A 114,516-nucleotide genomic window follows, 5' to 3' on the forward strand; every position below is an offset into this window, starting at 1 on the left:
ACGAGATTGAAACGGCGATTGCCGAAGTGAGCCATCACCAAGCGCTTTATTGGGCTCGAGTGCCTGACCTGCATTACGACCGTTTTGTATTTCGCGGGCTCAGGTGCACCTTCAATCAACAGGGCATGCGTGATCTAAGCGCGGTGCCCTTAAGCGATGCCATCTATTCGCCTGACGATTACGGCGCCAGCCGTGGTCTTGGGCTTAAGGCCAGAGAGGAGGGCGTGCCGGGCCTGCGTTACTGTTCAGTGCGCAGAATAGGCCATTTGTGTTGGGCATTGATGACGCCGGGTTGTGTCACCGAGGTGATTCAGACCGCCCACTTTGAAATGGTTTGGAATAAGCGAATTACGCAGATAAGCAAGCTCAGTGCGTTCAAATGAAGCTGCTTAATTACTTCAGGCATGGGTGCGACAGCTCGCACAGGGATTCGCTATAGTCGGCTCTCGCGCACCGGTTTATGGGTGTATCGAGGCCGTCAGGTAAGGTGTGGCTTAATCCGCCGCCTCGCAGTCAAATCAGCACAAGTCATTGCAGACAAGGATATAAGAACGATGAGTGAGCCATCCCAATTTGCCTTGTTGGGTAAAAAACGCTTTCTGCCATTTTTTCTGACTCAGTTTATCGGGGCTTTCAACGACAACATTTTCAAGCAGTCGTTGATTCTGGCTATTCTCTTCAAGATCACCACCACCGCAGACAAGGACTTGCTGGTAAACCTGTGTGCCTTGCTGTTTATCCTGCCGTTCTTCCTGTTTTCGGCGCTTGGTGGGCAGTTCGGTGAGAAGTTCGCCAAGGATGCGCTGATCCGCAATATCAAATTGCTGGAAATCGTCATCATGGCGGTCGGTGCTGCGGGCGTGGTGATGTCCAATCTGCCGCTGATGCTGGGTGCGTTGTTTGCCATGGGTACCCAGTCGGCGCTGTTCGGTCCGGTTAAGTACTCAATTCTGCCGCAGCACCTTGAAGAACAGGAGCTGGTGGGTGGTAACGCGCTGGTGGAAATGGGCACCTTTCTGGCGATTCTCACCGGCACGATTGGTGCTGGCATCATCATGGCGGGCAGTCACTACGCCGAGGTTGTGGCGACAATTGTGGTGGTGGTCGCGGTGCTGGGGTATCTGACCAGTCGCGGTATTCCCAGTGCGCCGGCGGCGCTGCCGGAGTTGAAACTGGACTGGAATATCTTCCGCCAGACTTGGAGCACCATGAAGCTCGGGTTTCGCCAGACGCCTGCCGTATCGCGCTCGCTGGTGGGTAACTCCTGGTTCTGGTTTCTCGGTGCGGTGTACCTGACGCAGATACCGGCTTTTGCCAAAGAGTGGCTGCATGGTGATGAAAGCGTTGTAACCCTGATTCTTACCGTGTTCTCGGTGGGTATCGCCTTGGGTTCGGTGCTGTGTGAGCGCCTGAGTGGGCGCAAGGTGGAAATCGGCCTGGTGCCGTTCGGCTCATTCGGCTTGACCCTGTTCGGCATATTGCTCTGGTGGAACGCTTCGGGCTTTCCGCAGGGCGCAGTGGATCATGACTGGCTGACCGTATTGAGTGAGCCGCAAGCCTGGTGGATTTTGGGTTCGATTGCCGGTATCGGCTTGTTCGGCGGTTTCTATATCGTGCCGCTGTACGCGCTGATTCAGTCGCGTACAGCCGAGCATGAACGGGCGCGGGTGATTGCGGCAAACAACATCCTTAATGCGCTGTTTATGGTGATTTCAGCGGTTGTCTCGATCCTGTTCCTGAGTGTGGCCGAGCTGTCGATCCCGCAGCTGTTCCTGGCCGTTTCGCTGATGAACATCGCGGTCAATAGTTACATCTTCAAGATCGTCCCCGAATTCACCATGCGTTTCCTGATCTGGATGCTCAGCCATACGATGTACCGGGTTGAGCATAAGAATCTGGAAGCGATTCCTGATGAAGGTGCAGCGGTGTTGGTGTGCAACCACGTGTCCTTTGTCGATGCCCTGCTGATTGGTGGTGCGATCCGGCGGCCAGTGCGTTTTGTCATGTACTACAAAATCTACAACTTGCCGGTGCTCAACTTTATCTTCCGTACTGCCGGGACCGTGCCGATTGCCGGGCGTTCGGAAGATTTGCTGATCTACGATGCGGCCTTCCGCAAAATCGCTGAGTACCTACGTAACGGGGAGGTGGTGTGCATTTTCCCGGAGGGCAAGTTGACCGCTGATGGTGAGATCGACGAGTTCAAGGCGGGCGTTGAGCGCATTATTGAAGAAAACCCAGTACCGGTAGTGCCGATGGCGCTGCAAGGGTTGTGGGGCAGTTTCTTTAGCCGTGATCCCAAGAAGGGCTTTTTCAAGCGCTTCTGGTCGCGAATTACTCTGGTTGCGGGGCGGGCGATTCCGGCTGAGCTGGCGAACCGTGAGTTTCTACAGAAGAAAGTCAGCGAGCTGCGAGGCGAGCACCGCTAAGCTTTGATGCCCGAAAACGCCGCCCTTGGTTATGCCATAGGGCGGCGTTTTTGTTTTCAGGCTTTAAGTGCTTGCAGCACAGCCTTGAGTGTTGGTCGCGGCTGAGTTTCGCTCATGCAGGCATGGCTTAGCTGCATTAAGGCTGTTGGTGCAGTGGGACAGCGTTGCAGTAACTCTTCCAGCAGAATGCCTAATGCCCGGGTTTCGATGGCTTGCAGTATTTGCCCTGTGGCACTGTCGGGCTCAAAGAATGACGCTGCACCAAAGTCGCCGAGCAGGGTGTGGCCGTTCTGCTCAACCAACAGGTTATGCCCGTAAAGATCGCCATGCAGGATGCCACGTTGATGCAGGTGAGCTGCGGCTGAAGCGGCGCTGTGGGCGATGTTCAGTACTCGTTCAAGGCTGAACTGGGCGTGTTCTTCGTAGCAATCACGGCTGCAGCTGGCCAGTGAAGGTGGCTCAGCGAGGTTGGTGTAGCTGTCGGGGATTCGCTCAAGCACCAGGCCGGGAGCTTCATCTGGCTGCGTTTGCAGCGCGCCGATAACGCGGATCAGGTTCGGGTGTTCACCGGCTTTAAGGCAGGCGGCCATTTCGCAGTGGGGCAGACCGTCGCTGGTCATCTGACCTTTGAATTGTTTGACCGCAACGGCTTGGGCAGGCTTGCCTGCGGGTTGCCACTGAGCGGCATGGATGATTCCGGAAGCGCCCTGACCGAGCAACTCGGCAAACTCAAGTTCCCAGCGCTTAATGTGTCTAGCCGCTGGCGTTGTCTCCAAAGCGGCTGTAAATGGATTACCGGCAAATGCTAACCAGGCTAGTTTTGGCAGCTCGCCGAGCCATTCCGGCAGGTTGTGTAACTGATTGGCGGAGATGCGCAGTAGCTCAAGGTTTTTGCAGTTGCTCAGGCTGGAAGGCAGTTCACTGAGTTGGTTGCCCGCCAGCATCAGTTTTTGCAGGCGTTCGCATCGGCCCAGTTCATCGGGGAGCTGGCGAATGCGGTTGTCGGTGAGGATCAGCCAGCGCAGTCGCGGCGGCAGCGCTTTAGCCGATACCTGCGTAATCTGGCAGGACTTGAAACCGACCATTTCCAGTTGTGGGCATTGGCCGAGCACTGGCGGCAGTTCAGTGAACGGGTTGCCTGAACAGAACAGCACGCGCAGCTTGCGTAATCTGGGCAGGTCATCCGGCAAGCCGCTGAGCTGGTTGTTGGAGAGATTGAGGATTTCCAGACTGTCCGCCAGCTCGAACACTTCTGGCGGCAGTTCCCGCAGGTTGGCCGACAGATCAAGGCGGGTGATGCCTTTCAGTTCGCCGCTGCGCAGTTGTTCGAGGGTGTGCATGCCAATCCTGTTGAAATGAAAGAGGCCCGCACTGGGCGGGCCTCGGGTTGAAACGGAATAATCAGTTGTCGTAGCCCAAGTTCGGTGCCAGCCAGCGCTCGGTTACAGCCAGATCCTGCTGTTTGCGCGCGGTGTAGCTGTCGATCTGATCCTTATCGACCTTGCCCACGGCGAAGTACTGCGCCTGCGGATGGGCGAAGTACCAGCCGCTGACCGCTGCGGCCGGGAACATGGCGTAGTGCTCGGTGAGGAACACGCCGCTTTGGCCTGCCTTGTTGAAGTCTGCCGCAGGGTCGAGCAGGGCGAATAGAGTCTTCTTCTCGGTGTGGTCCGGGCAGGCCGGGTAGCCGGGCGCCGGGCGGATGCCTTTGTAGGCTTCTTTGATCAGCTCTTCGTTGCTCAGCTGTTCGTCCGGTGCGTAGCCCCAATGGGTTTTCCGCACTTGCTCGTGCAGCCACTCAGCGCAGGCTTCGGCCAGACGATCCGCCAGGGCTTTAACCATGATCGAGTTGTAGTCGTCGCCGGCTTCCTGATAGGCCTTGGCCACTTCTTCTGCGCCAATACCGGCGGTGGTGATAAAGCCACCTACGTAGTCGGTGATGCCGCTGTCTTTCGGCGCGACAAAGTCGGCTAGCGAGAAGTTTGGCTTGCCGTCCGGCTTGATGGTCTGTTGGCGCAGGTGGTGCAGGGTGGCCAGCGTGCTGCCGTCTTCGCCGTAGACTTCGAGATCGTCATCGGCTACTTGGTTAGCAGGCCAGAAACCGAACACAGCACGGGCGCGGATCAGCTTCTCGTCGATCAGCTTGCGCAGCATGGCTTGTGCGTCGTTGAACAGGTTGGTGGCGGCTTCACCGACGACTTCATCGGTGAGGATGCGCGGGAATTTGCCTGCCAAGTCCCAGGAGATAAAGAACGGCGTCCAGTCGATGTAGTCGGCCAGCACATTGAGGTCGATATTTTCCAGTACGCGCACGCCGGTAAAAGTCGGCTTGCTCGGCTGGTAGCTGGCCCAGTCGAACTTCGGCTTGTTGGCCACCGAGTCGGCATAGCTCAGGCGCTCGGTGCGGGCGCTGCGGTTGGCGGTGCGCTCACGCAGTTCAACGTATTCCTGACGGGTGCGAGCAACGAAGTCTGTCTTCATTTCCTTCGACAGCAGCTGTGTGGCTACGCCCACGGCGCGGGAGGCGTCGGTCACGTAGACCACGGCATCGTTCTGGTATTTCGGCTCGATCTTCACCGCGGTGTGGGCTTTGGAGGTGGTGGCACCTCCGATCATCAGAGGCAGGTTAAAGCCCTGACGCTGCATTTCACGGGCAACGTGAACCATCTCATCCAGCGACGGTGTGATCAGGCCGGACAGGCCGATGATGTCGCACTTCTCGGCGATGGCTGTTTGCAGGATTTTTTCCGCAGGCACCATCACGCCGAGGTCAACGATGTCGTAGCCGTTACAGCCCAGCACTACCCCGACGATGTTCTTGCCGATGTCGTGCACGTCGCCTTTAACCGTGGCCATCAGGATCTTGCCTTTGGCTTCCGGCTTGTCGCCTTTTTCTGCTTCGATGAACGGAATCAGGTGGGCTACCGCCTGTTTCATTACGCGGGCGGATTTCACCACCTGCGGCAGGAACATCTTGCCTGCGCCGAACAGGTCGCCGACCACGTTCATGCCGCTCATCAGCGGGCCTTCGATCACTTCGATCGGGCGGGCGCACTTCTGGCGGCACTCTTCAGTGTCTTCAACGATAAAGGTGGTGATGCCTTTAACCAGCGCGTGTTCCAGACGCTTTTCAACGCTGTAGCTGCGCCACTCTTCGTTTTCGACTTCTTTAACGCTGCCGTCGCCTTTGTAGTTGTCGGCAATCGCCAGCAGGGCTTCGGTGGCTCCGCTGTTGCGGTTGAGCACCACGTCCTCTACGGCGTCGCGCAGCTCTTTTGGAATCTCGTCATAGATTTCCAGCTGACCGGCGTTGACGATACCCATGGTCAGGCCGTTTTTGATCGCGTAGTAGAGGAAGACCGAGTGAATGGCCTCACGCACCGGGTTGTTACCCCGGAAGGAGAACGACACGTTGCTCACGCCGCCGCTGGACAGGGCGTAGGGCAGGTGGTCGCGGATAAAGGCGCAGGCCTCGATGAAGTCCACCGCGTAGTTGTTGTGTTCTTCAATACCGGTGGCGACGGCAAAGATGTTCGGGTCGAAGATGATGTCTTCCGGCGGGAAGCCGACTTCGTTAACCAGAATGTCGTAGCTGCGCTGGCAGATTTCTTTCTTACGCGCAGCGGTATCAGCCTGGCCGACCTCGTCGAAGGCCATTACGACCACCGCAGCACCGTAGCGCTTGCACAGGGTGGCGTGGTGTTTGAACTGCTCAACGCCTTCTTTCATGGAGATGGAGTTGACGATGCCTTTGCCCTGAATGCACTTAAGGCCCGCTTCGATGACTTCCCATTTTGAGGAGTCGATCATGATCGGTACGCGGGAGATATCCGGCTCACCGGCAATCAGGTTGAGGAAGCGGACCATGGCTGCTTTGGAATCGAGCATGCCTTCGTCCATGTTGATGTCGATCACCTGCGCACCGGCTTCCACCTGCTGCAGGGCGACTTCAAGGGCTTCGGTGTAGTTCTCTTCGCGGATCAGGCGGGCGAACTTGGCCGAGCCGGTGATGTTGGTGCGCTCACCGACGTTCACGAACAGCGAGTTGCGGTCGATGGTGAACGGCTCAAGGCCAGACAGGCGGCAGGCTTTCGGAATATCCGGAATCGCGCGTGGCTTGTACTTGCTGACCGCTTCGGCAATCGCCTGAATGTGCGCTGGGGTGGTGCCGCAGCAGCCGCCGACAATATTAAGGAAGCCGCTGGCTGCGAACTCTTCAACCACAACGGCCATTTCTGCCGGGGTTTCGTCGTACTCACCAAAGGCGTTCGGCAGGCCAGCGTTCGGGTGGGCAGATACGTGGGTGTCAGCCTTACCGGACAACTCTTCCAGATACGGGCGCAGGTCTTTGGCACCGAGTGCGCAGTTCAGGCCGATGGAGATAGGCTTGGCGTGGCGCACCGAGTTCCAGAAGGCTTCGGTAGTCTGGCCGGAGAGGGTGCGGCCGGAAGCGTCGGTGATGGTGCCGGAGATCATAATCGGCAGCTCGACGCCCAACTCTTCGAATACGCCCTGTACGGCGAAGATCGCCGCTTTGGCGTTAAGGGTGTCGAAGATGGTTTCGATCAGGATCAGGTCTGCGCCGCCTTCGATCAGGCCTTTGGTGGCCTCGGTGTAGTTTTCTACCAGTTCATCAAAGGTGACGTTACGGAAACCAGGGTCGTTGACGTCCGGAGAAATCGAGCAGGTACGGCTGGTTGGGCCGAGTACACCCGCGACAAAACGAGGACGATCAGGGGTTTCCAGAGTTTTGGCGTCGGCCACGCTACGGGCCAGACGAGCGCCTTCAACGTTCAGTTCATACACCAGCGACTCCATGCCGTAGTCGGCCTGTGACACGCGGGTGGCGTTGAAGGTGTTGGTTTCAAGGATGTCGGCACCGGCATCCAGATATGCCTTTTCGATGGCACCGATTACATCCGGGCGGCTGAGCACCAGCAGGTCGTTGTTGCCTTTAACGTCCTGTGGCCAGTCGGCAAAGCGCTCGCCACGGTAGTCCGATTCTTCCAGCTTGTAGCTCTGGATCATGGTGCCCATGCCGCCATCGAGAATCAGAATGCGCTCGGTAAGAGCCTTTTGCAGGGCTTGAAGACGGACTGTACGGTCGGACATGAGTAACTACCTGAAGGAAAAGCAAAGACGCAGAATGATACCAAAGCTGCATGGATTTTCCGTGTGTTGGTGGTGTGCATGAATTTCACTCATGTTGGAGTTGGTGCATCTTATGCAAGCCCGGCTAGAATCAACTTTGGTCTTATACAAGGAAGGTTCTATGCCTCACCGCTTGGTGTTATTTATCTGCTGTTTTTTCATTGGCCCGTTGCAAGCCGCTCAACCGCTTTCATACAGCCGCGATATCCAGCCAATTTTTACTCGCAACTGTGTAGCCTGCCATGCTTGCTATGACTCACCGTGCCAATTGAATCTGGGCAGTGGAGAGGGGGCGGCGCGTGGGGCTAATCAAATCCCTGTTTATGATGGTGGTCGTACAAAGGTGCAGGCCACTACACGTCTCTATGTTGATGCTCACTCACCAGAGGCTTGGCAGCGTAAAGGCTTCTATTCAGTGCTTGAGCAGCAAAGTAGCCAGGCATCATTAATGGCGCGCATGCTGACATTGGGCCACAGTCAGCCTGTAGTCCCAAATAAGAAGCTGCCGGATAGCCTGGAGCTTGGAATCAATCGCACAAATCAGTGCCCGTTGCCGGGTGATTTCAGTGCTTATGCCGCGAAAAATCCGGCGGCTGGTATGCCATTCGCTGTAACAGGATTGCAGCCCGAGGATTACCAGACCTTACAAACCTGGTTACAGCAGGGGGCGGTGGTTGATCAGGAGCCAGTACAGGCTACAGAGCAGGAAATCGGGCAAATTTCCATCTGGGAAAAGTTTCTGAATCAGCCCGGTGCCCGTCAGTCGCTGGTGTCGCGATGGTTGTATGAGCACCTGTTCCTGGCGCATCTGTATTTCTCCGGGAGTGAGAGCAAACACTTTTTTCAGGTTGTACGCTCGCGTACGCCCAGCGGTGAGCCGGTTGATCTGATCGCCACACGCCGACCGAATGATGATCCGGGTACTGACTTCCATTACCGGATCATTCCAGTGCAAGGCGTGATCGTGCATAAAACCCATATCACCTATGCCCTGAGTCCGGCCAAGCTGGAGCGGATCAAGTCATTGTTTCATGGCACAGACTGGCAGGCCGACGCCGTACCTGGTTACGGTATCCAGCGCCGCGCCAATCCGTTTGAGACCTTCTCTGCAATCCCTGCACAGGCGCGTTATCAGTTCATGCTGGACGATGCCGAATATTTCACGCGCACCTTTATCCGTGGTCCGGTATGTCGCGGACAGATCGCAACCGATGTCATTCGTGACAACTTCTGGGTGATCTATCAGGACCCGGCGCATGATCTGTTTATTACGGATGCAAACTACCGAGCTCAAGCCGAGCCGCTATTGGCCATGCCAGGTCAGATGGATGGCATTACTGATCTGCCAGCTTTGTGGCGCAGCTACCGTAACAAACGCAATGAATATGGTGAGTTGCGTACGGAGCGGTACGCCGACGATGTTCATCCAAGCTGGTCCCACCTGTGGGCCGGCAATGACAATGCGCTGCTGACAATATTCCGCCAGCATGACAGTGCCTCCGTGCGCAAAGGCCTTGTGGGGGAGATTCCGCAGACCATCTGGTTGATGGATTACCCTCTGTTTGAGCGCACTTACTACCAGCTAGTGGTCAACTTCGATGTGTTCGGCAATGTGTCGCATCAGGCGCAGACGCGTTTGTACTTCGATCTGATCCGCAATGGTGCAGAGGTCAACTTTTTGCGTTTGATGCCGCCAGGGGCGCGTGAGACCTATATTGATGACTGGTATCAGGACAGTGGCAAATTAAAGTGGTGGCTGGACTATTCAGTTGATATCGACACAGATACCGAAACCGGTTTGAAGCTGCCGGAGCATGACCCGAAGACGGCTTTTGCCGAGAAACTACTGGAGCGTTATGGCAGCCTCAATGCCCGTCCAGACCCAATCAACCGTTGTCGCGGTGCCTATTGCTACCGGAACGGTTTACAGCCTGTTCAGCAGGATGCAGAGCAAGCCTTAAGTCGCCTGGCCAGTAAACCGGCTGCTAGCCTGAAGGTCATTGACCACCTCCCTGAGGCAACCATGATTCGCGTTGAGCTGCCAGACGGTAAACGCGAGGTTTACAGCATGCTACGCAACCGCGCTCACTCCAACGTAGCCTTCATGCTGGGTGAGGAGCGCCGTTATCAGCCTGCGTTGGACACGCTGACAATTTATCCGGGGGTGTTCAGCAGCTATCCGAACTTCATGTTCAATGTGCCTGCTGCACAGGTCCCTGAGTTTGTAGCAGTGATGGAGAGGGCGCGAGACCAAGCAGCATTCGAACGTGTGGTTGAGCGCTGGGGAATTCGCCGTACTCATCCGCAGTTCTGGTTTTACTTCCATGATCTGACGGATTACATCCAGCAGAACGAGCCGGTTGAGGCGGGTGTGTTGGATATGAACCGTTACGAGAATCTGTAAGCCGGGAAGGGCGCACTGCCTTGCGCAGTGCGTGTCAGGGCTGTTACCGGTTGAAGGGTAACAGCCCTGCAGGCTTAACGGTTAAAGCGCGCAACCAGTGCGTACTGGCCGTTGGCAGTCGCAGTCAGGGCTTCGCTGAGCATTGCGGTGTCGTGAGCTTCCGAAGCGGTCTGATCCGCCAGCACTGCAATGGTTGTAATGCTGCGGTTAACCTCTTCAGCTACAGCGCTTTGCTCTTCGGCAGCGGCAGCAATTTGGTTGGTCATATCGGTGATGTTGGCGACTGCCTCGCTGATGCCTGCCAGTGCTTCATCTGCTTCCTGGACGCGTTCAACACCTTCCAGCGCCTGTTGACGGCCAACTTCCATTGTCGCCACGGCTTCTTCTGCGGTGCGCTGCAGTTTGGCAATCAGTTGGTGGATCTGTCCGGTGGACTCAGCGGTACGCTGAGCCAGTGAGCGAACTTCGTCTGCTACTACAGCAAAGCCGCGACCCATTTCACCGGCGCGAGCTGCTTCGATGGCTGCGTTGAGGGCGAGCAGGTTGGTTTGGTCGGCGATGCCTTTAATCACATCGACGACGCCACCAATCTCGTTGCTGTCCTGAGCCAGCCGAGTGACAGTTTCGCCGGTATCGCCGACTGATTCGGACAGGCGCTGGATAGCCTCGCGGGTTTCGCTGGCAATTACGCGGCCTGCGGTGGTCAGGCGGTTGGCTTCCTGAGTGGCGGTGGCGGTGCGGGCGACGTTGCTGGCAACTTCCTGTGTGGTAGCGGCCATTTCGTTGATGGCAGTTGCCACCTGATCGGTTTCAATACGCTGGCGTTCAAGGCTTGTGGAGCTGTTGTGCGCCAGCGTATCAGCTTGCTGGGCCTGCAATGTGAGCTGCTCGGCAGTATCCTGCAGGCGAGTCAGGCAGGTTTTCAGGCGGGCGTCCTGACTGATCAGCGACATCTCCAGACGACCTTGTTTGCCGCGACTGTCGGTGTACATCTGAGCGATCAGCGGGTCAGATGTTGTCTGGTCAACAACCCGCAGCAGGCTATCAACGCCGCGTTGCTGCCATTTCAATCCAGCCAGGCCCAGCGGCACGGCGAGGATCGCAGCCAACGCAAAGCCCCAGGTGGAGTCGAGCCAGGCACCAACCATAAAACTGATCTGGCTGATCAGGATGAAGGGCAGCCAGTTTTTGAGCACCGGCAGCCAGCTGTCTCGCTTGGGAATCGGCGATTTTCCGCTGTTGATACGCTCATAAAGTGCTTGGGCGCGGGTGATTTGTTCCGGCGTGGGTTTGACCCGGACCGATTCATAACCAACCACCTGATTGTTTTCCAGTACCGGCGTGACGTAGGCATTGACCCAATAGTGGTCGCCGTTCTTGCAGCGGTTTTTAACAATACCCATCCAAGGCTGACCCTTTTTCAGGGTCTCCCACATGTGCTGGAAGACAGCCGGAGGCACATCCGGGTGACGCACCAAGTTGTGCGGGGCGCGAATTAGTTCGTCACGCGTAAAACCACTGATATCAACGAAGGCATCGTTGCAGTAGGTGATCTGGCCTTTGAGGTCAGTAGTGGAGATCAGGCGCTGCTGCGCGGGAAATGTCCGCTCACGCTGAGTAACAGGTTGGTTATTACGCATAGCGAAAAAAATTCCTTGAACGTTACCAATACTTCGGCTGCAACGTGCGGAAGTTTAGGTTTTTAAACGAATAAATCGTTAAGTGAGTAATCGCAGGCAGATAAGAAAAAGCGCTGCGTGTGCGTTTCAGGCTTGTGCGCGTCAAATTAGCCCGATGCTGCTCTGGTGGAGCGGCAGCTCATTATTGAAAGATTGTACAACAGTACTTTGTTATGGGACTAATCAGTCACCAGATAGGTCTTTTAAGTCAGGTATTATTCACGGCCTGAGGAGAGCACCTGAATGAATACCTTGTTGTTGCATTGCCGAGCCGGATTTGAAAACGAGTTATGCGCTGAAATCACCGATCAGGCTGCGCGTCTGGGGGTTTCCGGTTATGCCAAAGCCAAACCTAGCTCGGCATTCGCTGAATTTATTTGTACGGAAGAAGGCGGGGCCGAGCGTTTGACCCACGAGCTTCGGTTCAGCGAGTTGATCTTCGCTCGTCAGTGGGCGTGGGGTGGCTTTATTCAACTGCCGGAACAGGATCGCATCAGCGTGCTGCTGGAGCAGCTTGAGGTCGCTCCGGGGTTCGGCAGCCTCTGGTTGGAGGTGTTGGACACCAACGAAGGCAAGGAACTCTCCACCTTTTGTAAGAAGTTTGAAGTGCCGCTGCGTAATGCGCTGCGTAAGGCCGGCAAATTGCAGGATGATGTGCGCAAGCCGCGTCTGCTGCTGACATTTAAGAGTGGCCGTGAAGTGTTCTTGGGCCAGGCCGAACAGAACAATTCAGCGCTTTGGCCGATGGGGATTCCACGCCTTAAGTTCCCCCGCGAAGCGCCCAGCCGGTCGACGCTCAAACTGGAGGAGGCATGGCACACCTTTATTCCTCGTGAACAGTGGGATGAGCGGCTCTCTGATGAAATGACGGCGGTCGATCTCGGCGCAGCACCCGGGGGCTGGACGTACCAGCTGGTTAAGCGTGGCATGCTGGTAACTGCGATCGATAACGGCCCCATGGCAGAAAGCCTGATGGACACAGGGCTGGTAAATCATCTGATGGTCGACGGTTTTGTCTGGAAACCCAAGCAGCCGGTGGATTGGATGGTTTGCGATATCGTGGAAAAGCCCGCGCGAACGGCGGCCATGCTGGCAGAGTGGATTGGCGGTGGTCATTGTCGCGAAGCGGTGGTCAATCTGAAATTGCCCATGAAGCAGCGCTACGCCGAAGTGGTACGTCTGCTGGATCGCCTGCGTGAAGATTTTGCTTTACGCAAAATCAAAGTCAGCATCGCCTGCAAGCAGCTTTATCACGATCGTGAAGAAGTCACCTGTCACTTGCGACGTCTGAGCAAATAACCCGTTGATTCCCGGCGATGTCATTCGCCGGGGCTTTCCGCCAGAATAGCGGCTTGTTACCGGAGCTATCTGATGCCACTGCAAAGTACTGCTACCCCAGACGACACCCTTGATGCCAGCGGGCTGAACTGCCCTGAACCGGTCATGATGCTGCACAACAAAGTGCGTGATTTGGCTGCTGGCGGTTTGCTCAAGGTGATCGCCACTGACCCGTCTACCCGCCGCGATATTCCCAAATTCTGCATGTTCCTGGGCCACGAACTGGTCGAGCAGGTGGATGAGGGCGACATCTATCTGTACCTGATCCGCAAAAAGAACGACTGATGCGTTGGTACTTCGCCTATGGCTCGAACATGAATCCCGCTCGCATGCAGGCGCGCGGGTTGACAGTGGTCGAGGTCGTGGCAGGGGTGTTGCCGGGCTATCGCTTGTGTTTTAACAAACGCGCCACTAACCGCGCTGCCGGACGTGCCTACGCCAATATCTGCCATGACCCGTGTGGCACGGTTGAAGGTGTGCTGTACCTGCTGGCGGATGAGCGGGAAATCACCAAACTCGATCACTACGAAGGTACGCCAGTTTTCTATAGCCGCGAATGTATGCCGATCGTTATCGATGGTGGCGTGCAGCCTGCGTGGGTGTATATCGCCAACCCGGCATTCCGCGAGCAAGGGTTGCTACCCAGCGCGGATTACATGGCCCACCTGTTGGCAGGCCGTGATTGGCTGTCAGAGGCGTATTGGGCTGAACTGGCAGCCCAGCCCGTTCACCCGGACTGACTTAGGGGTTCAACTCAGGACGCTAACGTGGATTGTTTGGCGTAGATATGTCTGCGGGCGCTGCGCTTGAGGCGTACCAACAGCATCAGCGCTGCACAGGTCAGACCTGCTACCAACCCTTCCCATAGGCCTTTGGGACCGCTGGGTTCAATCAGCCAGTCAGTCAGGCCAAGGCTGTAGCCAACCGGCAAACCGATACCCCAGTAGGCAAACAGGGTGATGAACATGGTTACGCGGGTGTCCTGATAGCCGCGCAGCGCACCAGCTGCGGTGACCTGTATGGCATCGGAAAACTGGAAGATGGCCGAGTACACCAGCAATGACGCAGCCACTGCGATTACGGCTGGATCAGGCGTGTACATCTGTGCGATGGGTTCGCGAAACAGCAGCATAACTGTGGCGGACAGACACGCGTAGGTGAGGGCTGTAACAATGCTTACCCCGGACGCGAAACGGGCTTCGCGAGGATCATTACGCCCCAGCGCCTGGCCGACGCGCACGGTAGTGGCCATAGCCAGTGCGTACGGGATCATAAAGACAATCGAGCTGAAGTTGAGGGCGATTTGGTGTCCGGCAACCACTGTCGCGCCGAGCCCGCCAATCAGCAGAGCGATTACAGCGAAAATACTGGACTCGGCAAACACGGAAATGCCAATCGGCAGGCCGACTGTCAGTAAGCGTTTGATCATTGCCCACTGCGGCCAGTCAAAGCGGGTGAACAGTCCACTGGAGCCGTATTTAGGCATCCATTTGACCCATGCCAGCATGGCCAGGCACATAAATACCATCACCAGACCGGTCGCCCAGCCGCAACCGACGCCCCCCATGGCCGGGACACCCAGCTTGCCGTAGATGAAGATGTAGTTCAGCGGGATATTTAAGGCCAGTCCGCCTAGGCCGATGATCATGCTCGGGCGCGTCAAGCCTAGGCCGTCACTGAAACAGCGCAGTACGTAATACAGCGCCAACGCCGGGAAGCCGCAGGCTACGCCACGCAGATAGCCCATCGCCGAAGGAATCAACTCAGGGTCAACATTCATCAGTCGCAGAACGAACTCTGCATGCCAAAGCAGAGCCGCCGCGGCAATGCCCAGCACAAGCCCCAGCCACAGCGCTTGCCGTACCACCGGGCCAATCTCGGCATATTCGCCGGCGCCATAGCGCCGGGCCACTTTGGCTGTGGTCGCCAGCAGGGTGCCAGTCATTAGCAGAAAGACCGGGATCCAGATTGAGTTGCCAAGCGCCACTGAGGCCAAGTCTTGCGGGCTCACCCTGCCGGCCATCACCGCATCGACAAAGCCCATGGCGGTGTTGGCCAGTTGGGCAATCATGATGGGGAAAGCGAGCGTCAGCAGTTTGCTGAGCTCCGTGCGTACGCGTTCCTGGCGTGAGTGGGCAGTCATCTGGCAGTGTCCGTTTGCGGGCAGAAAGCCGAGCAGTTTACTTCTTGCCGAAGTAGTCAGGAAATGATTTGTCGGATTGCAGCAGGTCACGCTTTATAACATGCATTCAGCGCATGGAGAGGTTTGGGGCAGCAAGCCAGGCCAAGCCCTGGCTGCTAGAATGCCGTACGCATTTTCGGAGCCGTACCATGCAAATCGTTGCTGACGAAAACATTCCGCTTCTTGATGAGTTCTTTGCGGGCTTTGGTGAAATCCGTCGTTTGCCCGGCCGTTCAATTGACGCTGCCAGTGTGGCTGATGCCGATGTGTTGCTGGTGCGTTCAGTGACCCAAGTTAGCCGGGCGCTTTTACAGAGTTCTCCCGTCAAGTTTGTTGGCACCTGCACCATCGGCACAGACCACTTGGACATTCCGTATCTCGCGGAGGCTGGAGTCACCTGGTCCAGCGCACCGGGCTGTAATGCCCGTGGGGTTGTTGATTATGTGCTGGGTAGTTTGGTTGTTCTGGCTGAACGTCAGGCGGCCAACCTGGCTGCGCGCACCTACGGTGTGATTGGTGCAGGACAAGTGGGTGGGCGCTTGGTCAAGGTGCTCAAAGGCTTGGGCTGGCGCGTGCTGGTGTGCGACCCGCTGCGTGAGGCGGCCGAGGGCGGTGATTTTGTCAGCTTGCAGCAGGTGTTGGAGAGCTGTGATGTGATCAGTCTGCATACGCCGCTGGAAAAGGCCGGAGCGCACCCGACCCACCACCTGCTCAATGCCGAGCGTTTGGCAGCCCTCAAGCCAGGTTGTTGGTTGATCAACAGCAGCCGTGGTCCTGTCGTGGACAATCAGGCTCTGCTGGCGCTGCTGAATAAACGCACTGATTTGCGTGTGGTACTGGATGTCTGGGAGGGCGAGCCGCAGGCCAATGTGGAGTTGGCGGCCCTCTGTCAGATTGCCACACCGCACATCGCCGGCTACAGCTTGGATGGCAAGTTGCGTGGCACCGAGCAAATTTACCAGGCCTACTGTCGCGCTGCTGGCTTGGAGGTCAGTATCGACCTGCAATCCCTGATGCCCGCACCCTGGCTGCATGAGCTGGTGCTGGATGTGGCTACACCACAAGACTGGGCATTGTCAGGAATTTGTCGGGCGGTGTATGACCCGCGCCAAGATGATGCCAATTTTCGTCGTAGCCTGACGGGCGACTCAGCCACCCGGCGTGCCGCGTTTGATGCGCTTCGCAAACAGTATCCGGTACGCCGGGAGATTGAAGGTTTGCAGGTGCGGTTAAAAGGAGAGGCCGAGCACCAGGCTCTGGCAGAAATGATCAGCGCGCTGGGCGCAGTGCTGGTACGTGGCTAGGCAGGGCGGCTGAGCCGCCCATGCGTGTGTTTACTTGCGTTTGTTATCGATGGCTTGCTGCTGGTCCAGCTCGCGGCAGGCCTTCTGGATCATGTCTTCAGTAATCGGAATTTCGCGGCCTTGCGCATCGATCACGTAGCCGACCTGAGACGGAGCTGGGGTGCTGGCTTTTTGTGGGTGACTTTGCATGCTGCTCTCCTTAATCAGTTAATCAGGCGGTACGGACTGCATCTTAGTAGTGGTGTATGAACATGCCATGACGCTACATACCTGGATATGGCTCTTTGGTTGTAGCAGGTGGCATGCCAAAGCATGGAATTTTCAGGGTAGAGGGTGAAATGGCGCTTTTCCACATCGGTCTGATCATCAATCCGCTGGCAGGTCTTGGCGGGCCAGCTGGGTTCAAAGGATCTGATGGTATGGCTGAAAAGGCTCTGGAGCAGGGTTTTGAGGCTAAGTCGGCACAGCGCACGAAGGTCGCGCTGGAGGCCCTACTGCCGTTACGCGAGCGAGTGCATTTCGTCGTTTTCCCCGGAGCGATGGGGGAAACCTTGATGCAGGAGATGGGCTTCAGTCACGAAGTCGTCGGAACCTTGGCGTCTACGCAGACCACAGCGTCGGATACCCGACAGGCCGTACTGCACCTTCAGGAGGCCGGCGTGGCGTTGATCCTGTTTGCCGGTGGTGACGGCACGGCGCGGGATGTGTGTGAGGCGGTACGGGCTGATCAGCCGGTGTTGGGGATCCCGGCAGGCGTGAAGATTCAGTCTGGAGTTTATGCCGTTAGCCCACGTGCAGCCGGCGAGCTGACGGCACGTCTGATTCAGGGCGGGCTGGTGCGCCTGGCCACTGGTGAAGTGCGGGATATTGATGAAAATGCGCTGCGTGAAGGGCGAGTGACTGCCCGTTGGTACGGTGAACTGACTGTGCCCGAGGAGGGTGGCTTTGTTCAGCACGTCAAACAAGGTGGGATGGAGTCTGAAGAGCTAGTGCTCAATGACCTGGCCGACTGGCTGCAAGACAGTTGGGAAGAGGGTGTGCGCTATGTCTTCGGCCCCGGATCCACCTTGCATGGTCTGGCGGCAAACCTTGGCTTGGAGACCACGTTGTTGGGCGTTGATGTAATCGAAAACGGCCAGATCATTGCAGCGGATGTGAATGAACATCAGTTATTCGAGTTGGTGGAGGATAAGCCAGCACGCCTGTTGGTTACGGCTATTGGTGGGCAGGGACACATCATTGGTCGTGGCAATCAGCAGATCAGCCCGCGAGTGCTGCGTGCCATCGGCCTGGAGAACATCCGGGTGATTGCTACCAAGCGCAAACTCGGCACCCTCGAAGGTCGCCCTTTGCTGGTCGACAGCGGGGATGTGCAGCTCGATGACAGTTTTCCTGATGTGATCAGGGTTTGGGCCGGTTACAAAGAAGAGTTGTTGTATCCGGTTAGCAAATAGGCGGTTTTGCTGTCAGATAAGACGCATCAGTGTTTTCTTCACCGGTTAATCTGTGCCCTGCGTCTGCGGTCCATCCCTTTTAATAGTGAGCCCCCATGCCTAGAGTTCTCTCTTCACGTAACCGCAGTGCCTTGAGTGTCGCCTGGCGTTTTATTTCACCGTATCGCGGCCGGGTGATTGGGGCTTTACTGGCGCTGATGTTTACCGCTGCCATCACCTTGTCCATGGGGCAGGGTATTAAGTTGTTGGTCGATCAGGGTTTGGCGACTCAGTCGGCCGACGCGCTCAGGCACTCCATCGCGCTGTTCTTTGTGTTGGTGTTTGCTCTGGCGATCGGTACGTACACGCGCTTTTATCTGGTGTCTTGGTTGGGCGAAAGGGTGGTGGCGGATATCCGCAAGCGTGTGTTTAACCATTTGGTTGAGATGCACCCTGGCTTTTATGAGAGCAACCGAAGCTCTGAAATTCAGTCGCGGCTGACGGCGGATACCACGTTGCTGCAATCGGTAATTGGCTCGTCACTGTCGATGGCTCTGCGCAACCTGATCATGTTGGTCGGCGGCAGCATTCTGCTGGTTGTCACCAATGCCAAGCTCAGTGGCATCGTGCTGTTGGCCTTGCCTTTGGTGGTTGCACCGATCTTGGTTTTTGGCCGTCGCGTGCGCAGCTTGTCGCGGCAGAGTCAGGACCGCGTGGCAGATGTTGGCAGTTATGTCGGCGAGGCGTTGGGCCAGATCAAAACGGTGCAGGCCTATAACCACCAATCCGAGGATATGCGCCGCTTCGGCCTGTCAGCAGAGGCTGCATTCGATACGGCGCGTAAGCGCATCGCTCAGCGAGCCTGGCTGATCACGGTGGTGATTGTGTTGGTGCTGGGCGCTGTGGGCGTCATGTTGTGGGTTGGCGGTATGGATGTAATTGCCGGGCGCATCAGTGGTGGTGAGTTGGCGGCGTTTGTGTTCTATAGCTTGATTGTGGGGTCTTCGTTCGGCACCTTGAGTGAGGTAATTGGCGAGCTACAGCGTGCTGCTGGAGCGGCCGAGCGAATTGCCGAACTGCTCCAGGCGCGCAACGAGATCACTGCGCCGACTGGTGATTTGCTGCGGCTCAGGCATCCGGTTGAAGGGCGCATTGAGCTAGAGAATGTGCAGTTTTCCTACCCGACACGGCCAGAGAGTTTGGCAATCAATGGCATCAGTCTGCAGATTGAACCAGGGGAGACGCTGGCGCTGGTCGGGCCATCGGGGGCGGGTAAGTCGACCCTGTTCGATCTGTTGCTGCGTTTTTTTGATCCGCAGCAGGGGCGCATTCTTATTGATGGTCAGTCCATCAGTCAGTTAGATCCGCACGACCTACGTAAGGCCTTCGCCTGGGTTTCACAAAGTCCGGCGCTGTTTTTCGGTAGTGTCGAAGACAACATTCGCTATGGGCGCAGTGAGGCCAGCTTTGCTGAAGTCGAATCGGCTGCCAAGGCGGCCCATGCACATGAGTTCATCCTCAAATTACCGCAGGGTTACCAAACTCATTTAGGCGAGGCGGGATTGGGGCTCTCCGGCGGTCAGCGCCAGCGTCTGGCGATTGCCCGTGCGTTGTTGTCGGATGCGCCCATTCTGTTGCTGGACGAAGCTACCAGCGCGCTGGACGCTGAGAGCGAACACCTGATACAGCAGGCCTTGCCGGGACTTATGAAGGACCGCACTACACTGGTGATCGCTCACCGTCTGGCGACGGTGAAAAGTGCTGACCGCATTGCAGTGATTGAGCAGGGGCGTCTGGTTGCCATTGGCAGCCATTCCGAGCTGGTTAGCAGCAGCCCTCTATATGCACGGTTGGCTGAGCTGCAGTTCGGCTTGGATGAGGCTGCTACGGCAGTCGATTAGTCCTGGGCGGTCCGTCTGAGAGATTACTTCTGCGGTCTGATCGTGGCCGCAGCACCTGCCGAAGCGAGGATGATGGCGCTGATGGCAATCCATTGGCTGAACGTCAGGCGCTCGCTCAAAAACAGCAGGCCTGATAGCGCGGCAATGGCCGGTTCCATACTCATCAACACGCTGAACGTCCGCGCTGGCAGGCGGGTCAGGGCAATCATTTCGAGGCTGTAGGGCAGTGCTGAGGAGAGCACGGCAACACCTATCGCGATGGGCAGGATGTCGATAGTAAACAGGCTGCTACCTGCTTGCGACAGGCCAATCGGGAACACCAATAGGGCAGCAACCAAGGTGCCAAGCGCAACGGTGTGGCGGCCGTGCTCGGCACCGGCTTTCTGTCCAAAAACGATATACAGCGCCCAGCAAATCCCGGCGGCCAGGGCTAGGGCCATGCCCATCGGGTCCAGCGCGGTCTCAGTTTTACCGGTCGGCAATAGCAGCCACAGACCGAACACTGCCAGTGCAATCCAGACAAAATCCAGTAACCGCCGTGATGACAGCAAGGCCAGGGCAAGCGGGCCAGTGAACTCCAGGGCTACAGCAATGCCGAGGGGAATGGTCTTCAGGGAAAGGTAGAACAGCAGGTTCATGCCGCCCAATGACAGGCCGTAGGCGACCAGTGAACGGCACGATTGCAGGGTCAGTTTGGCTCGCCAGGGGCGCATGATCATGCATAGGATCAAGGCTGCAATGCTCAGGCGCAGGGCGGTTGTACCGCTGGCTCCCACTTCCGGGAACAGACTCTTGGCCAGAGACGCGCCGCTCTGGATGGAGGTCATGGCTACCAGTAACACCAGAATGGGCACTATCACCAAGGAGAAGCGGGACGAGCGGGGCATGGCGGTTGGATCCTGTCTGATCAATAAAAAAGCCGGCCTTGTGGGCCGGCTTTAGCACCACGGGTGACTTAGCGATATTCGCAAAGGTATGCGGTATCGACGGCCACTTTAAGCTGAAACTTGCTGTTGGCTGGAACAGTGAATTTGCTGCCAGCGGCAAAAGTTTCCCAGTTCTCAGAGCCTGGCAGTTTTACTGTCAGTGCACCGGCAACAACGTGCATGATTTCCAGCTGGTTGGTGCCGAACTCGTATTCACCTGCAGCCATCACGCCAATAGTTGCGGGACCTTCTTCCATGCCGAAAGCAATGGATTTGACGGTGCCGTCGAAATATTCGTTGACCTTGAACATCTGCAGATCCTCGATGGGAAAAATGGTGCGCCAGTATGCCGAAGGCCGCCTGCGCCGTCATCTGCTTTAGAACGGCTGCGCCAGTGAAATCAAACGCGCCGTATTGCGGGCATCTGTCAGGGCGCGGTGCTGTTGTCCACTAAAGTGCAGGCCGGCCAGATTCAGGGCGGTGCGCAGGCCAACTGGCCTGGTCAGGTGGCGGGCTCGGGCGAACAGCCGCTTCAGGTTGTGATGGGGCAGCAGCGCCAGCGTAGTGGTAATGCCGTGTTGCTGCCATTCAATCAGCAACTGCTTGCGATCATAGTCGCCCCAGCTAATCCAGCCTGAAAGTGTAATGTGTTGCCCGTCAAGCCAGCGTTCAAAATCGTTCCAAACCTGAGTCAGGGTGGCTGCGCTGTCGATATCCGATTGACTGATGTGCGTCAGGTGCTGGCAGAACTGAGTGATCTGAGGGCGTCGTGTAGGACGGACGAAACGCTGAAAGTTTCCAAGCTCAGCGCCGTCTGCATTAACGATGCATGCACCCATTTCGATGATTTCCATCTCAGATACTGGCCAGCCGCCTTCATCTGTGGTGGCTTCCAGATCAATCACTAGCCAGTTCGACATTGCCCCCTCCTTAGCTGAAAGCGAGTATGGAAGCAGTCTGGTTTGCGGTAAAGGCGCCACGCGGCTGTGGCGTTGGTTTAAACGATGACTGTACTGGTAATCATGGTGTTGGAACGGCATGCTGCATGCTTACGGCCACGCCTGCATGGTTGTGCCGAGTTGAAGCGTAGACGCGGTTAATCCCGATTGGGTGTGTAGAACGTAGAGGTAAACATGGCAAAAGTGGCATTTGTTGGGTTGGGCGTGATGGGCTACCCAATGGCGGGGCATTTGGCTAAGTCTGGGCATGAAGTGTGTGTGTACAACCGCACGGTTGCTAAGGCTGAGCAGTGGGTCGCTGAATATGGCGGAAAATATGCCCGGACACCGCGTGAAGCCTCTGCAGATGCTGAGTTTGTCATGGTCTGTGTGGGTAATGATGATGATCTGCGCAGTGTTGTTTTGGGGAGTGATGGGGCTTATGCCGGTATGCGCCAGGGCGCAGTGCTGGTTGATCACACCACGGCATCTGCTCAGGTTGCCCGCGAATTGGCAGTCGAGGCCGCAACACGCAACCTGGGTTTTATTGATGCGCCAGTTTCAGGTGGTCAGGCAGGTGCGCAGAACGGTGCGTTGACCATCATGGTGGGGGGCGATGCTGCGTTATATGCCAAAGCAGAGCCTGTTATTGCCGCCTACGCGCGAATGAGTCGACTGATGGGCGAGGCCGGGAGCGGCCAGCTGACCAAAATGGTCAACCAGATTTGTATTGCCGGTTTGGTCCAAGGCCTCTCTGAGGCGCTGCATTTCGCTCAGTGTGCGGGGTTGGACGCCGAAGGTGCGATGGCAGTCATCAGCAAAGGTGCTGCACAGTCGTGGCAGCTCGAGAATCGTCATAAAACCATGCTAGCCGGTGAGTATGAACACGGTTTTGCAGTGGATTGGATGCGCAAGGACCTGTCGATTCTGCTTGAGGAAGCCCGTCGCAATGGTGCGCAGCTGCCTGTGACAGCGTTGGTCGATCAGTTTTACGCGGATGTGCAGAAAATGGGCGGCGGGCGTTGGGATACCTCCAGCCTGCTAGCACGTTTGCAGCGTGATTGAGTCATCGGCAATGCGGTGATTCCGTTTACCTGAGAGGGGCTGCACAGGTGAAAACGCGCAGAGTAAAATTTGCGCGTTTTTCGTTTTGCTTCCTTCGGGGGTAGTCCTGATGAATTGCCGTGCTGGTTGCGGTGCCTGCTGTATCGCGCCATCTATTACATCTCCTATTCCGGGAATGCCTTCCGGAAAGCCAGCAGGTGTGCGCTGTGTGCAGCTGACGGCAGACAATTACTGCGCAATCTTCGGTCAGCCTGAGCGACCTGCTGTTTGTTCGGCCTTTCAGGCTGATCGGGATGTGTGTGGCACGAGCACGGAGGAGGCCATTAATCTGCTGGGATGGTTGGAGCAGAGTACTGCGGTTGCTGTCTGAAGTTCTGCTGTCTTCATTATTAAAACAAGGAGAAGTTGAATGAAGCGTTCAGTACGTTGGTTTGGGTTGGCCGTGGCGATAAGCGCAGGAGCTGTGCAGGCGGCGGAGAACCCATGGCGTCTGGTTAAGGACGAAGAGGGCATCCAGGTTTACTTGCAGACGGTCGAGGGGTCTAAGTATCAGGCTTATCGGGGTGTAGCAGTGATCAACGCACCGCTGGAAAAGCTAGTTGCGATGCAGGAGGACGTTGCTTCCGCATGCAAGTGGATACATAGCTGCCTGCAGCAAAGGTTGCTGAAAACTGAAGGAGATCAAAGCTGGCTGTATAGCCAGTTTGAGACGCCCTGGCCGGTGCAGGCGCGAGATGCGATATTTCACGTCACTACCCGTCATGATCCGGGCGGCGTTGTGGTACGCGAACTGGTCGGTGAGCCTGGATATCAGCCTGAGGCAAAGGGCTTTGTGCGGGTAAACTCAGCTACTGGTTTTTGGCGGATGACGCCGGCTGCTGATGGAGTTGAAGTGGTCTATCAGATGCATACAGAACCTGGCGGCAGCGTTCCCGGTTGGCTGGCTAACAGTTTTGTTGTGGATGCGCCGTTCAACACGTTGAAAGCCTGGCGACAATTGGCTGAGCAGGCTCAATAGCTGATTTCATCTTCTGCCTACTAAAAAGCCAGTCGTTGTGACTGGCTTTTTAGTGTGTGAGATCAGTTTTTTGCGATCAGATTTCCAGCGTGTAAGCCGCATTCTTTTTGAGTGGCTTCTTCCCACCACCAGCGTCCTTCACGTTCATGCTGATTGGGCAGTACCGGGCGGGTGCAGGGCTCGCAGCCGATACTGATAAAGCCACGTTCATGCAGGCTGTTGTAAGGCAGCTCTAGCATTCGGATATAGGCCCATACTTCTTCACTGCTCATCTGAGCCAGGGGGTTGAACTTGAAGAGTGTCATGCCAGCACCTGCAAAGGTCTTGTCTTCTTCAACCACTGCTACATGGCTTCGGGTTCCGGGGCTCTGGTCGCGACGCTGGCCGGTTGCCCAGGCGCTCACAGTGGCGAGCTTACGACGCAGAGGGGCGGTTTTGCGGATGCCGCAGCATTCACTGTGTCCGTCTTTATAAAAGCTGTAGAGGCCTTTCTCTTTAACGAATGGTTCAAGAGCGGTGGCATCCGGGGAAAGAATGTCGATAGCAATGCCGTAGTGCTCGCGTACCTGGTCGATAAAGCGATAGGTCTCGGGGTGAAGGCGGCCGGTGTCCAGACTGAAGACCTTTACGCTTTTATTGAGCTTCCATGCCATGTCGACCAGCACGACATCTTCGGCACCGCTAAAAGAAATCCAGAGGTCATCACCAAAGTGCTCGAAAGCCAATTTGAGGATGTCCTGTGGTGATTTGGTTGCATAGCTAGCTGCTAGCTCAGCGGCATCAAAGGGGAGGCTCATCGGGCAGTATTCCTAGTTATATAGCGCTGTGACGCGAGTGACACGATGTTAACAAAAGCAGGATATGCTGCTAAATAACCAAACATGTCAGTTGACCTTTTGTTTGGGTATAAGTGTTGCGTTGCAAGGGTTGTGGCGAGTCGCTAGAGTGCCGCCTTCATACCAAATGCTATGTAGGAGTGTGCTGTGGAAATCGCGTGTCTTGACCTTGAAGGTGTTCTTGTACCGGAGATCTGGATTGCCTTCGCGGAAAAAACCGGCATTGAATCGCTCAAGGCGACTACCCGGGACATTCCTGACTATGACGTTCTGATGAAGCAGCGTCTGCGTATTCTCGATGAGCATGGGCTCAAGTTGTCGGATATCCAGGAGGTGATTGCAACGCTGAAGCCCCTTGATGGCGCAGTTGAGTTTGTTGACTGGTTGCGTGAGCGCTTTCAGGTGGTGATTCTGTCTGACACCTTCTATGAATTTTCGCAGCCGCTGATGCGCCAGTTGGGCTTTCCGACGCTGTTGTGCCACAAGCTGATCACCGATGAAAATGATCGAGTGGTGGATTACCAGTTGCGCCAGAAAGATCCTAAGCGCCAGTCTGTGATTGCCTTTAAGAGCCTCTATTATCGCGTAATCGCTGCAGGTGACTCGTACAACGACACCACCATGCTGAGCGAGGCTCACGCCGGGATTCTCTTCCATGCACCTGATAACGTCATTCGTGAGTTCCCGCAGTTCCCAGCGGTGCATACGTATGAAGACCTTAAGCGCGAGTTTATTAAAGCCTCGGTGCGTGATCTGAGCCTGTAATCAGACTCTAGAAACTAAAAAAGGCTGCCAGTGGCAGCCTTTTTTATAGCGACGAATAACTTACTTGTTAAGGTCGCGTTTCGGGTAGCCGGTGTACAGCTGGCGTGGACGACCAATCTTGTACGGGCCCGAGAGCATTTCTTTCCAGTGAGAGATCCAGCCTACAGTACGTGCCAGGGCGAAAATCACAGTGAACATGCTAGTTGGGATGCCGATAGCCTTGAGGATGATGCCCGAGTAGAAGTCTACGTTCGGGTACAGGTTACGCTCTTTGAAGTACGGATCGGTCAGGGCGATCTCTTCCAGGCGCATAGCCAGCTGCAGTTGCGGGTCGTTATGGATGCCCAACTCGCTCAGCACTTCGTCACAGGTCTGCTTCATCACAGTGGCGCGTGGGTCACGGTTTTTGTAAACACGGTGACCGAAGCCCATCAACTTGAACGGGTCGTTCTTGTCTTTGGCTTTGGCGATGAACTTGTCGATGTTCTCGACCGAGCCAATCTCATCCAGCATGTTCAGTACGGCTTCGTTAGCACCGCCGTGGGCTGGACCCCACAGTGCAGCGATGCCAGCAGCAATACAGGCGAACGGGTTTGCACCCGAGGAACCTGCAAGGCGAACGGTGGAGGTGGACGCATTCTGCTCGTGATCGGCGTGCAGGATAAAGATCTTATCCATAGCTTTGGCCAGCACCGGGCTGATCGGTTTGATCTCGCACGGGGTGTTGAACATCATATGCAGGAAGTTTTCTGCATAGTCCAGATCGTTGCGTGGATACATCATCGGCTGACCCATAGAGTATTTATAGGTCATCGCGGCGATGGTTGGCATTTTGGAGATCAAGCGCATCGCAGAGACTTCGCGGTGATGCGGGTTATTGATGTCCAGAGAGTCGTGATAGAAGGCGGAGAGGGCGCCTACAACGCCACACATGATCGCCATAGGGTGAGCGTCGCGTCGGAAACCATTAAAGAAGGTCTTCAGTTGCTCGTGAACCATCGTGTGGTTCTTGATGGTGCTGACGAACTTAGCTTTTTCTTCTGCATTTGGCAGTTCGCCATTCAGCAGCAGATAGCAGGTTTCGAGGTAGTCAGATTGTTCGGCGAGCTGCTCAATCGGATAGCCACGATGGAGCAAAATACCTTGGTCACCGTCAATGTATGTGATTTTGGATTCACAAGAAGCGGTGGACATGAAGCCAGGGTCGAAAGTGAAGCGTCCCGTGGAGGTTAAGCTTCGCACATCGATAACATCGGGACCGACGGTGCCGGTAAGAATGGGCAGCTCGACGGGGGCTGCGCCCTCGATGATCAACTGCGCTTTTTTGTCAGCCATGCTTGGCCTCCTAGTTATGCTTGAAATCATCAGACAGCCCCCCACGCAGGGCCCGCACCACTATAGTGGGATAAATTTGAATGTCAATTTGCGAGAACCTAGATGGTAGAAGGGTTTGCGCGATTAATAATTGGCAATCTCGTGCCTATTACGACATTTATAAGAGCGGCGCAATCAGCGATTAGGTAGGGGGCATTGCGTTGTCATTAGTTTCCTAACTGTCTATACTCTGCGGCCAGCTGCCGGAGGCTATACGCCTATATACTGGCAGTTGTCACTCCTTGGGTGATGGGTACCTGACCAGTGCACTTCCCGACAACTTTGCCCTGATAGTTATGGGCTCTCAGTGTGATAAAAAAAGCCGTGAATAGCCAAAGACCTGTAAACCTAGACCTTAGGACTATCAAACTCCCAATCACTGCTTATAGCTCCATCCTTCACCGTATCTCCGGTGTCATCCTCTTTGTCGGTATCGCAATTCTGCTGTACGCGCTCGACAAGTCGCTGGCTTCCGAAGAGGGCTTTGCCCAGGTGCAGGAATGCTTGGCCAGTCCGCTGGCTAAATTTGTGGTTTGGGGTCTGCTGTCCGCTCTGCTGTATCACCTCGTGGCAGGCGTGCGCCACCTGATCATGGACATTGGCATTGGCGAGACGCTGGAAGGCGGCAAGCTGGGTGCAAAAATTGTTCTTGTCGTTTCGGCGATTCTGATCGTGCTGCTGGGGGTGTGGATATGGTAACCAACGTCACGAACTTCTCTCGTTCGGGTCTTTATGATTGGATGGCGCAGCGTGTGTCTGCTGTCGTTCTCGCGGCTTATGTGGTGTTTTTGCTCGGTTTCATTGTGTGCAACCCAGGTTTGGGTTATGCCGAGTGGAAAGCCCTGTTCTCCAACAATCTAATGCGCATTTTCAGTCTGCTGACTCTGCTGGCTCTGAGCGTACATGCGTGGGTTGGTATGTGGACTATCTCCACTGACTACCTGACCCAGATGGCGCTTGGTAAGTGGTCTACTGTTGTGCGTTTCCTGTTCCAGGCAGTCTGCGGCGTTGTGATGTTCGCGTTCTTTGTCTGGGGCGTGCAGATTTTTTGGGGTAACTGATCCATGACAAGCATTCGCACTCTTTCTTATGACGCCATCATTGTTGGTGGCGGTGGCGCGGGTATGCGCGCTGCCCTGCAGTTGGCCCAAGGCGGTCATAAAACTGCAGTGGTAACCAAGGTTTTCCCAACTCGTTCGCATACAGTGTCTGCTCAGGGTGGTATCACCTGTGCGATCGCATCAGCGGACCCGAACGATGATTGGCGCTGGCATATGTACGATACCGTCAAGGGTTCTGACTATATCGGTGACCAAGACGCTATCGAGTACATGTGTTCTGTAGGCCCAGAGGCTGTTTTCGAGCTTGAGCACATGGGGCTGCCGTTCTCCCGTACTGAGCAGGGTCGTATTTATCAGCGTCCTTTCGGCGGGCAGTCGAAAGGGCCGAATAACCCGACTCAGGCGGCACGTACTTGCGCTGCAGCTGACCGTACTGGTCACGCGCTGCTGCACACCCTGTATCAGGGTAACCTGAAAGCTGGTACCTCATTCTTGAACGAATGGTATGCCGTTGACCTGGTTAAGAACCAAGACGGCGCTATCGTCGGTATCATTGCTATCTGCATTGAAACCGGTGAGACCGTTTATATCCGCTCCAAGGCAGTTGTTCTTGCAACTGGTGGTGCAGGCCGGATCTATGCTTCCACCACTAATGCACTGATCAATACCGGTGACGGTGTTGGTATGGCGCTGCGTGCTGGTGTGCCGGTGCAAGATATTGAAATGTGGCAGTTCCACCCAACTGGTATTGCCGGCGCCGGTGTACTGGTTACTGAGGGTTGTCGCGGTGAGGGTGGCTACCTGATCAACGCCCACGGTGAGCGTTTCATGGAGCGTTATGCTCCCAACGCCAAAGACTTGGCTGGTCGTGACGTAGTAGCCCGTTCGATGGTTAAAGAGGTTATTGCCGGTAACGGTGTTGGCCCGAATAAAGACCACGTACTGCTTAAGCTTGATCACTTGGGTGAAGAAGTGCTGCACAGCCGTCTGCCAGGCATCTGTGAGCTGTCCAAGACCTTTGCTCACGTTGACCCGGTTGTTGCTCCGATCCCTGTTATCCCGACCTGCCACTATATGATGGGCGGCGTTGCCACCAATATTCATGGTCAGGCGATTACTCAGGATGCCAACGGCAACGACAAGATCATCGATGGTCTGTTTGCTGTAGGTGAAGTAGCTTGTGTATCCGTGCACGGTGCAAACCGTCTGGGTGGTAACTCGCTGCTGGACCTGGTTGTGTTCGGTCGTGCTGCTGGTCTGCACCTGGAAAAAGCGCTGAAGGAAGGTGTTGAAGTCCGCAGTGCAAGCGATACCGATATCGATCAGTCGCTGGCTCGCCTGGCTGGTGTTAATGAGCGTACCGCTGGCGAAGAAGTGGCTCCGCTCAAGCGCGAGTTGCAACAGTGCATGCAGAACTACTTCGGTGTATTCCGTACTGGCGAATACATGCAGAAGGGTATTCAGCAATTGGCTGATCTGCGTGAGCGTATTGCTAAAGTTAAGATCTCCGACAAGAGCCAAGCCTTCAACACTGCACGTATTGAAGCTCTGGAACTGCAAAACCTGCTCGAAGTTGCTGAAGCGACTGCGATCGCTGCTGAGGCTCGTAAAGAGTCCCGCGGTGCTCACGCTCGTGAAGACTTTGAAGAGCGCGATGACGAAAACTGGCTGTGCCACTCCCTGTACTTCCCGGGCGAGAAGCGCGTATCCAAGCGTGCCGTCAACTTTGCGCCGAAGACAGTTCCAGCGTTCGAACCTAAGGTTCGGACTTACTAAGGGTGGCCGATATGTTGAAAGTCAGTGTTTATCGTTACAACCCGGAGAAAGACGCTGCTCCGTTCATGCAGGACTTCGAGGTTGATACAGCCGGTAAGGACATCATGGTCCTCGACGTGCTGGCTCTGATCAAGGAACAGGACGAAGGTTTCTCCTATCGTCGTTCCTGCCGTGAAGGTGTTTGCGGCTCCGATGGTATGAATATCAACGGCAAAAACGGTCTGGCCTGTGTTACTCCGCTGTCTGCTGCTGGCCTGAAAGGTGGCAAGCTGGTTATTCGTCCTCTGCCGGGTTTGCCAGTTATCCGTGACTTGGTCGTGGATATGAGCATCTTCTACAAGCAGTATGAAAAAGTTCAGCCGTTCCTGCAGAACGATAAGCCGTCTCCGGCGATCGAGCGTCTGCAAAGCCCGGCAGAGCGTGAGAAGCTGGACGGACTGTATGAGTGCATTCTGTGTGCTTGCTGCTCCACAAGCTGCCCATCGTTCTGGTGGAACCCTGACAAGTTCCTCGGTCCGGCTGCCCTGCTGCAGGCGTATCGCTTCCTGGCGGATAGCCGTGATACCAAGACAGAAGAGCGTCTTGCGTCGCTGGATGACCCGTTCAGTGTGTTCCGTTGCCGCGGTATCATGAACTGTGTGAATGTTTGCCCGAAAGGCTTGAATCCAACCAAGGCAATCGGTCACATCCGTAACATGTTGCTGCAGAGCGGTACCTGATTTTTTGCTAGACCGTTGCACCTGCAACGTCGGTTTAGCCGACGTTGCAGTTAAGCTTGAATCACAGCCCACAAAGCGGTGGTTCTTAATTTGGAAAATATGATGACCAGCAGGGGCATCCGGGCTGGTACCCGGACTATCTGCGGGATCCGTGGTGGCTTACCAGTCGCTGCTTCAAGACTGGACAGTCATGCGGTTTCTTCGCCGGTGGAGTCCCCTTACCGAGGGTGACCAAGCATGCAAGAAAGCGTGATGCAGCGCATGTGGGACAGTGCCTACCTATCCGGTGGCAATGCTGCCTACGTGGAAGAGCTCTATGAGCTTTACCTGCACGATCCCAACGCTGTGCCAGAAGAGTGGCGCACTTACTTCCAGAAGCTGCCTACTGATGGCAGTGCCGCCACTGACGTATCGCATTCTACGATTCGCGATCATTTCGTATTGCTTGCTAAAAATCAGCGTCGTGCTCAGCCGGTGTCTGCCGGAAGTGTGAGCAGCGAGCATGAGAAGAAGCAGGTTGAAGTGCTGCGCCTGATTCAGGCATATCGTATGCGTGGTCATCAGGCAGCCAAGCTCGATCCGCTTGGTCTTTGGCAGCGTCCTGTGCCAGCTGATCTGTCTATCAATCATTACGGTCTGACTGACGCCGATCTCGACACCACCTTCCGCACAGGTGGTTTGTTTATTGGCAAAGAAGAGGCTAGTCTGCGTGAGATTCGCGACGCTTTACAGCAGACATATTGCCGCACCATCGGTGCAGAGTTCACCCATATTGTCGATTCCGAACAGCGCAGCTGGTTCCAGCAGCGCCTTGAAAGTGTTCGTGGACGTCCAGAGTTTTCCAAGGAAATTCAGAGTCATGTGCTTGAACGCCTGACCGCCGCGGAAGGTCTCGAAAAGTATCTGGGGACTAAATACCCAGGCACCAAGCGTTTCGGCCTTGAAGGCGGCGAAAGCTTGATCCCTCTTCTGGATGAAGTCATCCAGCGTTCCGGTTCTTACGGTACCAAAGAAGTCGTTATTGGTATGGCCCACCGTGGTCGCCTCAACGTGCTGGTCAACACCTTTGGTAAGAACCCGCGTGACCTGTTCGATGAGTTCGAAGGTAAGAAGACAGAAGGTCTGTCTTCCGGTGACGTTAAGTACCACCAGGGTTTCTCTTCCAACGTCATGACGCCGGGCGGCGAAGTTCACCTGGCAATGGCGTTCAACCCCTCTCACCTGGAGATCGTTTCTCCGGTAGTTGAGGGGTCTGTGCGCGCGCGCCAGGATCGCCGCAATGATGCTGCGGGTGACAAAGTTCTGCCGGTTTCTCTGCACGGTGATGCTGCGTTCGCAGGTCAGGGTGTTGTCATGGAAACCTTCCAGATGTCGCAGACTCGCGGCTTCAAGACTGGCGGCACGATTCACATCGTGATCAACAACCAGGTTGGTTTCACCATCAGCAACCCGCTGGATTCGCGTTCAACTGAATATGCGACCGATGTTGCTAAGATGATTCAGGCGCCGATCCTGCACGTTAACGGTGATGATCCGGAAGCAGTGCTGTTCGTGACTCAGTTGGCCGTTGACTACCGCATGCAGTTCAAGCGTGACGTGGTAATCGATCTGGTCTGCTACCGTCGTCGCGGTCACAACGAAGCTGACGAGCCGAGTGGCACTCAGCCGTTGATGTATCAGCAAATCACCAAGCAGCGCACTACCCGTGAACTGTATGCCGATGCCCTGACCAGTGCTGCACGACTGTCGGCAGAGGAGGTTCAGGCCAAGGTTGATGATTACCGTACTGCTCTGGACAACGGTCAGCACGTAGTTAAGAGCTTGGTTAAAGAGCCAAACAAAGAGCTGTTTGTGGACTGGCGTCCGTATTTGGGCCACGCCTGGACAGCCCGTCATGACACCCGTTTCGACCTGAAGACCCTGCAGGAACTGTCCAGCAAACTGCTGGAAATCCCTGAAGGCTTCGTGGTACAGCGCCAGGTTGCCAAGATTCTTGAAGACCGTCAGAAAATGGGTGCCGGCGCGCTGCCAATCAACTGGGGTTACGCTGAGACAATGGCGTATGCAACGCTGTTGTTTGAAGGCCACCCGATCCGTATGACCGGTCAGGACATTGGTCGCGGCACTTTCTCGCACCGTCATGCGGTTCTGCATAACCAGAAAGATGCCAGCACCTATGTAGCGCTGAAAAATCTTTATGAAGGTCAGCCAAAGTTCGAGCTGTATGACTCTTTCCTTTCTGAAGAGGCTGTACTGGCGTTCGAATATGGCTATGCGACTACCCAGCCTAATGCGCTGGTTATCTGGGAAGCTCAGTTTGGTGACTTCGCCAACGGTGCCCAGGTCGTGTTTGACCAGTTCATTTCCAGTGGTGAGCACAAGTGGGGCCGTCTGTGCGGTCTGACTATGCTGCTGCCGCACGGTTATGAAGGGCAGGGGCCTGAGCACAGCTCGGCGCGTCTGGAACGCTATCTGCAACTCTGCGCTGAGCAGAACATGCAGGTTGCGGTGCCTACTACTCCTGCGCAGATATATCACCTGCTGCGTCGCCAGGTAATCCGCCCGCTGCGTAAGCCGCTGGTGGTTCTGTCGCCTAAGTCGCTGCTGCGTCATAAACTGGCAATTTCGACTCTGGAAGAACTCGCCGAAGGCTCGTTCCAGACTGTTATTCCGGAAATCGACGCGCTTGATCCGAAGAAGGTTGAGCGCCTGATTCTGTGCAGCGGTAAGGTTTACTACGATTTGCTGGAAAAACGCCGCAACGAAGGTCGTGAAGACATCGCCATTGTTCGTATCGAGCAGCTCTATCCGTTCCCGGAAGACGATCTGGCCGAGGCACTTGCTCCGTACAAAAACCTCAAGCACATCGTTTGGTGTCAGGAAGAACCGATGAACCAGGGCGCGTGGTATTGCAGTCAGCATCACATGCGTCGTGTGGCAACTGCGCACAAGAAGTCGCTGTTCCTTGAGTACGCTGGTCGTGACGCTTCTGCTGCACCTGCTTGTGGTTACGCTTCAATGCATGCGGAACAGCAGGAAAAACTCCTGCAAGACGCCTTTACTGTTTAACGCCATCGCACAACAGGCGGTCATTGGACCGCCTGTTGGCTGAAACCGAATTTAAGGACTTATACACATGGCTATCGAGATCAAAGCCCCTACTTTCCCGGAATCGGTTGCCGATGGCACCGTAGCCACTTGGCACAAACAGCCGGGTGACGCAGTCAAACGTGACGAACTGATCGTCGACATCGAGACTGACAAGGTTGTAATTGAAGTTCTGGCTGAAGCTGACGGTGTACTGGGTCAGATCATCAAGAACGAAGGTGACACCGTTCTGAGCAACGAAGTGCTCGGCACTCTGACAGAGGGTGGCGCAGCTGCTCCAGCTCCGGCCGCTGCTGCTCCAGCTGCTGCCCCGGCTGCCGCTGCTCCTGCTGCAAGTGCTGACGATCAGATTCTGTCTCCGGCTGCTCGCAAACTGGCTGAAGAAAACGGCATTGACCCGAACAGCATCGCCGGTACCGGTAAGGGTGGTCGTGTCACTAAGGAAGACGTGGTTGCTGCCGTCGAAGCCAAGAAGAACACTCCGGCTGCTGCCCCTGCGGCTAAACCGGCAGCTCCTGCTGCTGATGCACCGGTATTCGCTGCTGGCCAGCGTGTTGAGAAGCGTGTCCCAATGACTCGCCTGCGTGCCAAGATCGCAGAGCGTCTGGTTGAAGCTCAGTCTTCCATGGCAATGCTGACTACTTTCAACGAAGTTGACATGACTGAAGTTATGGCACTGCGTTCGAAGTACAAGGATCTGTTCGAGAAGACTCACAACGGCGTGCGCCTGGGCTTCATGTCGTTTTTCGTCAAGGCTGCAGTTGAAGCACTGAAGCGCTTCCCGGCTGTAAACGCCTCCATCGACGGTAACGACATTGTTTATCACGGCTATCAGGACATCGGTGTAGCAGTCTCCAGCGATCGTGGCCTGGTCGTGCCGGTACTGCGCAACGCTGAGCTGATGAGCTTGGCTGAAGTTGAGAACGGCATCGCAACCTTCGGTAAGAAGGCGCGCGAAGGCAAACTGTCGATCGAAGAGATGACAGGTGGCACCTTCACCATCACCAACGGCGGTACTTTCGGATCGATGATGTCGACTCCGATCGTTAACCCACCACAGGCGGCTATTCTGGGTATGCACAACATTATCCAGCGTCCGATGGCAATCAATGGTCAGGTCGTCATTCGTCCGATGATGTATCTGGCTCTGTCGTATGACCACCGTCTGATCGATGGTAAAGAAGCAGTGAGCTTCTTGGTTACCATCAAGAATCTGCTGGAAGATCCGGCTCGTCTGCTGCTGGACATCTAAGCAAGTCTCTCACGACGGTCCTCACAAGGGGCCGTCCGGTTTATCCGAGAAGGAATGAGTTATGACCCAGAAATTCGACGTGGTAGTCATTGGTGCAGGCCCAGGCGGTTATGTAGCGGCAATTAAGGCTGCTCAGCTTGGTCTGAAGACCGCCTGTATCGAGAAATATCAGGATAAAGAAGGCAAGGTAGCGCTGGGTGGTACTTGCTTGAATGTGGGTTGCATCCCATCCAAGGCATTGCTGGACAGTTCCTGGAAATATCATGAAGCCAAAGAAGGCTTTGCGGTTCACGGGATCGAAGCCAAAGGCGTGAGCATTGATGTTCCGGCAATGGTTGCTCGTAAGAACAACATCATTAAGAACCTGACTGGTGGTGTTGCTGGTCTGTTCAAGGCCAATGGTGTAACCCTGCTGGAAGGTCATGGCAAATTGCTGGCTAACAAGCAGGTTGAAGTGACTGACCGTGATGGCAAGACTCAGGTCATCGAGGCCACCAACGTCATTCTCGCGTCGGGTTCTAAGCCGATCGATATTCCACCGGCTCCTGTTGATCAGGACGTAATCGTCGATTCGACTGGTGCACTAGAGTTCCAGGCTGTGCCGAAGAAGTTGGGCGTAATCGGTGCCGGTGTGATCGGTCTCGAATTGGGTTCCGTGTGGGCGCGTCTGGGGGCAGAAGTTACTGTTCTGGAGGCTTTGGACAAGTTCCTGCCAGCTGCTGATGAGCAAATCTCTAAAGAAGCTATGAAAGCGCTGACCAAACAGGGCTTGCAGATTCGTCTGGGTGCTCGTGTTACTGGTTCGGAAGTGAAGAAGAAGCAGGTGACTGTGAACTTCACTGACGCTGAAGGCGAGCAGAAACTGGTATTCGACAAGCTGATCGTGGCCGTCGGTCGTCGTCCGGTTACCACCGATCTGCTGGCTGCAGACAGCGGTGTAACTCTGGATGAGCGCGGCTTTATTTACGTTAACGATCAGTGCGAAACCAGCGTTCCTGGTGTGTATGCCATCGGTGACGTGGTCCGTGGTGCTATGCTGGCTCACAAAGCCTCGGAAGAGGGTGTGATGGTTGCTGAGCGTATCGCCGGCCACAAAGCCCAGATGAATTACGATTTGATTCCTTCGGTCATTTACACCCATCCGGAAATCGCATGGGTAGGTAAAACCGAGCAGCAGCTGAAGGCTGAAGGTGTCGCTATTAATGTCGGCACTTTCCCGTTCGCTGCTAGTGGCCGTGCTATGGCTGCCAACGATACTGGCGGTCTGGTTAAGGTCATTGCCGACGCTAAGACTGACCGTGTGCTGGGTGTGCACGTGATTGGCCCAAGCGCTGCAGAACTCGTGCAGCAGGGTGCGATTGGTATGGAATTCGGCACCAGCTCTGAAGACCTGGGAATGATGGTGTTCTCCCATCCGACTCTGTCCGAAGCGCTGCATGAAGCCGCTCTGGCTGTGAATGGCCACGCTATTCACATTGCCAACCGCAAGAAGCGTTAAGCAATGAGGCTTGAACCGCTTGTGCCGTTGCTGTGATGCGGTAATGGCAGAGCGGTTCTGGCTATAAGGAACCACGGCTGATGGCCCGCGTCCGGTCTTCTAGCCGCGCGGAAAACAGTCGGACTGTCACAGGCAGTCAAAGGTGGTGCGGCACCATAAGTGCAGCATCGTATGCGCAATACCTAAAACGAAGACGGTAGACAAGCATGAATCTCCATGAGTATCAGGGTAAGCAGCTGTTCGCTGAATACGGCCTGCCCGTATCCAAAGGCTTCGCGGTAGACACTCCGGAAGAAGCCGCAGCAGCTTGCGAAAAAATCGGTGGCACTGAGTGGGTCGTCAAGGCTCAGGTCCACGCTGGTGGCCGCGGTAAAGCGGGCGGCGTGAAACTGGTCAAGAGCAAAGAAGACGCCAAAGCCTTCGCTGCCAACTGGCTGGGCAAGCGTCTGGTGACTTACCAGACAGACGCAAATGGTCAACCAGTTAGCAAGATCCTGGTCGAGTCCTGCACCGATATCGCTAAAGAGCTGTATCTGGGCGCGGTTGTTGACCGTTCCAGCCGTCGCATCGTTTTCATGGCCTCCACTGAAGGTGGTGTGGACATCGAGAAAGTAGCGCACGAGACCCCTGAGAAAATCCTCAAGGCCACTATTGATCCTCTGGTTGGCGCTCAGCCGTTCCAAGGTCGCGAGCTGGCTTTCCAGCTGGGCCTGGAAGGTAAGCAAGTGAACCAATTCGCCAAGATCTTCGTAGGTCTGGCCAAGCTGTTCCAGGATCACGATCTGGCTCTGCTGGAAGTGAACCCGCTGGTTATCAAGACTGATGGCGATCTGCACTGCCTGGATGCCAAGGTCAACATTGATGCCAACGCAATGTACCGTCAGCCTAAGCTGAAGACTTTCCACGATCCGTCCCAGGACGATCCGCGCGAAGCGCACGCTGCTCAGTTCGAACTGAACTACGTAGCGCTGGAAGGCAACATCGGCTGCATGGTTAACGGCGCTGGTCTGGCCATGGGCACCATGGACATCGTCAACCTGCACGGCGGTAAGCCAGCCAACTTCCTCGACGTGGGTGGTGGTGCTACCAAAGAGCGCGTAACCGAAGCCTTCAAGATCATCCTGTCCGACTCTAACGTCGCTGCAGTACTGGTCAACATCTTCGGCGGTATCGTTCGTTGCGACATGATTGCTGAAGGCATCATCGGCGCTGTGAAAGAAGTTGGTGTGAAAATTCCGGTTGTTGTTCGCCTTGAAGGCAACAACGCTGAGCTGGGCGCTAAAGTACTGGCAGAAAGCGGTTTGAACATCATCGCTGCTACCAGCCTGACCGACGCTGCTCAACAAGTTGTTAAAGCTGCGGAGGGCAAATAATGAGCGTCCTGATCAATAAAGATACCAAGGTTATCTGCCAGGGTTTCACCGGCTCCCAAGGTACTTTCCACAGCGAACAAGCGATTGCCTACGGCACCAAGATGGTTGGTGGTGTAACTCCGGGCAAAGGCGGTACCACTCACCTGGGCCTGCCAGTGTTCAACACTGTTAAAGAAGCAGTAGAAGCAACCGGCGCTGAAGCTTCGGTTATCTACGTACCGGCTCCTTTCTGCAAAGACTCGATCTTGGAAGCTGCTTTCGGCGGCATCAAGCTGATCGTGTGCATCACCGAAGGCATTCCTACCCTGGACATGCTGGATGCCAAAGTTAAGTGTGACGAGTTGGGCGTTCGCCTGATCGGCCCTAACTGCCCAGGCGTTATCACTCCGGGCGAGTGCAAGATCGGCATCATGCCAGGTCACATTCATCTGCCAGGTAAAGTCGGTATCGTTTCCCGTTCCGGCACCCTGACTTATGAAGCTGTTAAGCAGACTACTGATGCCGGTTTCGGCCAGTCCACTTGCGTGGGCATCGGTGGTGACCCGATTCCGGGTTCCAACTTCATCGACATCCTGAAGCTGTTCCAGGAAGACCCGCAGACCGAAGCGATCGTTATGATTGGTGAGATCGGCGGTAGCGCTGAAGAAGAAGCAGCAGCCTTCATCAAGGCTAACGTGACCAAGCCTGTTGTGTCTTACATCGCTGGCGTTACTGCTCCGGCTGGTAAGCGCATGGGCCACGCAGGTGCAATCATCTCCGGCGGTAAAGGCACTGCTGACGAGAAGTTTGCTGCTCTGCAAGACGCAGGTGTTAAAACCGTGCGTTCCCTGGCTGACATCGGTAAGGCTCTGGCCGAACTGACTGGCTGGGAAGTCAAAAACGCGTAAGCGCTTTTGAATAAAAAAGGGCCACCTTCGGGTGGCCTTTTTTGTTGTGGGGTGAATTCCCTAACTGTTGCTGATGCGACAGTGTGATTCAACAACCCGACAGTCTGTCCGGGATATAGCCAGTAATGGCGACATTTTCGTTACCCTTACAGGCTTTGCACCTGCTGCCAAAAGCGTAGTGTGCTTAACAAAGGCTCTGCTTATCCTGCTGAGTAACGTTTCCCCCGATCCTTCGGGAAACCTCGGAGTTCTCAATTATCTGCCAGTGGTATTTCCCTTTATGAACCGTTTAAAAGGCCTGGATCTCCTGGCCCTTGGCTTTATGACGTTTGCGCTTTTTCTGGGCGCAGGCAATATTATCTTTCCACCGAGTGCTGGTTTAGCTGCCGGTGAGAATCTACTTCCTGCCGCGCTGGGCTTTTTGCTGACTGGCGTGGGGCTACCGCTGTTGACTGTTGTTGCGCTGGCTCGTGTAGGCGGTGGAATGGATACGCTAACATTGCCGCTGGGTAAGGTTGCCGGTGCAATCCTTGCTGTTGCTGTCTATCTGGCTATTGGCCCTTTGTTTGCCACACCCCGTACTGCTGTTGCCTCGTTTGAGATTGGTATTGCTCCATTTACCGGCAATAACCCTCTGGCGTTGGCGCTGTACACCGTGTGCTATTTTGGGATTGTCTTGTTTCTGTCGCTCAACCCGGGGCGTCTTGTGGACCGTGTAGGTAAGCTGATTACGCCGGTACTACTGACTGGGTTACTGGTTCTAGGGTTCGCGGGTGTGTTGTCCCCAGCAGGAGATATAGCTCCTGTAAGCGAGGAATACCGCTCCGCGCCGATGGTGCAGGGGTTCCTGCAGGGCTATCTGACCATGGACGCCCTCGGTGCGCTGGTATTCGGGATTGTGATTGCTACTGCGATCCGTGACCGTGGTGTTACTGACAGTTCTTTGGTGACGCGTTATTCGATCATTGCGGGCATCATTGCTGCTGTTGGTTTGTCTTTGGTCTATCTGTCCCTTTTCTACCTCGGTGCAACCAGTGTTGAGATTGCCAGTGGCGCAGCAAATGGCGGTCAGATCTTGGCTAAATATGTCGGCCATACCTTCGGTGAAGCGGGGAGCTTGTTACTGGCAATCGTTATCGTGCTGGCCTGTATCACTACTGCGGTAGGGTTGCTCAGCGCCTGTGGAGAGTTCTTCAGCAAGTTGTTCCCAGTCTCTTACCGAGCTGTGGTGATTGGGTTTGGTCTGTTCAGTATGGCAGTTGCCAACCAGGGCCTGACTCAACTCATCAGCGTATCTGTTCCGGTGCTTGTGGGGCTGTATCCGCTGGCTATTGTGCTGGTCGCGCTGAGCTTGTTTAACCGCCTATGGCTGAGCCAATCGCGCATCTTTGTGCCGGTTATGGCGGTGACATTGGTTTTCGGTGTGGCGGATGGGATTGGTGCAACACCTTGGAAGCAAGTAGTGCCGGAAGTATTTGGCAAACTGCCGTTTGCGGATATGAGCCTTGGTTGGTTGACGCCGGTGCTGGTGACATTGATCCTGGCAGTTATAGTCGATAGTATGTTGGGTACTCCTGATAAGCAGGGGCAGCTGGAAGCAGCAAAATAGACACGAAGGCCGCTTATAAAGCGGCCTTTTTTATTGCGCAGAACCGGGCTTTGGCTGTCTATAATCGGCACTAAGTTTTAAGGAGCTGCCATGTCGACCAGTAATCAATACCTGCCTCATGTTCTGGCTGCATTCTGGTTCATATTGTGTTGGGCCGGCTATACCCGTTATGCGCGTTCAAAAGGTGCTAGTACGCCTTGCTTGGCTAGTGTGCTGCATCTTTATCGTGAAGACTGGATGCGCCGAATGCTACTGCGTGACAACCGCATTGCTGACGCTAACGTAATTGGCAATCTTGAGCGTAATGCATCGTTCTTTGCATCAAGTACTCTGATTATTCTGGCGGGTATTTTGACTGTACTGGGGGCTTCTGAAAGGGCAGTTTCATTGTTGGCTGACCTGCCATTTGTCCAACCGGTAAGTCGTGGCATGAGTGAAGTTAAATTACTGTGCCTGGGCTTAGTCTTTGTGTACGCCTTTTTTACCTTCAGTTGGTGTATGCGCCAATACAACTTTGCAGCGGTGTTGGTGGGCTCGGCGCCAATGGTTGGGGAGAGGCATGTAACGGAGCAAGAGCGTAAGTCATTCGCTGAGCGTACGGCTCGTGTTATTTCAATGGCGGCCAACCAGTTTAACCAAGGGCTGCGTGCTTATTATTTTGGTATGGCGTGCTTGGCTTGGTTCATCAATCCCTGGTTCTTTATGTTGGTCACATCAGGCGTGGTGTTTGTTCTATACCGCCGTGAGTTCCACTCTTCGGTACTTGAGGTGATGGTCTATACCCAAACTCCGCTGTTCGATCAAACAAAGGATAGGGTCGAATAAATTGTTGCAGTATTAAAAAAGGCCCGCGAAGCGGGCCTTTCCATTTGCGTCGATGATTAGTTACCGTCTACGGCATCTTTCACTTCATCGCCTGCATCCTTGACTGCATCTGAAACAGAGTCAGCTGCATCTTCAAGTTTTTCACCAACAGTAGGCTCTTTGCCGAGCACTTCATTGGTCTTTTGTTCGATTGCTTCACCCGTCTTCTTGGCGGCATCACCAAGCGACTCTACTGCTTCAGAAGCAGACTCTTTGGCTGACTGCATCTTGTCTTCCGGCGTTTTTTCACACGCGGCGAGGAACAGGGCGGAAGCCAGCAGCAGTGCATAAGTGAAAGGCTTTTGCATAAGTCAGTTGTCCTTTTTATAGATGGATGCCTGGTTAAACCAAGCACATTAATTAAACAGCGCCATTTCGACGAAGTTCCCTGTAATTACTGAGCGTTACTGCCTTTTGCTCAGACCTATGTGGCTGCCGCACTCGAGGGGTATCATGCTCATTCCTTAAGTAGTCTGTTTTTGAGATCCCTTCATGAGCACTAACCCGATATTTGAGCGGGCACAGCTTTTCCTCTCAGCATTACGTCATTGCCAGGTTCTGGGTATGAGCGTACACAGCGCCGAACCGCAGGGCCTGACGCTTAAATTGCCCTACAGTCCTAACATTGTAGGCAATCCTGAAACAGGTGTTATTCACGGTGGTGCAATTACTACGTTAATGGATACCACCTGCGGTATTTCAACAGTGTGTGTACTGCCTGATTTCGAAATATGTCCAACACTAGACCTCCGAATTGATTATATGAGGCCCGCCGAACCCCATAAGGACGTGTTTGGTTTTGCTGAGTGTTATCGGGTTACGCCCAATGTCATCTTCACCCGTGGCTATGCTTATCAGGACGATCCTACACAGCCAATTGCGCATGTGGTCGGAACCTTTATGCGCATGGGTAAGCCAGCTAGCATGGGGAAAAGTGCACTGGCTGATGTGAAGGGAGGGGCGTGATGACAACCCTCAATCTCAACCAACTGGTCCGTGACGCCCACGACAGCGACAATTACGACTCTCTGATTGATCTGATGCCTTACGCGAAACTGCTGGGCATGGAGTGTCTGCGGCTAGGTGACGATATGGTCTTCCGCCTGCCCGCCAACCGCGACAGTATAGGTAACCCGACTTTGCCCGCCCTGCATGGTGGTGTAATCGCGGGCTTTATGGAGCATTCGGCGATGCTTCACTTGCTGGTGTTCATGGGCATCCCGCATCTGCCCAAAATTATCGATTTTTCTATCGACTATCTGCGTGCCGGACACTTCCGCGACACCTACGCCCAGTGCCAGGTGTGGCGTCAGGGCAAGCGTGTGGCCAACGTGGCGATTACAGCCTGGCAGACTAATCAGACTGAGCCGATTGCCACTGCGCGCGCTCATTTCAAGGTTGATGAGCCCTAATTGGGTGTTGGATTAGCCTGGCCTGACCTAGCGATGGGCTGATTTGAGATAGGGCAAGTATTCGTTTTTAAAGAACCCCTTGAAAAACGAATACTTGCCCCCACTTTTTTACCATCCGCCGTACCTCGGCATCGTAAATAAAGTGGAGTAAGAGACCATGAGTGTGGAGACTCAAAAAGAAACGCTGGGCTTCCAGACCGAGGTGAAGCAGCTGCTTCATCTGATGATCCATTCGCTGTATTCAAATAAAGAAATCTTCCTTCGCGAACTGATTTCCAACGCATCCGATGCCTCTGACAAGCTGCGTTTCGAAGCACTGGCTAAGCCTGAACTGCTTGAAGGCGGCGCTGATCTGAAGATTCGTGTCAGCTTTGATAAAGACGCCAAAACCATCACCCTTGAGGACAATGGTATTGGCATGAATCGCGATGATGCGATTACCCATCTGGGGACTATCGCTAAGTCAGGCACCGCTGATTTTATGAAACAACTGACGGGTGATCAGAAGAAAGACTCGCACCTAATCGGTCAGTTTGGTGTTGGCTTCTATTCAGCCTTTATCGTGGCTGACAAAGTTGATGTGTATAGCCGTCGCGCCGGCACACCGGCCAGCGAGGGTGTGCACTGGTCGAGTAAAGGCGAGGGTGACTTCGAGATCGCCACGGTTGAGAAGGCAGAGCGTGGCACCCGCATCGTGCTTCACCTGAAGGCGGGTGAAGAAGAGTTTGCTGATGGCTGGCGTCTGCGCAACATCATCAAGAAGTATTCTGACCATATCGCGCTGCCGATCGAGTTGCCGAAAGAGTTCCACGGCGAAGAGAAAGACAAACCGACCGAAATCGAATGGGAAACCGTCAACCGTGCCAGCGCACTGTGGACCCGTCCGCGTACCGAAATCACGGACGAGGAATACCAGGAGTTCTACAAGCACATCGGTCATGATTTCGAGAATCCGCTGAGTTGGAGCCACAACAAGGTTGAGGGCAAGCTGGAGTACACCTCACTGCTGTATACCCCGGCTCGTGCACCGTTTGATCTGTATCAGCGTGAGGCACCGCGCGGCCTGAAGCTGTATGTGCAGCGTGTGTTCGTGATGGACCAGGCTGAGTCGTTCCTGCCGCTGTACCTGCGTTTCATCAAGGGTGTGGTGGACTCCAATGACCTGTCACTGAACGTGTCCCGCGAGATTCTGCAGAAAGACCCGATCATCGACTCGATGAAGTCTGCACTCACCAAGCGTGTCCTCGACATGCTGGAAAAACTGGCAAAGAACGAGCCGGAAAAATATCAGGGCTTTTGGAAAAACTTCGGCCAGGTGCTGAAGGAAGGCCCAGCAGAAGATTTCGCCAACAAAGAGAAGATTGCCGGTCTGCTGCGCTTTGCCTCTACCCGTACAGAGAACGGCGAGCAAAGCGTTGCCTTGGCTGACTACGTGGGGCGCATGGCCGAAGGCCAAGACAAGATTTACTACCTCACCGGTGAATCTTATGCCCATGTGAAGAACAGCCCACATCTGGAAGTCTTCCGTAAGAAAGGCATCGAGGTGCTGCTGCTGACCGACCGCATCGACGAGTGGCTGATGAGCTACCTGACCGATTTCGACGGCAAACAGTTCGTGGATGTGGCCCGCGGTGATTTGGACCTCGGCAAGCTGGACAGCGAAGAGGACAAAAAGGCGCAGGAAGAGGTAGCCAAGGCTAAAGAAGGTCTGGTCGAGCGTCTTAAAACTGCTCTGGGCGAGCAGGTCGCCGAGGTGCGTGTGTCGCACCGTCTGACCGATTCGCCGGCGATTCTGGCCATTGGTGAGCAGGATCTGGGCTTGCAGATGCGTCAGATTCTTGAAGCCAGCGGTCAAAAAGTGCCTGAGTCCAAGCCGATCTTCGAGTTCAACCCTAACCATCCGCTGATTGAGAAGCTGGATGCAGAGGCTGACGAAGACCGCTTTGCTGACTTGAGTCTGATTTTGTTTGATCAGGCGGCACTGGCGGCTGGTGATACGCCGAAGGATCCAGCTGCTTATGTACAGCGTCTGAACAAGCTGTTGGTCGAGCTGTCTGCTTGACGGCAGGTCAAGAAAAAGCCCGCGAAAGCGGGCTTTTTTGTATCCGTGCGTTATTACCCACTAGAGTTGTTAGATGAATGTCTTAAAGGAAAACACCATGGCTACGCCTTCTATTCCCTCGACGTTGGTTGTGCAAATTGATGGTGTTGAAAAGCAGTTTGTGTGTGAGGCGGTGAGCTATGAGCTCGAAGACGAATCGTTTGAAGGTCTGCTGGTTCGCGCTGCAGGTGTGACCGCTTCACGCCCAGGTTTGCTGATGGTGCCTAATTGGCTCGGGGTAAATCTGGAGGCTGCTAAAAACGCAGCGCGTGTGGCTGATGAGCGATATGTGGTTCTGCTTGTAGATATGTACGGTAAAGGCATGCGCCCGGCCAATGCGGATGAGGCTCAGGTGCTTTCATCCAAATTACGCACTGGGGATCGTAGCCTCATGCGTAAGCGCACTCAGGTTGCGATCAGCGTTTTGCAGGAGCGGGCGGATGAGTGGGGTGTGGATGCCGATAGGTTGGGCGCGGTAGGGTTTTGCTTTGGAGGCAGTGCCGTACTGGAGTTGGCGCGCTCGGGAGCAGACTTGAGCGGCTTTGTGTCGTTCCATGGCAGTCTGGATACTCCGCATCCTACCGATGCGCAGAACATCAAAGCGCCGGTTTTAGTCTTGCATGGAGCAGATGATCCTATCGTGCCTCAGGAGCAGGTGCAGGCGTTTATCGCGGAGATGAAAGCGGCTAGGGTGGACTGGCAGCTGGTGGTGTATGGCGGCGCAGTTCATTCTTTTACCAGTCCGATGGCTAATGTTCCGGGTGTAGGTGAATATCATCCGGCTGCGGCGCAGCGGGCCTACAAGGCGATGGATGATCTGTTTGAAGAGGTTTTCAAGCTGTGAAGAGGTGACTGGGAAACTGCTGGCTTCCCAGTCTTATCCCTCAGCTGTACTCAATGCGGGTGGTTTCGCCAGGTACTGTCGGCCAATCTCCAGCGCTCCAGCGCTGGCGGGCCTGTTCAATTAGCTCGGGGCGGCTGGCGACAAAGTTCCAGTACATCCGACGTGGGCCTATTGGTTCGCCGCCAATCAGTAGCAGGTGGCTTTCGCTGCAGGCTGAGATGGTGCAGACCTCGCCTTGTGGTAGCTGCATAAGGCCGAGTTCGGGCAGTGCAGTGTCATCAACCAGAACTTCGCCTTTAACCAGGTACAGGGCCCGCTCGCTGTACTCGTCCGGTATCTGTAAGACAGTCCCGGCGGCCATCTTCAGTTCGGCATAGAGCGCAGGAGAGCGCATAGGTACGGGGGATTCCATGCAGAAACCGCTGCCAGCGATCACGCAGATTTCCACGCCCATGCTTGAACTGCGTGGCAGGGTCGATTTGGGGTGGTGGCTGTAGCTGGGTTCACATTCTTCTTCTTCGGCGGGCAGCGCCACCCACAGCTGTGTACCGTGCACCTTTGAACCTGACTGAAACAGCGCCTGCGGTGTTCGCTCAACATGGGCGATCGCATGGCCTGCGGTCATCCAGCTGACATCACCTGCTTGCACAATTTGGTCGGAGCCCAGGCTGTCCTTATGCTGCAGCTGACCTTCAAACAGGTAGGACAGGGTGGACAGGCCGATATGCGGGTGCTGGCCGATATCAACTCCTGAGCCTGGCGCAAAGTGGTGCTCGCTGATGTGATCGAAGAACACGAAAGGGCCAACGCTGCGACACTTGGCTGCTGGCATGGCACGGACGATAGGCTGCCCTAGTAGCAGTTCCGGGCGCGCCTGTATGACGAGGTAATCAGCCATACGAGCGCTCACTGAGCAAGGTGGTGATTTCAACCTCGGTGCTGGTCATTAGTTTGTGTATTGGGCACTTGTCTGCAATGCGCAGGAGTTGCTCGCGCTGAGCGTCATCCAGTGGGCCAATGAGGTCCAACTCAACATTTAGGCGATACATGCCTTTACGTTCATCGCTGTTATCGCGGTTAAGCTGGACATCAACGCTCTCCAGCGGGATGCCGCGCTGCTTTGCAAACAGGCTCAGGGTGAGGGCCTTGCAAGCTCCGAGTGCTGCGTCGAAGTAGTCATGGGGATCAGGTGCTGCATCGGTGCCGCCCAATGCTTCAGAAACGTCCGTATGCAGTGTGTGTGCGCCGATTTCAATGCGATGCAGCAGGCCTTTCTCGGTTTTGACGTTGATCATAAGAACTCCGCTTCCTTGAGGTAAGCACGCAGCCTAGCCCACGCCGCCTTCTCAAGCCAGCTTTGGCGGTGTGTGGGCCGCGGCAGCAGTTAGTCATCTACTCTTTATCAAGTGCAATCAAGCCCTAACTTAATAAGGAATGGATGATGTTACGTATTGGCTGCATGGCAATGATGGCGGTGTTAAGCCCGCTGCTTGAGGCTCGTGACTACCGCTTCAGTGATGCGCATCTGCACTATGTGGATTTCTTTCAGGAGTCGGATGGCATGGAGGCGCTGCAGGAAAAAATGCAGGCTGCCGGGATTGAGCATGTGATGCTGTCGGGTGTCCCGGTTGCCAAGAAGTGGGATGAAGACGAGCCCAAGCGTCCACGTTATTACGCCGGGGATGACGCCAATGCCTATTGGTATAGCGCTACGGACGTATGGGTGGCAGACGCATACAAGAAGCTACCCGCTAACCAGCGACAATATTTTCATCCGTTTCTGTCGGGCTTTAATCCGAACGATAAAAATGCGGACGCTCATATTCGCCGCATGCTGGAGCTAGATCCGGGGCTTTGGCAGGGCATTGGCGAGATTTTCACCCGTCATGATGATCTCACTGCGTTAATTCATGGCGAAGCGCCACGGGCGAACAATGAGGCGCTGGCAAGGGTATTTCACTTGGCGGCCGAATATGACTTGCCCGTTTTGCTGCATTCCAACATCACCTCTAAACGTGAGCGCAATCCGCTGTACTTGCCCGAGATAGAAGAGCCGCTGCGCAACCACCCGCATGTGCGTTTTATCTGGGCGCATGCCGGAACCAGCATGGAATTGCATCGGCATCAGGTGAAACTGAAGTTTCTCTACACCAACCTTGAACGCATGCTTGAGCAATACCCCAATCTGTATATCGATCTCTCCTGGACGATGCTGCAGCCGTACCTGCTCGATGAGCAGGGCAAGCCGGATGCTAAGTGGGTGAAGCTGATTAGTACTTATCCTGAGCGTTTTATGCTTGGCTCTGATGCGGTCGGCCAGTTCGACAGCCTCGAAGAAACCATGAAGAGTTTTGTGCCGTTCCTGGACGCGCTGCCGGAAGAGGTGGCGCGACGGCTATCCAGGGATAATTTTCTTCAGATTCTGCCTCGCAATTCAAAGCTGCAATAACTGTGTAATGACTTTTTCATGCGTCTGACATACGTGCGTCATAGGCTCTCGGCAACTTAAATAAGGAGCGCACTATGTACAACACTTGCAGGGCTGCCATTGCGGCAGCATTGCTGGGCACATCTGCTTTTGGGCAGGCAGATGTGCGATTGGAGGGGCCGGTCGAGTACGGAGTTTTTGTCAGCCAGTACGAGAACTTTCAGCCTGGTGAGCGAGTGCTGACACGCAGCAATCAGGAAATTCAGCGTACAGAAGTTGTCCCGGCAACGCTGGGTACAAAGTTTGGTATGCGCTACACGCTGGCGGGTAAAACTGAAGCAGAGCAGCCGCTGACGCTGCTGTATTTCACGCCGGGTGTGATAACGCCGGATGGTAAGCGTCACGATAAATTTGAGGTCTATCAGAAGCTTGTGCCAGCTGCAGCTCAGGATGTGATGGCCTTTGAATTCACCGAGCACCACGAAGTGGTCAAAGGTATATGGCACTTTATGGTGTTTCAGGGCGACCGAAAGCTGGCTGAGCAGCGTTTTGAGGTACGCTGAAGTAATCATTCAGACACAAAAAACGGCACCCGAAGGTGCCGTTTTTATTGGTCGCAAGGGCCGGTTTATTCAGTCCAGCGCTTGAGTACCAGTGTGGCGTTGGTGCCGCCGAAGCCGAAGCTGTTGCTCATCACTGTATCGATTTTGGCGTTTTCGATAGTGGTGCGCTGGATCGGCAGATCAGCTACTTCTGGGTCCAGCTCGTCGATGTTGGCAGAGCCTGCAATGAAGTTGCCTTCCATCATCAGCATGCAATAGATCGCTTCGTGAACGCCCGCAGCGCCCAGAGAGTGACCGGACAAGCTCTTGGTCGAGCTGATTGCCGGGGCCTTGTCGCCGAACACTTCACGAATACCGCGAGCTTCAGCCACGTCGCCTACCGGAGTGGAGGTGCCGTGGGTGTTCAGGTAGTCGATCGGGGTGTTTACGGTGGACAGTGCCTGCTGCATGCAGCGGATAGCACCTTCGCCGCTTGGCGCAACCATGTCGTAGCCGTCGGAGGTGGCGCCGTAGCCAATGATTTCAGCGTAAATCTTGGCACCGCGCTTGAGTGCGTGTTCCAGCTCTTCTACTACCACCATGCCGCCACCGCCGGCGATGACGAAGCCGTCTCGCTTGGCGTCATAGGCGCGGGAGGCTTTCTCCGGCGTGTCGTTGTACTGAGTGGAGAGTGCGCCCATGGCGTCGAACAGGCAGCTCTGGCTCCAGTGCTCTTCTTCACCGCCACCGGCGAAGACGATGTCCTGTTTACCCATCTGGATCTGCTCCATGGCGTGACCGATGCAGTGAGCACTGGTAGCGCAAGCAGAAGAGATAGAGTAGTTCAGGCCTTTGATCTGGAACGGAGTGGCCAGGCAAGCGGAAACGGTGCTGCCCATGGTGCGGGTAACACGGTATGGGCCTATGCGCTTGACGCCTTTCTCGCGAAGGGTGTCGATGGCTTCCATCTGGTTCAGCGTAGAAGCACCACCGGAACCTGCGACCAGACCAGTGCGCGGGTTGGAAACCTGCTCAGGGGTCAGGCCGGAGTCGGCGATGGCCTGATTCATGGCCAGATAGGCGTAGGCAGCTGCATCGCCCATAAAGCGGAACAGCTTGCGATCAATCAGCTCTTCGAGGTTCAGATCAACAGAGCCGGAAACGTGGCTGCGCAGCCCCATTTCAGCGTAGGACGGGTTGTGCCGGATGCCTGGGCGACCAGCGCGCAGGTTGGCAGAGACGGTCTCTTTGTCATTGCCCAGGCAGGAAACGATACCCAAGCCAGTAATCACGACGCGACGCATGAAGAGAGTCCTTTAGAAACTGTCGGTAGAGGTGAACAGGCCGACGCGCAGGCCTTCGGCACTGTAGATTTCGCGGCCGTCGACGCTAACGGTACCGTCGGCAATTGCCAGGACCAGAGAGCGGGCGATGGTGCGTTTGATGTGAATGTTATAGGTCACTTTCTTAGCGGTCGGCAGAACCTGACCGAAGAATTTAACCTCACCTGACCCCAGGGCACGGCCCCGACCAGGGTTGCCCTGCCAGCCGAGGTGGAAACCCACCAACTGCCACATGGCGTCAAGGCCCAGGCAACCAGGCATTACCGGGTCACCTTCAAAGTGGCAGGCGAAGAACCACAGGTCCGGATTGATGTCGAGCTCGGCAACAATTTCGCCTTTGCCATACTTGCCACCAACGTCGCTGATATGGGTAATGCGGTCGATCATCAGCATGTTCGGCGCGGGCAGTTGCGCATTACCTGGGCCGAAGAGTTCGCCGCGGCTGCAGCGCAACAGGTCTTCCCGGGTGAAGGCGTTTTGTTTGGTCATGCGAGCTCCTCAATATGTCCCATGCGCCAGGCTGGGCGAATTGTTATGGCGGGCGGCACAGTACGCTGCGCCAGCCAACAGCCTAGTGATAGACTATTGCGACGAAATGAAAGTCACAGATTTGTGAGTACAGTTGTACTCTGCATTTTAAGCCGGCCATAGTATACGGCGGCTAGCCTGCCGTAGTTGAAAACAATTGACCACCCGACAATGGTTCTGACTGCAGCCAATACTCAAGAAGTTGCTGTAGATCAGTAAGTTTGAAGGGGCGAGGCAGGAAGCCGTGAATACCTGCATGAATGTAGAGCTGTTGATCTTGCTGTAACAGAGTATTGCTGGCCATGGCGATGACCGGTATCGCACTGCCACTGATTTGCTGGCGAATTTGCAGCAGCGTTTCCTGATAGTCGGTGTTGGCACTGCACTCCAGCAGGATGATGGCGAAGGCTTGTTGAGCGAGCAAATGCACAGCCTCCGCGTTGCTGCGAGCCACATAAACGGGGTAACCCAGGCTGCGGATGAGTGACTCGGTAATGGCCTGAGTGCTGGTGTTTTCTTCAATCAGCAGGACCGGCTGATGGTCATGAACAGAGGCCGGTACATGCGGCACCGTCGTTGGTTCCGGGCCAGTTGCTGCCAGTAACAGCGGCAGTTCAAGGGTAAACACAGAACCTTGGCCTTCGGTGCTCCTGGCATTCAACGTGCCGCCCATGCGCTCTGCCAGTGATCGGGCGATGGGCAGGCCCAGGCCGGTACCACCGTAGCGCCTTGATATAGACGTATCCGCCTGTCTGAAGGGATCAAACATCTTTTCCAGACTCTCCGGCGGAATACCTATGCCGCTGTCATGCACCTCGCACGTCAACCACAACACCTGATGGTCCAGCGTTTGGACACTGCAGTGCACGCCAATGCTGCCGCTTTCGGTGAACTTCAAGGCATTCCCGATTAGGTTGATCAGGATTTGCCTCAGCCGTGTAGGGTCCCCCTGAACCAGGATGTCGTCCAGTCCCTCTGATAGTTCAAGCCTGAGCAGCAGGCCGCGCTGACTGGCGCTGTGGCGAAACAGATGCAGCGCGTTGTTCAGCAGCTCCGCGATATTAAAGGTGATGCGTTCGAGCTCAAGACCACCACGTTCAATGCGTGAGAAGTCGAGCATGTCATTAATGACCTTGAGCAGGTGCTCGGTTGACTCCTTGGCCAGCGCTGCGTACTCGTGTTGTTCGCTGGTCATTTCCGTGGTTTCCATAAGCTGCAACATGCCCAGTACACCGTTCATGGGCGTTCGCAGCTCGTGGCTCATCATGGCCAGAAAGTCTGACTTGGTTTGGTTGGCCAGCACGGCTTGCTCACGGGCTTGGATCAGCAGGCCCATGGCTCGTTGCTGCTCCTGACTGGCAAAGGAGAGGGCCAGCGCCAGATCATTGATGTGGCGGGAGAGGGAAGCCAGCTCGCCATTGCCCACTTCCGGCAGTGGTGTATGAAAGTTGCCGGCCTGAATGGCGGTAACCGCCTGGCCCATTTCGCTGAGCGGTTTCGACAGGCGCCGGGCCAGACGGCGAGCCAGGAAGAATGTCGGTAGCAAGGCCAGCAGTGCCAGCAGTGCTGCTTTGAGGAGGATTTCGCGCTGACGTGATGTGAAGTTGTCATTGGCGATGCCAACAATGATCTGTCCAAGGGGCAGTGGTAGCGTGCCATGAATTTGCGGGGTGTATGCCTTGGCGCGGAAGACTTCTACTTCTTTATTGTTATGACTCGTTGAGACTGTCGGCTGTTCGCTGTAAACCAGCAGCTTGCCCTGGTTACTGCGCAGTTCCAGGAAGCGGATATGCGGCGAACTTTGCAGAGCGCCCTGGAACAGAACCTCGAGCATGTCCTGGTCATTGGCCGCCAATGCAAAGGTACTGGCATGGGCCAAATGGCTGGCCACTTGTTGACCATTTTGGTTGCGCTCCTGACGCAGGTCATGGAGGCTGGTGATGGCAAAGAAGGCGCAAAGCAGCAAGGTCACGACCAGCGCAGGGCCGAGGCTGATCAGTTGTGTGTGGGTGTGAATGCTCCAACTGCGCTTGAGTTTCATGCGCTGGCCCAGCGAGTTGAGAGTGGTCGGCCAGCAATGCTGTGTGGCACTGACATGCTCTTAATGTGTTGGTTTTTAGCGTTAATAATCACGCCACACCTTTTCTGTAGTTATTGTTATGTCAGCCTGCTGAATCTTATACGAGGCTAGGCGATTTGCCAGCGCAGGCATTTTTTTACGTATGGCCCTGCAAGTTGGGGGACGTATAATGCCCGGCAGTGCCCAATGTACAGCCTTATCACGGAAGCGTTATGACAGATCAGCACCCTATTGCAGTTCTCGGAGGCGGTAGTTTCGGCACTGCAATTGCCAATTTGCTGGCAGAAAACGGCCAGCGCGTACTGCATTGGATGCGGGACCCGGAACAGGCAGAGGCAATCCGCAAAAATCGGGAGAACCCCCGTTACCTCAAGGGCATTCGGATTCATGAGGGCGTTGAGCCTATCACCGATCTGGAGTGCACGCTTGAGCGCTGCCAGATGATATTCGTTGCGCTGCCCTCGAGTGCACTACGTCAGGCTTTACAGCCCGTAGCGGGGCATTTGAGCGGCAAGTTGCTTATCAGTACTACCAAAGGAATCGAAGCTAATAGCTTTCTGCTGATGAGCCAGATTCTTGAAGACATCGCACCGGCTGCACGTATCGGTGTGCTGTCCGGCCCGAATCTGGCGCGGGAAGTAGCGGACAGCGCATTGACTGCATCGGTAGTAGCCAGTGAGGACGAAGACCTGTGTCGTCAGGTGCAGGCGGCTCTGCACGGCCGCACCTTCCGTGTCTATGCAAGTGCCGACCGTTTTGGCGTTGAGCTGGGCGGCGCGCTGAAGAATGTCTACGCGATCATTGCCGGTATGGCGGCAGCCATGGGCATGGGCGAAAACACTAAAAGCATGCTGATTACTCGTGCGCTGGCTGAAATGACCCGCTTTGCAGTGAAGCTGGGCGCGAACCCTATGACATTCCTGGGGCTGGCCGGTGTTGGCGATCTGATCGTGACCTGCTCCTCGCCGAAAAGCCGCAACTATCAGGTTGGCTTTGCCTTGGGGGAGGGGCTGAGCCTAGAGGAAGCTGTCGACCGTCTCGGTGAGGTGGCTGAAGGGGTTAATACGATCAAAGTGCTTAAGGCCAAGGCCGAGGAGCTGCAGGTCTATATGCCACTGGTGGCAGGTTTGCATGCCATCCTCTTTGAAGGTCGTACCCTTGATCAGGTGATCGGTGCCTTGATGAGTGGCGAGCCGAAGACCGACGTGGATTTCATTTCAACCAGTGGTTTTTGATGTAAAGCCTGAGGAAAACACAATGAGCGATGAACAAAAGACGTTACAGCGGGAATCCATTGTGCTGCGAGTGTTGTGGATGGTGATTTATGCCATCGTTTGGCAGTTGGGTGAGCTTATTTTGCTGGCTGTGGTGGTTGTGCAGCTGGGCTATCGACTGTTCTACGGCGCGCCAAGTGCCAGCCTGCTTGGCTTCGGTGACAGCCTGAGCCAGTACTTAGCTCAGATCGGCCGCTTCGGCACGTTTAATACCGACGAGAAACCCTGGCCGTTTGCCGACTGGCCAGCGCCACAGGCTCCTCAGGGCGAGCAGCCACATAGCGTTGAGCCTGCTGCGCATCCGGTCCGTGATGAAGAGCCAAAACTCTGAGGAGTATGCGGTGAAGACACTGTGGCTGTTGCGCCATGGCGAGGCTGAGCCTGCCCGTCACAGCGATGCTGAGCGGCAACTGACGTCCTATGGCCGTCAGCAGGCCAGTCGTGCTGCCGAGGCATTGTCCGGCTGTACTTTGCAGCGTGTATTGGTGAGCCCGTATGTGCGGGCTCAGCAAACCGCCGACCTGTTCTGTCAGGCACTGGGTTATACCGGGTTGCGGGAAACGGTAGATTGGCTCACGCCTGAATCTTCATCACGGTGGGTGATTGAGCAACTGGATCGCTATCGCGATGAAGCGATACTGCTGGTTAGTCATCAGCCGTTGGTGGGCGATCTTGGTGGTCTGCTGATCAATGGCCACCGGCAGGAGCCGCTGCCAATGGGCACTGCGAGTCTGGCAAAACTCGAGGGTCTAGAGGTCGCGCCAGGTCTGATGAGTCTGCGCGATTTACGCCATTCCATGCGTGATTAGTTCCGTAGCACTACACATCGATACATTTCCCCTCTTGCGGTAACCCCTTTTTACGTGGAATAGTCAACCAAGCAATCGCTTGGTAGGCTCCACAACAATAAAAAAGGAGGTATTCCGCGTGGCTGAAGCAATCCGTTTGCCGCTCGAGCTGTTCTATGAGCGTGAGGCGCGTCACCCGAACAAGATCTACATGGTGCAACCGCTGACGGGCGGACAGCTGCAGGAACTGACTTGGGCCGATGTCGCGGACCAGGCCCGTCGTGCTGCCAACTGGCTGCGCAGTCGCGAGTTGCCTCAGGGCAGTCGCATCGCAATCATTTCCAAGAACTGTGCCCACTGGATGATTGCCGATCTGGCAATCTGGATGGCGGGGCATGTCTCGGTGCCGCTGTATCCCAACCTCACCGCTGAGTCTATGCGCCAAGTGCTAGATCATTCTGGTGCCGAGCTAGCCTTTATCGGCAAGCTGGATGAGTGGGCTTCAATGTCGAAAGGGCTGCCTGAAGGCCTGCCAACGATCAGCCTGCCATTGCACCCGCAAGGTACTTTTGACTACAGCTGGGACGATCTTCAAGCCCGCACACCGATTCAAGATTCTCCTGTGCCTGCTGCGGATCAACTGGCGACCATCATTTATACATCCGGTACCACTGGTACGCCGAAAGGGGTGATGCACAATTTCGGCAATTTCGGTTTCGCGGCTGGCCAGGCCATCAAGCTGTTCGGTGTTACGGAAAAGGACCGGGTACTGTCTTACCTGCCGCTGTGTCATGTGGCGGAACGGATGTTCGTTGAGTTGGCTTCGATCTACGCCGGTATTACAGTTTATTTTGCTGAAAGCTTGGATACCTTTGTTAATGACCTGCGCCGTGCGCGGCCGACCGTATTCTTCTCGGTGCCACGTTTGTGGACTAAGTTCCAGGTCGGTGTCTTCAGCAAGATGCCTGAGCAGAAGCTGGAGCGCCTGCTCAAACTGCCAATCATTGGCCGCATTATCGGCAAGAAGGTGCTGGCTGGTCTGGGCCTTGATGCTGTTCGGTATGCGCTGTCAGGTGCTGCACCGGTACCGGAAGCACTACTCAAGTGGTATCGCCGTCTCGGCCTGGAAATTCAGGAAGTGTATGGCATGACCGAAAATTGCGGTTATTCCCACGTCTGCCGTCCAGGTAAGTTCAAGCTCGGTTGGATCGGGCAGAACAACCCTGGCGTTGAAGTGCGGATTTCCGAAGAAGGCGAGGTGCAGGTGCGCAGCGGCGCGACCATGCAGGGCTACTACAAAGATCTGGAAAAAACCGCTGAGACGATGACCCCGGATGGCTTCCTGCGTACCGGCGACAAGGGGGAACAAGATGCGGATGGCAACTTGCGCCTGACCGGTCGGATCAAGGAGATTTTCAAAACCACCAAGGGCAAATACGTCGCACCAGCGCCCATCGAGAACCGCATCGGCGAGCATTCCCGTATTGAGCAGGTGTGCGTAGTGGGCGATGGTATGCCGCAGCCGATTGCGCTGTGTGTGTTGTCGGATGAGGGGCGCCATGAAGCCTCCAACGGCGAGCGGGCAAGGCTGCAAGAGAGCCTGAAAAAACTGCTAGAGGACGTCAATCAGGTGTTGGATCAGCATGAGCGCTTGGGCGGGCTGGTGCTTATGAGCGATGTCTGGACGGTAGAGAATGGTTTTCTCACGCCTACACTGAAGATCAAGCGCAACGTGGTCGAAAGTGCTTATAAAGATCACTTTGAGCACTGGCACTCCTGTTCAGAGGCTGTGATCTGGCAAGAGTGAATGCGAACAGGCCGCCTTTGTGCGGCCTGGTTGTTTGGGCTAGCGAACGCAAGGGCGAGAAAATGGCTATCTGGTTTCAAACGCCTGATCTGGGCGCACTTAACCGTTTGCAGAAAAACACCATTGGTGAGCAACTGGACATTCGTTTTGAGGCGATGGACGATGACTCTCTGAGTGCCAGCATGGTAGTAGATCAGCGCACCCATCAGCCATACGGTGTGTTGCACGGTGGTGCTTCGGTGGTGCTGGCTGAGACAGTTGGTTCAATGGCCAGTTACCTGTGTATTGACCCGACCAAATTCTATTGCGTGGGCCTTGAGGTGAACGCCAATCACCTGCGTGGTGTCCGCAGCGGCCGTGTGCTGGCGGTGGCGCGACCGGTCCATCTGGGGCGTACCACCCATGTCTGGGACATTCGCATCAGTGACGAGCAGGGCAAGAATAGCTGTATCTCACGTCTGACCACGGCCATCGTGCCTTTGCCTGAAAAAGCGCCGCAAGGTGTGTGAGGGGCGGCTGTCCGCTAAGCTCAGCGGACTTGCTAACCCGTTAACCGGCCAGTTTTGACGACTATGTCCCGTCCGATTTTTTTCGCCCATGCCAACGGATTTCCGTCAGCCACATACGGCAAGTTGTTTGCGGCGCTGGAGCCTGACTATCAGGTGCAGCATCTGGAACAGCACGGCCACGACCCGCGTTTCCCGGTGAATGACAACTGGAGCAATCTGGTTGATGAGTTGATTCACCATGTGCAAGGCCTTGATCAGCCTGTTTGGGGAGTGGGGCACTCTCTGGGGGGCGTCCTGCATTTTCATGCTGCCCTGCAACGACCTGAGTTGTATCGCGGGGTGGTCATGCTCGATTCACCTGTGTTGACGCTGGCTGATCGTTTGGTGATCCGCACGGCAAAGCGCTTAGGCTTTATCGACCGCATTACTCCGGCGGGGCGCACGCTGGGACGGCGTGAGCGCTTTGCTGATCAGGCTGAGGCGCGTGCCTATTTTGCCGGAAAGACACTGTTTCGCGGGTTTGATCCCGATTGCCTGGATGCCTATGTGCAGCACGGCCTGACCCCGGATGCAGCGGGCCTGCGCCTGCGCTTTGATCCGCAGACTGAAATCAACATCTTCCGCAGCGTTCCACACCAGAGTCCGGGGCGACTCAAACAGCTTAAAGTGCCGTTGGCGATGGTGCGCGGCAGCAAAAGCCGGGTTGTGCTGCCCCATCACGCAAGCCTGGTAAAGCGCGCACCCGGTTGCGAGTACATCAGCCTGCCGGGCGGGCATATGTTCCCGCTGGAGCGCCCACAGGATACGGCGCATCTGCTTAAATCGCTGTTTCAGCGCTGGAGTACCAGCGAACTTATAGAGCCCAAGGCATGAACCTGAATTTCGAAGAAGTACGCCTGAGCCTGCCGCATATCGAACTGGCGGCTCATATTTACGGGCCGGCTGATGGCATCCCGGTGATCGCTCTGCATGGCTGGCTGGATAACGCTGCGAGTTTTGCCCGTCTGGCACCGCTGCTGCCGGACCTACGCATCGCGGCGGTGGACTTGCCAGGGCACGGACATTCCGACCACCGTCCCAAGGGCAGCAGCTATGCCATTTGGGATTACGCCCACGATGTTCTGCAGGTGGCGGAGCAACTGGGATGGCAGCGTTTTGCCCTGCTTGGGCATTCAATGGGCGCGATCGTTTCTGTGTTTGTGGCTGCAGCGGCCCCGGATCGTGTCTCGCGGCTAGCCCTGATTGATGGCCTGATCCCCAATACCGCTGAAGCTGAGGAGGCTCCGCAGAAACTGCATGAAGCACTCCAGGCACGACTGGCACTGGCCGGTAAGAAAAAACCTGTTTATGCCCAGATCGACCGGGCCATTGAGGCCCGCATGCGAGGGGTGGGCGCGGTCAGCCGTGAAGCCGCCGAGCTGTTGGCCCAGCGCGGGTTGATGCCGGTACCCGGCGGGTATACCTGGCGGGCGGATAGCCAACTGACGTTACCCTCGCCAATGCGCTTTACCCGCGCCCATGCCATGGCGTTTGTGCGCAGCCTGAAATGCCCGGCCAAACTGGTGCTTGCCGAGCAAGGCATGATGCATGCCCAACCCGGTATTCACGCAGTGCTGGCAGACTTGCCGGTGACGGTCGAGCAGCTACCGGGCGGTCATCATTTACATTTGGACGACGAACAGGGCGCTGCCTTGGTAGCAGGCTGTTTCAAAGCTTTTTTGAACGCGCCTTGACTTGATCCCGATAAGTGGGGAAAGGTGGCGGCTTAACCCACGGAGGCTGTCATGATCGACCTCTATACAGCGGCTACGCCCAATGGCTACAAAGCCTCAATTGCACTGGAAGAGTTGCAGCTGCCTTACACGCTGCATGTGCTGAGTTTCGACAAGCGAGAGCAGAAGTCCCCTGAGTTCCTCAAGATCAACCCCAACGGGCGCATTCCGGCGATTGTCGACCGTAGCGAAGGTGACTTCGCGGTATTCGAATCCGGCGCGATTCTCCTCTATCTGGCAGAAAAGACCGGGCAACTGATGCCGACGGATGTTAAAGGACGTTCACGGGTTATTCAGTGGCTGATGTTCCAGATGGGCGGTGTCGGCCCGATGCAGGGGCAGGCCAACGTGTTTTACCGGTATTTCCCGGAAAAGCTCCAGGCTGCGATCGACCGTTATCAGCACGAAACCCGCAGACTGTATGAGGTCCTGGACGGACGTCTGGGTGAGTCCGAGTTCCTTGCCGGTGATTACAGCATCGCTGATATCGCGACCTTTCCTTGGGTGCGCACCCATGAGTGGGCCGGCGTTTCGGTAGAGGGCCTTGAGCATTTGCAGCGCTGGCTCGCCGAAATTGCGGCGCGTCCTGCGGTGCAGCGCGGCCTGCAAGCGCCACCGAGGCCGACCGATAGTGACAAGCTAGTCAAGTCGGCCCAGTCGATCATCGTTAAATGAGAAGTTCTATGCGTTTATGCCTTGTACTGGCAGCCAGTCTTATTTCCACTGCGGTGTGGGCGGATGTGGCGGATAGCCGGGATCTGGAAGTGTTGCCGCGATTCCCTGGTAGCCAGATCGTCACCTATAAGCAGCTCAGCGATCAGGAGCGGGTTTACCCGCAAGGGGCTATCCGTCGCATCAGCGGCAAACTCCGTTTTGAGCGGGAGGTCATGGCACAGGGCAGTTTCACCGCTGTGACCTATGAATTGCCGCGTACGCATTCAGCCAGCGAAGCTTTTAACAGCGCCCGAGAAGCCCTGCACGAGCAGAATGCCGAGCTGTTGTATTGGTGCGTAGGCCGCGAGTGTGGCTCAAGCAATTTGTGGGCTAATTCGGTGTTCAATAACGCTACGCTGTATGGTTCTGATGCCCAGCAAAGTTATGCGCTGTTGCGCCTGGCTGAGCCTCGGCAGGACAGCCTGTTGGCGCTGTACAGCATTACCAGGGGCAATGGTCGGGCCTACTTGCAGGTGGAACAGCTCGACGCGGCCTCCACACTGCCGCAAATTCTGCCAACGCCCGCCACGCTGCAGCGGGCGCTAAAGACGAGCGGTGAACTACGCCTGCCCAAATTGTCTGAGCCCACTGATGAATGGGTGGCTTTGCTGGCGCGCAGCCTCAATCTCGACAGCACCCTGCGTGTAGCCCTGAGTGGCGAAGCCGCAGCGGCCTGGCGTGATGCGCTAATTGGCCAACAGGTGCGAGCGGCAAGGCTTGAGCTTGATACACAAGCTGTTACCGGTTTGCAGGTAAACGTGCTGCGCTAAGCTTAGATAGTCGTCTGTGGGAATCTTTTACCGGCTCTGCCTGTCTTGTGCAGAGCCTTTTGTTTCTGTGGGAGTTTAAATGGCCAATAACGATCGCTTGCTGGTGCAGATATTGATGCTCAGCTTGCTGGGGGCCAGCCTCTGGGTACTGGCGCCATTCTGGTCCGCCCTGTTCTGGGCTGCGGTACTGTCATTTGCCAGTTGGCCGATGATGCGCATCCTGACCAACCTGTTGGGTGGCCGGCAGGCGTTGGCTGCGGGACTGTTGACGCTGGCCTGGACGGTTTTACTGGCGGTGCCGCTGGTGATGCTGGGTTTCAACCTGGCCGATCACATCAAAGACTTCACCAGTATGGTCAAGGACTATCAGGTTGATGGCCTGCCACCACCGCCAGTGTGGCTGGGGACCTTGCCGATGGTCGGGGATTACTTGGTCGAGCTTTGGCAAACTCTGGATAAGCAGGGCGCGGAGTTGTTTGCCACGGTACAGCCTTATCTTGGCCAGGTCGGCAACTGGCTGCTGACCCGCAGTGCGAAAATTGCTGGCGGCATGGTTGAGCTGGCTTTGAGTCTGGTGCTGGTGTTCTTCTTTTACCGGGATGGCCCACGTCTGGCGGCGCTGGTCGAGCGTCTGTTAGAGCGCCTGATTGGTAACCGTGCTGAGCATTACATTGAGTTGGTCGCAGGTACTGTGCAGCGGGTGGTCAACGGTGTGATTGGTACCGCAGTGGCTCAGGCGATTCTGGCTTGGATCGGCTTCACCATCGCCGGTGTTCCGGGGGCGCTGGTACTGGGCTTCCTGACCTTCGGCTTCAGCTTGATCATGGTCCCGCCGTTGGTGTGGGGGCCGGCAGTGGCCTGGTTGTTCTGGCACGGCGAAATCGGCATGGCGATCTTCCTCGCCATCTGGGGTTTCTTCATCATCAGTGGCGTGGACAACATCCTCAAACCCTACCTGATCAGCCGCGGCGGCAACTTGCCGCTGATCGTGGTGCTGCTGGGGGTGTTCGGCGGCATTTTGGCGTTCGGCTTCATGGGCCTGTTCATGGGCCCGACGCTGCTGGCCGTGGCCTACAGCCTGGTGGGCGACTGGGTGCGTACGCCTGTGTACGACCCCTGCGCAGAAAACCCCAACGAGCCGCAAGACACACCTAAAAGCTAGCCACATAAGCCCGGATGTCGGTATAGCATCCGGGCGTCATCTGCTTGCTGAGCATTGATCGACTCGATCTAACGGATAGCCTGCTGCGCCAGCTCGTTGCCGTGCAGGCTTTTTCCAACAATAAATAATGGATTGTTCATGAAGAAAATTATTCTGGGTGCAGTGGTCACTGTGGGGGTGTTGGGCTGCGCCGGGGCTTGGTACACCGGTAAGGTTCTGCCGGATGCGCTGCAAGCATCGATCAAGCAGGCTAACGAGGAGATGGATAAGTCGCTGCCGAGTCTGGGCGTGTTCGGTAAGGTCGAATTGGCTTCCCTGCAAAGCGGCGTTTTCAGCAGCACTGCCCGTTACCGGTTGCAGCTGTCTGTGCCGGATGAAAACGGCAAGCTGGAAAGCACTGAGCTGTTTTTCACCGACAAACTGGATCACGGTCCATTCCCACTGTCGCGCCTGACCAGGCTGAAGCTGGCTCCGGTTATGGCGGAAAGCAACTTTGAGCTTGAGTCCAGCGAGGAGCTGGCCCAGCTGTTTGCAGCCACCAATGGTGTGTCACCGCTGAGCGGGAACTTCGCAGTCAGCTATTCCCGTGCCATCGATGGTGATGTGCGCATGGAGAAAGTGCTGGCAACACTGCCGGACAAGAGCCAGATCGATTTCAGCGGCATGGACCTGCATATCGAAAGCAGCGCCGGGGCGGAGGACGTTCAGTCGAGCGGGCAGATGGAGCAACTGAAACTGGCGGTGCCGCTTGAGGGCGGGGCGTTCCTCAATGTGGCGATGCAGGGGCTTAAATTCAGCAGCGACGTGAAGCGCGGCAGCGGAGACATTTATGTCGGTAACAATGCCGCCACGCTGGAGTCCCTTTCATTGACGCAGACTGACCAAGCGCCTTTGCTGATCCAATCCATTGAGGTTGACTCACAGAGCAGCGAAAACGCGCAGATGATGACCATGCGCGATGTCTATAAGACCGGCATGATCAGCTTTCAAGGGCAGAATATTGGAACCGCTGAAGCGGTTTTAAGTGCGAGCAACATCGACATGCCGGCCGTTCAGTCGCTGATGGCGTTCTACACCGAGCTGACTAAGCAAGCTCCGTCGCAAGAGCCGGAACTTACCCCAGAGCAGGAACAACGCATGCTGGAGATTGCCAGCAAGCTGTTGGCGGCTAAGCCGGTGTTTGGCCTGGAAAAGCTGGCGCTAAAAACCACCAATGGTGAAACCAGCGCAAGCCTGAATGTGAATCTGGATAAGCCGGTGTCATTCGAGCTGGATGGACCTGAGCTGGCCAGCCAACTACTGAGCAAGCTGGACCTTAACCTCAGCCTATCGAGAAAGACCATCGAGGATGTTGTGGCGCTACAAGCTGCGCTGGCAGGCTTGGATGATCCGCAAGCCGTGGCCCAACAGGCCAAGATGAGCAGTGAAATGGCTGGCGTTATGGCCATGAGCAGTGGTCTGGCAACAGTGGATGGCGACACCATCCGCAGCTCGCTGAGCTATGCCGACAAGCAGGTGAATTTCAACGGTAAGCAGATGCCGCTTGAGCAGTTCATCATGCTGATCATGGGCGCAAGCTCAGGCCTGATGGGCAATCAGCCCTGATCAGGTTATCTCCTTAGCGTCACAGCAACGGCCAACCTTGTGTTGGCCGTTTGCGTTTTCAGGCGCTGTCCGGTGAATCTTTACGGATTCTTTATGCGCAGCCACTGCTGCGCCAATCGAACCTTTACGCTGTTCACCGCGAGACTCTGTTTCAGGCGACTAATGCCTTGAAATGGAGCAAGTCATGAGCGTTCTTGATGGTGTGTCCCTGGCTTTGGCTGTGGGACTGTTCATTTATCTGCTGCTTGCGCTTCTGCGCGCTGAACAGGCGTAGGAGGGCATATGCACAGTTACGATTGGGCGCTGCTGGCGCTGTTTTTCGTGTTGCTGCTGGTGCCAGCGCCTTTTATAGGCCGCTACCTGTACCGGGCGATGGAGGGCGAAAGAACCTGCCTGACGTCGCTGTTGGGGCCGGTTGAACGGTTTTTCTATCGCATGGCGGGCGTTGATCAGGGCGCTGAACAGGACTGGCGACGCTACAGCCTGGCACTGCTGGCGTTTACCCTGATAAGCCTGCTGGCACTGTTTGCGATCCTCATGTTGCAGGGCTTGCTCCCCCTGAATCCGCAGCATTTACCGGGCCTTGAATGGAGCCTGGCGCTCAACACAGCTGTGAGTTTTGTCACCAACACCAACTGGCAGGCCTACAGCGGCGAATCAACCCTGAGCTATTTCAGCCAGATGGTTGGTCTGGGTGTGCAGAACTTTGTCAGCCCGGCGGTTGGGCTGGCCGTGCTGGTGGTGCTTTGCCGTGGCTTTAGCCGCCGCTCCAGCCGCAGCGTGGGCAACTTTTGGGTCGATCTGACCCGCGCCACACTGTATGGCTTGCTGCCGTTTGCGCTGGTGCTGGCGGTGTTGCTGGTGTGGCAGGGCGTGCCGCAGAGCGTTCATGAGTATGTGCATGTGCAGACGTTAGGCGGCCACGAGCAGGTCGTACCGTTAGGCCCGGCTGCCAGCCAGATCGCTATCAAGCAGTTAGGCACCAACGGTGGCGGCTTCTTTGGCGTGAACTCGGCCCATCCCTTTGAGAATCCGACAGCCTGGAGCAACCTGTTCGAGCTGGTATCCATCCTGCTGATTCCGGCTGCGCTTATTTTTACCTTCGGCCATTACGTGAAGGACTTGCGCCAGAGCCGAGCCCTGTTGGCTTGCGTGCTGTTGCTGTTCTGCGTTGGGCTGGGTGTGACCCTGTATGCGGAACTGCAGCCGAACCCGCTGCTGGCCAGCCTGCCGGTCGAGCAAGTTGGCTCGCTGGAAGGCAAGGAAAGCCGCTTTGGCAGCGTTGCTTCAGCACTGTGGGCAGTAGCAACCACAGCGGCGTCCAGCGGTTCGGTCAACGCCATGCACGACAGCTTCAGCGCGCTCGGCGGTTTGGTGCCGATGTTCAACATGATGCTAGGCGAAGTGATCTTCGGCGGTATCGGCGCGGGGCTGTATGGCTTGCTGCTGTTTGTGCTGATCACCGTGTTTCTGGCCGGGCTGATGATCGGCCGTACTCCGGAATACCTCGGCAAGAAACTGGAGGCGCGAGAAGTCCGCTTGCTGGTGGCCACGCTGCTGGTGATGCCGTTGGGCGTGCTGGTGTTGGCCGCGCTGGCGGCGAGCCTGCCGGGCGCGGCGGCTTCAGTGAGCAATCCGGGGGGCCATGGTTTCAGCCAGCTGCTCTACAACTACACCTCGGTGACGGCCAATAACGGTTCAGCGTTCGGCGGTTTCTCCGCGAATACCCCGTATCACAACCTGATGATGGCGCTGGCCATGTTGTTGGGCCGCTTCGGTTACATCCTGCCGGTGCTGGCGATTGCCGGTGGTCTGGCGGCGAAGAAGAGCGCGCCGCAAGGCAGCAACAGCTTTCCCACCCACGGGCCGCTGTTCGTGGTGTTGCTGAGCGTGATCATTCTGGTGGTGGGTGGTTTGACCTTCCTGCCTGCGCTGGCCTTAGGTCCGATTGCAGAGCATCTGGCCATGTTGCCGGGCCTGTAGGGGAGCATTGTTATGAATAGCACTATCGATACTCAGGTTAAGACCCTCCAACAACCCGCTCTGTGGCCTGCGGCACTGCGTCAGGCCTTCGTCAAACTCGACCCGCGCCAACTGCTGCGTTCACCGGTGATGCTGGTGGTGGAGTTGACTGCGATTGTCACCACACTGCTGTGCTTTGTGCCCAATCCGGCGGTGCCCCTTGGCTTGTCTGTGCAGATTGCCCTGTGGCTATGGTTCACCCTGCTGTTTGCCAATTTTGCCGAGGCGCTGGCAGAAGGGCGCGGCAAGGCCCGGGCGGACAGCCTCAAGGCTGGCAGTCAGGGGCTGAGTGCGCGGCGGCAGAAGGGCGAACAGTTCGAGACGGTTGCCGCCAGCAGCTTGCGCAGCGGCGATATCGTCCGTGTAGAAGCCGGAGAGATGATTCCCAGCGACGGTGAAGTGATCGAAGGGATTGCCGCCGTCAACGAAGCTGCGATTACCGGGGAATCGGCTCCGGTGATTCGCGAATCCGGTGGCGATCGTTCGGCGGTCACTGGCAATACGCAGGTGGTGTCCGACTGGTTGTTGGTGCGGATCACCGCCAACCCCGGCGAATCGACTCTGGACCGCATGATCGCGCTGGTTGAAGGCGCCAAACGCAAGAAAACCCCTAACGAGCAGGCGCTGGATATCCTGCTGATCGGCCTGACCCTGATCTTCCTGCTGGTGGTTGCGACCTTGCAGCCCTTTGCCCGTTATGCCGGTGGCGAGTTGCCGCTGATCTACCTGGCTGCGCTGCTGGTGACGCTGATCCCTACAACAATCGGCGGCCTGCTGTCGGCCATCGGTATTGCCGGGATGGACCGTTTGGTGCGCCTGAACGTGATCGCCAAATCCGGCCGTGCGGTTGAAGCTGCAGGGGACGTGCATGTGCTGCTGCTGGACAAGACCGGCACCATCACCTTTGGTAACCGCCGCTGCAGTGCGCTGCATAAGGCTCCCGGCATATCCGATCAGGAACTGAACGAAGCCACACTGCTGTCCTCGCTGGCGGACGACACGGCCGAAGGTAAGTCGATTGTCGAGTTCCTGCGCAATGCAGGCACCAATACAGCAGCAGAGCGCAGCGCAGTGGAGGCGATTGCCTTCAGTGCTGAAACCCGCCTGTCAGGCGCTAACTGGGATGGTCATCGCTACCGCAAAGGGGCGGTGGATGCGCTGCTGACTTATCTGGGCAGCACACGGGAGCAGATGCCGGCATCGCTTAAACGCGAAGTGGAAAAAATCGCTCAGAGCGGTGGCACGCCGCTGCTGGTTGCAGTCGATGACAAACTGCTCGGTGCCATTCACCTTAAAGATGTGGTCAAACCGGGCATTCGTGAGCGCTTTGCCGAGCTGCGCCAGATGGGCATCCGTACCGTGATGGTGACCGGCGACAACCCACTGACCGCAGCGGCGATTGCGGCTGAGGCGGGCGTCGATGACCTGATCGCCGAGGCCACACCGGAGAAGAAACTCCAGCGCATTCGCAGTGAGCAGGCCGAAGGCAAGCTGGTGGCTATGTGCGGTGACGGTGCCAATGATGCACCGGCGCTGGCGCAGGCCGATGTGGGCCTGGCCATGAATGACGGCACACAGGCTGCCCGTGAAGCCACCAATCTGGTGGACTTGGATTCCGACCCGACCAAGCTGCTGGATGTGGTGCAAGTGGGCAAGGAGTTGCTGGTCACCCGCGGCGCGCTAACCACCTTTTCGGTGGCCAATGATGTGGCCAAGTACTTCGCCATCCTTCCGGCGCTGTTTGCTGGTATCTACCCGCAATTGGGCGTGCTTAACCTGATGCGCTTGCACAGCCCGCAGAGCGCGATTCTGTCGGCCATTGTGTTTAACGCGCTGATCATCATCGCGCTGGTACCGCTGGCGCTGCGCGGAGTGCGGGTCAAAGCGTTGGATGCGGCCCAACTGCTTAGGCGCAATCTGCTGATCTATGGCGTAGGCGGGCTGCTGGCACCGTTTGCAGGGATCAAGCTGATCGACATGTTGCTGGTGGCCTTGGGGCTGGTCTGAGGCGTTAACAGGGTAAGGAGAACTCAAATGTTGACTTATATTCGTCCCGCTCTCGCTGTGTTGGCCTGTATGACTGTACTGACTGGCGTGGTCTATCCGCTGTCAGTCACGGCTGTCGCGCAGCTTGCCTTCCCAGAGCAGGCCAATGGCAGCCTTGTTCAAGATAGCAGCGGTGTAGTACGCGGCAGCCAGTTGCTGGCACAGCGCTTTGATGCGCCGCGGTGGTTCCATGCACGGCCTTCAGCCGGTGATTACGCCACTGTGGCCAGCAGTGCGAGCAATCTGGCGGCAAGCAATCCAGCGTTGGTACAGCGCATTGCAAAGGAAGCGGCACTGCTCAAGGGCGACAATGCAGCGCCGGTGCCGATGCAACTGGTGACTACGTCCGGCAGTGGGCTTGATCCGCATATCTCAGCGGAAGCCGCGCAGTTTCAAATCCAGCGCATTGCCGCTGCCCGAGATATGCCAATAGGGGCGCTGGAGAAGCTGATTACAGAGCATGTACAACGCCCTCTGATCGGCCCGCCGGTGGTCAATGTGCTGGCACTTAACTTAGTGCTCGCGGACAATCCCTCCATCTCGAGGAGTGAGTAGAGCGCATGAGGGATTCAGATCGGGCGGATGCCCTGCTGGAAGAGCTGCCAAGGGAAGGGCGCGGGCGGCTCAAGGTCTTTCTCGGCGCTGCTCCGGGCGTGGGCAAGACCTACGCCATGTTGCAAGCGGCCCAGCGCCAGTTGCAGCAGGGCGTGGATTTGCGTGTCGGCGTGGTGGAAACCCATGGCCGGGCAGAAACCGAAGCCATGCTCAACGGCCTGCCGCAACAGCCTTTGCTGCGCACCGAATACCGGGGCATGCAGCTGAGCGAAATGGATTTGGACGGCATTCTGGCCAATCCGCCGCGCCTGCTGCTGGTGGATGAACTGGCCCACAGCAATGCGCCCGGCAGCCGTCACAGTAAACGCTGGCAGGATGTGCAGGAACTGCTTGACGCTGGCATCGACGTCTACACCACGGTCAACGTGCAGCACCTCGAAGCGCTGAATGATCAGGTGCGCGACATCACCGGCATACAGGTGCGGGAAACCCTGCCGGACTGGGTGTTGCAGGAAGCTGACGAAATCCTCCTGATCGACCTGCCGCCTAGGGAGCTGCTGGAGCGCCTGCGTGAAGGCAAGGTATATGTGCCGGATCAGGCCCGCGCCGCGATTGATGCCTTCTTCAGCCAGACCAACCTCACCGCGCTACGCGAGCTGGCCATGCAGACGGCTGCAGCGCGGGTAGATGCTGATCTGCATCGACGCTATCGCCAACAAGGCGTGACGGCTCCGGCCGTGCGCGGTTGTCTGGTGTTGGGCATTGATGGCGACAGCCATGCCGAGCGGCTGGTGCGGCACGCCTGCCGGGTTGCGGAGCGGCGTCATCTGCCTTGGTCGGTGGTACATGTAGACACAGGCCGGGAGCGTTCTGAGGAGCGCTTGGGCTACCTGCAAGCGGCGCAGCAACTGGCTGAGCGGTTGGGGGGCGAGGTAGTGCGGCTGCGCGGGACTAGCTTGGCCCGAACCCTGATCGAATATGCCCGCGAGCGCCATGCCAGCCTGATTCTGATTGGCCGCAATCCACGTCGTTTTGGTGGCGACTGGTTGCCCAGGCGCGGCTTGGCTGAGCACCTGCTACAGCAACGATTGGGCATGGAAATCAGCGTGCTCGATGTGCCGCAAGACGCCGAAATCAAGCCCCGGCGCAGTTCAAAAATCTTTGCCTGGCGCAATTACTGGTTGGCTGCTCTGGCCACTGCCGCAGCCTCCGGTGCAGCGCTGGGGCTGGCCAGCGTATTGGAGCTGCCGAATATCTCGCTGATTTTCCTCGCTGCCGTCTTGCTGGTTGCTGTGCGCAGCAGTTTGGGGCCTGCACTGGTTTGTGCCGGACTGTCGTTTCTGGCCTACAACTTCCTGTTTATCTCGCCGACGATGACCCTGACTATCGCCCGGCAGGAGGACGTGCTGACGCTGCTGTTCTTCCTGATGATGGCGGTGCTGACCGGCAATCTGGCCTCCCGCCAGCGTCGACAGTTGCATGCGCTGCGTGAGACCCAATCAGAAACCACGGTGCTGCTACAGCTTTCGCGCAAACTGACTGCTGCGACAGACAAGCAGGCAGTGCTGGCCGCGGCCATGCAGCAATTGGAGTTGTGGCGGGATGTTGAGGTGCGTGTTCAGTCCCGCACGGCTGAAAACAGCTGGGTAGTCGATGCTGGAAATACGCGGGAGTTGACTGAGCAGGAAAGGGCAGCGGCCGATTGGTCCTGGCAGCACGAGCAACCCGCCGGGCTAAGTACCGATACCTTGCCCGGCGGTAGCTGGTGGTGGTTGCCGCTGCTGGGGGAGTCAGGGCCGATGGCGCTGTTAGGTGTGAGCCCAAAAGAAGGCATTGAGCTGTCTGTCGAGCGTCGTCGCTTGCTCAGCGCTCTGGGCCAGCCGCTGGCGCAGGCACTGGAGCGGGCACAGTTGGCGTCTGATCTGGAAGCGGCGCGCCTGCACGGGCAAACCGAAGAGCTGCGCAGTGCCTTGCTGGCTTCTGTGTCCCATGACCTGCGCACACCGTTGACCGCCATGCGCGGCTCCATCGACAGCCTGCTGGCACTGGGCGAGCAGATACCGCCGGATGATCGCCGTGAGTTGCTGGAAGGCACACGGGATGAAGCCGAACGGCTGGATCGCTACATCCAGAATCTGCTCGACATGACCCGCCTTGGTCACGGCGGCCTGAAGCTGGCGCGGGATTGGGTGGCGCCAGCGGATATTGTCGGCAGTGCCTTGCAGCGTTTGCGTCCGGTGTTGGCACCTTTGCAGGTGGAAACCCAGATGCCGCAGGAGCTGCCGCTGCTGTATGTGCACGCAGCCCTGATCGAACAGGCGCTGGTCAATGTGCTGGAGAACGCTGCACGCTTTTCGCCTGCACAAGGCCGGCTGCGGGTGGCTGTTGAGATCGATGCAGAAGAACTGCGTTTTATTGTCAGTGATCAGGGGCCGGGTATTCCTGAGCATGAGCGGGACAAAATCTTCGACATGTTCTACACCGCCAGTCGTGGTGACCGCGGCGGGCAGGGCACCGGTCTCGGTCTGGCGATTTGTCAGGGTATGATCGGCGCTCACGGAGGACGCGTGAGTGTGGGCGACGGGTTGGATGGCCGCGGTGCCAGCCTGATCCTGCATCTGCCCATGCAGCGCCAGCCATTACCGGAAGAGGAGCCCGACGACTAATCATGAGTGCTAATCCCGCAACCGTTCTGGTCATCGACGACGAGGCGCAGATTCGCAAGTTTCTGCGCATCAGCCTGTCTGCACAAGGCTACAACGTGCTGGAAGGTGCCAATGGCCGCGAAGGGCTGGAGCAGGCAGCATTGGGCTCGCCTGATCTGGTTGTGCTGGACCTCGGTTTACCGGATATGGACGGGCAGGACGTGCTGCGCGAGCTGCGCAGTTGGTCTGCAGTGCCGGTCCTAGTGCTGTCTGTCCGCGCCAGTGAAGGGGAGAAAGTGCTGGCGCTGGATGGCGGCGCCAATGATTACGTCACCAAGCCGTTTGGCATTCAGGAGTTTCTGGCGCGGGTGCGGGTATTGCTGCGCCTGTCCGTCAGCCCTCAACAGACCCTTTCGCAGATCAGCAGCGGCCCGCTACAGGTGGATTTCGCCTATCGCCGGGTCACGCTTGATGGCAGCGAAATCAGCCTGACCCGCAAGGAATACGCCGTGCTGGCTCTGCTGGCCCAACACATTGGCCGCGTTGTTACCCAGCAGCAATTGCTCAAAGATATCTGGGGCCCCAGCCATGTCGAAGACAGCCACTACCTGCGGGTTGTCGTCGGCCATCTGCGGCAGAAACTGGGGGATGACCCCACAGCGCCCCGGTTTATCCTCACCGAGGCTGGCGTGGGGTATCGCTTGCGGGAGTCATAAACGAAAGCGCTTAACGCTCCCCGCGCTCATACTTATCCAACGTATCGCTGGCGATCTGCCGTCCCAGCTGAATAAGCTCTGGCGCGCGGTAGAACTCGAAGAAGCGACAGATGCGTTTGGGCACGTTGATCAGAATGTCCGGCGGGTAGCCTGCGATCTTGTATTGCGCCAGTGAGGTTTGCATCACCTCAAAGCTCTGGTTGACCAGTTCCAGCAGGGAGGCCGGGCCGTGTAGTTCAGCGAGGCGGGTGCCGCTGGCGTTGGTGCGGTTGGACTTACTGTTGGTATCTTCTTCAACCCGGCGTTGCCAGGGGTTGATGGCCTCTGCAGGCACGCTGTCCTGATTGGCCTCGATTAGTAGTTGTTCGTCGGACTCTTCGAGGTCTTCGGCATCATTGGATTTGCGCCGCAGAGTGGGCAGGCGCGAGCCGATTGAACTCATCAGGTTGTCGAAGCGACCTTTGATCACAGGCGTTCGGGTGATGACTGGCAGCTCGTATTGCGTCTGGTTGGTGGCGTTAAGGTTGACCGCCACAATCAAATCGCAATGGCTGGCTACAACCGGCACGATGGGCAGTGGGTTAAGCAGGCCGCCATCGACCAGAATGCGGTTGCCCTGGACGACAGGGGTGAACAGGCTGGGAATTGCGGCCGATGCGCGCATGGCCTGATGCAGATCGCCTTCCTGAAACCAAATTTCCTGCTGGTTGGTCAGGTCGGTGGCAACGGCGGTGAAAGGGATTGGCAGGTCTTCGATATTAATTTCACCGAGTATTTCGTGGATTTTGCCAAAGACCTTTTCCCCGCGAATGGCGCCAAGGCGGAAGCTCACATCAAGCAGGCGCAGTACGTCGAGGTAATCAAGACTTTCGGTCCATTCCCGGTATTCATCCAGCTTGCCTGTTGCGTAGATGCCGCCAACCACGGCTCCCATTGAACAACCTGCGATACAGCCTATTTCATAGCCGCGGGCCAGCAGTTCATCGATCACGCCGATATGGGCATAGCCCCGTGCTCCTCCTGAACCAAGAACCAGTGCAACGCGTTTACTCATCTTTAATTCCCCTGACCGAAGGGCTGAACATACCTAGGGCCATATCTAAAAACTACCTGCGTTGGAGTTGCAGGGCGAAAAACCGTTGGAGCACGAGTTTGAATTAAATACTCATTTGTATTGTTAAGACTGTGATGCCTGGGTTGTTAGAGGTGACCATGGGCCGTCCTGCCTGGGCTCTATTTGTTAAACTAACGGGCTTACTGAGGTAGAGACCCTTTTCCATGAGCGAGCCCATCAGACTGACCCAATACAGCCACGGCGCTGGTTGCGGGTGCAAAATTTCCCCCAAAGTGCTGGAAGTGATTCTGGCTGGCAGTGGCGCGCAGAATCTCGATCCGAAACTCTGGGTCGGCAATGCCTCCCGTGACGATGCAGCGGTTTACGCCATCGACGAAGAGCGCGGCGTTGTATCTACCACTGACTTCTTTATGCCGATTGTTGATGATCCATACGACTTCGGGCGCATCGCGGCAACCAATGCCATCAGTGATATTTACGCGATGGGCGGTGACCCGCTGATGGCCATCGCCATTCTGGGCTGGCCGGTTAATTTGCTGCCGCCAGAAGTGGCTCGCGAGGTCATTCGCGGCGGTCGTGCGGTGTGTGATGCGGCGGGTATTCCGCTGGCGGGTGGCCATTCGATTGACGCGCCAGAGCCGATTTTTGGCCTGGCTGTAACCGGGTTGGTCGATAAGCAACATATGAAGCGTAACGACAGTGCCACAGCCGGTTGCCGCCTGTACCTGAGCAAGCCGCTGGGTATTGGCATCCTCACCACTGCTGAGAAAAAATCCAAGTTGCGTGCAGAAGATGTAGGCCTGGCCCGCGACTGGATGTGCACACTTAACAAGCCCGGCAGCCGTTTTGGCAAGTTGGCCGGCGTTAAGGCCATGACGGATGTCACCGGCTTCGGCTTGCTCGGCCATCTGCTGGAAATGGCCGATGGCAGTGGCCTGACCGCGCAGCTTGAGTTTGCCAAAGTGCCGCGTCTGCCGGGTGTTGGGTATTACCTGGAGCAGGGCTGTGTGCCGGGTGGCACCTTGCGCAACTTTGACAGCTACGGCGACAAGGTTGCACCGCTGAGCGAGCAGCAGAAGTCTCTCTTGTGTGACCCACAAACCAGCGGCGGCCTTTTGGTTGCTGTAAGTCCTGAAGGCGAGGCTGAGTTCCTGGCTGTTGCCGCTGAATTGGGGCTGAATCTTGAGCCGATTGGCCAGATGCTGGAACGACAGCGTTATGCGGTTGAGGTGGTGTAATGCGCGATAACGCCACGGATTACCGCAGCCTGTTTATCAATGATGTACCGATGATGGACGCCCGCGCCCCAGTTGAATTCAGCAAAGGCGCATTCCCCGGAGTGATCAACCTGCCGCTGATGAGTGATATCGAGCGGCAAAAGGTCGGCACTTGTTACAAGCAGCAAGGCCAGCAAGCTGCGATTGAGCTGGGCCATCAACTGGTCAGCGGCGCGGTTAAGGCTGAGCGTATAGAGGCTTGGGCGGCGTTCGCCAAAGCGAATCCAGATGGTTATCTGTATTGCTTCCGGGGTGGTTTGCGCTCGCAGATTGTTCAGCAGTGGCTGAAAACTGAGGCGGGCATTGAGTACCCCCGTGTGATTGGTGGCTATAAGGCTATGCGGACCTTCCTGCTTGAAACCATCGAGCAGGCTGTTGAGCAGTGTGATCTGGTGTTAGTCGGTGGCATGACCGGGACCGGCAAAACTGAGGTTATTGCCCAGTTGAGCAACAGTCTGGATCTGGAAGGGCATGCCAATCACCGCGGCTCCAGCTTCGGCAAGCGCGCCACAGCGCAGCCACCGCAGATCGGTTTCGAAAACGCGTTGGCCGTCGATATCCTGAAAAAGCGAGAGGCGGGCATTAATCAGTTTGTGTTGGAGGACGAGGGACGCATTGTCGGCTCCTGTTCGCTGCCGCATGTGCTTTACCAGCGGATGCAGAGCCTGCCGCTGATCTGGCTCGAAGACAGCTTAAACAGCCGCATTGAACGCATTCTTAAAGATTACGTGGTGGATTTAAGCGCCGAGTTCATTGAGCTGTATGGCGTGGAAGAGGGCTTTCGCGCATTTGCCGAGCGTCTGCAGCAAAGCCTGACTAATATCGTTAAACGTCTGGGTGGTGAGCGTTATCAGCGTCTTGCGGACATCATGCAGCAGGCGTTGAGGGAACAGGAGCAAGGTCGCGGTGTCGATACTCATCGCGGCTGGATTGAAGGACTGCTAACTGAGTATTACGACCCGATGTATGTATTCCAACGCGAATCCAAGGCCCCGCGCATCGAGTTTGCCGGGGATCAGGCTGAAGTATTGGCTTACTTGCGGGCGCGTAAGCAGGGTTGAGCAGGCACTTTTACAGGGATTGCAGATCAAACTACCAGCCAATAACTCTAATTATTCTGGGAGATCAAAGATGAAAGTGTTGATCGCGTTATCTGTCGCGCTGCTGGTTCTGACCGGCTGTGCGGGTAAAACAGCTTATCGCAACAGCTGTGCTACTCAACTGGATGCGGCGTGGAAAGAACTTGATCTGGCCAAGGCTGACGGCTTTGCTGGCACGGTCAGTTACTCCAAGGCACTGTCGCTGCTGACGGCTGCCAAAACCCAGCAGCAATTTGAAAGTTATGAGGGTTGCACGGCCAAGTCCGAGCGTGCCCGGTTCTATATTCGTGAGTCGCGTGCGGGGCGTTGATGCAAATAGATTTCAGCAAGCTGGAGCCACTGGAGCGTTATCGCTGGCTGGCCTCAACCATCACACCACGGCCAATTGCGTGGGTTTCCAGTCTGTCGAAAGAGGGTGCCAGTAACCTGGCACCGTTCAGTTTCTTTCAGGTGATCAATGATGATCCGGCTACGTTGCTGGTAAACATCAACCACCGCGAAGATGGCAGCTACAAAGACACGCTGATCAATGTGCTGGAAAGCGGCGAGCTGGTGATCCATCTGGTCGATTTCGAACATGCCGAACAGATGAATGCTTCATCAGCTCAGTTGGCTCATGGTGTCAGTGAGTTTGAGCAGTGCGGGATCGCTAGCGTATCCTCTACGCAGGTCAAACCGCCTCGGGTTGCAGGCGCTGCCGTGGCCTTTGAGTGCCGTCTGGCGCAGTCCATGCCTTATCCGCCGCAGGCCCCCAATTGCCATCTGCTCTTTGCCGAAGTGTTGGTGGCTCATATTGATGAGCGTGTGCTGGATGAAAAAGGTCGGGCGGACCCGCAGCGTCTGGATTTGGTCGGCCGTCTGGGCGGTATGTCTTATACGCGCACCCGTGATGTATTCACCATGGTGCGTCCTACCTGAGCTTCAGGTTTGAGTATTTGTCGGGCCAATCGCCGGGAAATACCTCAAAAACGACACTCACTTAGCTGATTCCACCCGTGACAGGCTTTCTGGCTTGTCGCGGGCACGGCTATTTCCATATGGTTCCAAACAGTTGTCAGACAGTGCAACGCTGTCTGCTGTGGCTTCTGAAAGGAAATGCGCTATGTGGAGTGTTTTGCAGCGGCGTTTCGCCAGCCTGAGTACAGCCTATAAGCTTTCGTTGGGTTTCGGGGTTGTGCTGATACTCACGATCTTGGTGGCAGTCACAGCCTTTTGGGCCTTGCAGGCACTGAGTCAGCGTTCTGAGTTGCTGGTGCGCATGAGTGGTATCAATACTCAGGTCATGCAGCTTCGCCTTACCCAGCAATCCTATTCCCTGACTGGAGACAAAGCGCTGTTTGAAGGCTTGAATGAGCAGGCGCAAGCGATGCTGGAGGATACCGGCGCTTTGCGTGTTGATATGTCCGAGAGCGAAGGACGTCAGCTGGTGGCAGCTGATGAGGCGCTTGAGTCATTCAGGGCTGGTTTCGTGCGCTATGTGGAATTACGCGACAACATGCATCTGGCCCTGGATGCAGCCAACTGGTTGGTATTAAGTGCTGCGAACAGCCTTGATTTGTTGAGTGAAGGACTTGCTGAAGACGGTCTGGATCAGATGCGTGAGAGTCAGGGGCTGGAAGGCGACGCAATGGTCGTACAGGCCGGGCAAATCAGTAAAATTCACCAGTTAATTCTCAGGGCGATGGATCAGGCTCGGGCTTATCTGGAAAAAAGCCGCAGCGCCGGTGATTCCGTACCGAGTAAGATTTCTGAGGCTGTAGAAGCGCAAACACTGGCCGAAGAGTTAAGTAAATCCATGGACGACCCGGGATATGTCGCTGTCTTGGGTGAAGTAATTGGCAATCTCAACTCTTTTACAGATCGCCTCAACGAATATGCCTCTCTGGTTCAGCAACAGCAAAGTGAGTACCTCAATTTGGTCCAGCAGGCTGAGCGCATGCTGGAGCAGGTCGGGCAAGCCTATGAACAACAGCGAGCACAATTGGCTGCACAGTTACAACGCAGTACCTGGTTGATCGTACTGGCAGCAGGGTTGGCGTTGTTATTGGGGCTGCTTTCGACACTCACGATCACGCTCTTGATTGTGCGGCCGCTGCGCGAGGTGACTGTGCAGGCACAGCGGATTGCTTCAGGCGATTTGAGTGCGCGTATTGAAGTCGCGCGCAGTGATGAAATCGGCCAGTTGCAGGCAGCGATGGGCAACATGGCGCAGAACCTGCGGGAGATGGTCGGGCAGTTGCAGGATGGTGTTGAACAGATTTCGACTTCTGCGCAGTCGCTTTCACAGGTGACTGAGCAGACGCGTGTCGGTGTTAACGGGCAAAAGCTGGAGACGGATCAGGTCGCAACCGCCATGACTGAAATGAGTGCAACCGTGCACGAAGTCGCCCGCAGTGCAGAAACTGCTGCTGCATCAACAGCACAAGCTGATCAGCGCGTGGGCAATGGTGTCAGTGTGGTGAAGCAGACATTGGGGCGAATTGACCAGTTATCAGAGGCTCTGAACATCAGTGCCACCAGCATCGAGCATTTGAGTGCTGAAACACAGCGGATTGAGTCGGTCCTGGATGTCATCAAGGCGGTTGCCGAGCAAACAAACCTGCTTGCCCTCAACGCAGCGATTGAGGCCGCGCGGGCAGGCGAGCAAGGCCGGGGCTTTGCGGTTGTGGCGGATGAGGTCAGAGCGTTGGCGCAACGTACGCAGAAGTCCACTGCGGAGATTGAGAGCCTGATTGGGGCTTTGCGCGAGGGTAGCCAGCGTTCGGTCAGTAACATGAGCCGCAGTAGTGGTCTGATCGCTCAGGTGGTGGCGGATGCACAGCAAACCGAAGTGCAGCTGACGCAAATTGCCGAAGCGGTCAGCCAGATATATGAGATGAATCAGCAAATTGCTGCCGCAGCTGAGCAGCAAACGGCTGTGGCTGATGAGATTAGCCAGAGTGTGACCAGTATTCGGGGCATTGCCGAAGAGTCGGCATTGGCTATGGATGACTCGGCCAATGCCAGTGTCCGCCTGGCCCAGCTCGGGAGTTCGCTGCGGGAGATGGCAGGACGTTTCCGTCTTTAGCGTTATGTATTGGTGAGCAAACATTACATGGCCCTTTGCCCCGAGCGCGCCTGCAAGTAGCATCGTCCCACCTTCACTAAGGAGTGGACGATGCGAACAAAGCTCGAAGCCTGTCTGGACGCGGTTAACCAACTGGTGCTGGGCAAGGAGGGACAGGTCAGATTGGCTATGGCCTGCCTGTTGGCCCGTGGTCATCTGCTCATCGAAGACTTGCCCGGTATGGGCAAAACCACCCTCAGCCACGCCCTGGCCCGTGTTCTGGGGCTGAGCTTTCAGCGGATTCAGTTCACCTCTGACTTACTGCCCGGCGACATTCTTGGCACTTCGGTGTTTGACCGGGAAAGCGGGCAGTTTGTATTTCATCCCGGGCCAATCTTCGCCGAACTGGTCCTGGCAGATGAAATCAACCGTGCCACCCCGAAAAGCCAGAGTGCCTTGCTTGAGGCCATGGAAGAGGGGCAAGTGACGATTGAGGGTGCGACTCGGCCTCTGCCGGATCCATTCTTTGTCATCGCGACCCAGAATCCGGCCAATCAGGGTGGCACCTTTGCTTTGCCCGAGTCTCAGCTAGACCGCTTTCTGATGCGCATCTGTTTAGGTTACCCGGCTCATGCTGCTGAGAAGGCGCTCTTGCAAGGCGAAGGGCGACGTACATTGTTGCCTGCTTTGCAGCCCTTGTTGGATCACCGCGAACTGGCTGAGATACAGACGCTGATACCGACTGTCAGGGCCAGTGACGCCTTGCTGGATTACATTTTGCGGCTGGTCGATGCCACCCGTACTCAGGCGCAATTCACTTCAGGCCTGTCGCCACGGGCGAGTCTGGCGCTGCTGGCGGCGGCAAGAGCATGGGCCTTTATGGCCGGACGTGATTATGTAATTCCCGAAGATGTGCAGGCGGTGCTGCCAGCGGTGGCTGGCCATCGCTTGCGTGAGCCGGCGGAGGCTTCGGGGCAGGGCGGCCCGCTGGTGCAAGGTTTGCTGCGAGAGGTGCCGGTGCTGTGATAGCCCGTGCCCGTACAGTGTGGGGGCGGTGGTTGGCCAAGCGGATTCCGGCGGCCAGCAGCGTACAGCTCAATCAGCGGCGGATTTTCATCATCCCGACTCGGGTGGGTGTGGCGTACATGGCGGCGCTGCTGTTGATGCTGCTGATGGGCATTAACTATCAGAACAGCCTGGCCTATGCCCTGACATTTCTGCTGGCTGCTGTCTTTGTCGTGGCGATTCTGCACACCTATCGCAACCTGGCCGGGCTGCGGCTTAAGGCCGGACGCTCGCCTGCGGTTTTTGCGGGCGAGGAGGCAGCATTCGGCATCGTTCTTGAGAGCCAGGACAAGGTACATCAGGCCATTAGCATTGGCTGGCCGCCGCAACCGCTGTTGACCGTGGATGTAGCGCCCGCAGCGAGCTGTGAGTGTCAGTTAAGCCATGCGACGCAGCAGCGGGGATGGCTTAAACCGTCACGTTTGCGCGTGGAAAGCCGCTTCCCGCTGGGCATTCTGGTGGCTTGGAGTTGGGTGGATCTTGATCAGCGGGTGTTGGTCTATCCGCGCCCTGTGGAGGGCGAGCTGACACAAAACGGCGGGCTTGATGAGGATGCCGACGAGGAGGGACGCACAGTTTCCGGTGCAGGCGTGGACGATTATCAGGGGCTACGCACCTACCAAGCGGGTGATTCGAAGCGTCGTCTGCACTGGAAAGCCTATTCCCGTGGCCAGGGGTTGCTGGTTAAGGACTTTGCTGCCATCAGTGGGCGCGACTGGCTGTTGGATTTTGACGCCTTAGGTGGCGATACCGAGGCCCGGCTTTCGCTGCTCTGCTACTGGGTGTTGAAACTGGATGCGGCGCAGCTCGGTTATGGCCTGAGTTTGCCTGGGCAGCAGGTGCCCGTTGCCAGCGGCGAGCAGCAGCGCGAGACCTGTCTGCGGGCGCTGGCTTTGTTTGGGCAGCCTGCATGAGCCAGAGCGCAGCGATTCCACGTATCAGCCTGATCTGGCTGATGGTCGCTCAGGTGCTGGTGATCGTGCCGCACCTGGCTTATTTGCCGGTTTGGATCATGCTGCTGTGGCTCGGCTGTGCGCTGTGGCGAGTGCAGATTTACCGCATGCGCGCACGCTATCCCGGTCCGTTGATCAAAGCCGGATTGATAGTGGCGACCGGGGCGGGCGTGATGCTGTCGCGGGGAACGCTGGTGGGGCTGGATGCCGGTGTGGCGGTATTGATAGCCGCATTTATCCTGAAAATGCTGGAAATGAAGAGCCAGCGTGATGCGCTGGTGGTGATTCTGCTCGGCTTTTTTAGCGTGGCTGCAGCCTATCTGTTTAACGACAGCCTGCTGGCGGCTGTATACAGCGTATTGCCGGTAGCGGCCTTGCTAGCGGCGCTGATTGGCCTACAGCAAAGTTCATTGGCCAGTCAGCCCTGGCCGACTGCTCGTCTGGCTGGAAGTCTGTTGCTGCAGGCCTTACCAATCATGTTGCTGCTGTTCGTGTTCTTCCCTCGGATTGGACCGCTGTGGTCCTTGCCGGTGGCGGATAACAAGGCCCAAAGCGGCCTGTCGGACAGCATGTCGCCCGCGGATATTGCTGATCTGAGCCGCTCCGATGCGCTGGCGTTCCGGGCCAGCTTTGAGGGGCAGACCCCGCACCGCAGCGAGTTGTATTGGCGGGCGCTGACACTGGATCAGTTTGATGGTCGCCGCTGGTCTCAGTCGGGCTATAACAAGTTCGCCCCAGCGTCGCCCTGGCAGAAGCAAGGTGACAGCCTGAGTTACAGCATCATCATGCAGCCTAGCGCTAAGCCTTGGTTGTTTGCGCTGGATGTAGCGCAGACCAGTCAGGAAGCCACGCGGCAGATGAGCGACTTCCGCTTGCAGCACAGAAAGCCCATCGAGCGGCCTTTGCAGTATCAGGCGCAATCTTGGCCAGAAGCGCTGCGTGACCTTGAGCTGAGCGCGGTGAACCGCAGGCATGCGCTGCAGTTGCCTGAGGCTGGCGATCCGCGCAGTCGGGCCTGGGCAGCTGAGCTGCAGCAGCAGTTCCCGCAGCCTGATCAGCTGGTGCAACAGCTACTACAGCATTTCAACCGCGAACCCTTCGTCTACACCTTACGCCCGCCGTTACTGGGGCAGGACTCGATTGATGAGTTTCTGTTCGACAGCCGCCGTGGCTTCTGCGCCCATTACGCCGGGGCGATGACCTTTATCCTACGTGCGGCGGGTATTCCTGCGCGGGTTGTGGCGGGTTATCAGGGCGGCGAGTACAACCCGGCGGGCAATTATGTGCAGGTACGTCAATTCGATGCCCATGCCTGGGTTGAGTATTGGCAGCAGGGGCGGGGCTGGGTGTCGGTTGATCCGACCTTTCAGGTGGCCCCGCAACGCATTGAGCAGGGGCTCGAAGAGGCCATTGCGGAAGAGCAGAGCTTTCTTGAAGGTTCCCCCTTTTCACCGCTGCGCTACCGCGACCTGGGCTGGTTGAATGACCTGCGCATGAACTGGGACAACCTCAACTACGGCTGGCAGCGTTGGGTGTTGAATTACCAGACAGAGCAACAGTTAGCGTTTATCCAGCGCTGGTTGGGGCGTATTGATGCTCCGCGGGTGGCAGTCGCACTGGTCGGCAGCGCTGCCCTGATACTGAGCTTACTGGCGCTGTGGTTGTTTAAGCCCTGGCGGCGTGAGCGGGATGTCAGTAAACGCCTTTACCTGAAGTATTTAGCGCTATTGGCACGTCACGGCGTCGATTCGTATCCCGGTGAGGGCGCTCGGGCATTGGCTGAACGTGCGGCTGCTCAGTTGCCGGAGCAGGCCGAGGCCATCCGGGCATTTGCCGGTGCCTTTGAGGCCATGCGTTATGGAGCCGGTGAGCATTCGGAGCAGCAACTGCGGCAGCGCCTTAAGTCGCTACGTCGCGCATTACCTTGGGTGTTTCCACGATTAGACAGGCGTGTCAGTCGAGGAGGCTTGTAGGAATATTCTTGAGGCGTAGTCTGTGCAGTTCGGACTGCACAAGGAGCGTTCAATGTCTGCAATCGAAGTGGATGTGCTGAAGCACGTGTTGAGTTTGCAAATCAGGTTGTATGCCTGCCGCGAGCGGCTGGTCGCTGCCACCGACGGAGAGGCCCTGCATGATTTACGTATTGCGCTGCGTCAGCTACGAAGCCTGTTAAGGCCACTGCGCGGGTTGGCCCGCTGTGATGAGCTGTCTGAGGCAGCCGCACAATTCGGCCGCCTCAGCGGGCCAGTGCGTGATCTGGAGGTGCTGCAAGCCTACTTGCGCAAGCAAGGCCTGAGCGCCGCTGCGGATGTACGCTTAGCGCGGTTGCGGACCGCTTACACAGGGCTGATCAAAAGTCGCCAATTGAGTCAGCTGTTCAGCTTGTTGGATCAGTGGCCGCAGGCCTGGCGTGAGTCAGGCCTGGAGGATCACCCTGAGCAGGTGCGCCAGTGTGTCGATAAGCGCATCCGCAAAGACAGCAAACGACTCTACGCCGCCTTGAATGATCCCGCCCACGATCGACATCAGCTGCGTTTGCTGGTCAAGCGCTTGCGCTATGCCCTTGAGGCGTATGCACCTGAACAGGCCGGCCATGTCGGTCTCAAACGTGCACAGTCGGCCCTTGGCGATTGGCACGATCACCTGCAATGGCTGAGCCGGGCTGAAGTCGAAACCGATCTGCAACCCTGTGCCGACACCTGGCAGCAGGCTATGTATGCGGCGCAGACGCTCGCGGATGAAGCACTAGCGCAATTGGCTACTGATCGGCTGTTCAGTCGCTGGCACCGTTAAAGGCTAGGTTTACGCACGCGTCTTTGGCCGAAATGACCTGTTAGGTATTTTCATCTTTGACCTATGATCGTGCCCTCATGTGGCTTGAGGTGCGTGCAGATGGAGTTTTCACACTTATTACAGGCAGTCAGGGATAACCCGGATTCGGTCACGATCCCGCCACAGTGGGGGCAGGGGCGTGCCAGTTTCGGCGGTTTGGTGGCAGCCATGATCTACCAGGCGATGCGCGCCAAGGTCGGCGCTGAGCGGCCGGTACGCTCGCTGGCCATTACTTTTGTTGGCCCTGCTGCAGCCAATGTGCCGCTGAGCTTTGAAGTTGAGGTCTTGCGCGAGGGCCGGGCTGTCAGCCAACTAATGGGAAGGGTGGTTCAGGACGGGCAGGTGGTCACTCTGGTGCAGGGCAGTTTTGGGGCCGGGCGCGAATCAGTGCTGGATCTGCCCGCAACACCTGCGCCACAAGCGCCGGCAGCCGATGAATGCCAGGAAATGCCCTATATTGCCGGGGTGACGCCGGAGTTCACCCGCTATCTGGCCATGCGCTGGTGTTACGGAGGAATACCTTTCAGTGGCACGCCTTCGCGAACAATGGGTGGTTGGGTGCGGATGCGCGAGCAGGCACAAGTTGAAGCCGTTGATGAGGCTCATTTGCTGGCGTTGGTTGATGCCTGGCCTCCAGCGTTGTTGTCCTACCTCAACGCTCCGGCGGCGGGTAGCTCGCTGACCTGGACCATTGAGTTCGTACAGCCTGTAGCCACGCTGACGACGCAGGACTGGTGCCTGTATCAGGCCAACATTGAGCATGCGCGGGATGGTTACGGCCACGTCGCTGCCGCATTGTGGTCAGCACAAGGGACGTTATTGGCGATTAGCAGGCAGACCGTTGCAGTGTTTGCCTGAACGGCGGGCTGCCAGTGAGCAGCCCGCGTTCTGAGGGTCAGACTTTGAGCTGACGAATTGCCGTATTGAGTTCGCCCGCCAGGCCCGCCAGCTCAACACTGGTGTTAGCCGACTGGCTGGTCTGGTCAACGGTTTTTTCAGTGACATCGCGGATGCGGATCACCGTGCGGTTCATTTCTTCCGCGACCTGGCTCTGCTGCTCAGCTGCCACGGCGATCTGCGTGTTGCTCTCGCGCATCAGCGCCACCGAACCGGTAATCGCCTCGAGGGCCTGACCTGCTTCTTCAGCCTGCTTCACGCACTCATCAGCCTTGATCGAGCTTTCCTGCATAAAGTCCACAGCATCGCGGGTGCCTGCCTGCAGGGTGGTGATGATCTCGGTGATTTCGTTGGTGGAATCCTGCACCCGCTTGGCCAGGTTGCGTACTTCATCTGCCACCACGGCAAAGCCCCGGCCCATTTCACCGGCGCGGGCGGCTTCGATGGCCGCGTTCAGGGCGAGCAGATTGGTCTGTTCGGCAATCCCGTGAATCTCGCTGACCACGCCGCCAATGCGGTGGCTGTCGGCGGCCAGCTGTTCGATCATTTGCGCGGTTTGCTGCACACCGCTGGACAGCCCGGAGATCGACAGGCCAACGCGGTTAACCACTTGCTGACCGCTGCGTGCCAGTTGCTCTGCATTTTGCGATTGATCGCGGGTATCGGCTGCGTGCTCGGCAATGTGGTGCACCGTGGCAGACATCTCATTGATCGCCGTGGCGGCCTGCTCGGTTTCGCTTTGTTGCTCCAGCATGCCCTGACGAACTTCCCGCATGCTGCTGGCCAGGCGCTCTGCACCGTCGTCAAGGTGGGCGGCGGACTGCGCGACAATGCTCACAACGCGCTGGTAGCCGGACTGCATGGCATTGAAGGCACCGGCCATCTGGCCCACTTCATCGCGGCTGGAAAGCGGCACGCGCAGGTTCAGATCACCGGTCTTTTCCACCTGCAGCATCACGTCTTTCAAGGTGTTCAGGTGGCTTAAGAGGAACTGGATAAGCAGCTGTGAGGCGGCGAGCAGCAGCATCATCAGCAACGCGACAACCAGCGCGTAACTCAGCGCGCGGTCAAAGAAGGTATCGATAAGCGCCGGGGCCTTTGCCAGCACTGCCAGGCGTTTACCGTCGGCGCGGGCAATCACTTCAGCACCGATAATTCCCTGAGCACCATTGAGCTCGACCCAGCCCGTCGCCCGGCTCAGAGCTGCACCCTGGTTATCCGGCAAGCGCGGTGTTTCTCCGGCTGCAAAGCTCAGCAGGTTATCGGCAGATGGCACTGCTTCGGCCGTAGGCCATTGGCTGAGCAACTGCGCCTGACGCTGGGCTGCAGTTTTGGCAGCACTCTGATGCACCTGCGATTCCAAATGAATCGAATACAGCACAAGGAGCAGGGTGGTGAAAAAGGCAACGGCATTGACGGCCCAGAATTTGTACTTCAGCGACAGATCGCTAATCCAAGAACCCATGCTTATATCTTCTTTATCAGAGGTTGGTGAGAGGCAGATTAGCCACCGAAACTGTAACGCCACTGTCTAAACCGGCAGTGGCGTCCAGTATCAAGGGTTATCGGCAGATGGCTATTGATCTTTATCAAAGGTAACAAAAAGCCATCATTGTTCGCAGAAATTTGCCTCACTAACGTTAGGCAGTCTGAAGAAATCACGGGCGCAGGCGGTTGTGTGAGCTGCCAATATTGCTTCGCTTTCACCCCGGTGCAGGGAGACTTCTCTGAGTACTTCCGTCAGAAACGCGGGTTCGTTGCGGTTGTTTTTGGGCTTGGGGCGTAAGGTGCGCGGCAGCAGGTAGGGCGCGTCGCTTTCCAGCATCAGGCGGCCGCGAGGGATTTCACGTACGAGTGTATGTAAATGGCTGCCCCGGCGCTCATCGCAGATCCAACCGGTGATACCAATGTGCAAGTCCATGTCCAGATAGCGGTAGAGCGTATCCTTTTCGCCGGTAAAACAGTGCACTACTGCCGCTGGTAGATGGTCACGAAATTCGCGCAGAATCGACAGCAACCGTTCGCCCGCGTCACGTTCGTGTAGGAACACCGGCAGCTGCAGCTCCACGGCCAGCGCCAGTTGTAGTTCCAGGGCTTTTTCCTGTTGCGGGCGTGGCGAGAAGTCGCGGTTGAAGTCCAGCCCGCACTCGCCAACAGCACGCACGCTGGGCTCTTTGAGCAAAGCCTTCAGATGATTGTGGGTGTCACTGGTCCAGTTGCTGGCGTCATGGGGATGAATCCCTGCTGTACTGAACAAGCGCTCTCCGGTGCTGTCCAGTTGCTGGCATAGTTCAAGTGCCTGCTGGCTTTCGCTGACGCTGGTACCAGTGAGGATCATCTGGCACACACCGGCAGCACGGGCTCTGTCGAGTACATCCGTGTGGCGATCGTTGAAGCTGGGGTGGGTCAGATTGACGCCAATATCAATGAGTTGCATGGATCGGCCTGAACGGAGAAAGGTGAGTGGGTAGGGCGTACATGAAACGAATTTAAACCTAACAATTACAACTGGTTAAGTCATTTGTATGCAGTCATTCATCATGCAAGGTTGGCATCCCGGGGCAAGCTGTGCGAACCTCCGCGCCCCGAATAATCCAGCTTTGGTCTGCATGACAGCATTTAACATCCACTTCTTCACTGATCCGGCCTTGATCGGGATTCCGGAGTCTTGATGCTAAGAGTGCTGCTTATAGGCTGCCTGTTTTTGCTGTCGTTTGCAGCGTCTGCACGTGTGTCTGGCCCGCTTGAGGTCGACCAGCCCAAAGCCGTACGCGATCTCCCTGACATCCGCCGTAGTGGTGAACTGCGTGTACTGATCAACCAGAGCCGAAACAGCTCAGGCGAAGTCAAAGGGCAGAGCATCGGTATCGAATACCAGCGTTTACGTGCCTTTGAGCACCAACTCAATAGCAATAACCGCAACAGCCGAACCATCAAGCTGAAGCTGATCCCAAAACCCAAAGACCAACTTTTAGCCGCCTTGCGCCGTGGCGAAGGCGATATGGTGGCCCCAGGTGAGCTGCTGAGTGTTCCCCGTGGCAGCAACCTCAGCGCCAGCGCTGAAGTGCGTAAAGACGTGTCGCTGGTAATCGTCGCGCGTAAAGGGAATCGTCAGTACCGCCATCTTGAAGATCTCTCAGGCCGTAGCCTAGCCCTGCCTACAGGCAGTGTGGCAGGTGATGCCATTCGCGAGCTCAATCAGCAGTTGATGGACCGAAAGAAGGCACCGCTGATTATTGAGTGGGTCAATCCGACTCTGGCCGTCGAAGACGTGCTGGAGATGGTGCATGCGGGCATCTTCAATCTGACGGCTGTGGAGTTACCCATCGCAGAGCGCTGGGCTAAAGTCATGCCCAAGTTGCGAGTTGACCGCCATATGCGTTTGCTCGAAGACGGCTCCATGCATTGGTACACGAGGCGGGATATGCCAATGCTGAGCGCCAGTATCGACCGCTTTATCAAGTCCTATCATCCATCCGCGGATCAGGATGCCGTATTTCAACGAGTTTACCGACGCTTATATAAGGTGCATTACCCACTGGGGCGGGTCGAAAGGCAGCGTCTTGAGCGGGTGCGTCCGGTGCTGCAACGCCACGCCAAGGCGCAGAACTTCGATTGGCTGATGCTGGCGGCGCTGGCGTTTAAGGAGTCAACCCTGAACCCCTCAGCACGTGGCGCTGGTGGGGCAATGGGATTAATGCAGGTCACGCCTGCGGCAGCCCGCAGCGTTGGCGTCAGTAACATCGCCAATCTCGATAACAATGTCATGGCCAGTGCCAAGTATCTGGCCATGATCCGGCGCAACTTTTTCAATAGCCCACAACTCAATGAGCGCGAGCGTATGGCGTTCATTCTGGCCGGTTACAACTTAGGGCCACAGCGGGTACAGAGCATGCGGGCCGAGGCTAGAAGGCGCGGGCTAAACCCAAACCAGTGGTTTTTTCAGGTAGAGCGGGTAGCCATGGAACAAATTGGTATGGGGGTAGTTAGCTACGTGAATAGCGTCAATAAGTACTTTGTGGCATTTGACCGAGAGCGCTATTTACTCGAGCCAAAGTGATATTTGCTGAGTGTGATTTATATCTATTTATTAGATACAAATCACACAGAATATGCGCTGGAATCATTCGAAAATCAGGATATGATTATCTGAATCCTCCTATTCCAAAACAAGGACTGTAACCATGAAAACCCTTACCAATACCGTACTTTCATCCCAGGCTGGATATGGCATCACACTGTTGCGCATCTTGGTTGGCATCATTTTCGTAGCGCATGGCGGGCAGAAGCTGTTTGGCCTGTTTGGTGGTTACGGTCTAGAAGGAACAGGACAGTGGATGGAGAGCATCGGCCTGACGCCTGGCTATTACCTGGCCATGCTTTCTGGCGCTGCTGAGTTCTTCGGCGGTCTGGCTTTAATCGTAGGTTTGCTGGCTCGCCCGGCGGCCTTGGCCCTGACGTTCACCATGCTGGTTGCAATCGTTAAAGTGCATTTGGCCAACGGTCTGTTTATGAGCAACAACGGCTACGAGTTCGCTTTAGCTCTGATGGCAGCCAGTCTGGCGATTCTGATTGAAGGTGCGGGTAAGTTGTCGATTGACAATGCCCTGGCTCGATAAGCCCGGCGCGTTTCAAAAGCCCACCTTGTGTGGGCTTTTTTATGGCTGCAATTGACCGCCGAGCCGTCTGTAGCGGGCATCTTTCTTGACACTCAATGTGCAGAGTTCTACGATCTCGCCCCATGCGCCGATTTAAACAGCTACTTGCGGGGCGCCGGGAAATGATCCTGATCAGGACCCTGAGAAGCACTCATCAGAGGCTTTGAAATACCGCTAAAGCGCTGGTTCGGTGTCGCCTCTCACCGCTGCCCAGCGGACGCAATGAGGCGGAGATGTAATAAATGCTTTGTCCCCAACCGCACATCCGATTAGCCCCGATTACTTCCGGGCTGGCTTTGCGCAATCCGAAAATCCTTCTAGGCGGCAGTCATCAGCCGACGCTGTTGCGCTATCTGGACGGCTGGCCGAAGCGTTGGACCGGGCAGAAGAATCTGCTGATCAGCTTCGTTCACGATGGTGAGTCGCTGTCCCGTTTTGCAACCGATCAATTCGATATTGCTGTGATCCAGTCTCCAGCCGCCGATCAGGTAGAAGACATGGTTCGCCAGCTCATTCGGGTGGCCCGACAAGGCCTGATTACCCGCCGCTAACCCAGCTTCGATAAGCTTTTCCCATGAAGCGCCTGATCCGCTAATCTGCTGGGATCATGTCGGGAGGGGTTATGTTCGAATCCGCTGAAATTGGCCGCAGCATCGCCAAAGACGTTTACGAGAAAGAAGCGCTGATCTTGCGCGAGGCCCTGCTTGAGGCTCAGTACGAGCTCAAGCAGCAGGGGCGTTTTGCCGTGCTGATTTTGATCAACGGTATTGAAGGTGCGGGTAAGGGGGAGACCGTCAAACTGCTTAACGAGTGGATGGACCCGCGCCTGATTCAGGTTAATACCTTTGACCGGCCAACTGATGAGGAACTCGCTCGGCCACCGGCTTGGCGTTACTGGCGGCAGTTGCCGCCGAAAGGGCGCATGGGCATCTTCTTCGGTGATTGGTACAGCCAGATGCTGCAGGGGCGGGTACATGGACTGTTTAAAAATGCTCAGCTTGATCAGTACATTGATGGTGCCTTAGGCCTTGAACGCATGCTCAGTGATGAAGGCACGCTGATCTTCAAGTTCTGGTTCCACCTCTCCAAAAAACAGATGAAGGCGCGCCTTAAGGCACTGCGTGATGACCCGCTGCATAGCTGGCGTATTAGCCCTCTGGACTGGCAGCAGTCGCGGACCTACGACAAGTTCGTCGAAGTCGGTGAGCGTCTGTTGCGCCGTACCAGCCGGGACTACGCACCCTGGTATGTGGTGGAAGGGGTTGATCAGTATTACCGCAGCCTGACCGTCGGGCGAATCTTGCTGGATGGTTTGCAGGCCGCGTTGAAGGTGACTGAGCGGGTGACGTCTCACCCTCACGCAGCACCAATGATCTCCAGTCTGGACGAGCGTGGCCTGCTGGAAAGCCTAGACATGTCGCAGTCGCTGGATAAGGCCAACTACAACGAGCAACTGGCTATCGAGCAAGCCCGACTGGCCAGTTTGCTACGTGACAAGCGCATGCGTAAACACTCGTTGGTGGCGGTCTTTGAAGGTAACGATGCCGCTGGTAAAGGCGGCGCAATCCGCCGGGTAATCGGTGGGCTGGACCCGCGCCAATACCGGATTGTGCCGATTGCTGCACCGACCGAGGAAGAGCGTGCGCAACCTTATTTGTGGCGTTTCTGGCGGCATTTGCCCGCGCGTGGGCAATTCACCCTGTTTGACCGCTCGTGGTACGGGCGTGTACTGGTTGAGCGCGTTGAGGGGTTTTGTTCTCAGAGTGACTGGTTACGCGCTTACGGAGAGATCAACGATTTTGAGCAGCAGATAACCGACGCCGGAGTGGTACTGGTTAAGTTCTGGCTATCGATCGATCAAGACACCCAGCTTAAGCGGTTTAAGGAGCGCGAAAAAATTCCGTTCAAGCGCTTCAAAATCACTGAGGAAGACTGGCGCAACCGTGAAAAATGGCCGCTTTACCGAGACGCGGTGGGTGATATGGTGGACCGCACCAGCACAGGGATCGCGCCTTGGACATTGGTTGAAGCGAACGACAAACGCTTTGCCCGGGTAAAGGTGTTACGCACGATCAATCAGGCCATTGAGGACGCATTCAAGAAGGATTGAATGCACGGGCCATAAAAAAACCGCGCCATGACGCGGTTTTTTATGGCTGGGAGTCAGAAGTAACTCGTTGTAATCAGCTCTTTGGCCCGCACTTGCCGGTCAATGTAGCGTTGGACTTCACGTTCGGCGTCTGCCCGCGTGAAGAAGGGGCCCTCCAGTGTACCTTCGCGAGTGGAGAAGAAATATTGCCCGTTTACCGCGCTGATCCGGTCGGAGCGGTAATGCGTCGATGTCGAAGTATCGCGCTCACGTTTGATGTTCATACAAAGCCCTCGCAATAAGAGGTTTTATTCTTATAGACCCAATCTAACAAACGTGCTTTGGGCAATACCAGCCCGGGGCAAGGCAAACTGGACCTTAGTAGGGGGGAGTAAAAGTTGCAGAGACTACCCTCGCGGGCGGATTGGGTCAGCGTTAGCGGTCTGTTCTGGCGGCGCTGTCGCGTTGCTGTTCCAACTCGTGCAGACGCTGGCTGAGAGCGCGTTGGATGTTTTTGTACGCATCACTGCCCAGAATCAGGCGGCGTGGCGGCTGGGTAATTGTGGCGCAGTTGATAATAGCTGTGGCCATTTTCTGGACGCAGCCGGGGCTGGGGAACTTACCCATGGCCAGCAGGCGTCGATAATTGCCGACGGTGCTGCCCTGATAAGCAGATAAAGTCTGGCGCTGTTTCACCACATGCTCATCAAAGCGGGTTGCGACGCGCCCCGGTACGATCAGGGTGACGTGTAGCCCCAGACTTTCAACTTCCTGGCGCAAGCCTTCGCAGAACCCCTCGATGCCCCATTTGCTGGCCTGATACAAGGCGAGGGCGGGGAAGCTCATCTCCCCTGACTCGCTGGACACCTGCAACAGCCGGCCAAAGCCCTGGGCGCGCAGATAAGGCAGGCAGGCCTGAAGCAGCAGTATCGAACCCAGCAGATTGGTCCGCAGTTGGGCCTCGATCTGATCCTGATGCAGCTCCTCGACCGCGCCGAATAATCCGTACCCGGCGCTGCTGAGTACGACATCAATCTGGTTGACCTCAGCAAAGGCTTCGCTGACTACGCTGCGAATAGCTATTGGTTCATCGATATTCAGACGTTTGCGCAGCAGGAGTTGACCATGAATTTGCTGCAGGTCATCCAGCCGTTCGATACTGCGGCTGCAGGCGATCACTCGGTTGCCACCGGCCAGCAGTTGCTCACAGGTAGCGTAGCCGAGGCCGCTGGTTGCGCCGGTGATAAGCCAGGTTTGCATGCAGACACTCCCTTCAATGGCGCAGGCTGATGTGCACCGGCTGGCCGCCTTCGCGCAGCATCAGCGACTTCCAGTAGAAGCGCGGTTGATCAGTACTGAGCAGGGTGAGTTCGGCATCGCGAAGAAACACCGCCATAAAGGTGGCCAGTTCAATCAGGGCGAATTTTTTACCGCCGCAGACTCGCGGGCCAAAGATGAAGCCGACATTGGCACCGGCGCAAGCGTTGTTACGATAGCGCTCAAGGTGCGGACGCCACGGGTCGGGATGGCGGAGGGCGTCATGCTGGATACCGATGATGGAGACTGAAACATTGCAGTCTGGCCCGATGTGATGGCCGTCGATTTCGTCCTCGGAGTTGGCCAGGCGCGTGACGATGGGCGTCGGTGGAAACAGGCGCAGGGTTTCGGAGACAAATGCCTCGAGCAGTTCGATCTGGCTGAGCCGCTTCCAGCTTAGATCGCCTGATGTCCAAAACGGCAGAACGGCCTCGCGCAGTTGCTGTTGCAGCTCTGGGTACAGTGCCAGTAGGTAACAGCCCCAGCCTACAGCAGCCGCTGTGGTGTCGGCTCCAGCGGAGAAGAAGGTCAGCAACTCGTGTTCCAGCTGGATGTTATTGCTGGGGTCGTGGTCAGCGGCTAGCAGCCCTTTGAGTAAAGGCGAAGGCGGCAGGCTGTTACTGCGGAACAGGCGGAAGTCGTTGAAGATCTGCCGGCGTAGCGCTGGTAGCAGGTGCAGGCGTTGATGCTGGAGAATGTCTTTGCCTACGCTGGGGGTGAAGGCGTATTCGGAACCGAACTCCATCAGACTGGCGAGGTGTTCCAAGTCGACGCCGGTGTCGTTGAGCGGTACGTCGAAGAAGTTCTCCACTAATACCGACATTGCCAAGCGGCGCAGACACAGCTCGCTGAGGTGGTCAGCCCCATCGGCGCTGTGCCCGGCCAGCTCGCGGACAGTGTTTGCGGCTTGTGCGCAGGCCAGGTTGAAGGTGCGCTCGCGGTCGAATTTGGCCAGGTAATGTTGTGTCAGGTCACGGCGGATGTCCCAGGCCGGGCCGTCTTCACTGAAGCGTGAAGGGCCGAGCATGTGGCGGAACCAGTGCATGTTCTTGCGGTAGTTGGCGGCATTTAAGCGCAGCACATGGTCCGCTTCTGCCAACCGCTGTATCAGCAGAACCGGGGCGTCGTTAATGTCGACCCAAAGGTTGCTGCCATTGTGGCTTTGAGCGAGCTGGTACAGCCAGTTGGCCGCTTGGTGATAAGCACCGGCGAAGCGTGGCGAGCTCATTGGCCACCGTTTTGCAGGATGTTGGCAAGGTCACGCACGGTACGCATTTCCAGCAGTAGCAAGGGATCGACTTCGGTTTTCAGGAAGTCTTCGATCTCTACCACGATCAACGCGAAGTTGATGCTGTCGATTTCGTGGGTGGCGTTGATATCGGCATCATCTGCGATCTTCTCGATGGGAATGAACAGGCTGCCGGACAGGATTTTTTTGGCTTCGTACAGAAAGTCCATCTCATGCTCCCCGTGGGTTTACCAACCCGGTTTAGAACCCGCTCAGGTCAGTGAAAACTCACCCTGCAGATAGTGTTCCCTGGCTTTTTGTCTGGACAGCTTGCCGGATGTTGTGAGCGGCAGGCTGCGCGGTGCAACCAGATGAATGGTGGCGTTGATACCGAAGTGCTGGTTAAGGGTGGTGTGCAGCAGGTTGAGAAGGTTCTGGCTGAGCATCGGGTCATGTCGCTGACGCGATTGGACGAGGACTATCAGTTGTTCCTGATCTTCCTGTTCAACGCTGAAGGCCGCCACATCTGTAGGTGCTAAGCCTGCCGCTTGTTGCAATGACCACTCGATCTCCTGCGGCCAGAGATTGCGCCCGCGCACTTGAATCAGCTCTTTACTTCGGCCGCTGATGACCAGTTGATCACTGTGCCAGTAGCCGAGGTCGCCGGTGTCGATAAAGCCGTACGCGTCAAACGGGCTGGTGTCGATACCGTCTGCAGTCAGATAACCGTTCATCATGCTGCCGCTGCGTAGACGGATGTGGCCGGTTTCCCCATGCTCAACGGCATTACCGTGTGCATCGACGATGCGAATCTGTGTGCCGGGCAAGGGCGTTCCGCAACACACCAAAGCGCGCGGGTCGTCTGGACTGCCGTAGCTCAGTCGTGCGCCCAAGCCCGGACGCGCAATAGCGATCGCCAAGCTGTTTTCGGCCATACCATAGCTGGGTAGCCAAGCGCTTGGGCTGAAGCCGTAAGGGCTCAGGGCTGCAGTGAAGGTTTCAAGCAGGGGATAGCGGATCATCTCGCCACCCACTCCGGCAATTCGTAGTCTGGTCAGGTCAATGCCGCTGGGGTCGTGCAGGCGCTCTGCTGCAAGGTGATAAGCAAAGGCCGGAGCGTAGGTGATGCTGCTGTGGTTGGCGGACATCAACTGCAGCCACAGGCTCGGACGTTTGGCGAAGCTGGACGGACTCAGGTAATCGACCGTGCACTGCGCACACAACGCAGCAAGGAAGAAGCCCACCAGACCCATGTCGTGGTACATCGGTAACCAGGAGAAAGCGCGGTCGTTGCTGCGTAGGTTCATGCCGTCATGAAGGATGGCATCAATGTTGTCGCATACGGCCTTTTGGCTAATCAGGATGCCTTTGGGCTCGGCTGTTGAGCCGGAGGAAAACTGCACGTAGGCCATCTCCTGCGGCCCGAGTGCGTCAGGTAGTGCGCACGGGGCAAGGTTATAGAGCTGATCTTCGGTGAGCGTTTGGCAATTTAAATTGAGATCGTTGTGCTGGAACCACTCAAGCAGTGTTTGCGGGGCGATCAACAGCTCGGCGCTGGCGCAGTTGAGCATGCTGTGCAACTGGCGCAGATAGGGCTGTTTGCCGCCAGGATTGAGATTGAAGGGTAAAACACAGGGCACTAGCCCCGCGTACTGACAGGCAAAAAACAAGGTGAAAAACTGCCCACTGGTTTCTCCGGGCAGGCCCACGCGTGTGCCTCGCTTAAGGCCCAACCCTGCCAGATGCTGCGCAGCGACGAGGGCTTGCTGGTGCAAATCGGCATAGCTCAGGCGTAGGTTTAACTGGCCCAAGCTGCTGTAGATATTCAGCCCGGTATCGCCTTCAGCAGCATAGTCCAGCGCGCTGGCCAGGCAGGTGAAACCTCCCAAACGAGGAGCCAGTCCGGTGTTACAGGTAGGAGTGGGAAGCAGCAGTGCGTCCATCAGTCATCCTTGTGTGAGGCGAACACCAGTACATCCAGACGTTTTCCATCGGGTCCTAAACATTCACGGCTGAGTTTGGCTTCGAACTTGAATCGCGGGTCGCCGCGGAAGTTGAAGAGCATGCGCAGGTTACGGGCGAGTACCCTTGCGGTCATTTTTTCTAGGTCGCGGTACAGGTAAAAGTGATTGAGCAGCCCATCAATGGTTGCCCACAGCACGCCTTTGCCCAGATGTTCAGGCTCGCCGATACCGGTGGTGATATTGCCGGTCTTGTGGGTGCGATTGACGTCGATGGTGTAAAAGCCCAGCAACAGGCCATTACTCGCGAAGATGCCGATAAAGTAGTTGTTGAGGTCGTCGAAGCTAGCGACAAACGCCTGTAACTGTTCCAGGCTGAAGTTCAGCGGTGGCAGGTTCAGGCCTTCGAGCATGCTGGCAGAGTTGATCCATTCAACAAAGCGCGGCGTGACATCGGCCGGAGTGAGGCTGCGCAAGGTGTAACCGCTGCTTTCGATATGTACAGGAGCACCCCGTGGCCTGGGAGGTTGTGTTGCGTGCACCTAGCGTCTCCTGTCGCAAGTGAGTCCTTTGGGGCTGAGCCCCAAGCGTTAAATTAAGCGTAGACGATGGTTCCAGTTGTGGTGATTTTTAGTTACCAGTACAGCTATAAAACCTCAGAAATCAATCTGGATACCGATGTTCAGGGCCGTGCTTTGGGTGTCCCCACCGAAGGAGTGACGGTAGCGCGCGTCGCCGAAGAGTGTTGCGGTTTTGCTCAGAGCGATACGCCCGCCGACGCCCAGTTCACCTGAGGTGCTGTCGTACTTGTCACGCACTTTGGTGCCACTGAACTCGATCTCGGTGGGTTTGATGAAGTCGTGCAGGACGTTGGCAATTACGTAAGCTTGTGATGGTTTTTCGGTTTTCGACAGGTCGTTGTACAGGCGTAATCCGGCGCGGCCGCGAACGGTGTTGACGCTGTAGCCTTCCATCACGCTGACTTCATCATCAAAGGTTTCGTAACGGGTGTGTTGGTAGCTGAGCTGCAGCTGCGGTTCTACGTTCCAGGTATCTGCAAACGTCGCAATGGGCTTGCCGACTTCGGCCGAAATCCCCACGCGCCAGCCTTTTTGCGTACCTTTGTCGTCATAGATATCGGTAAAGCCGTTGCGCACACGGGAAACCATGGCCACGGTGTCGACGTAGGCACCATCGGCAGTGGATAGGGTGTAGTAGCCACCTGCACTGAAGGTGTTGGTGCTCATGCTGCCGGTATCTTTATTGCCCAGCCCTTTGCGTGTACGTGCCTGGTCCTCAAAGTCGGCTTCGGCGTGGGTGTAGTCAATGCTGACACCGGCGCGCTGGCTGGTGCCATTGGCATCGTGTTGTACCCACAGGTCATGGCCGAATTGCAAACCGGTAAAGCGCTGGTTGTAATTAAAGCGTTCGCCCTCGGAGCGATCATCCAGGTAGTACAGGCGGCTCCAGCCGAGCAGGTTCTCGTCCTTGAGGTCGTAGTCGCCTCCGATCCGCTGATGCAGGCTGGCGAGCATACGCATGCCCTGTTCCATATTGGCGGTTTGGCCGGCTACGACGTTGGCCACTTCGGAGCGGTAATTGGGTTCGTTGTCGTCCTTACCATCACACGGGCCAGGCAGGCCGCCAGGGCAGGGACCAGGTAGCTCGCCGGAGGAGGTCAGGTACCAGTTGCCGTTGCCCGGTACGTCATGCTGGCCTTGCAGCAGATGATATTCAAAGGCACCGGCTTCCACCGGAGCAGCCAAGACAAATTTGCCCGCTGACTCACCGTCAACCTGAACCACTCGGATGCCGTCATTGGTTAGTGCACCCTGGCCGCCAGCATTGCGAATCAGCAACTGGGTAGTGCCGCTAGTGTTGCCGTTGACCACCAGTTTGTCGGTGGGTGAGCTGTCGTCACCTAGCTGCGTGCGCATAACCAGCGTGCCTCCATCACCGTGATAGGTGTTGGCTCCGGTAACGGTGAGGGTGGTGGGACGGAAACTGGTGCGGCGTCTGCTGCTGACGGCTTCTGGGATGTTAAGCACGACGCTACCCGCATTGGAGAGGCTGTCGATGCGCTGATTAAAAGCATTCAGGAGTAACAGGCCGCCGCTATCAACCCGATAACTTGATGCCGGGCTGAAGGTGTTGGTCGCAGCGGCTCCAAGTGTGGACGCGTTGCGAACGGTGGTTGGCCCTTGCCAGGTGTTTTGACCACTCAAGAACTGGCTGCCGCCTGTAACCGTGAGCCCGCCAGCACCGCTGATGACGCCACTGAACAGACCACTGCCAGCGCCGTTGCTGTTGCCAGCCGTGATATTCAAGGTGTTGCTGCCAAGCAGGACCTGACTATTGCCTGAGAGTGTTTTGATCGAGGTGTCGCCAGTATGGTCGCTGATGTCCAGCGTGCCGTTGGCAATCACCCCAGCCGAGTTGGCAATGCTGCTGTTGCCAGTCAGTGCCAATGCGCCCTGTTTGATGTGAGTCACGCCGGTATAGCTGTTAGCGGCTGTCAGATTGAGCGTACCGGTTCCGGTCTTGAGCAGATTACCGTTGCCGCTGATCGTGCCCGAATGGGTGGCACTGTTGCTGCCATCAACCCTGAGGCTGAGCTTGGCGTTGGCATAAAGCTCCATTGAGTTGCGGAGGTTGAGTCCATTGTTGTAGCCGAGAGTGCCACCCTCAGGCACCCCGCTGTGGTAGCGGCCACGTATCACGGATGAGCCTAGGGCTTGTGGGTCATCGACCCAGAAGGTGCCGCCGTAGATATCGGTAAAGCCTTTAAAGTCGGGCTGGGCGATATCCAGGTGTGTGGTACCAGCATAGCTGGCGAGGGTCAGGGTGCCGTTGCCTTGCATACTGCTATCCAGCGTAGGGAGCAGGTCGCTGTAGCGTAGGTTTTGAGTATGGTTGAAGTTGATGAAGGCACTGCCTTGGCCCAGGACAATCTTCTCAGCCACCAGCTTGCCGACCTGAGCACCACCGATTGTTAGATTCGGATCACTGCCAAAGTTGATGATGCCTATAGAGCCTGGCTGATAGGCCATATACAGCGGGCCAGGCTGGCTGTAGTCCGGGAAGCGGCCGGATTGCGTAGGGTCGATAATTGACCAGTTATTGGGGTTTCTTACCACGACCATGTCAAGCACGCCGATAAACAGCTCGCCGCCGTTACTGAGCGTTACCTGCCCTGTACCAGAGTGGCCCAGATAAAGGCTACCTACGGTTGTAGTGTCGTCTTCATAGTAGGTGCCGAGTCCACCCACCATCCAGATCGAACCAGTGCCATCGATGTTGACTTTGCCCGTGCCGCCGTTGACCCCTACCTGGGCGTGGAGTTCTGGTGGGTCGTTCCAGACATCAGGCGAGCCACTCAGACTCACCAGTTTGCCACCGCCCAGAATATTGACTGTGCCTAGGCCTCCTGCGCCGCTGCCGATCTGCAGCCCAGCCATTGCAGTGGCCATATTGCGGTTGGTGGTTGTTGTTGGAAACAAATTCAGCGTGCCGTTACCCCCAGCGCCGATCACAAATGAGTGCACGCCGGTAGCGTAATTAAATACTTCAGAGACATATTTGCCGCCGGCCAGGACGTTGATAATCCCAAAGCTACCGGAGCCCATGCCCACGGCGGTTATAACGCCTTGCTGAGTGGCGAGAGCACCACCGTTGACATTGATGATGCCTTGCCCACCATTTGCCCCGAGCGCAAATACAGAGTCAGTGCTACCGTTGTAGCTCTGGCCGGTTATGCACATACAGGAGTGAAAGTTCCAATCGGTCAGTGATTTGCCGCTACCCAGCGCATTAATTGTACCCACACTGCCGACCCCCGCTCCCAGATGAAAGTCGTTGGTGAAGTACATTGAAGTGTTGCCTTCGACAGTGTTGTAGGCGGTGAGGGTGCCGATGCCGCCACCTGAGCCAATCGTGAAAAACTCAGCACTAATGCCAACGGATCCCCATTCCCCGGATTTTTTTAGCTCCAGGGTGCCACTGGTGTCGGCTTTATTACCAATCTGTATTGATTTAGCCGATGCCCACGTGTCCTTAAGCACTGCTGCGGGCGAGCGGTTAATCTGCAGGTCATTAACCCCTCCAGGTATTTCCTCTGGCGTCCAGTTGGCTGGGTTCATTAAATCGGTGTCTGCAGTGGTTGGAGTCCAGTCCATCAGTATCGCTTGGGCAGGCATTGCCGTTATGAACAGCAGCCCCGAGGCAATGCTTAAGGCGAGCTTGGAGGGCAATAAGTTAGATGAGTGTCGCGGGGAATCGCCATGACGCCCGGCTTTGGTAACTTTGGTTTTACCTCTGGCCAGTTCTGAAGCGACTACCCAGGATTGCGATGCAGCACGCCATACCAAGCGATAAACCTTATTCATCCCCAATCTCCATTGGGCCCCCATGTTGAAGTTGCGTGTTCGGGGGCTTTAAAACGGATTCCACACGTTGAATAAGGCTTAGCGAACGACCCTAACTCACTGAAGATCAACGGAACTCAGGAACATATCGGTACGATAGTAATGCTTTCGGGAGCTGGCCAATTTGTGCACCTTTGTTCTGATAAATGGTCGGATAGGCGCGAAGTGTTAACTAATTTTGATTTTGCGGTGCGCAGCACCTACGGTCCTGGGGCTGGGATAGGCGGCGTCGGGCGCTAATACAGTTTGCTCAGATGACTGTGGCTGTTGTGGCAGCAGGCAAGCCTCTAGAATGCTGCATTCGCTGATTCTGAGGCTGTTATGCATACGTCGTCCGGTCGCTGGCTTTATGGCCTGTTTCTAACGCTGTTGACCGCGTTCCTCTGGGGCATCTTGCCGATCAAACTCAAAGCCGTACTGACCGACATGGATCCGATCACCGTGACTTGGTATCGCCTGCTGGTTTCCGGTGGTGTGCTGCTGCTCTATCTGTCGATAACACGGCGCTTGCCGTCATTTCGGCAGCTGAATACCAAGGGCCGGTGGTTGCTGCTGATCGCTATTCTGGCTTTGACTGGTAACTACGTGCTGTATCTGTTCGGCCTGCAATTGCTCAGTCCCGGTACCACGCAACTGGTGATTCAGGTCGCACCGATTCTGCTGCTGGGCAGCAGTCTGCTGATTTTCCGTGAGCGCTTCAGTTTGATTCAGGGAGTAGGGCTTCTGGTGTTGTTGTGTGGTTTTGGCTTGTTCTTCAACCAGCGATTGCACGAGTTACTGAGTTCACTGACGGCTTACACAACAGGTGTGCTGATCGTCTTGGCTGCGGCCTTCATTTGGACCTTCTATGGGCTGGCGCAGAAGCAGTTACTGACGGTGTGGAACTCATTACAGATCATGATGGTGATCTATCTGGGATGCGCAGCTCTGCTGGTGCCATGGGCGCAACCGGCCCTGTTGGTTGAGTTGACCCCGGTTCAGGGCTGGTTATTACTTGCGTGCTGCCTGAATACCTTGGTGGCCTATGGTGCGTTTGCAGAGGCGCTGGCGCACTGGGAGGCTTCTAAAGTCAGTGCTGCGTTGGCCATCACCCCGCTGGTGACGTTTGCAGCTGTGGCCTTGGCTGCACAGTGGTGGCCCGCCTATATAACCCCGGAGCAGCTGAACTGGCTGGCGTATGCCGGAGCGCTGCTGGTAGTGGCCGGTTCCGCACTGACCGCTGTGGGGCCTACGTTGCTGGCCGGCTTGCGTGGCCGGAGGCTGGCTTAACGATTGCGGTGCCTCAGCACTGGCTGCCGAGCTTCTCGGCTTGGTTCAGCCACTTAAGACGCTGATCCTCCGTCGCCGTACGCACAGGCGCAAACACGTGCAGGTGAAGGGTTTTGATGCCACTAAAGCCTAAGATGGTGCGCTTGATCTGGCGGTGTCCGGGCGCGCCGTAAACCCAGCGGTAGTACCAAGGAGGTGTGTCCATTGTCACCAGCACATCGGCTGTACGCTCGCTAAGGAGTTTGTCCCAGGCCTGACCGTCGTTACGGTATTTGAAGGCAAAGCCAGGCAGGAAGGTGCGGTCGAAAAAACCTTTGAGCAACGCCGGCATGCCACCCCACCAAACCGGATACGCGACCATCAGGTGTTCGGCCCAATGAATCTGGCGCTGGGCCTCGAGGAGGTCGGGCTCCAGGGTTTGGCTTTGCTCATAGCCGTTGTGCAAGACAGGGTCAAAGTTCATTTCGCTCAGGCGTAACTCCCTGACGATATGGCCCTTGCTGCGTGCACCGGCACTCCAGGCATCGGCCAGTGAGTGGCAGAGACTGCGGCGTTTAGGCGAGCCGATAATCATCAGGATACGTTTGCCATCACCTTCCAGGCGGGTTGCACCGCTTTTCACCGCATCATTCATGTTGGCCTGCCTTGAGCATGTTTTCGGGACGGACCCAGGCATCGAACTGGTCGTTGCTCAGATAACCGAGTTGTAACGCCGCTTCACGCAGGGTAATGCCGTCGGCATAGGCCAGTTTGGCGATCTGCGCTGCCTTGTCGTAGCCGATATGTGGGTTGAGCGCCGTAACCAGCATCAGGCCGCGCTCCAGATGTTCCGCCATGCGCTGGCTGTCAGCCTGAAGTCCGGCAATGCAATGCTGCTGGAAGTTTCGGCAGCCATCGGCGAGCAAACGTATCGACTGCAACAGGTTATAGATGATGACGGGCTTAAATACATTGAGCTGCAGGTGGCCCTGACTCGCGGCAAAGGTCAGCGTGCTGTCATTGCCAAGCACCTGGCAGGCCAGCATGGATAGGGCTTCACACTGGGTTGGATTGACCTTGCCGGGCATTATCGAACTGCCGGGCTCGTTGGCGGGCAAGCGCACTTCAGCCAGACCAGCCCGTGGGCCTGAGCCAAGCAGGCGCAGGTCATTGGCAAGTTTCATCAGCGCCACTGCCAAGGTTTTCAGCGCGCCGGAGAGGGCGACCAACGGTTCGTGCCCGGCCAGGGCGGCAAATTTGTTCGGTGCAGTGATCAACGGCAAGCCGCAGAGTGCCGCCAGTTCGCTGGCGATCGCCGCATCAAAGCCTTGCGGTGAGTTCAATCCGGTGCCGACCGCAGTCCCGCCCTGGGCCAGTTGGTAGACGGCGGGGAGTGCAGCGTTGATGGCATCTTCGGCGTAGTTCAGCTGCATGACAAAGGCAGACAGCTCCTGACCGAAGGTCATGGGCGTAGCATCCATCATGTGGGTGCGTCCGGTTTTGATCTGGCGGTCGTAGCGCTGGGCCTGCTCCTGCAAACCGTCACGCAGCTCATGCAGTGCGGGCAGCAGTTGCTCATTTATCGCCAGTGCGGCGGAGATGTGCATGGCAGTGGGGAAGGCATCATTGGAGCTTTGGGACCGGTTGACGTGGTCATTCGGGTGTACCGGACTTTTACCGCCACGGGGCTGTCCAGCTAGTTCATTGGCGCGTCCGGCAATGACTTCATTGACGTTCATGTTGCTTTGGGTGCCGCTGCCGGTCTGCCATACCACCAACGGAAACTGATCATCATGCTGGCCTGCAATGACTTCATTGGCGGCTTGTTCAATCAGTCGTGCTGTCTCAGCAGGTAGTGAGCCGATGCGCTGATTAACACGGGCCGCGGCTTTTTTGATCTGCGCAAGGGCATGAATGACGGCCAACGGCATACGTTCCTGGCCGATGGCGAAGTTCTCCCGCGAGCGCTGTGTCTGCGCGCCCCAGTAGGCTTCCTGCGGCACCTCGATTGGGCCGATGCTGTCAGTTTCGGTTCGGTTCATGCACGTCTCCTGTTTTCCAGATCATGGGAATACCCGGGCGCTGTAGCACTGCCTGCATGATTTAGGCTGCGGGAGAGAGACAGAGGTTCCGTATAAGCGTGCAACTACCAGCGGGTTTCGGTTTCGCCCAGCCAGCCCAGTGCGTTCTGCACCGGTACGCATTCGTTGTGTTCACCGCGCAGCATGCCGTTGAAGTGGCCAAACAACTGGAAGTTGCTGATGTAGAGCAGGCCGAAGTTGCGTCGGCTCTGGTGTTTCTGGCAGGGCGAAAAGCTCAGTTGCACCTTACCGTCTGCGCTGCGCAACTGGCGCACAGCCATGCTGTTGGTGGATTCAGCCTCAATGTTCACAGGGCTTTCCAGATGCAGTGCTTGTCCGCCGAACCAGAGCGTGTTTTCCGACAAGCCACTGTGGTCGGTCCAGCCGGAGCCAAAGTTCCCGGCTATTCCTCCAGGGGCGGCGAAGGCTGCGCGTTTCCAGTGGCTGTTGAGTGGCCAGACACCGCGACCAAAGTCCAGCGAGGCAAAACTCTGCGCCGCCGTGCTCTCATAAATTCTGCTGTTAAGTTGCAGGGTGCCAGTGCAGGGCAGGCCCAGCTGGCGGCTGGTGGCGTGGAAGCTGTTAGGCCCCAGCGGCGCAACCAGATTGGCTGAATCCATGTGCGCCGGGCGCTGGACGTGCAGAATCGCTTGCAGTACATCACCGCCATGATTAGCTGCGCTCAAGGTGATGGTGCTGTTGTAGGGGGTGTCGTTAACGCGTAGTTGCAGCAGTGGATGCTCGAAGGAGTGGCTTTCGAACGGCCGGTCGGGCAGATGGCAGTCCCTAGCAAATAAACGTGTCTGGCTGAACCCCATGTGCTTACCACTGATCAGATCGACAAAGTTGGCAGCGGCCAGACCTATGTAGTCAAAGTCGGCTTGGGTGATGGATAGCATCCATTGCGGGCTGGTGATGCACCAGTGATTCCATCGCTTGCGGCGGCCAAAGTGACCGGGAATGGCGCAGTGTACGCTTGGCCTTGAGCTGAACCCGATGGCATGCGGGTTGAGCTGGCCTTTGCTGTCACACAGCGATGTTTTAAGGGCGTCTTCCGCTGAGATGTTCATTGACACTTCCATGTGTGCGCTCCGGTCGGGCAGTAGCAACTGTACTGCGAACATCAGTCAGAATGTTGGCGCGATGATGAGCTCTGATGATTTTCTGGAACATTGGTACATGAATATTGACTATTCGCTTGAGTGTGACAAGAGCAAGGGCACAAAATGCTGTTACGCGGGTCACAAAAACTCGTTAATTAAATTGGAGACACCTATGTCACGCTTAACCGCTGTAAGTGTTGCTCTCGTTCTGGCATGTGCCAGTGCCCCGGTACTGGCCGATGCCAAAAGCCACGCGGCGGATGCGGAGCGCTTCTTGTTGCTGGCCCGTGCCGACAAGCTGGCCGTACCGGTTTATGCCCAGGTACAAGGCATGTTTGCCCAGCGCTTTGCTGAGTTAAAAGCTCCGGAAAGCAAGAAAGCTGTGCTTGAGACCTATCAGGCGCAAGCCAACACCGCACTTGATCAGGCGGTGGGTTGGGACAAGATCAAACCCGATATGGTCAAGCTGTACACCAGCACCTTCAATGAGCAGGAGCTGAAAGACCTGATTCGTTTCTACGAATCGCCACTGGGTAAGAAAGTCATGGAGCAAATGCCTATGCTGACTGCGCGCTCGGCACAACTGACTCAGGGTAAACTGGAAACCGCCGTGCCCAAGGTCAATCAACTGCTGGACGAAATGACCACCAAGCTGGGCGGCAAGAAACAGTAATCAGCGTTTTCAGGTGAGTTTTCATGGCAAAGATTGATCTTCTGCGCGGCGCACTGGCTGCTTTCGAACCTCAGCACCTTGATGTGCTGGATGAAAGTCATATGCACAGCCGTGGACAGGAAACCCATTACAAAGCCGTTATCGTCAGCGAGCAGTTTGCCGGCCTGAATGCGGTCAAGCGTCATCAGAAGGTTTATGGCTGCCTGGGCGAGTTGATGGGACAGATTCACGCACTGGCGCTGCACACCTACACTCCGCAGGAGTGGCAGGAACAGGGCGTTGCACCGGCTTCGCCGACCTGCCGCGGTGGCCACTGAGGCAATTGAGCCTTAACAGCGCCGCGTTAAGCCCTTAAAATGCACCACCATCGGCCCGAGGTGATTACTAACCTCGGGCCGAACTTTTTCTGCTACCCGGTCCGCCCTTTACGTGGGCGACTACTGAAGGAAGTACCCATGACAGACAAGATCGTTGTCGCTGCGCTGTATAAATTCGTTTCCCTGCCTGACTTTGAATCCCTGCGCGAACCACTGCTGCAATGCATGCTCGATAACGGCGTGAAAGGCACGCTGCTGCTGGCAGAAGAGGGCATCAACGGCACTGTTTCCGCGACCCGCGCAGGCATTGATGCGCTGCTGGCCTGGCTGACACAGGACCCGCGTCTGGCGGATGTCGACCACAAAGAGTCGTATTGCGACGAGCAGCCGTTCTACCGCACCAAGGTCAAACTGAAGAAAGAAATCGTGACTTTGGGCGTTCCGGGTGTGGACCCGAACAAAAAAGTCGGTACTTATATCGAGCCGAAAGACTGGAACGCGCTGATCAGCGACCCGGAAGTGCTGCTGATCGACACCCGCAACGATTACGAAGTCTCCATCGGCACCTTCGAGGGCGCGATCGACCCGAAGACCAAGACCTTCCGCGAGTTCCCGGATTACATCCGCGCCCACTTCGACCCAAGTAAACACAAGAAAGTCGCCATGTTCTGCACTGGCGGCATTCGCTGCGAGAAAGCCTCCAGCTACATGCTGACTGAAGGCTTCGAAGAGGTTTATCACCTCAAGGGCGGCATCCTGAAGTATCTGGAAGAGGTGCCTCAGGAAGAGTCCAAGTGGCAGGGCGACTGCTTTGTCTTCGATAATCGTGTCACCGTGCGTCACGACCTCAGCGAAGGCGACTACGATCAGTGTCATGCCTGCCGCACGCCGGTTTCCGTTGAAGACCGTCAGTCCGAGTTCTACACGCCCGGCATCAGCTGCCCGCATTGCTGGGACTCGCTGCCGGAGAAAACCCGTGCCGGCGCCCGTGAGCGCCAGCGTCAGATCGAACTGGCCAAGGCGCGTAACCAGCCGCATCCACTGGGCTACAACGCCCGTCAGAACCGCGAGGCTTAATCATGCAAGCACGCCTGCTCTACGTTATGGATCCAATGTGCTCCTGGTGCTGGGGATTTGCACCGGTACTGGAAGCACTTGCAGAGCAGGCTGCTGAAGCCGGAGTTGGTCTGGATCTGGTTGTTGGCGGGTTACGCCGCGACGGTGTTGCCGTCGATGCAGCGGGCCGTGTGCGTTATCTGGGCTACTGGCAGGCGGTCAATGCGGCCACCGGGCAGCTGTTCAACTTTGACAAAGGGATACCGGAAGGCTTCGTCTACGATACTGAGCCTGCCTGTCGGGCCATCGTCACCGCGCGCAGCCTGGCACGTGAGTTGGTGTGGCCGCTGACTCGACTGATTCAGCAAGCGTTCTATACCGAAGGGCAGGATGTCAGCCGCGCCAGCGTGCTGGTTGAACTGGCTGAGAAAGCGGGGATTCCCCGCATCGAATTTGCCGAAGCCTTCGACAGTCAGGCCCAGCGCGATGCCACCCAGGCCGATTTCACCTGGGCGCAGAGCTTGGGAATTGCCGGTTTCCCGACATTGCTGGCCGAGCATAACGGGCAGCTGGCGCTGGTGACCAACGGCTACCAGCCTTTGGAGTCATTGCAGCCACTGCTGACCCGCTGGCTGGATCGGGCCAGGAATGGTTGACCGGTTAAGCTGGGCTGAAATTCGCCGCCTGGCCCTGCGGCATAAAAAAGCACTGATCTGGGCCAACCTGGTTGCCGTTCTGGCGACCTTGTGCAGCGTGCCAATCCCGCTGTTGCTGCCGTTGCTGGTGGATGAAGTGTTGCTCAAGGACGGCGATGCCGCCTTGCGTTTCATGGACAACTTCCTGCCGACTGGCTGGGAAACCGCAGCGGGCTATATCGGCCTGATGCTGGTGGCAACCTTGCTGCTGCGCCTTGGCGCGTTGGTGTTCAACGTCCTGCAGGCCAAGCTGTTTGCGCGGCTGTCCAAAGACATTGTTTACCGCATCCGCATTCGCCTGATCGAACGCCTCAAGCGTATCTCGCTGGAAGAGTATGAAAGCCTCGGCGGCGGCACTGTCACCACCCATCTGGTGACGGACCTGGATACGCTGGACAAGTTTGTCGGCGAGACCCTCAGCCGCTTTCTGGTGGCCATGCTCACCTTGGTCGGCACTTCGGCCATTCTGATCTGGATGCACTGGAAGCTGGCGCTGCTGATTCTGCTGTTCAATCCGCTGGTGATCTACGCCACGGTACAGCTGGGCAAGCGGGTCAAACACCTGAAGAAGCAGGAAAACGACAGCACCTCCCGCTTCACCCAGGCGCTGACCGAGACGCTGGAAGCCATTCAGGAAGTGCGTGCGGGCAACCGCCAGGGCTATTTCCTCGGTCGGCTCGGCCTGCGGGCTAAGGAGGTGCGGGATTACGCCGTCGCCTCGCAATGGAAAACCGACGCCTCGAATCGCGCCAGTGGCCTGCTGTTCCAGTTTGGGATTGATGTGTTCCGCGCGGCGGCGATGCTTACGGTGTTGTTTTCCGACCTGTCGATCGGGCAGATGCTCGCAGTGTTCAGCTATCTGTGGTTCATGATCGGCCCGGTGGAGCAGTTGTTGAATCTGCAATACGCCTTTTATGCCGCAGGCGGTGCCCTGAGTCGGATCAACGAGTTGCTGGCACGTAAGGACGAACCGCAGTACAGCGGCAATGCTGACCCGTTTAGCGGGCATAAAACCGTTGGTATTGAGATAAGCGGACTGACCTTTGCCTATACCGACGAGCCTGTGCTCAACGGCCTCAACCTGAACATCAAGCCGGGCGAGAAAGTGGCGATTGTCGGTGCCAGCGGTGGCGGCAAGAGTACGCTGGTGCAACTGCTGCTGGGGCTGTACACGCCACAGGCCGGGATCATCCGCTTTGGTGGCATGAGCCAGCAGGAGATTGGCCTGGAAACCATCCGCGAGCATGTGGCAGTGGTGCTGCAATCGCCGGCGTTGTTTAACGATACCGTGCGCGCCAACCTGTGCATGGGCCGCGAGCGCGATGACGCAGCGTGCTGGCAGGCGCTTGAAATCGCCCAGCTGGCGGACACCATCTGTGAGCTGCCGAATGGGCTCGACAGCGTGGTAGGGCGCTCCGGCGTGCGTTTGTCAGGTGGCCAGCGTCAACGGTTGGCGATTGCGCGGATGGTGCTGGCGGAGCCCAAAGTGGTCATCCTCGATGAAGCCACCTCGGCGTTGGATGCCGCTACTGAGTACGCACTGCACCAGGCGCTGAACACATTCCTGCACGGTCGCACGACACTGATCATTGCCCACCGGCTGAGTGCGGTGAAGCAGGCCGACCGTGTGGTGGTGTTTGACAGCGGTCGCATCGCCGAAGACGGCGACCATCAGCAGCTGATTGCCGAGGGCGGGTTGTACGCCAAGCTCTACGGCAACCTGCAACACTAAAACCTCATTTCTGAAAGCCACCGATTGGATCAGCACATTGCTGCGCCAATCGGTCTGGCAAGCCGGCTAGCCTGCCTGTAAAGATTGCGTTACGAATCTGGGTGTTTTCCCTGCGTGCAGGGGCAGCTGTCATAAAAGATTGCCAGAACAGCAGAGTCTGAAGGCGTTCGCGGCCTGTGCGCCGGGTTGTTGCTGCGGTGCGGCTGGGATGTGATGAAGGCATCCATTCGCACCACAACAATAATCAGGAGGCGAGATGAACGCCGTGAGTAAGATCGAACAGCACAACCCAATCGGCACCGATGGTTTCGAGTTCGTAGAATTCACTGCGCCCAACGCTGAAGGAATCGAGCAGCTGCGCCAGCTGTTCAGCGCCATGGGCTTTACCGAGACAGCCAAGCACCGGACCAAAGAGGTCTGGCTGTTCCAGCAGAACGACATCAATTTCGTCCTCAACGGCAGCCCAAGTGGCCACGTCCGTGCGTTCGCCGAAAAGCACGGGCCAAGCGCGTGTGCCATGGCCTTCCGGGTTAAGAATGCGGCGCAGGCTGCTGCGTATGTCGAGCAGCAGGGCGCAACACTGGTAGGCAGCCACGCTAACTTCGGTGAGCTGAATATTCCCTGCGTTGAAGGCATCGGCGGATCGCTTCTGTATCTGGTGGATCGCTACGGCGATAAGACCATCTACGACGTCGACTTTGAGTTTATTCCCGGCCGTTCCGCCAGCGATAACAGCGTCGGCCTGATGGGGCTGGATCACCTGACCCACAACGTCCGCCGTGGTCAGATGGATGTTTGGTCGGGCTTTTATGAGCGCATCGCCAACTTCCGCGAAATCCGCTACTTCGATATCGAAGGCAAGCTCACCGGGCTGCTGTCCCGGGCGATGACCGCACCCTGCGGCAAGATCCGTATCCCGATCAACGAGTCTGCTGACGATAAGTCCCAGATCGAAGAATTTATCCGCGAATACCACGGCGAAGGCATCCAGCATATCGCCCTGAGCACCGAGGATATCTACCAGACCGTACGCCAGCTGCGCGCCAATGGCGTGGACTTTATGGTCACCCCCGGTACCTATTACGACAAGGTCGACAGTCGCGTGGCGGGGCATGGTGAGCCTACAGACACCTTGCGTGAGCTGAGCATCCTGATTGACGGCGCACCGGGCGACGACGGCATTCTGCTGCAGATATTCACCAACACAGTGATTGGCCCGATCTTCTTCGAGATCATCCAGCGCAAAGGCAATCAGGGCTTTGGCGAGGGCAACTTCAAGGCCCTGTTTGAGTCCATCGAAGAGGACCAGATCAAGCGTGGCGTGATCGCTGCGGATTGATAGGCGCAGGCTTTATCTGCGCTAACCGGCAACGGTGCTGAAGCACCTTGGATGGAGACTGGTCATGAGTCGTAACTGGGTACGAATTCCCCTGAGTGAAGGTGTGTGCTCGCGACAAGCGCACTGCGACTTCCCGCAGGGCACCTATGAGCGTGAGATGGGCCGCGAAGGGTTTTTCGGGCCGACCGCGCACTTGCATCACAAACATCCGCCAACCGGCTGGATCGATTGGGAAGGCCCGCTGCGCCCACATGCGTTTGATTTCAACCGCATTGAAAGCCAGCGCGACTGCCCGCTGGCTGCACCGCTGGCGCTGCACAACGGCGACGTAAAACTGCGCGTGTGGCGCACCAATGGCGTGATGCGCCACTTAGTACGTAATGGTGATGGTGACGATCTGCTGTTTATTCACGAAGGTGCAGGGGAGTTTTACTGTGACTTCGGCCACCTGAGCTACCGCGACGGTGATTACCTGTTGATTCCGCGTGGTACTGCATGGCGGATCGAGGCGAAGCAGCCGACCTTTATGCTGCTGATTGAGAGCACTGACGGTGCCTATCAGCTACCGGATAAAGGTCTGCTTGGGCCACAGGCGATTTTTGATCCGGCGGTGCTGGATTACCCGCGCCTGGATGATGCCTTTAAGGCGCAGCAGGACGAGCAGGCCTGGCAAATCCGCATCAAGCGACGCGGGCAGATCAGCACCGTGACATATCCGTACAACCCGCTGGATGTGGTGGGTTGGCACGGCGACAACAGCGTTTTTCGCCTCAACTGGCGGGATATCCGCCCGCTGATGAGTCATCGCTATCACTTGCCGCCGTCGGCCCACACCACCTTTGTCGCCAACGGTTTTGTGATCTGTACGTTCACGCCAAGGCCGGTGGAGAGCGATCCGGGCGCTTTAAAGGTGCCGTTCTATCACAACAATGACGACTACGATGAAGTGCTGTTCTACCACCGCGGCAACTTCTTCAGCCGCGACAACATCGAGGCGGGCATGGTCACCCTGCATCCGTGCGGGTTCCCGCACGGCCCGCATCCCAAAGCGTTGAAAAAGAGTCTGGAAGACCCGGCCACCTTTATCGATGAAGTGGCAGTGATGATCGACACCCGCCGCGCACTGGAAATCGCTGATGTGGCGTCGGCGGTGGATGTTCCCCAATACGTAAATTCCTGGCGTGCGCCGGGTAAGGAAAGCTGATGAAACTCGCGTCTCTCAATCAAGGCCGCGACGGCGTGCTGTTAGTGGTGTCGCGGGATCTGCAGAAGGCCGTGAAGGTTCCGGCAATTGCTGCGACATTGCAGGCAGCGCTGGATGACTGGCAGCACACCCGACCCAAGCTGGAGGCGGTGTATCAGCGCCTGAATGACGGGCTGGAGAGCGAGGCGTTTGCCTTCGATCAGGCGGCCTGCCATAGCCCGCTGCCGCGCGCGTATCACTGGGCAGATGGCAGTGCCTATGTGAATCACGTGGAGCTAGTGCGCAAGGCGCGTGGTGCTGAAATGCCGGAAAGTTTCTGGCATGACCCGCTGATGTATCAGGGGGGGGCGGACAGCTTTATCCCGCCCCACAGTCCAATCTGTCTGGCGGATGAGGCGTGGGGAATCGACCTGGAAGCAGAGCTGGCGGTGATCACCGATGACGTGCCGATGGGCGTCAGTGCAGCCGAGGCCGCAGGCCATATTCAGCTGCTGATGCTGGTTAACGATGTGTCCCTGCGCAACCTGATCCCCGGTGAACTGGCCAAGGGGTTTGGTTTTTATCAGAGCAAGCCCTCGTCGAGTTTTTCTCCGGTTGCCATCACCCCGGATGAGCTGGGCGAGCACTGGCGCGAAGGTAAGGTGCACCGGCCGTTGGTCAGCCACATTAACGGCGAGTTGTTCGGCCAGCCGGATGCCGGTACCGATATGACTTTTAACTTCCCCACGCTGGTCGCTCACGCTGCGAAAACCCGGCCTTTGGGCAGCGGCACCATTATCGGCTCGGGAACGGTTTCCAACTATGACCGCAGCGCGGGCTCCAGCTGTTTGGCTGAGAAACGCATGCTGGAGATTATCGAGCAGGGCGAGGCGCACACGCCGTTCCTGAAATTCGGCGATCGGGTGCGCATTGAAATGTTCGATACGGCGGGTAACAGCCTGTTTGGGGCCATCGACCAAGTGGTTGAGCGCTATGAAGGCTGATCTGACCCTCTATGGCTACTGGCGCTCCAGCGCGGCTTATCGGGTGCGGATTGGCCTGAATCTGAAAGGGCTGGATTACGCTCAGGTGCCGGTGCATCTGCTGCAGGAGGGCGGTCAGCAGCACAGCGATAGCTATCGTCAATTGAATCCGCAGGAGTTGGTGCCGTTACTGGTGGATGAGGCCAATGGCGGTGTGCGCATTGCGCAGTCGCTGGCAATTCTCGAGTACCTCGAGGAACGCTTTGATGGGCCTACGCTGTTGCCGCAAGACCCGCTGCGCCGGGCTCAAGTGCGGGCTTTGGCGCTGCATATTGCCTGTGATGTGCATCCGCTCAGCAATCTACGGGTACTGCAGTATCTTGGCGATGAACTCTGCCTGGCAGAGTCGGTCAGAAATCGCTGGTATCTGCACTGGTTGCACCGTGGTTTATCAGCGGTGGAAGAAGGACTGGCCGTGTTCAAGGATGAGCTGTCTCTGGGCGAGCAGCCGGGTTATCTGGAAGCTTGCCTCATCCCTCAGCTGTATAACGCCCGCCGTTATCAGGCTGATCTGAGTACTTATCCGCGTTTACTGGCTTTAGCCAGCCGTTGCGAGCCGCTTGCGGCATTCAGCCAGGCTGTGCCGGAGGTTCAGCCCGACGCACCGTAAGTCAATTGCCTTGCCTGCAGTTTTACCGTTCGGGCCTAACCGGTCCGGTCTATTCCGCCGCGTTACCCGCGCAGCGGGTTCTATCCGTCACGATAACAACATTAAGGTGACGCCATGCAGCACGACACTCTCAATACCGGTCATCTCAAACGTGGCCTGAAGAACCGACATATTCAATTGATTGCCCTTGGCGGTGCTATTGGCACTGGCTTGTTCCTGGGCTCAGCCGGTGTGCTCAAGTCCGCTGGCCCGTCGATGATCCTCGGTTATGCCTTCTGCGGTTTTATTGCCTTTCTGATCATGCGCCAGCTTGGCGAGATGATTGTTGAAGAGCCGGTGGCCGGTTCATTCAGCCATTTCGCCCATAAATACTGGGGGCGTTTCGGTGGCTTTTTGTCCGGCTGGAACTGCTGGGTTCTGTACGTTCTGGTGGGCATGTCAGAACTGACGGCTGTGGGTAAATACATCCACTTCTGGTGGCCGGAGATTCCGACTTGGGCCACTGCGGCGGCGTTCTTCGTATTGGTTAACGCCATCAATCTGGCCAACGTGAAGTTCTTTGGTGAGGCCGAATTCTGGTTTGCCATGATCAAGGTGGTGGCGGTGGTCGGCATGATTGTCCTCGGCTGCTGGCTGCTGTTCAGCGGAGCCGGTGGCGAGCAAGCCACGGTCACTAATCTGTGGAGCCATGGCGGGTTCTTCCCTAACGGCATTATGGGATTGGTGCTGGCGATGACTTTTATCATGTTCAGCTTTGGCGGCCTTGAGATGCTGGGCTTCACCGCCGCTGAAGCGGAGAACCCGAAAAAAGTGATTCCCAAAGCGATCAATCAGGTGATCTGGCGGATTCTGATTTTCTACATCGGTGCGCTGGTTGTGCTGCTGTCCCTGAGTCCATGGGATTCTCTGCTGCAAAGCATCAGCAGTGCAGGGGATGACTACAGCGGCAGCCCGTTTGTGAAGATTTTCTCCCTGATCGGCCATGACGCTGCGGCGCATATCCTCAACTTTGTCGTGCTGACGGCGGCAATATCTGTCTACAACAGCGGCACTTACTGCAATGGCCGCATGCTCCTTGGTCTGGCCGAGCAGGGTGATGCACCGCGTGTGCTGGCCAAGGTGGACAAGCGCGGTGTGCCAGTGCGGGCGCTGCTGGTGTCGGCTCTGGTGACGGGCCTGGCGGTTGGGGTGAACTATCTGGTGCCGAAGAATGCGCTGGAACTGTTGATGTCGCTGGTGGTGGCAACCCTGGTGATTAACTGGGCGATGATTAGTTATTCGCACCTCAAATTCCGCCAGCATCAGCTCAAAACAGGCCAGCAAAGCAGCTTTAAGGCGCTGTTTTATCCGCTGGGCAACTATCTGGTTCTGGCGTTTGTACTGTTTATGCTGACGGTAATGCTGATGACACCAGGCATCCGTGTCTCGGTGTTTGCCATTCCTGTGTGGTTGTTTGTGGTGGGTGTTTTTTACTGGATTAAATGCACCCGTGCAGCGTCTGAAGCCCCGCGCAACGCGGCGGATCTGCAGGCTAACTGAGGCCTGAGCAGCCTGTAACGAGTGGTGTTCGCCTGTCCCTGTTGCCGATTTGGGGCGGGCGAACACCTTCGAAGCTGTATATAATTCGCGCCTTTTCCGTGACCTGCTGCCTTAGGGCATCTAAATCTTCTGGTATTCGCCAGCTTTTATTCCTTCAGGTTACCGCCTGATGGGTGTGTTCCCGTCACGGAATAGAGCGACAGGTGATCCCATGTCTCGTCTCCCCATGTCCCGCTGCCTGCTTCGGAGTGTGTGCTGATGTCTGATTCGTTACAGGCAGGCTCGCTCAAGCGCGGGCTGAAAAACCGTCATATCCAGCTGATTGCCTTAGGTGGCGCGATCGGTACAGGCCTGTTCCTCGGTTCGGCCGGTGTGATCAAGTCCGCCGGCCCGTCGATGATCCTCGGCTATGCAATCGGTGGTTTTATTGCGTTTCTGATCATGCGCCAGTTGGGCGAGATGATCGTCGAAGAGCCGGTTGCCGGCTCCTTCAGCCACTTTGCACATAGTTATTGGGGGCCTCTGGCTGGCTTTATGTCGGGCTGGAACTACTGGGTGCTATATGTGCTGGTGGGCATGGCCGAGCTCACGGCCGTAGGCAAGTACGTGCAGTACTGGTATCCGGATATACCGACCTGGGCTACCGCTGCGGCGTTCTTTGTGCTGATCAATGCGATCAACCTGACTAACGTAAAAGCCTTCGGTGAAGCTGAGTTCTGGTTTGCCATCATCAAAGTGGTGGCGATCATCGGCATGATCGCGCTGGGCTGTTACCTGCTGTTCAGCGGTGCTGGCGGCGAAGAAGCAACTGTCAGCAACCTGTGGAGTCACGGCGGCTTCTTTCCTAATGGCGTGACCGGTCTGGTGATGGTGATGGCCATCATCATGTTCAGCTTTGGCGGGCTTGAGCTGGTGGGGATTACCGCTGCAGAGGCCGATCAGCCGAAAACAGTCATTCCCAAAGCGATCAATCAGGTGGTGTACCGCATCCTGATTTTCTATATCGGTGCACTGGCAGTGCTGCTGTCTCTGCATCCGTGGGACAGCCTGGTGGAAACCCTGAGCGCCGGTGGCGATGCCTACAGCAGCAGCCCGTTTGTGCAGATTTTCTCGCTGATTGGCAGTGATACAGCGGCGAACATCCTCAATTTCGTGGTACTGACAGCGGCACTGTCGGTCTACAACAGCTGCGTGTACTGCACCAGCCGTATGATGTACGGCCTGGCCGAGCAGGGCGATGCGCCGAAGCGTCTGATGAAGGTGAACAAGCGCGGTGTGCCGGTGCTGTCCATCGGTGTGTCGGCTCTGGTGACGCTGCTGTGCGTGTTGGTCAACTACCTTGCACCGAAATCGGCTCTGGAGCTGTTGATGGCGCTGGTGGTGGCTTCACTGGTGATCAACTGGGCAATGATCAGCCTGGCT

At 56.6% G+C, this 114,516-nt stretch carries 102 protein-coding genes and 1 pseudogene (2 of these 103 cut by a window edge); 74 read left to right on the forward strand and 29 right to left on the reverse strand.

All coding sequences use genetic code 11. The features are described from left to right. Nucleotides 1-383, forward strand: partial view of an RES family NAD+ phosphorylase gene (locus AO726_RS13370; protein WP_058068555.1) — the 3' portion only. Its footprint begins 313 nt before the window's first position; 383 of the gene's 696 nt are visible here — the last part of the coding sequence; the start codon falls outside the window, past its left edge; the stop codon is at nt 381-383. Between the two features lie 171 nt (nt 384-554). After that, nucleotides 555-2,429: an MFS transporter gene (locus AO726_RS13375; RefSeq protein WP_058068556.1), complete on the forward strand. Its 1,875-nt coding sequence runs from the start codon at nt 555-557 to the stop codon at nt 2,427-2,429. A gap of 56 nt (nt 2,430-2,485) precedes the next feature. Here AO726_RS13375 and AO726_RS13380 read toward each other — a convergent pair whose 3' ends face one another. Together AO726_RS13380 and metH are read right to left on the reverse strand one after the other, a co-directional pair. Further along, on the reverse strand, nt 2,486-3,769 hold the full coding sequence (locus AO726_RS13380; RefSeq protein ID WP_058068557.1) for a leucine-rich repeat-containing protein kinase family protein: 1,284 nt from the start codon (nt 3,767-3,769) through the stop codon (nt 2,486-2,488). Nucleotides 3,770-3,830: 61 nt separating this feature from the next. Beyond that, entirely contained in the window at nt 3,831-7,541 is a 3,711-nt protein-coding gene (gene metH, locus AO726_RS13385; RefSeq protein WP_058068558.1) for a methionine synthase, read from the reverse strand. A gap of 160 nt (nt 7,542-7,701) precedes the next feature. On the opposite strand from metH, the gene AO726_RS13390 reads away from it, so the two are divergent. Continuing rightward, nucleotides 7,702-9,984: a fatty acid cis/trans isomerase gene (locus AO726_RS13390; RefSeq protein ID WP_058068559.1), complete on the forward strand. Its 2,283-nt coding sequence runs from the start codon at nt 7,702-7,704 to the stop codon at nt 9,982-9,984. Between the two features lie 74 nt (nt 9,985-10,058). On the opposite strand, the gene AO726_RS13395 is transcribed toward AO726_RS13390, so the two are convergent. Beyond that, a complete protein-coding gene (locus AO726_RS13395) occupies nt 10,059-11,624 on the reverse strand; it encodes a methyl-accepting chemotaxis protein (protein WP_058068560.1) in 1,566 nt (521 codons plus the stop codon). A 282-nt stretch (nt 11,625-11,906) separates the two neighbouring features. Here AO726_RS13395 and rlmM point away from each other — a divergent pair, with 282 nt between their 5' ends. The 3 genes from rlmM to AO726_RS13410 all read left to right on the forward strand — a co-directional run bounded on the left by rlmM (nt 11,907) and on the right by AO726_RS13410 (nt 13,741). Continuing rightward, nucleotides 11,907-12,962, forward strand: coding sequence for a 23S rRNA (cytidine(2498)-2'-O)-methyltransferase RlmM (gene rlmM, locus AO726_RS13400; RefSeq protein ID WP_058068561.1), 1,056 nt, complete (start codon nt 11,907-11,909; stop codon nt 12,960-12,962). 72 nt (nt 12,963-13,034) lie between these two features. Further along, entirely contained in the window at nt 13,035-13,286 is a 252-nt protein-coding gene (tusA, locus tag AO726_RS13405) for a sulfurtransferase TusA (RefSeq protein ID WP_058068562.1), read from the forward strand. Next, nucleotides 13,286-13,741, forward strand: a complete 456-nt coding sequence (locus AO726_RS13410) for a gamma-glutamylcyclotransferase family protein (protein WP_058068563.1) — start codon at nt 13,286-13,288, stop codon at nt 13,739-13,741. The genes tusA and AO726_RS13410 overlap by 1 nt, the downstream gene beginning before the upstream one ends. A gap of 14 nt (nt 13,742-13,755) precedes the next feature. Here the strand turns inward: AO726_RS13410 and AO726_RS13415 are convergent, their stop codons facing one another. Next, entirely contained in the window at nt 13,756-15,144 is a 1,389-nt protein-coding gene (locus tag AO726_RS13415) for an MATE family efflux transporter (protein ID WP_058068564.1), read from the reverse strand. A 188-nt stretch (nt 15,145-15,332) separates the two neighbouring features. Here AO726_RS13415 and pdxB point away from each other — a divergent pair, with 188 nt between their 5' ends. Further along, on the forward strand, nt 15,333-16,487 hold the full coding sequence (pdxB, locus tag AO726_RS13420) for a 4-phosphoerythronate dehydrogenase PdxB (protein ID WP_058068565.1): 1,155 nt from the start codon (nt 15,333-15,335) through the stop codon (nt 16,485-16,487). Between the two features lie 30 nt (nt 16,488-16,517). Here the strand turns inward: pdxB and AO726_RS21265 are convergent, their stop codons facing one another. Then, complete coding sequence (locus tag AO726_RS21265; RefSeq protein ID WP_162838888.1) at nt 16,518-16,676, reverse strand: PA1571 family protein; 159 nt, start codon at nt 16,674-16,676, stop codon at nt 16,518-16,520. A 149-nt stretch (nt 16,677-16,825) separates the two neighbouring features. Here AO726_RS21265 and AO726_RS13425 point away from each other — a divergent pair, with 149 nt between their 5' ends. Beyond that, complete coding sequence (locus AO726_RS13425; RefSeq protein ID WP_058068566.1) at nt 16,826-17,941, forward strand: ATP-NAD kinase family protein; 1,116 nt, start codon at nt 16,826-16,828, stop codon at nt 17,939-17,941. 95 nt (nt 17,942-18,036) lie between these two features. Next, the gene (locus AO726_RS13430; RefSeq protein WP_058068567.1) at nt 18,037-19,821 is read left to right on the forward strand and encodes an ABC transporter transmembrane domain-containing protein; all 1,785 of its coding nucleotides are present in this window, start codon (nt 18,037-18,039) and stop codon (nt 19,819-19,821) included. A 23-nt stretch (nt 19,822-19,844) separates the two neighbouring features. Here AO726_RS13430 and rhtA read toward each other — a convergent pair whose 3' ends face one another. The 3 genes from rhtA to AO726_RS13445 all read right to left on the reverse strand — a co-directional run bounded on the left by rhtA (nt 19,845) and on the right by AO726_RS13445 (nt 21,667). After that, entirely contained in the window at nt 19,845-20,708 is an 864-nt protein-coding gene (gene rhtA / locus AO726_RS13435; protein WP_058068568.1) for a threonine/homoserine exporter RhtA, read from the reverse strand. A gap of 68 nt (nt 20,709-20,776) precedes the next feature. Continuing rightward, entirely contained in the window at nt 20,777-21,058 is a 282-nt protein-coding gene (ppnP, locus tag AO726_RS13440) for a pyrimidine/purine nucleoside phosphorylase (RefSeq protein ID WP_058068569.1), read from the reverse strand. Between the two features lie 66 nt (nt 21,059-21,124). Next, entirely contained in the window at nt 21,125-21,667 is a 543-nt protein-coding gene (locus tag AO726_RS13445; RefSeq protein WP_058068570.1) for an exonuclease domain-containing protein, read from the reverse strand. A gap of 213 nt (nt 21,668-21,880) precedes the next feature. Here AO726_RS13445 and AO726_RS13450 point away from each other — a divergent pair, with 213 nt between their 5' ends. From AO726_RS13450 to AO726_RS13455, 3 genes are all read left to right on the forward strand, one after another. Next, complete coding sequence (locus tag AO726_RS13450; RefSeq protein ID WP_058068571.1) at nt 21,881-22,750, forward strand: NAD(P)-dependent oxidoreductase; 870 nt, start codon at nt 21,881-21,883, stop codon at nt 22,748-22,750. Nucleotides 22,751-22,859: 109 nt separating this feature from the next. Continuing rightward, a complete protein-coding gene (locus tag AO726_RS21000) occupies nt 22,860-23,120 on the forward strand; it encodes a YkgJ family cysteine cluster protein (RefSeq protein ID WP_082629131.1) in 261 nt (86 codons plus the stop codon). A gap of 39 nt (nt 23,121-23,159) precedes the next feature. Then, nucleotides 23,160-23,768: an START domain-containing protein gene (locus AO726_RS13455; protein WP_058068572.1), complete on the forward strand. Its 609-nt coding sequence runs from the start codon at nt 23,160-23,162 to the stop codon at nt 23,766-23,768. Nucleotides 23,769-23,830: 62 nt separating this feature from the next. On the opposite strand, the gene AO726_RS13460 is transcribed toward AO726_RS13455, so the two are convergent. Then, nucleotides 23,831-24,565 carry a phosphoadenylyl-sulfate reductase gene (locus AO726_RS13460; protein WP_058068573.1) on the reverse strand — a complete coding sequence of 245 codons (735 nt, stop codon included), beginning with the start codon at nt 24,563-24,565 and terminating at the stop codon, nt 23,831-23,833. Nucleotides 24,566-24,751: 186 nt separating this feature from the next. Here AO726_RS13460 and thrH point away from each other — a divergent pair, with 186 nt between their 5' ends. Beyond that, nucleotides 24,752-25,369, forward strand: a complete 618-nt coding sequence (gene thrH, locus AO726_RS13465; protein WP_058068574.1) for a bifunctional phosphoserine phosphatase/homoserine phosphotransferase ThrH — start codon at nt 24,752-24,754, stop codon at nt 25,367-25,369. A gap of 60 nt (nt 25,370-25,429) precedes the next feature. Here the strand turns inward: thrH and gltA are convergent, their stop codons facing one another. After that, nucleotides 25,430-26,704 (reverse strand): citrate synthase, encoded by a 1,275-nt coding sequence (gene gltA / locus AO726_RS13470; protein ID WP_058068575.1) that lies wholly within the window; start codon nt 26,702-26,704, stop codon nt 25,430-25,432. 351 nt (nt 26,705-27,055) lie between these two features. Between gltA and sdhC the strand changes: the two genes are divergently transcribed. The 11 genes from sdhC (at nt 27,056) to AO726_RS13525 (ending at nt 40,851) form a co-directional block, all read left to right on the forward strand. Then, nucleotides 27,056-27,442, forward strand: coding sequence for a succinate dehydrogenase, cytochrome b556 subunit (gene sdhC / locus AO726_RS13475; RefSeq protein ID WP_177330558.1), 387 nt, complete (start codon nt 27,056-27,058; stop codon nt 27,440-27,442). After that, nucleotides 27,436-27,804, forward strand: a complete 369-nt coding sequence (gene sdhD, locus AO726_RS13480) for a succinate dehydrogenase, hydrophobic membrane anchor protein (protein ID WP_058068577.1) — start codon at nt 27,436-27,438, stop codon at nt 27,802-27,804. The genes sdhC and sdhD overlap by 7 nt, the downstream gene beginning before the upstream one ends. A gap of 3 nt (nt 27,805-27,807) precedes the next feature. Further along, nucleotides 27,808-29,580 (forward strand): succinate dehydrogenase flavoprotein subunit, encoded by a 1,773-nt coding sequence (gene sdhA, locus AO726_RS13485; protein ID WP_058068578.1) that lies wholly within the window; start codon nt 27,808-27,810, stop codon nt 29,578-29,580. A gap of 11 nt (nt 29,581-29,591) precedes the next feature. Next, nucleotides 29,592-30,299: a succinate dehydrogenase iron-sulfur subunit gene (locus AO726_RS13490; protein WP_058068839.1), complete on the forward strand. Its 708-nt coding sequence runs from the start codon at nt 29,592-29,594 to the stop codon at nt 30,297-30,299. Between the two features lie 237 nt (nt 30,300-30,536). Further along, entirely contained in the window at nt 30,537-33,368 is a 2,832-nt protein-coding gene (locus AO726_RS13495) for a 2-oxoglutarate dehydrogenase E1 component (protein WP_058068579.1), read from the forward strand. A 67-nt stretch (nt 33,369-33,435) separates the two neighbouring features. Next, nucleotides 33,436-34,659, forward strand: a complete 1,224-nt coding sequence (odhB, locus tag AO726_RS13500; protein ID WP_058068580.1) for a 2-oxoglutarate dehydrogenase complex dihydrolipoyllysine-residue succinyltransferase — start codon at nt 33,436-33,438, stop codon at nt 34,657-34,659. 61 nt (nt 34,660-34,720) lie between these two features. Further along, complete coding sequence (lpdA, locus tag AO726_RS13505) at nt 34,721-36,157, forward strand: dihydrolipoyl dehydrogenase (protein ID WP_058068581.1); 1,437 nt, start codon at nt 34,721-34,723, stop codon at nt 36,155-36,157. Between the two features lie 206 nt (nt 36,158-36,363). Further along, entirely contained in the window at nt 36,364-37,530 is a 1,167-nt protein-coding gene (gene sucC / locus AO726_RS13510) for an ADP-forming succinate--CoA ligase subunit beta (RefSeq protein WP_058068582.1), read from the forward strand. Next, nucleotides 37,530-38,417 (forward strand): succinate--CoA ligase subunit alpha, encoded by an 888-nt coding sequence (gene sucD, locus AO726_RS13515; protein WP_058068583.1) that lies wholly within the window; start codon nt 37,530-37,532, stop codon nt 38,415-38,417. Before sucC ends, sucD begins: the two co-directional genes overlap by 1 nt. Before the next feature lie 280 nt (nt 38,418-38,697). Next, nucleotides 38,698-40,026, forward strand: coding sequence for a branched-chain amino acid transport system II carrier protein (gene brnQ / locus AO726_RS13520; RefSeq protein ID WP_058068584.1), 1,329 nt, complete (start codon nt 38,698-38,700; stop codon nt 40,024-40,026). 90 nt (nt 40,027-40,116) lie between these two features. Beyond that, a complete protein-coding gene (locus AO726_RS13525) occupies nt 40,117-40,851 on the forward strand; it encodes a DUF599 domain-containing protein (RefSeq protein ID WP_058068585.1) in 735 nt (244 codons plus the stop codon). 56 nt (nt 40,852-40,907) lie between these two features. Here the strand turns inward: AO726_RS13525 and AO726_RS13530 are convergent, their stop codons facing one another. Then, nucleotides 40,908-41,198: a hypothetical protein gene (locus tag AO726_RS13530; protein ID WP_058068586.1), complete on the reverse strand. Its 291-nt coding sequence runs from the start codon at nt 41,196-41,198 to the stop codon at nt 40,908-40,910. A 184-nt stretch (nt 41,199-41,382) separates the two neighbouring features. On the opposite strand from AO726_RS13530, the gene AO726_RS13535 reads away from it, so the two are divergent. From AO726_RS13535 to AO726_RS13550, 4 genes are all read left to right on the forward strand, one after another. After that, complete coding sequence (locus tag AO726_RS13535) at nt 41,383-41,856, forward strand: PaaI family thioesterase (protein ID WP_058068587.1); 474 nt, start codon at nt 41,383-41,385, stop codon at nt 41,854-41,856. Next, nucleotides 41,856-42,302 (forward strand): PaaI family thioesterase, encoded by a 447-nt coding sequence (locus tag AO726_RS13540; protein ID WP_058068588.1) that lies wholly within the window; start codon nt 41,856-41,858, stop codon nt 42,300-42,302. The genes AO726_RS13535 and AO726_RS13540 overlap by 1 nt, the downstream gene beginning before the upstream one ends. Before the next feature lie 157 nt (nt 42,303-42,459). Then, nucleotides 42,460-44,364 (forward strand): molecular chaperone HtpG, encoded by a 1,905-nt coding sequence (gene htpG, locus AO726_RS13545; RefSeq protein ID WP_058068589.1) that lies wholly within the window; start codon nt 42,460-42,462, stop codon nt 44,362-44,364. Nucleotides 44,365-44,461: 97 nt separating this feature from the next. Then, nucleotides 44,462-45,247 carry a dienelactone hydrolase family protein gene (locus AO726_RS13550; RefSeq protein WP_082629132.1) on the forward strand — a complete coding sequence of 262 codons (786 nt, stop codon included), beginning with the start codon at nt 44,462-44,464 and terminating at the stop codon, nt 45,245-45,247. Between the two features lie 40 nt (nt 45,248-45,287). Here the strand turns inward: AO726_RS13550 and AO726_RS13555 are convergent, their stop codons facing one another. Next, nucleotides 45,288-46,145 carry a pirin family protein gene (locus tag AO726_RS13555; protein ID WP_058068590.1) on the reverse strand — a complete coding sequence of 286 codons (858 nt, stop codon included), beginning with the start codon at nt 46,143-46,145 and terminating at the stop codon, nt 45,288-45,290. After that, on the reverse strand, nt 46,138-46,542 hold the full coding sequence (locus tag AO726_RS13560; RefSeq protein WP_058068591.1) for an OsmC family protein: 405 nt from the start codon (nt 46,540-46,542) through the stop codon (nt 46,138-46,140). Before AO726_RS13560 ends, AO726_RS13555 begins: the two co-directional genes overlap by 8 nt. Nucleotides 46,543-46,688: 146 nt before the next feature. Here AO726_RS13560 and AO726_RS13565 point away from each other — a divergent pair, with 146 nt between their 5' ends. Together AO726_RS13565 and AO726_RS13570 are read left to right on the forward strand one after the other, a co-directional pair. Next, nucleotides 46,689-47,696, forward strand: a complete 1,008-nt coding sequence (locus AO726_RS13565) for an amidohydrolase family protein (RefSeq protein ID WP_058068592.1) — start codon at nt 46,689-46,691, stop codon at nt 47,694-47,696. Between the two features lie 74 nt (nt 47,697-47,770). Continuing rightward, nucleotides 47,771-48,238 carry a DUF3859 domain-containing protein gene (locus tag AO726_RS13570; RefSeq protein ID WP_058068593.1) on the forward strand — a complete coding sequence of 156 codons (468 nt, stop codon included), beginning with the start codon at nt 47,771-47,773 and terminating at the stop codon, nt 48,236-48,238. Nucleotides 48,239-48,303: 65 nt separating this feature from the next. Here the strand turns inward: AO726_RS13570 and fabB are convergent, their stop codons facing one another. From fabB to AO726_RS13585, 3 genes are all read right to left on the reverse strand, one after another. Beyond that, nucleotides 48,304-49,521: a beta-ketoacyl-ACP synthase I gene (gene fabB, locus AO726_RS13575; protein ID WP_058068594.1), complete on the reverse strand. Its 1,218-nt coding sequence runs from the start codon at nt 49,519-49,521 to the stop codon at nt 48,304-48,306. A gap of 12 nt (nt 49,522-49,533) precedes the next feature. Next, nucleotides 49,534-50,049 carry a 3-hydroxyacyl-[acyl-carrier-protein] dehydratase FabA gene (gene fabA, locus AO726_RS13580; protein ID WP_058068595.1) on the reverse strand — a complete coding sequence of 172 codons (516 nt, stop codon included), beginning with the start codon at nt 50,047-50,049 and terminating at the stop codon, nt 49,534-49,536. Between the two features lie 172 nt (nt 50,050-50,221). Beyond that, complete coding sequence (locus tag AO726_RS13585) at nt 50,222-52,129, reverse strand: ATP-binding protein (RefSeq protein WP_058068596.1); 1,908 nt, start codon at nt 52,127-52,129, stop codon at nt 50,222-50,224. Nucleotides 52,130-52,380: 251 nt separating this feature from the next. Here AO726_RS13585 and AO726_RS13590 point away from each other — a divergent pair, with 251 nt between their 5' ends. The 17 genes from AO726_RS13590 to AO726_RS13665 all read left to right on the forward strand — a co-directional run bounded on the left by AO726_RS13590 (nt 52,381) and on the right by AO726_RS13665 (nt 70,553). Further along, entirely contained in the window at nt 52,381-53,403 is a 1,023-nt protein-coding gene (locus tag AO726_RS13590; protein WP_058068597.1) for an NAD(P)H-dependent glycerol-3-phosphate dehydrogenase, read from the forward strand. A 22-nt stretch (nt 53,404-53,425) separates the two neighbouring features. Beyond that, nucleotides 53,426-53,773 (forward strand): DUF4389 domain-containing protein, encoded by a 348-nt coding sequence (locus tag AO726_RS13595; RefSeq protein WP_058068598.1) that lies wholly within the window; start codon nt 53,426-53,428, stop codon nt 53,771-53,773. A gap of 10 nt (nt 53,774-53,783) precedes the next feature. Next, nucleotides 53,784-54,251, forward strand: a complete 468-nt coding sequence (sixA, locus tag AO726_RS13600) for a phosphohistidine phosphatase SixA (RefSeq protein WP_241492111.1) — start codon at nt 53,784-53,786, stop codon at nt 54,249-54,251. Between the two features lie 118 nt (nt 54,252-54,369). Beyond that, on the forward strand, nt 54,370-56,037 hold the full coding sequence (locus tag AO726_RS13605) for an AMP-binding protein (RefSeq protein ID WP_058068600.1): 1,668 nt from the start codon (nt 54,370-54,372) through the stop codon (nt 56,035-56,037). 62 nt (nt 56,038-56,099) lie between these two features. After that, nucleotides 56,100-56,546: a hotdog fold thioesterase gene (locus tag AO726_RS13610; protein ID WP_058068841.1), complete on the forward strand. Its 447-nt coding sequence runs from the start codon at nt 56,100-56,102 to the stop codon at nt 56,544-56,546. 63 nt (nt 56,547-56,609) lie between these two features. After that, entirely contained in the window at nt 56,610-57,419 is an 810-nt protein-coding gene (locus AO726_RS13615) for an alpha/beta fold hydrolase (protein WP_058068601.1), read from the forward strand. After that, nucleotides 57,416-58,279, forward strand: a complete 864-nt coding sequence (locus tag AO726_RS13620) for an alpha/beta hydrolase (protein WP_058068602.1) — start codon at nt 57,416-57,418, stop codon at nt 58,277-58,279. The genes AO726_RS13615 and AO726_RS13620 overlap by 4 nt, the downstream gene beginning before the upstream one ends. Nucleotides 58,280-58,330: 51 nt before the next feature. Then, nucleotides 58,331-58,993 carry a glutathione S-transferase family protein gene (locus AO726_RS13625; protein WP_058068603.1) on the forward strand — a complete coding sequence of 221 codons (663 nt, stop codon included), beginning with the start codon at nt 58,331-58,333 and terminating at the stop codon, nt 58,991-58,993. Nucleotides 58,994-59,001: 8 nt separating this feature from the next. Beyond that, complete coding sequence (locus tag AO726_RS13630) at nt 59,002-59,802, forward strand: DUF4892 domain-containing protein (protein ID WP_177330554.1); 801 nt, start codon at nt 59,002-59,004, stop codon at nt 59,800-59,802. A 79-nt stretch (nt 59,803-59,881) separates the two neighbouring features. After that, a complete protein-coding gene (locus tag AO726_RS13635; RefSeq protein ID WP_058068605.1) occupies nt 59,882-60,964 on the forward strand; it encodes an AI-2E family transporter in 1,083 nt (360 codons plus the stop codon). Between the two features lie 138 nt (nt 60,965-61,102). After that, nucleotides 61,103-62,569, forward strand: a complete 1,467-nt coding sequence (locus AO726_RS13640; protein ID WP_058068606.1) for a YdgA family protein — start codon at nt 61,103-61,105, stop codon at nt 62,567-62,569. Between the two features lie 184 nt (nt 62,570-62,753). After that, on the forward strand, nt 62,754-62,843 hold the full coding sequence (gene kdpF / locus AO726_RS21005; RefSeq protein WP_152987290.1) for a K(+)-transporting ATPase subunit F: 90 nt from the start codon (nt 62,754-62,756) through the stop codon (nt 62,841-62,843). A gap of 8 nt (nt 62,844-62,851) precedes the next feature. Then, nucleotides 62,852-64,552 carry a potassium-transporting ATPase subunit KdpA gene (kdpA, locus tag AO726_RS13645; protein WP_058068607.1) on the forward strand — a complete coding sequence of 567 codons (1,701 nt, stop codon included), beginning with the start codon at nt 62,852-62,854 and terminating at the stop codon, nt 64,550-64,552. Between the two features lie 12 nt (nt 64,553-64,564). Further along, nucleotides 64,565-66,598, forward strand: a complete 2,034-nt coding sequence (kdpB, locus tag AO726_RS13650) for a potassium-transporting ATPase subunit KdpB (RefSeq protein ID WP_058068608.1) — start codon at nt 64,565-64,567, stop codon at nt 66,596-66,598. Nucleotides 66,599-66,625: 27 nt separating this feature from the next. Further along, entirely contained in the window at nt 66,626-67,192 is a 567-nt protein-coding gene (gene kdpC, locus AO726_RS13655) for a potassium-transporting ATPase subunit KdpC (protein WP_058068609.1), read from the forward strand. 5 nt (nt 67,193-67,197) lie between these two features. Beyond that, entirely contained in the window at nt 67,198-69,858 is a 2,661-nt protein-coding gene (locus AO726_RS13660; protein ID WP_058068610.1) for a sensor histidine kinase, read from the forward strand. A gap of 2 nt (nt 69,859-69,860) precedes the next feature. Further along, entirely contained in the window at nt 69,861-70,553 is a 693-nt protein-coding gene (locus tag AO726_RS13665) for a response regulator (RefSeq protein ID WP_058068611.1), read from the forward strand. A gap of 10 nt (nt 70,554-70,563) precedes the next feature. Here the strand turns inward: AO726_RS13665 and AO726_RS13670 are convergent, their stop codons facing one another. Next, on the reverse strand, nt 70,564-71,607 hold the full coding sequence (locus AO726_RS13670; RefSeq protein WP_058068612.1) for a patatin-like phospholipase family protein: 1,044 nt from the start codon (nt 71,605-71,607) through the stop codon (nt 70,564-70,566). Between the two features lie 224 nt (nt 71,608-71,831). Here AO726_RS13670 and selD point away from each other — a divergent pair, with 224 nt between their 5' ends. The 11 genes and pseudogenes from selD to AO726_RS13720 all read left to right on the forward strand — a co-directional run bounded on the left by selD (nt 71,832) and on the right by AO726_RS13720 (nt 82,759). Next, a complete protein-coding gene (gene selD, locus AO726_RS13675; RefSeq protein WP_058068613.1) occupies nt 71,832-72,866 on the forward strand; it encodes a selenide, water dikinase SelD in 1,035 nt (344 codons plus the stop codon). Continuing rightward, the gene (mnmH, locus tag AO726_RS13680; RefSeq protein ID WP_058068614.1) at nt 72,866-73,966 is read left to right on the forward strand and encodes a tRNA 2-selenouridine(34) synthase MnmH; all 1,101 of its coding nucleotides are present in this window, start codon (nt 72,866-72,868) and stop codon (nt 73,964-73,966) included. The genes selD and mnmH overlap by 1 nt, the downstream gene beginning before the upstream one ends. Nucleotides 73,967-74,036: 70 nt before the next feature. Next, nucleotides 74,037-74,315 (forward strand): hypothetical protein, encoded by a 279-nt coding sequence (locus AO726_RS13685; RefSeq protein WP_058068615.1) that lies wholly within the window; start codon nt 74,037-74,039, stop codon nt 74,313-74,315. Next, nucleotides 74,315-74,923, forward strand: coding sequence for a flavin reductase family protein (locus AO726_RS13690; RefSeq protein ID WP_058068616.1), 609 nt, complete (start codon nt 74,315-74,317; stop codon nt 74,921-74,923). The genes AO726_RS13685 and AO726_RS13690 overlap by 1 nt, the downstream gene beginning before the upstream one ends. Nucleotides 74,924-75,941: 1,018 nt before the next feature. After that, nucleotides 75,942-76,217: pseudogene (locus AO726_RS21600) on the forward strand (HAMP domain-containing protein); the annotation flags it as partial. 141 nt (nt 76,218-76,358) lie between these two features. Further along, nucleotides 76,359-77,072 carry a methyl-accepting chemotaxis protein gene (locus tag AO726_RS21605; RefSeq protein WP_446737427.1) on the forward strand — a complete coding sequence of 238 codons (714 nt, stop codon included), beginning with the start codon at nt 76,359-76,361 and terminating at the stop codon, nt 77,070-77,072. A 90-nt stretch (nt 77,073-77,162) separates the two neighbouring features. Continuing rightward, a complete protein-coding gene (locus AO726_RS13700; RefSeq protein ID WP_058068618.1) occupies nt 77,163-78,077 on the forward strand; it encodes an AAA family ATPase in 915 nt (304 codons plus the stop codon). Beyond that, the gene (locus tag AO726_RS13705; RefSeq protein ID WP_058068619.1) at nt 78,074-79,030 is read left to right on the forward strand and encodes a DUF58 domain-containing protein; all 957 of its coding nucleotides are present in this window, start codon (nt 78,074-78,076) and stop codon (nt 79,028-79,030) included. Before AO726_RS13700 ends, AO726_RS13705 begins: the two co-directional genes overlap by 4 nt. Further along, nucleotides 79,027-81,042, forward strand: coding sequence for a transglutaminase family protein (locus AO726_RS13710; protein ID WP_058068620.1), 2,016 nt, complete (start codon nt 79,027-79,029; stop codon nt 81,040-81,042). Before AO726_RS13705 ends, AO726_RS13710 begins: the two co-directional genes overlap by 4 nt. A 52-nt stretch (nt 81,043-81,094) precedes the next feature. Continuing rightward, on the forward strand, nt 81,095-81,862 hold the full coding sequence (locus tag AO726_RS13715; protein WP_058068621.1) for a CHAD domain-containing protein: 768 nt from the start codon (nt 81,095-81,097) through the stop codon (nt 81,860-81,862). Nucleotides 81,863-81,961: 99 nt separating this feature from the next. Then, complete coding sequence (locus AO726_RS13720; RefSeq protein WP_058068622.1) at nt 81,962-82,759, forward strand: acyl-CoA thioesterase; 798 nt, start codon at nt 81,962-81,964, stop codon at nt 82,757-82,759. Nucleotides 82,760-82,796: 37 nt separating this feature from the next. Here AO726_RS13720 and AO726_RS13725 read toward each other — a convergent pair whose 3' ends face one another. Beyond that, nucleotides 82,797-84,263, reverse strand: coding sequence for a methyl-accepting chemotaxis protein (locus AO726_RS13725; RefSeq protein ID WP_058068623.1), 1,467 nt, complete (start codon nt 84,261-84,263; stop codon nt 82,797-82,799). Nucleotides 84,264-84,407: 144 nt separating this feature from the next. Further along, on the reverse strand, nt 84,408-85,235 hold the full coding sequence (locus AO726_RS13730; protein ID WP_058068624.1) for a TatD family hydrolase: 828 nt from the start codon (nt 85,233-85,235) through the stop codon (nt 84,408-84,410). A gap of 234 nt (nt 85,236-85,469) precedes the next feature. Between AO726_RS13730 and AO726_RS13735 the strand changes: the two genes are divergently transcribed. The 4 genes from AO726_RS13735 to pap all read left to right on the forward strand — a co-directional run bounded on the left by AO726_RS13735 (nt 85,470) and on the right by pap (nt 89,566). Beyond that, nucleotides 85,470-86,858 carry a transglycosylase SLT domain-containing protein gene (locus AO726_RS13735; RefSeq protein WP_058068625.1) on the forward strand — a complete coding sequence of 463 codons (1,389 nt, stop codon included), beginning with the start codon at nt 85,470-85,472 and terminating at the stop codon, nt 86,856-86,858. Nucleotides 86,859-86,982: 124 nt separating this feature from the next. Beyond that, nucleotides 86,983-87,417 carry a DoxX family protein gene (locus tag AO726_RS13740; protein ID WP_058068626.1) on the forward strand — a complete coding sequence of 145 codons (435 nt, stop codon included), beginning with the start codon at nt 86,983-86,985 and terminating at the stop codon, nt 87,415-87,417. A 281-nt stretch (nt 87,418-87,698) separates the two neighbouring features. After that, entirely contained in the window at nt 87,699-88,007 is a 309-nt protein-coding gene (locus AO726_RS13745; RefSeq protein WP_058068627.1) for a hypothetical protein, read from the forward strand. Nucleotides 88,008-88,078: 71 nt separating this feature from the next. Then, nucleotides 88,079-89,566, forward strand: a complete 1,488-nt coding sequence (gene pap, locus AO726_RS13750) for a polyphosphate:AMP phosphotransferase (protein ID WP_058068628.1) — start codon at nt 88,079-88,081, stop codon at nt 89,564-89,566. Nucleotides 89,567-89,619: 53 nt separating this feature from the next. Here pap and AO726_RS13755 read toward each other — a convergent pair whose 3' ends face one another. From AO726_RS13755 to AO726_RS13785, 7 genes are all read right to left on the reverse strand, one after another. Continuing rightward, the gene (locus tag AO726_RS13755) at nt 89,620-89,829 is read right to left on the reverse strand and encodes a DUF6316 family protein (RefSeq protein WP_058068629.1); all 210 of its coding nucleotides are present in this window, start codon (nt 89,827-89,829) and stop codon (nt 89,620-89,622) included. Between the two features lie 151 nt (nt 89,830-89,980). Next, nucleotides 89,981-90,805 (reverse strand): SDR family oxidoreductase, encoded by an 825-nt coding sequence (locus AO726_RS13760; RefSeq protein WP_058068630.1) that lies wholly within the window; start codon nt 90,803-90,805, stop codon nt 89,981-89,983. A gap of 13 nt (nt 90,806-90,818) precedes the next feature. Continuing rightward, nucleotides 90,819-92,090: a cytochrome P450 gene (locus AO726_RS13765; RefSeq protein ID WP_058068631.1), complete on the reverse strand. Its 1,272-nt coding sequence runs from the start codon at nt 92,088-92,090 to the stop codon at nt 90,819-90,821. After that, complete coding sequence (locus AO726_RS13770; protein ID WP_058068632.1) at nt 92,087-92,320, reverse strand: acyl carrier protein; 234 nt, start codon at nt 92,318-92,320, stop codon at nt 92,087-92,089. The genes AO726_RS13765 and AO726_RS13770 overlap by 4 nt, the downstream gene beginning before the upstream one ends. Before the next feature lie 42 nt (nt 92,321-92,362). After that, nucleotides 92,363-94,033, reverse strand: coding sequence for an AMP-binding protein (locus AO726_RS13775; RefSeq protein WP_058068633.1), 1,671 nt, complete (start codon nt 94,031-94,033; stop codon nt 92,363-92,365). Then, entirely contained in the window at nt 94,033-94,593 is a 561-nt protein-coding gene (locus AO726_RS13780) for a GNAT family N-acetyltransferase (protein ID WP_058068634.1), read from the reverse strand. The genes AO726_RS13775 and AO726_RS13780 overlap by 1 nt, the downstream gene beginning before the upstream one ends. A gap of 114 nt (nt 94,594-94,707) precedes the next feature. Beyond that, nucleotides 94,708-98,436, reverse strand: a complete 3,729-nt coding sequence (locus AO726_RS13785; protein WP_058068635.1) for an autotransporter outer membrane beta-barrel domain-containing protein — start codon at nt 98,434-98,436, stop codon at nt 94,708-94,710. Between the two features lie 360 nt (nt 98,437-98,796). On the opposite strand from AO726_RS13785, the gene AO726_RS13790 reads away from it, so the two are divergent. Then, a complete protein-coding gene (locus AO726_RS13790; protein ID WP_058068636.1) occupies nt 98,797-99,744 on the forward strand; it encodes a DMT family transporter in 948 nt (315 codons plus the stop codon). Nucleotides 99,745-99,757: 13 nt separating this feature from the next. Here the strand turns inward: AO726_RS13790 and AO726_RS13795 are convergent, their stop codons facing one another. From AO726_RS13795 to AO726_RS13805, 3 genes are all read right to left on the reverse strand, one after another. Next, nucleotides 99,758-100,378 (reverse strand): NAD(P)H-dependent oxidoreductase, encoded by a 621-nt coding sequence (locus AO726_RS13795; protein WP_058068637.1) that lies wholly within the window; start codon nt 100,376-100,378, stop codon nt 99,758-99,760. Next, the gene (locus AO726_RS13800) at nt 100,371-101,765 is read right to left on the reverse strand and encodes a class II fumarate hydratase (RefSeq protein ID WP_058068638.1); all 1,395 of its coding nucleotides are present in this window, start codon (nt 101,763-101,765) and stop codon (nt 100,371-100,373) included. Before AO726_RS13800 ends, AO726_RS13795 begins: the two co-directional genes overlap by 8 nt. A gap of 104 nt (nt 101,766-101,869) precedes the next feature. After that, complete coding sequence (locus AO726_RS13805; RefSeq protein ID WP_058068842.1) at nt 101,870-102,874, reverse strand: DUF2804 domain-containing protein; 1,005 nt, start codon at nt 102,872-102,874, stop codon at nt 101,870-101,872. Nucleotides 102,875-103,079: 205 nt separating this feature from the next. Here AO726_RS13805 and AO726_RS13810 point away from each other — a divergent pair, with 205 nt between their 5' ends. The 11 genes from AO726_RS13810 to AO726_RS13860 all read left to right on the forward strand — a co-directional run. Continuing rightward, nucleotides 103,080-103,580, forward strand: coding sequence for a DUF2059 domain-containing protein (locus AO726_RS13810; protein ID WP_058068639.1), 501 nt, complete (start codon nt 103,080-103,082; stop codon nt 103,578-103,580). Between the two features lie 23 nt (nt 103,581-103,603). Further along, complete coding sequence (locus AO726_RS13815) at nt 103,604-103,897, forward strand: BolA family protein (protein WP_058068640.1); 294 nt, start codon at nt 103,604-103,606, stop codon at nt 103,895-103,897. A 138-nt stretch (nt 103,898-104,035) separates the two neighbouring features. Beyond that, entirely contained in the window at nt 104,036-104,974 is a 939-nt protein-coding gene (gene trhO, locus AO726_RS13820) for an oxygen-dependent tRNA uridine(34) hydroxylase TrhO (RefSeq protein WP_058068641.1), read from the forward strand. Nucleotides 104,975-104,976: 2 nt separating this feature from the next. Continuing rightward, on the forward strand, nt 104,977-105,609 hold the full coding sequence (locus AO726_RS13825) for a DsbA family protein (RefSeq protein WP_058068642.1): 633 nt from the start codon (nt 104,977-104,979) through the stop codon (nt 105,607-105,609). Next, nucleotides 105,602-107,380 carry an ABC transporter ATP-binding protein gene (locus AO726_RS13830; protein ID WP_058068643.1) on the forward strand — a complete coding sequence of 593 codons (1,779 nt, stop codon included), beginning with the start codon at nt 105,602-105,604 and terminating at the stop codon, nt 107,378-107,380. Before AO726_RS13825 ends, AO726_RS13830 begins: the two co-directional genes overlap by 8 nt. Nucleotides 107,381-107,636: 256 nt before the next feature. Then, nucleotides 107,637-108,719 (forward strand): 4-hydroxyphenylpyruvate dioxygenase, encoded by a 1,083-nt coding sequence (hppD, locus tag AO726_RS13835; protein WP_058068644.1) that lies wholly within the window; start codon nt 107,637-107,639, stop codon nt 108,717-108,719. Nucleotides 108,720-108,783: 64 nt separating this feature from the next. Further along, nucleotides 108,784-109,923, forward strand: coding sequence for a homogentisate 1,2-dioxygenase (locus AO726_RS13840; protein WP_058068645.1), 1,140 nt, complete (start codon nt 108,784-108,786; stop codon nt 109,921-109,923). Then, the gene (locus AO726_RS13845) at nt 109,923-110,906 is read left to right on the forward strand and encodes a fumarylacetoacetate hydrolase family protein (protein ID WP_058068646.1); all 984 of its coding nucleotides are present in this window, start codon (nt 109,923-109,925) and stop codon (nt 110,904-110,906) included. Before AO726_RS13840 ends, AO726_RS13845 begins: the two co-directional genes overlap by 1 nt. Further along, nucleotides 110,896-111,555, forward strand: a complete 660-nt coding sequence (gene maiA / locus AO726_RS13850; protein ID WP_058068647.1) for a maleylacetoacetate isomerase — start codon at nt 110,896-110,898, stop codon at nt 111,553-111,555. Before AO726_RS13845 ends, maiA begins: the two co-directional genes overlap by 11 nt. Before the next feature lie 114 nt (nt 111,556-111,669). Next, nucleotides 111,670-113,094: an amino acid permease gene (locus AO726_RS13855; protein WP_058068648.1), complete on the forward strand. Its 1,425-nt coding sequence runs from the start codon at nt 111,670-111,672 to the stop codon at nt 113,092-113,094. A 258-nt stretch (nt 113,095-113,352) separates the two neighbouring features. Continuing rightward, nucleotides 113,353-114,516 carry the 5' portion of an amino acid permease gene (locus tag AO726_RS13860; protein WP_058068649.1) on the forward strand. Its footprint extends 219 nt past the window's final position, so 1,164 of the gene's 1,383 nt are visible here — the first part of the coding sequence; the start codon lies at nt 113,353-113,355; its stop codon lies beyond the right edge, outside the window.

Source organism: Pseudomonas sp. TTU2014-080ASC (assembly GCF_001446935.1).
GTDB lineage: Bacteria > Pseudomonadota > Gammaproteobacteria > Pseudomonadales > Pseudomonadaceae > Aquipseudomonas.

What these genes read in the sequence shown, in the direction of transcription:
- AO726_RS13540 (WP_058068588.1), top strand. Translation starts at nt 41,856, where the DNA reads ATGACAACCCTCAATCTCAACCAACTGGTCCGTGACGCCCACGACAGC.
- kdpB (WP_058068608.1), top strand. Translation starts at nt 64,565, where the DNA reads ATGAATAGCACTATCGATACTCAGGTTAAGACCCTCCAACAACCCGCT.
- AO726_RS13380 (WP_058068557.1), bottom strand. Translation starts at nt 3,769, where the DNA reads ATGCACACCCTCGAACAACTGCGCAGCGGCGAACTGAAAGGCATCACC.
- AO726_RS13735 (WP_058068625.1), top strand. Translation starts at nt 85,470, where the DNA reads ATGCTAAGAGTGCTGCTTATAGGCTGCCTGTTTTTGCTGTCGTTTGCA.
- AO726_RS13595 (WP_058068598.1), top strand. Translation starts at nt 53,426, where the DNA reads ATGAGCGATGAACAAAAGACGTTACAGCGGGAATCCATTGTGCTGCGA.
- rhtA (WP_058068568.1), bottom strand. Translation starts at nt 20,708, where the DNA reads ATGCCCCGCTCGTCCCGCTTCTCCTTGGTGATAGTGCCCATTCTGGTG.
- rlmM (WP_058068561.1), top strand. Translation starts at nt 11,907, where the DNA reads ATGAATACCTTGTTGTTGCATTGCCGAGCCGGATTTGAAAACGAGTTA.
- AO726_RS13585 (WP_058068596.1), bottom strand. Translation starts at nt 52,129, where the DNA reads ATGAAACTCAAGCGCAGTTGGAGCATTCACACCCACACACAACTGATC.
- ppnP (WP_058068569.1), bottom strand. Translation starts at nt 21,058, where the DNA reads ATGTTCAAGGTCAACGAATATTTCGACGGCACCGTCAAATCCATTGCT.
- AO726_RS13765 (WP_058068631.1), bottom strand. Translation starts at nt 92,090, where the DNA reads ATGAGCTCGCCACGCTTCGCCGGTGCTTATCACCAAGCGGCCAACTGG.
- metH (WP_058068558.1), bottom strand. Translation starts at nt 7,541, where the DNA reads ATGTCCGACCGTACAGTCCGTCTTCAAGCCCTGCAAAAGGCTCTTACC.
- AO726_RS13625 (WP_058068603.1), top strand. Translation starts at nt 58,331, where the DNA reads ATGATCGACCTCTATACAGCGGCTACGCCCAATGGCTACAAAGCCTCA.
- AO726_RS13840 (WP_058068645.1), top strand. Translation starts at nt 108,784, where the DNA reads ATGAGTCGTAACTGGGTACGAATTCCCCTGAGTGAAGGTGTGTGCTCG.
- AO726_RS13620 (WP_058068602.1), top strand. Translation starts at nt 57,416, where the DNA reads ATGAACCTGAATTTCGAAGAAGTACGCCTGAGCCTGCCGCATATCGAA.
- AO726_RS13855 (WP_058068648.1), top strand. Translation starts at nt 111,670, where the DNA reads ATGCAGCACGACACTCTCAATACCGGTCATCTCAAACGTGGCCTGAAG.
- AO726_RS13535 (WP_058068587.1), top strand. Translation starts at nt 41,383, where the DNA reads ATGAGCACTAACCCGATATTTGAGCGGGCACAGCTTTTCCTCTCAGCA.
- AO726_RS13770 (WP_058068632.1), bottom strand. Translation starts at nt 92,320, where the DNA reads ATGGACTTTCTGTACGAAGCCAAAAAAATCCTGTCCGGCAGCCTGTTC.
- AO726_RS13390 (WP_058068559.1), top strand. Translation starts at nt 7,702, where the DNA reads ATGCCTCACCGCTTGGTGTTATTTATCTGCTGTTTTTTCATTGGCCCG.
- AO726_RS13790 (WP_058068636.1), top strand. Translation starts at nt 98,797, where the DNA reads ATGCATACGTCGTCCGGTCGCTGGCTTTATGGCCTGTTTCTAACGCTG.
- AO726_RS13460 (WP_058068573.1), bottom strand. Translation starts at nt 24,565, where the DNA reads ATGAGCCTCCCCTTTGATGCCGCTGAGCTAGCAGCTAGCTATGCAACC.
- AO726_RS21000 (WP_082629131.1), top strand. Translation starts at nt 22,860, where the DNA reads ATGAATTGCCGTGCTGGTTGCGGTGCCTGCTGTATCGCGCCATCTATT.
- pdxB (WP_058068565.1), top strand. Translation starts at nt 15,333, where the DNA reads ATGCAAATCGTTGCTGACGAAAACATTCCGCTTCTTGATGAGTTCTTT.
- AO726_RS13410 (WP_058068563.1), top strand. Translation starts at nt 13,286, where the DNA reads ATGCGTTGGTACTTCGCCTATGGCTCGAACATGAATCCCGCTCGCATG.
- AO726_RS13800 (WP_058068638.1), bottom strand. Translation starts at nt 101,765, where the DNA reads ATGAACCGAACCGAAACTGACAGCATCGGCCCAATCGAGGTGCCGCAG.
- AO726_RS13690 (WP_058068616.1), top strand. Translation starts at nt 74,315, where the DNA reads ATGCAAATAGATTTCAGCAAGCTGGAGCCACTGGAGCGTTATCGCTGG.
- htpG (WP_058068589.1), top strand. Translation starts at nt 42,460, where the DNA reads ATGAGTGTGGAGACTCAAAAAGAAACGCTGGGCTTCCAGACCGAGGTG.
- kdpA (WP_058068607.1), top strand. Translation starts at nt 62,852, where the DNA reads ATGCACAGTTACGATTGGGCGCTGCTGGCGCTGTTTTTCGTGTTGCTG.
- AO726_RS13550 (WP_082629132.1), top strand. Translation starts at nt 44,462, where the DNA reads ATGGCTACGCCTTCTATTCCCTCGACGTTGGTTGTGCAAATTGATGGT.
- AO726_RS13610 (WP_058068841.1), top strand. Translation starts at nt 56,100, where the DNA reads ATGGCTATCTGGTTTCAAACGCCTGATCTGGGCGCACTTAACCGTTTG.
- pap (WP_058068628.1), top strand. Translation starts at nt 88,079, where the DNA reads ATGTTCGAATCCGCTGAAATTGGCCGCAGCATCGCCAAAGACGTTTAC.
- lpdA (WP_058068581.1), top strand. Translation starts at nt 34,721, where the DNA reads ATGACCCAGAAATTCGACGTGGTAGTCATTGGTGCAGGCCCAGGCGGT.
- sdhA (WP_058068578.1), top strand. Translation starts at nt 27,808, where the DNA reads ATGACAAGCATTCGCACTCTTTCTTATGACGCCATCATTGTTGGTGGC.
- kdpC (WP_058068609.1), top strand. Translation starts at nt 66,626, where the DNA reads ATGTTGACTTATATTCGTCCCGCTCTCGCTGTGTTGGCCTGTATGACT.
- AO726_RS13845 (WP_058068646.1), top strand. Translation starts at nt 109,923, where the DNA reads ATGAAACTCGCGTCTCTCAATCAAGGCCGCGACGGCGTGCTGTTAGTG.
- AO726_RS13785 (WP_058068635.1), bottom strand. Translation starts at nt 98,436, where the DNA reads ATGAATAAGGTTTATCGCTTGGTATGGCGTGCTGCATCGCAATCCTGG.
- AO726_RS13720 (WP_058068622.1), top strand. Translation starts at nt 81,962, where the DNA reads ATGGAGTTTTCACACTTATTACAGGCAGTCAGGGATAACCCGGATTCG.
- sucC (WP_058068582.1), top strand. Translation starts at nt 36,364, where the DNA reads ATGAATCTCCATGAGTATCAGGGTAAGCAGCTGTTCGCTGAATACGGC.
- AO726_RS13565 (WP_058068592.1), top strand. Translation starts at nt 46,689, where the DNA reads ATGTTACGTATTGGCTGCATGGCAATGATGGCGGTGTTAAGCCCGCTG.
- AO726_RS13455 (WP_058068572.1), top strand. Translation starts at nt 23,160, where the DNA reads ATGAAGCGTTCAGTACGTTGGTTTGGGTTGGCCGTGGCGATAAGCGCA.
- mnmH (WP_058068614.1), top strand. Translation starts at nt 72,866, where the DNA reads ATGCGCGATAACGCCACGGATTACCGCAGCCTGTTTATCAATGATGTA.
- AO726_RS13715 (WP_058068621.1), top strand. Translation starts at nt 81,095, where the DNA reads ATGTCTGCAATCGAAGTGGATGTGCTGAAGCACGTGTTGAGTTTGCAA.
- AO726_RS13745 (WP_058068627.1), top strand. Translation starts at nt 87,699, where the DNA reads ATGCTTTGTCCCCAACCGCACATCCGATTAGCCCCGATTACTTCCGGG.
- hppD (WP_058068644.1), top strand. Translation starts at nt 107,637, where the DNA reads ATGAACGCCGTGAGTAAGATCGAACAGCACAACCCAATCGGCACCGAT.
- AO726_RS13530 (WP_058068586.1), bottom strand. Translation starts at nt 41,198, where the DNA reads ATGCAAAAGCCTTTCACTTATGCACTGCTGCTGGCTTCCGCCCTGTTC.
- AO726_RS13630 (WP_177330554.1), top strand. Translation starts at nt 59,002, where the DNA reads ATGCGTTTATGCCTTGTACTGGCAGCCAGTCTTATTTCCACTGCGGTG.
- AO726_RS13685 (WP_058068615.1), top strand. Translation starts at nt 74,037, where the DNA reads ATGAAAGTGTTGATCGCGTTATCTGTCGCGCTGCTGGTTCTGACCGGC.
- AO726_RS13825 (WP_058068642.1), top strand. Translation starts at nt 104,977, where the DNA reads ATGCAAGCACGCCTGCTCTACGTTATGGATCCAATGTGCTCCTGGTGC.
- sdhD (WP_058068577.1), top strand. Translation starts at nt 27,436, where the DNA reads ATGGTAACCAACGTCACGAACTTCTCTCGTTCGGGTCTTTATGATTGG.
- AO726_RS13495 (WP_058068579.1), top strand. Translation starts at nt 30,537, where the DNA reads ATGCAAGAAAGCGTGATGCAGCGCATGTGGGACAGTGCCTACCTATCC.
- AO726_RS13710 (WP_058068620.1), top strand. Translation starts at nt 79,027, where the DNA reads ATGAGCCAGAGCGCAGCGATTCCACGTATCAGCCTGATCTGGCTGATG.
- odhB (WP_058068580.1), top strand. Translation starts at nt 33,436, where the DNA reads ATGGCTATCGAGATCAAAGCCCCTACTTTCCCGGAATCGGTTGCCGAT.
- AO726_RS13660 (WP_058068610.1), top strand. Translation starts at nt 67,198, where the DNA reads ATGAGGGATTCAGATCGGGCGGATGCCCTGCTGGAAGAGCTGCCAAGG.
- AO726_RS13775 (WP_058068633.1), bottom strand. Translation starts at nt 94,033, where the DNA reads ATGGACGCACTGCTGCTTCCCACTCCTACCTGTAACACCGGACTGGCT.
- AO726_RS13670 (WP_058068612.1), bottom strand. Translation starts at nt 71,607, where the DNA reads ATGAGTAAACGCGTTGCACTGGTTCTTGGTTCAGGAGGAGCACGGGGC.
- AO726_RS13725 (WP_058068623.1), bottom strand. Translation starts at nt 84,263, where the DNA reads ATGGGTTCTTGGATTAGCGATCTGTCGCTGAAGTACAAATTCTGGGCC.
- AO726_RS13425 (WP_058068566.1), top strand. Translation starts at nt 16,826, where the DNA reads ATGGCGCTTTTCCACATCGGTCTGATCATCAATCCGCTGGCAGGTCTT.
- maiA (WP_058068647.1), top strand. Translation starts at nt 110,896, where the DNA reads ATGAAGGCTGATCTGACCCTCTATGGCTACTGGCGCTCCAGCGCGGCT.
- fabB (WP_058068594.1), bottom strand. Translation starts at nt 49,521, where the DNA reads ATGCGTCGCGTCGTGATTACTGGCTTGGGTATCGTTTCCTGCCTGGGC.
- AO726_RS21265 (WP_162838888.1), bottom strand. Translation starts at nt 16,676, where the DNA reads ATGCAAAGTCACCCACAAAAAGCCAGCACCCCAGCTCCGTCTCAGGTC.
- AO726_RS13395 (WP_058068560.1), bottom strand. Translation starts at nt 11,624, where the DNA reads ATGCGTAATAACCAACCTGTTACTCAGCGTGAGCGGACATTTCCCGCG.
- AO726_RS21605 (WP_446737427.1), top strand. Translation starts at nt 76,359, where the DNA reads ATGACTGAAATGAGTGCAACCGTGCACGAAGTCGCCCGCAGTGCAGAA.
- AO726_RS13615 (WP_058068601.1), top strand. Translation starts at nt 56,610, where the DNA reads ATGTCCCGTCCGATTTTTTTCGCCCATGCCAACGGATTTCCGTCAGCC.
- AO726_RS13560 (WP_058068591.1), bottom strand. Translation starts at nt 46,542, where the DNA reads ATGATCAACGTCAAAACCGAGAAAGGCCTGCTGCATCGCATTGAAATC.
- kdpF (WP_152987290.1), top strand. Translation starts at nt 62,754, where the DNA reads ATGAGCGTTCTTGATGGTGTGTCCCTGGCTTTGGCTGTGGGACTGTTC.
- AO726_RS13755 (WP_058068629.1), bottom strand. Translation starts at nt 89,829, where the DNA reads ATGAACATCAAACGTGAGCGCGATACTTCGACATCGACGCATTACCGC.
- trhO (WP_058068641.1), top strand. Translation starts at nt 104,036, where the DNA reads ATGACAGACAAGATCGTTGTCGCTGCGCTGTATAAATTCGTTTCCCTG.
- AO726_RS13640 (WP_058068606.1), top strand. Translation starts at nt 61,103, where the DNA reads ATGAAGAAAATTATTCTGGGTGCAGTGGTCACTGTGGGGGTGTTGGGC.
- AO726_RS13730 (WP_058068624.1), bottom strand. Translation starts at nt 85,235, where the DNA reads ATGCAACTCATTGATATTGGCGTCAATCTGACCCACCCCAGCTTCAAC.
- tusA (WP_058068562.1), top strand. Translation starts at nt 13,035, where the DNA reads ATGCCACTGCAAAGTACTGCTACCCCAGACGACACCCTTGATGCCAGC.
- AO726_RS13375 (WP_058068556.1), top strand. Translation starts at nt 555, where the DNA reads ATGAGTGAGCCATCCCAATTTGCCTTGTTGGGTAAAAAACGCTTTCTG.
- AO726_RS13490 (WP_058068839.1), top strand. Translation starts at nt 29,592, where the DNA reads ATGTTGAAAGTCAGTGTTTATCGTTACAACCCGGAGAAAGACGCTGCT.
- AO726_RS13590 (WP_058068597.1), top strand. Translation starts at nt 52,381, where the DNA reads ATGACAGATCAGCACCCTATTGCAGTTCTCGGAGGCGGTAGTTTCGGC.
- AO726_RS13525 (WP_058068585.1), top strand. Translation starts at nt 40,117, where the DNA reads ATGTCGACCAGTAATCAATACCTGCCTCATGTTCTGGCTGCATTCTGG.
- AO726_RS13450 (WP_058068571.1), top strand. Translation starts at nt 21,881, where the DNA reads ATGGCAAAAGTGGCATTTGTTGGGTTGGGCGTGATGGGCTACCCAATG.
- AO726_RS13815 (WP_058068640.1), top strand. Translation starts at nt 103,604, where the DNA reads ATGGCAAAGATTGATCTTCTGCGCGGCGCACTGGCTGCTTTCGAACCT.
- AO726_RS13445 (WP_058068570.1), bottom strand. Translation starts at nt 21,667, where the DNA reads ATGTCGAACTGGCTAGTGATTGATCTGGAAGCCACCACAGATGAAGGC.
- brnQ (WP_058068584.1), top strand. Translation starts at nt 38,698, where the DNA reads ATGAACCGTTTAAAAGGCCTGGATCTCCTGGCCCTTGGCTTTATGACG.
- AO726_RS13700 (WP_058068618.1), top strand. Translation starts at nt 77,163, where the DNA reads ATGCGAACAAAGCTCGAAGCCTGTCTGGACGCGGTTAACCAACTGGTG.
- AO726_RS13555 (WP_058068590.1), bottom strand. Translation starts at nt 46,145, where the DNA reads ATGGCTGATTACCTCGTCATACAGGCGCGCCCGGAACTGCTACTAGGG.
- AO726_RS13795 (WP_058068637.1), bottom strand. Translation starts at nt 100,378, where the DNA reads ATGAATGATGCGGTGAAAAGCGGTGCAACCCGCCTGGAAGGTGATGGC.
- selD (WP_058068613.1), top strand. Translation starts at nt 71,832, where the DNA reads ATGAGCGAGCCCATCAGACTGACCCAATACAGCCACGGCGCTGGTTGC.
- AO726_RS13665 (WP_058068611.1), top strand. Translation starts at nt 69,861, where the DNA reads ATGAGTGCTAATCCCGCAACCGTTCTGGTCATCGACGACGAGGCGCAG.
- sucD (WP_058068583.1), top strand. Translation starts at nt 37,530, where the DNA reads ATGAGCGTCCTGATCAATAAAGATACCAAGGTTATCTGCCAGGGTTTC.
- AO726_RS13430 (WP_058068567.1), top strand. Translation starts at nt 18,037, where the DNA reads ATGCCTAGAGTTCTCTCTTCACGTAACCGCAGTGCCTTGAGTGTCGCC.
- AO726_RS13830 (WP_058068643.1), top strand. Translation starts at nt 105,602, where the DNA reads ATGGTTGACCGGTTAAGCTGGGCTGAAATTCGCCGCCTGGCCCTGCGG.
- gltA (WP_058068575.1), bottom strand. Translation starts at nt 26,704, where the DNA reads ATGGCTGACAAAAAAGCGCAGTTGATCATCGAGGGCGCAGCCCCCGTC.
- AO726_RS13810 (WP_058068639.1), top strand. Translation starts at nt 103,080, where the DNA reads ATGTCACGCTTAACCGCTGTAAGTGTTGCTCTCGTTCTGGCATGTGCC.
- AO726_RS13760 (WP_058068630.1), bottom strand. Translation starts at nt 90,805, where the DNA reads ATGCAAACCTGGCTTATCACCGGCGCAACCAGCGGCCTCGGCTACGCT.
- AO726_RS13805 (WP_058068842.1), bottom strand. Translation starts at nt 102,874, where the DNA reads ATGAACATCTCAGCGGAAGACGCCCTTAAAACATCGCTGTGTGACAGC.
- AO726_RS13570 (WP_058068593.1), top strand. Translation starts at nt 47,771, where the DNA reads ATGTACAACACTTGCAGGGCTGCCATTGCGGCAGCATTGCTGGGCACA.
- AO726_RS13415 (WP_058068564.1), bottom strand. Translation starts at nt 15,144, where the DNA reads ATGACTGCCCACTCACGCCAGGAACGCGTACGCACGGAGCTCAGCAAA.
- AO726_RS13635 (WP_058068605.1), top strand. Translation starts at nt 59,882, where the DNA reads ATGGCCAATAACGATCGCTTGCTGGTGCAGATATTGATGCTCAGCTTG.
- fabA (WP_058068595.1), bottom strand. Translation starts at nt 50,049, where the DNA reads ATGACCAAACAAAACGCCTTCACCCGGGAAGACCTGTTGCGCTGCAGC.
- AO726_RS13740 (WP_058068626.1), top strand. Translation starts at nt 86,983, where the DNA reads ATGAAAACCCTTACCAATACCGTACTTTCATCCCAGGCTGGATATGGC.